Source organism: Croceibacterium selenioxidans (genome assembly GCF_018599195.1).
In the GTDB taxonomy this organism is placed as follows: domain Bacteria; phylum Pseudomonadota; class Alphaproteobacteria; order Sphingomonadales; family Sphingomonadaceae; genus Croceibacterium_A; species Croceibacterium_A selenioxidans.
Genome location: NZ_JAHFVK010000001.1, coordinates 669230 through 783101, shown reverse-complemented (window position 1 = coordinate 783101; position 113872 = coordinate 669230). Strand labels below are relative to the sequence as shown.

The 113872-nt window shown below is 64.2% G+C and carries 104 protein-coding genes, 1 tRNA gene and 1 pseudogene (2 of these 106 cut by a window edge); 62 read left to right on the top strand and 44 right to left on the bottom strand.

Annotated elements, in window-relative coordinates:
* The 5 genes from KK137_RS03860 to gloB all read left to right on the top strand — a co-directional run.
* A protein-coding gene (locus tag KK137_RS03860) for a bifunctional AfsR/SARP family transcriptional regulator/alpha/beta hydrolase (protein WP_214534710.1) crosses the window boundary here: on the top strand, positions 1–233 show its end. It extends 1321 nt beyond the left edge of the window; only the last 233 of its 1554 coding nucleotides appear in the window; its start codon lies off the left edge, out of view; its stop codon occupies positions 231–233.
* 374 nt (positions 234–607) lie between these two features.
* Positions 608–2308 carry a 30S ribosomal protein S1 gene (gene rpsA, locus KK137_RS03855; RefSeq protein WP_214534709.1) on the top strand — a complete coding sequence of 567 codons (1701 nt, stop codon included), beginning with the start codon at positions 608–610 and terminating at the stop codon, positions 2306–2308.
* A 93-nt stretch (positions 2309–2401) separates the two neighbouring features.
* Entirely contained in the window at positions 2402–2818 is a 417-nt protein-coding gene (locus KK137_RS03850; protein WP_214534708.1) for a GFA family protein, read from the top strand.
* Positions 2815–3198: a VOC family protein gene (locus KK137_RS03845; RefSeq protein ID WP_214534707.1), complete on the top strand. Its 384-nt coding sequence runs from the start codon at positions 2815–2817 to the stop codon at positions 3196–3198. The genes KK137_RS03850 and KK137_RS03845 overlap by 4 nt, the downstream gene beginning before the upstream one ends.
* 5 nt (positions 3199–3203) lie before the next feature.
* The gene (gene gloB / locus KK137_RS03840) at positions 3204–3962 is read left to right on the top strand and encodes a hydroxyacylglutathione hydrolase (RefSeq protein ID WP_214534706.1); all 759 of its coding nucleotides are present in this window, start codon (positions 3204–3206) and stop codon (positions 3960–3962) included.
* A gap of 508 nt (positions 3963–4470) precedes the next feature.
* Here gloB and KK137_RS03835 read toward each other — a convergent pair.
* From KK137_RS03835 to KK137_RS03795, 9 genes are all read right to left on the bottom strand, one after another.
* Positions 4471–5034 carry a F0F1 ATP synthase subunit B family protein gene (locus tag KK137_RS03835; protein WP_214534705.1) on the bottom strand — a complete coding sequence of 188 codons (564 nt, stop codon included), beginning with the start codon at positions 5032–5034 and terminating at the stop codon, positions 4471–4473.
* Positions 5027–5521 (bottom strand): F0F1 ATP synthase subunit B family protein, encoded by a 495-nt coding sequence (locus KK137_RS03830; protein ID WP_214534704.1) that lies wholly within the window; start codon positions 5519–5521, stop codon positions 5027–5029. Before KK137_RS03830 ends, KK137_RS03835 begins: the two co-directional genes overlap by 8 nt.
* 35 nt (positions 5522–5556) lie before the next feature.
* A complete protein-coding gene (locus KK137_RS03825) occupies positions 5557–5784 on the bottom strand; it encodes a F0F1 ATP synthase subunit C (RefSeq protein ID WP_055918380.1) in 228 nt (75 codons plus the stop codon).
* Positions 5785–5818: 34 nt separating this feature from the next.
* The gene (locus KK137_RS03820; protein WP_214534703.1) at positions 5819–6604 is read right to left on the bottom strand and encodes a F0F1 ATP synthase subunit A; all 786 of its coding nucleotides are present in this window, start codon (positions 6602–6604) and stop codon (positions 5819–5821) included.
* 60 nt (positions 6605–6664) lie between these two features.
* Positions 6665–6982, bottom strand: a complete 318-nt coding sequence (locus tag KK137_RS03815) for an AtpZ/AtpI family protein (protein WP_214534702.1) — start codon at positions 6980–6982, stop codon at positions 6665–6667.
* 162 nt (positions 6983–7144) lie between these two features.
* On the bottom strand, positions 7145–9034 hold the full coding sequence (locus KK137_RS03810) for a hybrid sensor histidine kinase/response regulator (RefSeq protein WP_214534701.1): 1890 nt from the start codon (positions 9032–9034) through the stop codon (positions 7145–7147).
* Between the two features lie 92 nt (positions 9035–9126).
* The gene (locus tag KK137_RS03805; RefSeq protein WP_214534700.1) at positions 9127–9522 is read right to left on the bottom strand and encodes a YdbL family probable chaperone protein; all 396 of its coding nucleotides are present in this window, start codon (positions 9520–9522) and stop codon (positions 9127–9129) included.
* A 1-nt stretch (position 9523) separates the two neighbouring features.
* Positions 9524–9718, bottom strand: a complete 195-nt coding sequence (locus KK137_RS03800) for a YnbE family lipoprotein (RefSeq protein ID WP_055918364.1) — start codon at positions 9716–9718, stop codon at positions 9524–9526.
* Positions 9719–9765: 47 nt separating this feature from the next.
* Positions 9766–12978 (bottom strand): intermembrane phospholipid transport YdbH family protein, encoded by a 3213-nt coding sequence (locus KK137_RS03795; RefSeq protein ID WP_214534699.1) that lies wholly within the window; start codon positions 12976–12978, stop codon positions 9766–9768.
* Positions 12979–13063: 85 nt separating this feature from the next.
* On the opposite strand from KK137_RS03795, the gene radC reads away from it, so the two are divergent.
* Positions 13064–13750 (top strand): RadC family protein, encoded by a 687-nt coding sequence (gene radC / locus KK137_RS03790; protein WP_250893570.1) that lies wholly within the window; start codon positions 13064–13066, stop codon positions 13748–13750.
* Here the strand turns inward: radC and KK137_RS03785 are convergent.
* Positions 13747–16455 (bottom strand): DUF3857 domain-containing protein, encoded by a 2709-nt coding sequence (locus KK137_RS03785; protein ID WP_214534697.1) that lies wholly within the window; start codon positions 16453–16455, stop codon positions 13747–13749. The genes radC and KK137_RS03785 overlap by 4 nt on opposite strands.
* 231 nt (positions 16456–16686) lie before the next feature.
* Between KK137_RS03785 and purB the strand changes: the two genes are divergently transcribed.
* The 4 genes from purB to KK137_RS03765 all read left to right on the top strand — a co-directional run bounded on the left by purB (position 16687) and on the right by KK137_RS03765 (position 19734).
* Entirely contained in the window at positions 16687–17997 is a 1311-nt protein-coding gene (gene purB / locus KK137_RS03780) for an adenylosuccinate lyase (RefSeq protein WP_214534696.1), read from the top strand.
* A gap of 65 nt (positions 17998–18062) precedes the next feature.
* The gene (locus tag KK137_RS03775) at positions 18063–18380 is read left to right on the top strand and encodes a DUF1049 domain-containing protein (RefSeq protein WP_214534695.1); all 318 of its coding nucleotides are present in this window, start codon (positions 18063–18065) and stop codon (positions 18378–18380) included.
* Entirely contained in the window at positions 18377–19051 is a 675-nt protein-coding gene (pyrF, locus tag KK137_RS03770; RefSeq protein ID WP_214534694.1) for an orotidine-5'-phosphate decarboxylase, read from the top strand. The genes KK137_RS03775 and pyrF overlap by 4 nt, the downstream gene beginning before the upstream one ends.
* A gap of 44 nt (positions 19052–19095) precedes the next feature.
* Positions 19096–19734 carry a phosphoribosylanthranilate isomerase gene (locus tag KK137_RS03765; RefSeq protein ID WP_214534693.1) on the top strand — a complete coding sequence of 213 codons (639 nt, stop codon included), beginning with the start codon at positions 19096–19098 and terminating at the stop codon, positions 19732–19734.
* A 54-nt stretch (positions 19735–19788) separates the two neighbouring features.
* On the opposite strand, the gene KK137_RS03760 is transcribed toward KK137_RS03765, so the two are convergent.
* Positions 19789–20250 carry an outer membrane protein gene (locus tag KK137_RS03760; RefSeq protein WP_214534692.1) on the bottom strand — a complete coding sequence of 154 codons (462 nt, stop codon included), beginning with the start codon at positions 20248–20250 and terminating at the stop codon, positions 19789–19791.
* Between the two features lie 245 nt (positions 20251–20495).
* Here KK137_RS03760 and trpB point away from each other — a divergent pair, with 245 nt between their 5' ends.
* The 4 genes from trpB to KK137_RS03740 are packed head-to-tail and all read left to right on the top strand — an operon-like array spanning position 20496 to position 24660.
* Complete coding sequence (trpB, locus tag KK137_RS03755) at positions 20496–21710, top strand: tryptophan synthase subunit beta (RefSeq protein ID WP_214534691.1); 1215 nt, start codon at positions 20496–20498, stop codon at positions 21708–21710.
* Complete coding sequence (trpA, locus tag KK137_RS03750; RefSeq protein ID WP_214534690.1) at positions 21707–22501, top strand: tryptophan synthase subunit alpha; 795 nt, start codon at positions 21707–21709, stop codon at positions 22499–22501. Before trpB ends, trpA begins: the two co-directional genes overlap by 4 nt.
* Complete coding sequence (accD, locus tag KK137_RS03745) at positions 22498–23349, top strand: acetyl-CoA carboxylase, carboxyltransferase subunit beta (RefSeq protein WP_214534689.1); 852 nt, start codon at positions 22498–22500, stop codon at positions 23347–23349. Before trpA ends, accD begins: the two co-directional genes overlap by 4 nt.
* A 15-nt stretch (positions 23350–23364) precedes the next feature.
* The gene (locus tag KK137_RS03740) at positions 23365–24660 is read left to right on the top strand and encodes a bifunctional folylpolyglutamate synthase/dihydrofolate synthase (RefSeq protein ID WP_214534688.1); all 1296 of its coding nucleotides are present in this window, start codon (positions 23365–23367) and stop codon (positions 24658–24660) included.
* Between the two features lie 7 nt (positions 24661–24667).
* On the opposite strand, the gene KK137_RS03735 is transcribed toward KK137_RS03740, so the two are convergent.
* The gene (locus tag KK137_RS03735) at positions 24668–25006 is read right to left on the bottom strand and encodes a PilZ domain-containing protein (RefSeq protein WP_214534687.1); all 339 of its coding nucleotides are present in this window, start codon (positions 25004–25006) and stop codon (positions 24668–24670) included.
* Positions 25007–25048: 42 nt separating this feature from the next.
* Entirely contained in the window at positions 25049–26377 is a 1329-nt protein-coding gene (locus KK137_RS03730) for an AmpG family muropeptide MFS transporter (protein WP_420829321.1), read from the bottom strand.
* 178 nt (positions 26378–26555) lie between these two features.
* On the opposite strand from KK137_RS03730, the pseudogene KK137_RS03725 reads away from it, so the two are divergent.
* Together KK137_RS03725 and rsmD are read left to right on the top strand one after the other, a co-directional pair.
* A pseudogene (locus tag KK137_RS03725) lies at positions 26556–27305 on the top strand (pseudouridine synthase); the annotation flags it as partial.
* A 146-nt stretch (positions 27306–27451) separates the two neighbouring features.
* Positions 27452–28006, top strand: a complete 555-nt coding sequence (gene rsmD / locus KK137_RS03720) for a 16S rRNA (guanine(966)-N(2))-methyltransferase RsmD (RefSeq protein WP_214534685.1) — start codon at positions 27452–27454, stop codon at positions 28004–28006.
* On the opposite strand, the gene KK137_RS03715 is transcribed toward rsmD, so the two are convergent.
* Together KK137_RS03715 and KK137_RS03710 are read right to left on the bottom strand one after the other, a co-directional pair.
* Positions 27972–29210 carry an MFS transporter gene (locus tag KK137_RS03715; RefSeq protein ID WP_338027965.1) on the bottom strand — a complete coding sequence of 413 codons (1239 nt, stop codon included), beginning with the start codon at positions 29208–29210 and terminating at the stop codon, positions 27972–27974. The two genes, rsmD and KK137_RS03715, sit on opposite strands and share 35 nt — an antisense overlap.
* 89 nt (positions 29211–29299) lie before the next feature.
* A complete protein-coding gene (locus KK137_RS03710) occupies positions 29300–29575 on the bottom strand; it encodes a hypothetical protein (protein ID WP_214534683.1) in 276 nt (91 codons plus the stop codon).
* 118 nt (positions 29576–29693) lie between these two features.
* On the opposite strand from KK137_RS03710, the gene KK137_RS03705 reads away from it, so the two are divergent.
* On the top strand, positions 29694–31994 hold the full coding sequence (locus KK137_RS03705) for an ATP-dependent helicase (protein WP_214534682.1): 2301 nt from the start codon (positions 29694–29696) through the stop codon (positions 31992–31994).
* 119 nt (positions 31995–32113) lie between these two features.
* Here the strand turns inward: KK137_RS03705 and KK137_RS03700 are convergent, their stop codons facing one another.
* Both KK137_RS03700 and KK137_RS03695 read right to left on the bottom strand, forming a co-directional pair.
* A complete protein-coding gene (locus KK137_RS03700; protein WP_214534681.1) occupies positions 32114–33538 on the bottom strand; it encodes a DEAD/DEAH box helicase in 1425 nt (474 codons plus the stop codon).
* Positions 33539–33672: 134 nt separating this feature from the next.
* Positions 33673–33978, bottom strand: coding sequence for a hypothetical protein (locus KK137_RS03695; RefSeq protein WP_214534680.1), 306 nt, complete (start codon positions 33976–33978; stop codon positions 33673–33675).
* Positions 33979–34387: 409 nt separating this feature from the next.
* On the opposite strand from KK137_RS03695, the gene KK137_RS03690 reads away from it, so the two are divergent.
* Together KK137_RS03690 and KK137_RS03685 are read left to right on the top strand one after the other, a co-directional pair.
* Positions 34388–35821, top strand: a complete 1434-nt coding sequence (locus tag KK137_RS03690; RefSeq protein ID WP_214534679.1) for an FAD-binding oxidoreductase — start codon at positions 34388–34390, stop codon at positions 35819–35821.
* An 82-nt stretch (positions 35822–35903) separates the two neighbouring features.
* A complete protein-coding gene (locus KK137_RS03685; RefSeq protein WP_214534678.1) occupies positions 35904–36671 on the top strand; it encodes a SapC family protein in 768 nt (255 codons plus the stop codon).
* 236 nt (positions 36672–36907) lie between these two features.
* Here KK137_RS03685 and KK137_RS03680 read toward each other — a convergent pair whose 3' ends face one another.
* The gene (locus tag KK137_RS03680; protein ID WP_214534677.1) at positions 36908–37840 is read right to left on the bottom strand and encodes an N-formylglutamate amidohydrolase; all 933 of its coding nucleotides are present in this window, start codon (positions 37838–37840) and stop codon (positions 36908–36910) included.
* A 129-nt stretch (positions 37841–37969) separates the two neighbouring features.
* Here KK137_RS03680 and cpdR point away from each other — a divergent pair, with 129 nt between their 5' ends.
* From cpdR to KK137_RS03665, 3 genes are all read left to right on the top strand, one after another.
* Positions 37970–38353, top strand: a complete 384-nt coding sequence (gene cpdR / locus KK137_RS03675) for a cell cycle two-component system response regulator CpdR (RefSeq protein WP_214534676.1) — start codon at positions 37970–37972, stop codon at positions 38351–38353.
* 158 nt (positions 38354–38511) lie between these two features.
* Positions 38512–38586, top strand: a tRNA-Val gene (locus KK137_RS03670).
* A gap of 1040 nt (positions 38587–39626) precedes the next feature.
* Entirely contained in the window at positions 39627–40610 is a 984-nt protein-coding gene (locus tag KK137_RS03665; RefSeq protein WP_214534675.1) for a class I SAM-dependent methyltransferase, read from the top strand.
* 783 nt (positions 40611–41393) lie between these two features.
* On the opposite strand, the gene KK137_RS03660 is transcribed toward KK137_RS03665, so the two are convergent.
* Entirely contained in the window at positions 41394–41999 is a 606-nt protein-coding gene (locus tag KK137_RS03660) for an XRE family transcriptional regulator (RefSeq protein ID WP_214534674.1), read from the bottom strand.
* Positions 42000–42118: 119 nt separating this feature from the next.
* Here KK137_RS03660 and KK137_RS03655 point away from each other — a divergent pair, with 119 nt between their 5' ends.
* From KK137_RS03655 to KK137_RS03625, 7 genes are all read left to right on the top strand, one after another.
* Entirely contained in the window at positions 42119–42667 is a 549-nt protein-coding gene (locus KK137_RS03655) for a glycoside hydrolase family 108 protein (RefSeq protein WP_214534673.1), read from the top strand.
* Entirely contained in the window at positions 42664–43038 is a 375-nt protein-coding gene (locus KK137_RS03650) for a hypothetical protein (protein WP_214534672.1), read from the top strand. The genes KK137_RS03655 and KK137_RS03650 overlap by 4 nt, the downstream gene beginning before the upstream one ends.
* Positions 43031–43354, top strand: coding sequence for a hypothetical protein (locus KK137_RS03645; protein WP_214534671.1), 324 nt, complete (start codon positions 43031–43033; stop codon positions 43352–43354). Before KK137_RS03650 ends, KK137_RS03645 begins: the two co-directional genes overlap by 8 nt.
* Positions 43355–43697: 343 nt before the next feature.
* Entirely contained in the window at positions 43698–44771 is a 1074-nt protein-coding gene (locus KK137_RS03640; protein ID WP_214534670.1) for a type III polyketide synthase, read from the top strand.
* Positions 44761–45447 carry a methyltransferase domain-containing protein gene (locus KK137_RS03635; RefSeq protein ID WP_214534669.1) on the top strand — a complete coding sequence of 229 codons (687 nt, stop codon included), beginning with the start codon at positions 44761–44763 and terminating at the stop codon, positions 45445–45447. The genes KK137_RS03640 and KK137_RS03635 overlap by 11 nt, the downstream gene beginning before the upstream one ends.
* Positions 45426–46544, top strand: coding sequence for an NAD(P)/FAD-dependent oxidoreductase (locus KK137_RS03630; protein ID WP_214534668.1), 1119 nt, complete (start codon positions 45426–45428; stop codon positions 46542–46544). The genes KK137_RS03635 and KK137_RS03630 overlap by 22 nt, the downstream gene beginning before the upstream one ends.
* 47 nt (positions 46545–46591) lie before the next feature.
* A complete protein-coding gene (locus KK137_RS03625; RefSeq protein ID WP_214534667.1) occupies positions 46592–47815 on the top strand; it encodes an NADP-dependent isocitrate dehydrogenase in 1224 nt (407 codons plus the stop codon).
* Positions 47816–47858: 43 nt separating this feature from the next.
* Here KK137_RS03625 and KK137_RS03620 read toward each other — a convergent pair whose 3' ends face one another.
* Positions 47859–49073 (bottom strand): FAD-dependent oxidoreductase, encoded by a 1215-nt coding sequence (locus KK137_RS03620; protein ID WP_338027962.1) that lies wholly within the window; start codon positions 49071–49073, stop codon positions 47859–47861.
* A gap of 50 nt (positions 49074–49123) precedes the next feature.
* On the opposite strand from KK137_RS03620, the gene KK137_RS03615 reads away from it, so the two are divergent.
* A complete protein-coding gene (locus KK137_RS03615; RefSeq protein WP_250893569.1) occupies positions 49124–50860 on the top strand; it encodes a cation:proton antiporter domain-containing protein in 1737 nt (578 codons plus the stop codon).
* 97 nt (positions 50861–50957) lie between these two features.
* On the top strand, positions 50958–51131 hold the full coding sequence (locus KK137_RS03610; RefSeq protein WP_214534665.1) for a hypothetical protein: 174 nt from the start codon (positions 50958–50960) through the stop codon (positions 51129–51131).
* Positions 51132–51140: 9 nt separating this feature from the next.
* Here the strand turns inward: KK137_RS03610 and alaS are convergent, their stop codons facing one another.
* From alaS to smpB, 9 genes are all read right to left on the bottom strand, one after another.
* Positions 51141–53810, bottom strand: a complete 2670-nt coding sequence (gene alaS, locus KK137_RS03605; protein WP_214534664.1) for an alanine--tRNA ligase — start codon at positions 53808–53810, stop codon at positions 51141–51143.
* A 92-nt stretch (positions 53811–53902) separates the two neighbouring features.
* Complete coding sequence (locus tag KK137_RS03600; protein WP_214534663.1) at positions 53903–54745, bottom strand: class I SAM-dependent methyltransferase; 843 nt, start codon at positions 54743–54745, stop codon at positions 53903–53905.
* Between the two features lie 150 nt (positions 54746–54895).
* Positions 54896–55960 (bottom strand): recombinase RecA, encoded by a 1065-nt coding sequence (recA, locus tag KK137_RS03595; RefSeq protein ID WP_214534662.1) that lies wholly within the window; start codon positions 55958–55960, stop codon positions 54896–54898.
* Between the two features lie 123 nt (positions 55961–56083).
* The gene (locus KK137_RS03590; RefSeq protein WP_214534661.1) at positions 56084–58561 is read right to left on the bottom strand and encodes a bifunctional diguanylate cyclase/phosphodiesterase; all 2478 of its coding nucleotides are present in this window, start codon (positions 58559–58561) and stop codon (positions 56084–56086) included.
* A 146-nt stretch (positions 58562–58707) separates the two neighbouring features.
* Positions 58708–60306, bottom strand: a complete 1599-nt coding sequence (locus tag KK137_RS03585) for a DUF4139 domain-containing protein (protein WP_214534660.1) — start codon at positions 60304–60306, stop codon at positions 58708–58710.
* A gap of 12 nt (positions 60307–60318) precedes the next feature.
* Entirely contained in the window at positions 60319–61833 is a 1515-nt protein-coding gene (locus KK137_RS03580; RefSeq protein WP_250893568.1) for a DUF4139 domain-containing protein, read from the bottom strand.
* Positions 61834–61917: 84 nt separating this feature from the next.
* A complete protein-coding gene (locus KK137_RS03575) occupies positions 61918–64416 on the bottom strand; it encodes a response regulator (RefSeq protein ID WP_250893567.1) in 2499 nt (832 codons plus the stop codon).
* Positions 64413–64994, bottom strand: a complete 582-nt coding sequence (locus KK137_RS03570) for a DUF2062 domain-containing protein (RefSeq protein WP_214534659.1) — start codon at positions 64992–64994, stop codon at positions 64413–64415. Before KK137_RS03570 ends, KK137_RS03575 begins: the two co-directional genes overlap by 4 nt.
* A 107-nt stretch (positions 64995–65101) precedes the next feature.
* Entirely contained in the window at positions 65102–65584 is a 483-nt protein-coding gene (smpB, locus tag KK137_RS03565; RefSeq protein WP_214534658.1) for an SsrA-binding protein SmpB, read from the bottom strand.
* A gap of 151 nt (positions 65585–65735) precedes the next feature.
* Here smpB and KK137_RS03560 point away from each other — a divergent pair, with 151 nt between their 5' ends.
* Positions 65736–66029, top strand: a complete 294-nt coding sequence (locus KK137_RS03560) for a plasmid stabilization protein (protein ID WP_214534657.1) — start codon at positions 65736–65738, stop codon at positions 66027–66029.
* Between the two features lie 5 nt (positions 66030–66034).
* Here the strand turns inward: KK137_RS03560 and KK137_RS03555 are convergent, their stop codons facing one another.
* Positions 66035–66454 (bottom strand): plastocyanin/azurin family copper-binding protein, encoded by a 420-nt coding sequence (locus tag KK137_RS03555; RefSeq protein WP_214534656.1) that lies wholly within the window; start codon positions 66452–66454, stop codon positions 66035–66037.
* A gap of 91 nt (positions 66455–66545) precedes the next feature.
* Here KK137_RS03555 and KK137_RS03550 point away from each other — a divergent pair, with 91 nt between their 5' ends.
* Complete coding sequence (locus KK137_RS03550) at positions 66546–67733, top strand: acyl-CoA dehydrogenase family protein (RefSeq protein ID WP_214534655.1); 1188 nt, start codon at positions 66546–66548, stop codon at positions 67731–67733.
* 44 nt (positions 67734–67777) lie between these two features.
* Here the strand turns inward: KK137_RS03550 and dapA are convergent, their stop codons facing one another.
* Positions 67778–68659 carry a 4-hydroxy-tetrahydrodipicolinate synthase gene (gene dapA / locus KK137_RS03545; RefSeq protein WP_214534654.1) on the bottom strand — a complete coding sequence of 294 codons (882 nt, stop codon included), beginning with the start codon at positions 68657–68659 and terminating at the stop codon, positions 67778–67780.
* Positions 68660–68770: 111 nt separating this feature from the next.
* Between dapA and KK137_RS03540 the strand changes: the two genes are divergently transcribed.
* The 5 genes from KK137_RS03540 (at position 68771) to KK137_RS03520 (ending at position 72464) form a co-directional block, all read left to right on the top strand.
* Entirely contained in the window at positions 68771–70693 is a 1923-nt protein-coding gene (locus tag KK137_RS03540; protein WP_250893566.1) for a lytic transglycosylase domain-containing protein, read from the top strand.
* A gap of 138 nt (positions 70694–70831) precedes the next feature.
* The gene (greB, locus tag KK137_RS03535) at positions 70832–71320 is read left to right on the top strand and encodes a transcription elongation factor GreB (protein ID WP_214534653.1); all 489 of its coding nucleotides are present in this window, start codon (positions 70832–70834) and stop codon (positions 71318–71320) included.
* Positions 71320–71499: a DUF4169 family protein gene (locus KK137_RS03530; protein ID WP_214534652.1), complete on the top strand. Its 180-nt coding sequence runs from the start codon at positions 71320–71322 to the stop codon at positions 71497–71499. Before greB ends, KK137_RS03530 begins: the two co-directional genes overlap by 1 nt.
* The gene (locus KK137_RS03525) at positions 71499–71702 is read left to right on the top strand and encodes a hypothetical protein (RefSeq protein ID WP_214534651.1); all 204 of its coding nucleotides are present in this window, start codon (positions 71499–71501) and stop codon (positions 71700–71702) included. Before KK137_RS03530 ends, KK137_RS03525 begins: the two co-directional genes overlap by 1 nt.
* Positions 71703–71957: 255 nt before the next feature.
* Positions 71958–72464, top strand: a complete 507-nt coding sequence (locus tag KK137_RS03520; RefSeq protein ID WP_214534650.1) for a hypothetical protein — start codon at positions 71958–71960, stop codon at positions 72462–72464.
* Positions 72465–72519: 55 nt separating this feature from the next.
* Here KK137_RS03520 and KK137_RS03515 read toward each other — a convergent pair whose 3' ends face one another.
* On the bottom strand, positions 72520–73182 hold the full coding sequence (locus KK137_RS03515; protein ID WP_214534649.1) for an outer membrane protein: 663 nt from the start codon (positions 73180–73182) through the stop codon (positions 72520–72522).
* Positions 73183–73414: 232 nt separating this feature from the next.
* On the opposite strand from KK137_RS03515, the gene rlmN reads away from it, so the two are divergent.
* The 8 genes from rlmN to KK137_RS03475 all read left to right on the top strand — a co-directional run bounded on the left by rlmN (position 73415) and on the right by KK137_RS03475 (position 84626).
* Positions 73415–74659: a dual-specificity RNA methyltransferase RlmN gene (gene rlmN, locus KK137_RS03510; protein ID WP_214534648.1), complete on the top strand. Its 1245-nt coding sequence runs from the start codon at positions 73415–73417 to the stop codon at positions 74657–74659.
* 53 nt (positions 74660–74712) lie between these two features.
* The gene (locus KK137_RS03505) at positions 74713–75996 is read left to right on the top strand and encodes an SAM-dependent methyltransferase (protein ID WP_214534647.1); all 1284 of its coding nucleotides are present in this window, start codon (positions 74713–74715) and stop codon (positions 75994–75996) included.
* Between the two features lie 193 nt (positions 75997–76189).
* On the top strand, positions 76190–76564 hold the full coding sequence (locus KK137_RS03500) for a glycine zipper 2TM domain-containing protein (protein ID WP_214534646.1): 375 nt from the start codon (positions 76190–76192) through the stop codon (positions 76562–76564).
* A gap of 205 nt (positions 76565–76769) precedes the next feature.
* Positions 76770–79220 (top strand): PhoX family protein, encoded by a 2451-nt coding sequence (locus KK137_RS03495; protein ID WP_214534645.1) that lies wholly within the window; start codon positions 76770–76772, stop codon positions 79218–79220.
* 224 nt (positions 79221–79444) lie between these two features.
* Positions 79445–80656, top strand: a complete 1212-nt coding sequence (locus KK137_RS03490; protein ID WP_250893565.1) for an amidohydrolase family protein — start codon at positions 79445–79447, stop codon at positions 80654–80656.
* Between the two features lie 516 nt (positions 80657–81172).
* A complete protein-coding gene (locus KK137_RS03485) occupies positions 81173–83200 on the top strand; it encodes an NAD(+) synthase (protein ID WP_250893694.1) in 2028 nt (675 codons plus the stop codon).
* Positions 83201–83337: 137 nt separating this feature from the next.
* The gene (locus KK137_RS03480) at positions 83338–83928 is read left to right on the top strand and encodes a hypothetical protein (RefSeq protein WP_214534643.1); all 591 of its coding nucleotides are present in this window, start codon (positions 83338–83340) and stop codon (positions 83926–83928) included.
* Positions 83928–84626, top strand: coding sequence for a COG3904 family protein (locus KK137_RS03475; RefSeq protein ID WP_214534642.1), 699 nt, complete (start codon positions 83928–83930; stop codon positions 84624–84626). The genes KK137_RS03480 and KK137_RS03475 overlap by 1 nt, the downstream gene beginning before the upstream one ends.
* A gap of 30 nt (positions 84627–84656) precedes the next feature.
* Here KK137_RS03475 and chrA read toward each other — a convergent pair whose 3' ends face one another.
* The 3 genes from chrA to KK137_RS03460 all read right to left on the bottom strand — a co-directional run bounded on the left by chrA (position 84657) and on the right by KK137_RS03460 (position 88442).
* Positions 84657–85973: a chromate efflux transporter gene (gene chrA / locus KK137_RS03470; RefSeq protein ID WP_214534641.1), complete on the bottom strand. Its 1317-nt coding sequence runs from the start codon at positions 85971–85973 to the stop codon at positions 84657–84659.
* Positions 85974–86254: 281 nt separating this feature from the next.
* On the bottom strand, positions 86255–87652 hold the full coding sequence (locus KK137_RS03465) for a hypothetical protein (RefSeq protein ID WP_338027959.1): 1398 nt from the start codon (positions 87650–87652) through the stop codon (positions 86255–86257).
* 10 nt (positions 87653–87662) lie between these two features.
* Positions 87663–88442, bottom strand: a complete 780-nt coding sequence (locus KK137_RS03460; protein WP_250893564.1) for a glutaredoxin — start codon at positions 88440–88442, stop codon at positions 87663–87665.
* 47 nt (positions 88443–88489) lie between these two features.
* Here KK137_RS03460 and KK137_RS03455 point away from each other — a divergent pair, with 47 nt between their 5' ends.
* From KK137_RS03455 to KK137_RS03440, 4 genes are all read left to right on the top strand, one after another.
* Positions 88490–88891: a MerR family transcriptional regulator gene (locus KK137_RS03455; protein WP_214534640.1), complete on the top strand. Its 402-nt coding sequence runs from the start codon at positions 88490–88492 to the stop codon at positions 88889–88891.
* Between the two features lie 247 nt (positions 88892–89138).
* Entirely contained in the window at positions 89139–89903 is a 765-nt protein-coding gene (locus KK137_RS03450; protein ID WP_214534639.1) for an SDR family oxidoreductase, read from the top strand.
* Positions 89900–90586, top strand: a complete 687-nt coding sequence (locus KK137_RS03445; RefSeq protein ID WP_214534638.1) for a cytochrome b/b6 domain-containing protein — start codon at positions 89900–89902, stop codon at positions 90584–90586. Before KK137_RS03450 ends, KK137_RS03445 begins: the two co-directional genes overlap by 4 nt.
* Positions 90573–91310, top strand: coding sequence for a molybdopterin-binding protein (locus KK137_RS03440; protein ID WP_214534637.1), 738 nt, complete (start codon positions 90573–90575; stop codon positions 91308–91310). Before KK137_RS03445 ends, KK137_RS03440 begins: the two co-directional genes overlap by 14 nt.
* Positions 91311–91408: 98 nt before the next feature.
* On the opposite strand, the gene KK137_RS03435 is transcribed toward KK137_RS03440, so the two are convergent.
* Entirely contained in the window at positions 91409–91849 is a 441-nt protein-coding gene (locus tag KK137_RS03435; RefSeq protein ID WP_214534636.1) for a DUF1801 domain-containing protein, read from the bottom strand.
* Between the two features lie 80 nt (positions 91850–91929).
* Here KK137_RS03435 and KK137_RS03430 point away from each other — a divergent pair, with 80 nt between their 5' ends.
* From KK137_RS03430 to KK137_RS03410, 5 genes are all read left to right on the top strand, one after another.
* Positions 91930–93210: an SAM-dependent methyltransferase gene (locus KK137_RS03430; protein WP_214534635.1), complete on the top strand. Its 1281-nt coding sequence runs from the start codon at positions 91930–91932 to the stop codon at positions 93208–93210.
* Positions 93211–93239: 29 nt separating this feature from the next.
* The gene (locus tag KK137_RS03425; RefSeq protein ID WP_214534634.1) at positions 93240–94451 is read left to right on the top strand and encodes a PQQ-dependent sugar dehydrogenase; all 1212 of its coding nucleotides are present in this window, start codon (positions 93240–93242) and stop codon (positions 94449–94451) included.
* 90 nt (positions 94452–94541) lie between these two features.
* Positions 94542–95093, top strand: coding sequence for a hypothetical protein (locus KK137_RS03420; RefSeq protein WP_214534633.1), 552 nt, complete (start codon positions 94542–94544; stop codon positions 95091–95093).
* A gap of 74 nt (positions 95094–95167) precedes the next feature.
* Positions 95168–96385 (top strand): argininosuccinate synthase, encoded by a 1218-nt coding sequence (locus KK137_RS03415; protein WP_214534632.1) that lies wholly within the window; start codon positions 95168–95170, stop codon positions 96383–96385.
* Between the two features lie 833 nt (positions 96386–97218).
* Positions 97219–97764: a septal ring lytic transglycosylase RlpA family protein gene (locus tag KK137_RS03410; RefSeq protein ID WP_250893562.1), complete on the top strand. Its 546-nt coding sequence runs from the start codon at positions 97219–97221 to the stop codon at positions 97762–97764.
* A gap of 62 nt (positions 97765–97826) precedes the next feature.
* On the opposite strand, the gene KK137_RS03405 is transcribed toward KK137_RS03410, so the two are convergent.
* The 3 genes from KK137_RS03405 to KK137_RS03395 all read right to left on the bottom strand — a co-directional run bounded on the left by KK137_RS03405 (position 97827) and on the right by KK137_RS03395 (position 99905).
* On the bottom strand, positions 97827–98240 hold the full coding sequence (locus KK137_RS03405; protein ID WP_214534631.1) for a CHRD domain-containing protein: 414 nt from the start codon (positions 98238–98240) through the stop codon (positions 97827–97829).
* Between the two features lie 76 nt (positions 98241–98316).
* On the bottom strand, positions 98317–99486 hold the full coding sequence (locus KK137_RS03400) for a hypothetical protein (RefSeq protein WP_214534630.1): 1170 nt from the start codon (positions 99484–99486) through the stop codon (positions 98317–98319).
* A gap of 254 nt (positions 99487–99740) precedes the next feature.
* Positions 99741–99905 carry a hypothetical protein gene (locus KK137_RS03395; RefSeq protein ID WP_214534629.1) on the bottom strand — a complete coding sequence of 55 codons (165 nt, stop codon included), beginning with the start codon at positions 99903–99905 and terminating at the stop codon, positions 99741–99743.
* Positions 99906–100199: 294 nt separating this feature from the next.
* On the opposite strand from KK137_RS03395, the gene KK137_RS03390 reads away from it, so the two are divergent.
* Entirely contained in the window at positions 100200–100931 is a 732-nt protein-coding gene (locus tag KK137_RS03390; RefSeq protein WP_214534628.1) for a DarT ssDNA thymidine ADP-ribosyltransferase family protein, read from the top strand.
* Positions 100931–101977, top strand: a complete 1047-nt coding sequence (gene darG / locus KK137_RS03385) for a type II toxin-antitoxin system antitoxin DNA ADP-ribosyl glycohydrolase DarG (protein ID WP_214534627.1) — start codon at positions 100931–100933, stop codon at positions 101975–101977. The genes KK137_RS03390 and darG overlap by 1 nt, the downstream gene beginning before the upstream one ends.
* A gap of 469 nt (positions 101978–102446) precedes the next feature.
* On the opposite strand, the gene uvrA is transcribed toward darG, so the two are convergent.
* The 4 genes from uvrA to KK137_RS03365 all read right to left on the bottom strand — a co-directional run bounded on the left by uvrA (position 102447) and on the right by KK137_RS03365 (position 106874).
* Positions 102447–105359: an excinuclease ABC subunit UvrA gene (uvrA, locus tag KK137_RS03380; protein ID WP_214534626.1), complete on the bottom strand. Its 2913-nt coding sequence runs from the start codon at positions 105357–105359 to the stop codon at positions 102447–102449.
* A gap of 136 nt (positions 105360–105495) precedes the next feature.
* Positions 105496–105945: a hypothetical protein gene (locus KK137_RS03375; protein ID WP_214534625.1), complete on the bottom strand. Its 450-nt coding sequence runs from the start codon at positions 105943–105945 to the stop codon at positions 105496–105498.
* 37 nt (positions 105946–105982) lie between these two features.
* Positions 105983–106297 carry a hypothetical protein gene (locus KK137_RS03370; protein WP_214534624.1) on the bottom strand — a complete coding sequence of 105 codons (315 nt, stop codon included), beginning with the start codon at positions 106295–106297 and terminating at the stop codon, positions 105983–105985.
* 61 nt (positions 106298–106358) lie between these two features.
* On the bottom strand, positions 106359–106874 hold the full coding sequence (locus KK137_RS03365) for a response regulator transcription factor (protein WP_214534623.1): 516 nt from the start codon (positions 106872–106874) through the stop codon (positions 106359–106361).
* Between the two features lie 212 nt (positions 106875–107086).
* Between KK137_RS03365 and thpR the strand changes: the two genes are divergently transcribed.
* Positions 107087–107632, top strand: a complete 546-nt coding sequence (gene thpR / locus KK137_RS03360) for an RNA 2',3'-cyclic phosphodiesterase (RefSeq protein ID WP_214534622.1) — start codon at positions 107087–107089, stop codon at positions 107630–107632.
* A gap of 68 nt (positions 107633–107700) precedes the next feature.
* Here the strand turns inward: thpR and KK137_RS03355 are convergent, their stop codons facing one another.
* Complete coding sequence (locus KK137_RS03355) at positions 107701–107838, bottom strand: hypothetical protein (RefSeq protein ID WP_214534621.1); 138 nt, start codon at positions 107836–107838, stop codon at positions 107701–107703.
* 348 nt (positions 107839–108186) lie between these two features.
* Between KK137_RS03355 and KK137_RS03350 the strand changes: the two genes are divergently transcribed.
* From KK137_RS03350 to KK137_RS03335, 4 genes are all read left to right on the top strand, one after another.
* Positions 108187–110283 carry a M3 family metallopeptidase gene (locus KK137_RS03350; protein WP_214534620.1) on the top strand — a complete coding sequence of 699 codons (2097 nt, stop codon included), beginning with the start codon at positions 108187–108189 and terminating at the stop codon, positions 110281–110283.
* Between the two features lie 222 nt (positions 110284–110505).
* Positions 110506–111546, top strand: a complete 1041-nt coding sequence (locus tag KK137_RS03345; RefSeq protein WP_338027958.1) for a cell wall hydrolase — start codon at positions 110506–110508, stop codon at positions 111544–111546.
* Positions 111547–111702: 156 nt separating this feature from the next.
* The gene (locus tag KK137_RS03340; protein ID WP_214534619.1) at positions 111703–112041 is read left to right on the top strand and encodes a hypothetical protein; all 339 of its coding nucleotides are present in this window, start codon (positions 111703–111705) and stop codon (positions 112039–112041) included.
* A 279-nt stretch (positions 112042–112320) separates the two neighbouring features.
* Positions 112321–113872, top strand: partial view of a putative bifunctional diguanylate cyclase/phosphodiesterase gene (locus tag KK137_RS03335; protein WP_338027957.1) — the 5' portion only. Its footprint extends 344 nt past the window's final position; 1552 of the gene's 1896 nt are visible here — the first part of the coding sequence; its start codon is at positions 112321–112323; its stop codon lies beyond the right edge, outside the window.

The window sequence follows — 113872 nt, the reverse complement described above, 5'->3', positions numbered from 1 at the left end:
GGGTGATCGACGTCCGTCACCTGCTACGCAAGGTCAAGGTGCCGACCTTGATCCTGCATAGCCGCAACGACTCCGTGGTGCCCTTCGAGGCGGGCCGCATCCTCGCGCGCCACATCGAAGGCGCCCGCTTCGTGCCTCTCGACAGCCCTAACCACCTGGTCCTCGCGCAGGAACCTGCCTGGCCGGAGCTGATCGCCCATATCAGGGAATTCCTCGCCAACCCGCGCGACTAGGCGGACGTCGCCCAAGCCGAACCCAAGTTGACACTTTTCCAAGTCGACACTTTACCGTGTCACCCCGTCACCCCTACGTTCAGGCAAGCGACGCTTTTGCTTGCCATTTGCGCCTCTCTCGCCTATCCGCGCGCCCGTCCGACGGGGCTTTTTGTCCGGTCGCGGGTGCAGGGCCGCAATAGACGGCTCCTCAAGACAGGCGGATGAATCGGCGGCGGGCAAGCCTCGCCACTCTCCCGCTTTTCACTCGCGCACCGGCGGGAAATCCCGGTGGATGCCTGCGCCGGCATTCGGCCCCGCAGGCGGTTCGGCCATCAAGACCGGCGGATTCAACCGCCTGGCCGGAAAAAACGTGAATTAGGACACTGACAGACATGGCATCTACCGCCAATCCGACTCGCGACGATTTCGCGAAACTCCTCGATGAACAACTCGGCGGCGCCGACGGCGGCTTTGAAGGCCGCGTAGTCAAGGGCACCATCACCGCCATCGAAAACGGCATGGCCGTGATCGACGTGGGCCTGAAGAGCGAAGGCCGCGTGGCCCTGCGCGAATTCGCCCGCGGTGAAGACGATCAGACCCTCAAGGTCGGTGACGAAGTCGAAGTCTTCGTCGACCGCGTAGAAAATTCCGAAGGCGAAGCGATGCTGAGCCGCGACCGCGCTCGCCGCGAAGCCGCGTGGGACAAGCTTGAAAGCGAGTTCGGCGAAGGCAAGCGCGTCGAAGGCCGCATCTTCGGCCGCGTCAAGGGCGGCTTCACTGTCGACCTCGACGGCGCCGTGGCCTTCCTTCCGGGCAGCCAGGTCGACATCCGCCCGGTCCGCGACGTTACCCCGCTGATGGACATGCCGCAGCCGTTCCAGATCCTGAAGATGGACCGCCGCCGCGGCAACATCGTCGTGTCGCGCCGCGCGGTCCTCGAAGAGACCCGCGCCGAACAGCGCAGCGAACTGATCGATCGCCTGACCGAAGGCCAGGTCATCGACGGCGTGGTCAAGAACATCACCGACTACGGTGCGTTCGTCGACCTCGGCGGCATCGACGGCCTGCTCCATGTCACCGACATGAGCTACAAGCGCGTCAACCACCCGAGCGAAGTGATCGCCATCGGCGACACCGTGAAGGTCCAGATCATCCGCATCAACGCCGACACCCAGCGCATCAGCCTGGGCATGAAGCAGCTTGAGAGCGATCCGTGGGAAGGCGTTGCTGCCAAGTACCCGGTCGGCGCCAAGGTATCGGGCGTGGTCACGAACATCACCGAATACGGTGCGTTCGTCGAGCTCGAGGCCGGCATCGAAGGCCTGGTCCACGTTTCGGAAATGAGCTGGACCAAGAAGAACGTCCACCCGGGCAAGATCGTCTCGACCAGCCAGGAAGTCGAAGTTGTCGTGCTCGAGGTCGATTCCGACAAGCGCCGCATCTCGCTCGGCCTCAAGCAGGCTCAGGGCAATCCGTGGGAAGAGTTCGCCGACAAGCATCCGGTCGGTTCGACCGTCGAAGGCGAAGTCAAGAACGCCACCGAGTTCGGCCTGTTCATCGGCCTTCCGGGCGACGTCGACGGCATGGTCCACATGTCGGATATCGCTTGGGGCATCTCGGGCGAAGACGCGCTGGCGCTGCACCGCAAGGGTGAGCAGGTCAACGCGATCGTTCTCGACGTCGATGTCGAGAAGGAGCGCATCAGCCTCGGCATGAAGCAGCTCGAAAAGGGCGCTCCGGCGGCCGGCGGCGTCAGCAGTGGCGGTGGCCTGAAGAAGAATGACGTGGTCACCGTGACCGTCCTCGAAGTTCGCGATGGCGGCCTCGAAGTGCAGGCAGGCGACGATGGCGCGACGGGCTTCATCAAGCGTTCGGACCTCGGCCGCGACCGCGACGAGCAGCGTCCGGATCGCTTCCAGACCGGCCAGAAGCTCGATGCCATGGTCATTGGCTTCGACCGTTCGAAGAAGCCGAACTTCTCGGTCAAGGCGCGCCAGATCGCCGAAGAGAAGCAGGCTGTCGAACAGTACGGTTCGTCCGACTCGGGTGCCTCGCTCGGCGACATCCTCGGCGAAGCTCTGAAGAAGCAGTAAGCTTCTCTGGCATCGGCCAAAGCGAAAGGGCCCGTCCGCTCAACCGAGCGGGCGGGCCTTTCCTATTGGGGCCAGGCTTTCTAGACTCGGGCAATGGAAGCCAGCTGCCAGTGCGGAAACCTGCGCGCCGCGATCGATGATGGTGCCGAGCCGATGACCGTGCTGTGCCATTGTCGCGAGTGCCAGAAACGCACGGGCTCACCGTTCGGCGTGATGGCCTATTTCAGCGACGGAAGCGTGGCCCTGACAGGCGAGGCGCGCGAATACTCGCGGGCGACCGACGAGGGGAACAGCTTCACCACCGGCTTCTGTCCGCAGTGCGGCAGCACTCTCTACGGCCGCGCCAGCAAGTACCCCGGGATTACCGGCATAACGGTCGGCACCCTCGCCGACCCCGCCTTCCCGCCCCCTGCCCGCTCGGTCTACGAACACAGCCGCCATCACTGGTTGGCCTTGCCCGAAACGATACCGGGATTTGTCCGCGGGCGCGATGGAGACCGAAACCGATGAGAGCAACCCCTTTCCTGATGTTCCAGGGTGACGCGAACGGCGCCCTGGCGCTCTATCGCTCGGCTTTCCCCGACTTCGAGGAACTGCTGCTGCAGGAACACCCCGAAGGTCCGCAGGCCGGCCAGGTCGCAATGGCACGCATCCGTGTGGGCGGGCTGGAGATCATGCTTTATGACAGCGCGCCGGTCCACGCCTTCACATTCACCCCCTCGACCTCCATCTTCATCGAATGCGACGACGAGGCCCAATTGCGGGCCCTCGCCGAAGCGCTGGGCGACGGCGGCGGAGTCATGATGCCGATCGGCAATTATGGCTTCAGTAGGCTGTTCACCTGGCTCGCCGACCGCTTCGGGGTGAGTTGGCAATTGAACCTGAAATGAGGCCCATGCTCGAAATCCACCAATTCCCCTGCCTGAACGACAATTACGGCTTCCTCCTGCACGATCCGGAAAGCGGCGAAACCATCTGCATCGATACCCCGGACGCGGAAGTCTACCTGCGCGAGGCGGCGGCGAAAGGTTGGCGGATCACGCAGATCTGGAACACCCATTGGCATCCCGACCACGCAGGCGGCAATGCGGCGATCAAGGCGGCCACCGGTTGCACCATTGTCGCGCCTCGTCGTGACGCAGCCAAGATCGAGGGCTTCGATCGCACGGTGGCTAATGGCGACACGGTCCAACTCGGCAGTTGGATGGCCGATGTGATCGACGTCGGGGGCCACACGCTGGGCCACGTGGCCTATCATCTACCGCAGGCAGGCGTCGCGTTCGTGGGCGATTCGCTGTTCGCCCTTGGCTGCGGGCGGATGTTCGAAGGAACGCCACAGCAATTCTGGGCGAGCCTCTCGCGCCTCAAAGCCTTGCCGCCAGAGACGGCGCTCTACTGTGCCCACGAATATACCCAGTCCAACGCCCGGTTCGCGCTCCATGCCGATCCCGACAATATTGAATTGCAGCTCTACGCGCGCGAGATCGACGAACGCCGCGCTCGCGGGGAGCCGACGGTGCCTACGCAATTGACGCGGGAGCTGGCGACCAACCCCTTCTTGCGAGCCGATCAAGAGGGGATGCGTAATCGCTGGGGCGGCCTTGATCCAGTTGAGACTTTTGCTCGTCTGCGGGCCGCAAAGGACAACTTCTAAAGCAGCGTCCTAAGGGGCCGATGTCGCCCACCGCCTCAGCCCGATCTCTTGCCAGGGCCTCGTGTCCGGCAAGGCCGAGTAGCGAGTTTTGGCGCAGCCCTCGCCGCCGGTCGCCTTCCATTCTCGCCGCGGTCTTGTTCTTCCCGGCGTTAGGCCCGCATTCGCCAGCGGGGAAATAGCTGCGTCAGCTCCCCTCCCCCTTGCGGGAGGGGCTGGGGGTGGGCCAGTCAGGGCAAGCGCTACGCGTGCTTCGCGCGCACACACACACACACACACACACACACACACACCTAACCCCTCCCGCAAGCGGGAAGGGGATACCATCCAGATCCTCCCTGAGCTCGCTCGGGTAGGGGTACCTCTGACGAAGTCGGGGGTGGAGGGGCTCTCGCGCTGTTCCGCTTACCCCTCCGTCACGCGCTTGCAGCGCGCGCCACCTCCCTGAGCAAGCTCGGGGAGGATTGGCGACAAACTCAGGAAATTCCCACAGTCGAGCCGTGGGTTGGGATCAAAGCGAGGAAATCGCCTCGTCGACCAGCTTGCGGTCGGCCTCGGCATCGTGCTTCGCGGCGATCAGCCCGCGAGCGGCCTCGGTCGCCGCACGGGCAGCCTTGGCACGAAGTTCATCGACCGCGGCCCGCTCGGCACCGGCGATCTTGTCTTCAGCCATGCGTTCGCGGCGTCCGATCATGGCCTTAGCGTCGGCTTCGGCCTTGGCGACGATCGCCTCGGATTCAGTCTTCGCGTGATCGATCATCGCCGCCGCATCTTTCTCGGCATTGGCGATCTTGGCAGCATATTCCGCGCGCAACGCCTCAGCCTCGGCACGGAGTTTCTTGGCTTCGTCGAGCTGTTCGCGAATGGCGACGATCTTGGCGTCGAGCCCGCCGGTGATCAGCTTCGGCACGCCCTTCCAGACGAGGATGCCGATAAATACCAGCATCGCCAGGCTGACCCAGGCTCCGGGTCCGACAAAGCCGAACGCTACGGGTTCGGCATGCGCCCCTCCGTGACCGCCGGCATCATGCTCGACGGTCGCGTGGAGTTCGTGGTCGGCTGCGGGATTAGCCATTGGCAAGCGCCTTCTTCACAGCAGCAGAAATGGAGGTCTTGGTGACCTTCACTCCGGCAAGACGGGTAATGATGTCCTGCGCCGCTTCGCTGGCGACAGCTTCGATCTCCGCGGTTGCCGCACTGCGAGCGGCGGAAATCCGCTCCTCAGCCTCGGTCAGCCGGGCGTCGACCTTCTTCTGCGCAGTTGCCAGCTTCTTCTCGGTCTTGGCCGCGGCTTCCGCCTTGGCCTGAGCGACCAGGGCTTGGGCTTCAGCGCGATTTTCACTCTCGCGCTTGCGCCAGGCCGCTTCCTGTTCATCGGCCGCATCGCGCGCGGCTTGCGCCGCGGCGAGGTCGTCCGAAATCTGCCGGTCGCGCTGTGCGACGGTGTCCATCACCTTGGGCACCATGCCCCGACCCACGATGAAGAACACCAGGCCGAAGATGATCAGCAACCAGAAGATCTGGCTGGAGTAGGTTTCGGCAAGTTGCGCTATCTGTGGCATCGGAGCTTCCGGCAGTCAGTCAAGTCGTCAGATCGTCAGGCGACGAAGATCAGGATCATCGAGACGACGAACGCGAGCAGGCCCAGCAGTTCCGCCGCGGCGAAACCGATGAACAGACGGCCCTGCTGGCCATCGGCCGCGCCCGGGTTGCGCAGCGCGCCTTCGAGGAACGATCCGAAGACGTTACCCACACCGATGGCGGCCATGCCCGCACCGATTGCCGCGAGGCCGGCGCCGACCAGCTTGGCTGCTTCCATGTCCATGTCAAAACTCCTTTTCGAAACTCGTTGAAATCACTCAGTGAAGGTTTTCGGCGTCGTTGATGTACAGCGAGGTCAACAACGCGAAGACGTAAGCCTGGATGCCGGCGACCAGCACTTCGAGAGCGCAAATCGCCACCATCAGGATGAAACTCGGGATACCGATAAAGACACCCCAACCGGCGCCTGCATTGCTGCTGTCGATGACGAAGCTAGACAGCACTTCAAGCAACACGTGCCCGGCCATCATCGCCACGAACAGTCGCAGTCCGAGGCTGAACGGCCGCACCAGGAACGAGATCAGCTCGATCACCGGGATCAGCCACAGCAGCCAGATCGGCGTGCCATGCGGCACGAACAGCGAGAAGAAGTGCAGGCCATGGCGCCAGAACCCGACGATCAGCACGATCGAGAAGCTCAGGATCGCAAGGATACCGGTGACGGTGAAGTGGCTGGTGAAGGTAAAGGCATGCAGCCCCACGACCCCCAGCGGCAGAAGGCCGAGCATGTTCGCAAACAGGATGAACATGAACAGCGAGAAGATGTACGGCACGTACTTCTTGCCGGCCTTGCCGACGTTGGCAGCCAGCAGGTCGTCGATGAAGCCGGTGAAAGTCTCGACCGCCATCTGCCAGCGGCCAGGCACCAGCTGACGCTTCATGCCGCCCGCGACGAAGATCCACAACGCGACGGCGGAGATCGCCATCCACAAAGCGCTGTTGGTGAACGCAATGTTGTAGCCCGCAATCTCCCAATTCCCCGAACCGAACAGCGGCTCGATGGTGAACTGGTGCATCGGATCGACTTTGGCTTCGGCTGCCACTTGTCTACGTGTCCCTTAACATTGCGAACGCGGCGCCCACTGGCCGACCCAATTGCAGGATCAGTCGGGACGCCGGCTGGAAATCCGGATTATGTTCCTGAAGGCAACGACCGTCCCGAGGAACAGCATTACCAACAGACCCCAGGGCGATGTTCCGGCAAACTGGTCGATTACCCAACCAATCGCCGCACCGCCGAGCATCCCCCCCAGCAATTCCGCCAGGACGCGATTGCCAAGCTTGTAGCCTGGGTCCGCGCCCTGCACTTGCGGCCGGTTACGCTGATCTTCCCGCTCGCGTGCGGCCTTCAGCCGCTCCCCGAGCGCGTCAATCCGCGCATCCTCACCGATGGGGTCCCGTTCGGGCGTTTCGTCGCTCATGCTGGGCTCCGCTAGATTGGAGTTTCCGACACAGGCAAAGACCTGCCCGCCGAGGGCGCCGCCCCTTTAGAAAGGGGGTCCGCCCGAGTCAACCGATGCTAGCGATCTAGCGCCCGGCATGGTGTGCGCCGTTCGTGTAAGTCTCGGAAATCCTCGCCAGTTTCACACCGTCTGGGCAATCGTCCTGGCGAGCTCGAACTCCGTAAACGGTTTGGAGAGGCGCGGACGATCCAGCTCTTCGCCTTCAGGCAGGTCCGCAAAACCGGACACGACGATCACCTTGAGATCGGGCCGAATTTCGATCGCCTTCTCCACCAGCTCCCCTCCGGTCATGTTGGGCATCGCGTAATCCGTCACCATCAGATCAAAATCTTCGCGGGCCAGAAGCAGCATGGCGCTCGAACCGGAATCGGCTTGCTGGACCTGGTGACCCATGTCGGACAACATCGTAGCCGTATTGAGCAGAACGATCTCGTCGTCGTCGACCGCGAGGATTCGCAGCGCCCGTGCCGGCGAGGGTTCTTCCCTCACGACCTGAGGCACGGCCGGGGCTTCAAAGCTCGCTTCGGCGACGGGCAAGAGAATCTCGACCTTTGTTCCCTTGCCGGGTGAGCTTTCGATGTGCAGCCGGCCACCGCACTGTTCCACCATACCGTGCACCATCGACAGCCCAAGACCCGTGCCCTTTCCGACCCCCTTGGTGGTAAAGAAGGGTTCGGTAGCCCGGGCCAAGGTGCGGGCAGTCATTCCCTCACCCGGATCGACAACCGATAGACGGACATAGCCGCCGACCGCATCGGGCAGAATCGCCTCCTCGGCCGATATTCTTACCTCGCCCCCATCAGGCAGGGCGTCGCGCGCATTGACCACGAGATTCATCACCGCAAGTTCCAGCTGGGTCCTGTCGGCCAGCGCTGGGGGGAGCTTGAGAGGGAAGTCGGTCCTGATAGTGATTCCCGGCCCGATCGTCCGCTGCAGCATCTCGGCCATGCTTCGGACGGCATCGGGCAGATCGACGGCCTCGAGCGTCAGTTCCTGCTTGCGCGCGAAAGCCAGCATCCGCTGGCTCAACAAGGCGCCCCGTTCAGCGGCAAGCATCGCGTTTTCGACGAAACGCGTGATGTCGGCGCCATCGGCAAGGCGGCGTTGCGCCAGGCTGAGGCTTCCCAGGATCGCCGCGAGAATATTGTTGAAGTCATGCGCTACGCCACCGGTCAGCTTGCCGATGGCTTCCATCTTCTGTGCCTGGAAGAACTGTTCCTGAGATTTTTGCAACGCCTCCTGCGACCGTTTCCGCTCGGTCAGGTCGCGGGTGATCTTGGTGAAGCCGATCAGGGTGCCGCCGCCGTCGTGGATCGGGTCGATGATGACGTGAGCCCAGAAGCGCGACCCGTCCTGGCGTACTCGCCAGCCTTCAGCCTCGAATCGTCCTTCGTCCTTGGCGGTCCGGAGCGCGCGTTCGGGTACGCCGGCCTCCCGGTCCTCTGGGAGATAGAAGCGAGAGAAATGCTCGCCGATGATCTCGCATTCCTGGTAGCCTTTGAAACGCTGGGCACCGGCATTCCAGCTCGACACGCGGCCCGCAGGATCGAGCATGTAGATCGCATAGTCGGTGACCGACTGCACCAAGAGCCGAAAGCGCTCTTCGCTTTGACGGAGCGCTTCGTCGGCGTCCTTGCGTTCCGACAAGTCGCGAGTGACCTTGGCGAAGCCAACATGCTGGCCTTCTTCATCTCGGATCGGGTCGATAACCACGTTGGCCCAGAACCGAGAGCCATCCTGGCGAAGTCGCCATCCTTCGGCCTCGAACCGACCCTCCTCGAGCGCGGTCTTCAAAGCCGTTGCAGGAATGCCCTTGGCAAGGTCTTCTTCGGTATAGAAGCGGGAGAAATGCTGCCCGATGATCTCGGACGCACTATAACCCTTGAGCCGTTCCGCCCCGGCATTCCAGCTGCTCACGATGCCCGCGGGGTCGAGCATGTAGATCGCGTAGTCCGTGATGCTCTGTACGAGGAGATCGGCGCGACCCGAATTTAACGTTTTAACTGACATTCTTAAGCCACCGCCCCCTTATGGGAGCAGAAAGCCCGACTTACCGGATCGTTCCACCGAAAGATTTCACGGAGAGACCCGACGTTGGGCGATCAGGGACAGCGTGCGTCTCGCTGAGGAGCGCCCGCGCCCCGCGTTTGCCACGTGCCGTTGGGCGCCTGGTACTTTTCGCCGGGCTGGGTTCGGCCAATGAGCACGCATCCCTGCGTCAGGGCATAGGCCTCCAACGTGGCGTTTTGAGCTTGCGCCCGCTCCGCGTAATTCGCGCGGCGCTTGATGTTGATGTCGGCGACCATTTTCTGGATCGAGGCTGGCTGATCGCCAACGACACCGAGATATCCGTCGGTCTTCTCGCCCACCTGGCCTGCCTGGCGCGCGGCCTCGTAAGCCGGATCCCGCTGTGCGAAAGCGGGCGCGGGCAAGGCAAGACCGGCCGCGAGCAGGCCTGCCAACAGCGTCTTGGCGAGGTTTTGCGAATAGGAGGCCATGTCAGAAAATCTCCGGGTTATCGTCAATGTTCTGCTGGACGTCAGTCGCCAGCCGGTAAATCACTTCCTGCGTGATGTTGATGTTGAGTTCGATCACGATCGGCTTGTCGGGCGCATCGACAGTGATGCACCCCCCAGCCAGCGCCGAACCCAGCACCGCCACCACACCCGCTATTGCCCTGCGCTTCCCCGTCATCGGGGGTTTATGCGCCGCGCCAGCGGGCTTGGTCAATTTCGCAATTCTCATGGCATTTCCTCGCTTTCGCGGCGCTGAATGACAGCTTCATCTGCGATTGGGTCTTTTGGCGGCTCCGGAACGGACGGCGTGCCGTTGCTCCGGGGCTCGATCGGTTTGCCCTGGGCATCGATCAGGCCGATTTCCCGCGGATCGCGAATGGCCGCTGGGTCGTAGAGAGAGCGCGAGACTCCGATCAGTTGATAGAAGGGCGCGCGAATGTTGACGTCCACCCTGATCGGCAGCCCGGCGATGGCATTGGTGATGAGATTCTTCTTGGCTCCCACTCCCTGGCTCACGCCGTCGAGCCGCACGCGAGTGACGATTTCGCCGGTCAGCGAGCCATCCATCTGCACTCGCATCTGGCGGTAATCCAGGGAACGGAGCGCATCGAAGGCAAGATTCGCAACCGCGCCAAGATCCTCGTAAGTGAGCTCGCCAACGTAGGAGACGTTGCCGCCCGGTGGCCGGGAGGTCAGCAGTCCGCCCTCCACACGGCCGTTGCCCAGGGTATCGAACACCAGAGGCACCGTACCGTCAAAGGTCCCGGTGGCCGCCATGTTGTTGAGCTCCATACGCTCCACGAAGCGGCTGGCATCAAGGCCTTCGATCTCGAGCACGTAGCGCCGCTCCTCGGGAACGCCGAAACGGATTTCGACTGGTTGGAGCCTCAGCGTCCCGCCCAGGAAGGGCCATGATCCGCCCTCGACGCCGAGGATCTCCCCATTGTGAAGGGCGAACCGGATTTCCCCGTCGTTGATCTCGATCCCCGGGTTGATCGAGGCGACCCTGATGCTCTGGCTGGGCGCCGTGGTCAGGCCCAGGAGATCGGTGAACTCCACCGTGCCCGACGCCCCTTTCACCGGACCGAATGCCGCCGCGAAATCGAGAGATTCGCTCGTGAACCGACCGCTGCTGGTGATGCCTTGCTCGTCCCAGTCGATCCGGCCGGTCCCGGTGACAGTGCCTTTCGCGAGGGCAATGACGCCTTCGGCCCGGCGAGTAAGATCGAGCGGCTGCAACGCGCTGTCGAAGACCAGTCCCACCACCGCCAATTCAGCGTTGCCGCGGCCCGAGTTCAGGTTATGGACGAGGTCCACCCGGGCCACTTCGCGGCCGCTCTTCGGTTCGCGCAGCACAGTCTCGGCGGTGATGCGGTTGTCGATTAGCGCCAGACCCGCTTCTTCAGCCGACAACGGTTCGAACCGCGCGGGATTGATCCGATCGACCAATTGGAACCGGGCATCGCCGATGGTCATGCGCCCATCGGCATAGCGCCAGTTTCCTTCCGCTCCGAGAAGGTCGAGTTGGACCGCACTAAGCCGAATATCGGCACCGGTGAACTTGCCCGCGATATCCTTGTCGACCTGAGCCGAGAGATCGCTGATCGCGAAAGTTGAGGCCGTGGCGGCCGGTCCGAGCGACACCAACACCTGCTTCGCCGATATCGCGCCGGGGTAGGCAAAGCCGATGGCTCCGGAGCGTATCGAGATCGGGGTCTCTCCCAGCCGCCCCGCAAGTTGCAGCGAGGGGGCGCCCGCAGCAACACGCAACCCGCCGCTCCCGAAGCGAACGATCGGCGTGCCCCGCGCCGGGCAGAGGGTGAGACGATGGCGGCCGAACGTGAGGTTGGCGACCTGCAGGGCTTCGAACCGAAGCTCCGTACAATCATGCCACAAGGCGAGCCCTGCCGAGGGGCTCCAGTTGCCCGAAACCGGCATGAGCAACCTCTCCGCCCGCCCTCCGGGAAGCGCGCCGCTCGCGATGATCTGTCCGGCGAAACCGACAGTGCCGTTTTGCCTGCGCGTCAGGGCTAGTTGCGGGATCGCCAGCCGCGACGAACCCACCGCGTATTCGGCCATGCTGAGGCGCAGTTCGAAGCCCCCCTTGGGGTCCTGCTCCATCCGCCCGGCGATGCGGGGAAATCCCGCGCCACCCGTAGAGAAGTTCCCAGCTAGCCGCACGGCCTCGGTGCCGCCGGTCGCGTACTGGAAGCGGGAGAGCGACAGCAACGTAGCCCCGTCCCTGCCTCGCAAGTAAGCGTCGGGAACGACGACGCTGGTGCGATCGCCGGTGCGGCGGACCGTCACATCGGCGACCAGCCGGTTGCCGCCTTGGTGGCTTGCGAGTTGGCGCCTTACCTGTTCGACCAGCGGACCCAGGAGAGTGTCTCCGGCCGATTTCGCGGCATCGGCCAAGGTGCCGTCGAGCCCGCTCCCGAGACCCACGCCACTGCCGTCGACCTGGGTCTCGATCTCGATCCGCTCGAAGTTTCTCCGGGCTCTCAGCGAGCCGTCGAGTTCGAGCCGCGCGGCGACGGCCTGACTCGAGGCGAGACCGCTTCCGGCCAATTCGTAACGGGCGGTCAGGCCGTTGTCGCGCCAGGTGAAGCGACTCGTCCCCGTGAGCCCTGAGAGCTGGGTCGCCGCAAAACGCGTCGCGCCGACATCGAGGCCCAGTTGCCCCTCGAACACCTGAAACGCCTCGTCAGCCCGAACATCGACCTGGAATCCGGCACGAGCCAATTGCAGCTGCTGATCCGGACAAGAGACCGCTCCCAATCGAAGCGGGCCCTTGAACGCCGGACGCCGACCTTCGATCGCAACGGTGCCATACAATGTGGCGCGCACCGGGCTGCATCCCGGAACGGCGAGCCTCGGAGCCATAGCGCCGAGTTCTCCCTTAAAGCCGCCCTGAAGGTGGCCCTTGCCGTCGAGCTTGAGCCCGACAGGACCATAATCCCCTTCGATCAAGGCCCGCCCATCGATCAAGGTCAGACGCATGTCGGGAAACTCAAAGGCGCGTTTTTCGCCTTCGAACAGCAGCGGATCAAGCGCGCCGAAGCTGAGCTTGCCGTCGATGTAGGTGCCGAACAGACGGGGCCGAACCACCCGGACGCTCTCGATACGCGGTAGCCACAGGCCGTAGCCGATCGTTACTTCCGCACGCTCGATGGTGAGGTCTGGACGCTTCGGATCGCCCACGACGACGTTGCGAAGCACTTCGCGGTGCCCGCTGATGCTTTCTATCTCGTAGGTCGCCTGGATGCCGCGCTTCGCCAGTTCGCTGGATATCAGGCTGTCAGCCAGGTCCTCGCGGCTGATCCACGCGATCAAAACGCCGAGAGAAAGTAGCGCCGCCAAGGCGAGCAGCACCCAGCAGCCGACGCGGCGACGCGGGCGCTCGGATATCGGGTCTTCAATCTCGGCTTGCGTCGCCATTGCCGGCACACTTGCGCGCAAGCCTTCGCAAAGGCAATGCAGGAAGCTCGCATGAGGGTTGCATTTGTCCGGCGAAGAGACTGATTTGAAGGCGAAAGCACCGCACGACAGTGCCGGGCATCGCGCTCGATTGCGGCAGCGGCTGCTCGATGGCGGAGCCGAAGCGCTCGCCGATTACGAGGTGCTTGAGTACCTGCTGTTCACCGCCCTCCCTCGCGTCGACACCAAGCCGATTGCCAAGGATCTGCTCGCCCGGTTCGGCTCGCTGGCGGCGGTGCTTGATGCTGAACCCAGCGCGCTCAAGCAGGTCAAGGGTATCAGCGACGTCGGCGCCGGGGCGCTCAAGATCGTCGCCCTGATCGCGCGGCGCATGGCCCGAAGCGAAGTGCGCGAGAAGCCGGTGCTGGGAAGCTGGCAGGCGCTGCTCGACTACCTGACCATCGACATGGCGCACCTGACGGTCGAGCGCGTCCGGGTGCTCTATCTCAACACGCAGAATCGGCTGATTCTCGACCACCATGTGGGCGACGGTTCGCTCGACGAAGCTTCGGTCCATCCGCGCGAGGTGATCCGCCGTGGCCTCGACATCGGAGCGGCCGCGCTGATCCTCGTGCATAACCACCCCAGCGGAAACCCGGAGCCGAGCCGCGCGGACATCCTGTTGACCCAAAAGATCGCCGAGGCGGGGCGCCACCTCGGCATAGTCGTCCACGATCACCTGATCATAGGCCGCGATGGCCACGCTTCCTTGCGGGCCAAGGGCCTGATCTAGCCAGCCTTGATCCCGTAACGCGCATAGAGACGCTCGAGCGAAGGCTGCCGGGCGAGCGCCTCGCGAATGTCATTTTCCCCCTCACGGTTACCCATCTCGCGCTTGACCACGCCGCGCATGAACAGCGCAGGCGCGAGTTCCGGACTGACTGCCAAAGCGGCCTCGAGGTCCTTTAGCGCGTCGGCGTAGCGACCCAGGCGATAGTAACCCATGGCCCGGCTATCGAGCACGGGTGGCGAGAACACCGCCTTCTCGACCGCCTGGGTGCACAAGTCCGCCAGTTCCTCGGCACGGAAATTCCACGTGGCCTGATACCAGCACTTGGCGTTGAGCATGTCGGGGTCGTTGGGCCGCTGGGCCAGAAGGTCGTCGATACGGTCGAGACCTTCTTCCTTGCGGCCCAACTGGGCTTCGAGCTCGCTGACCGCCATCGCGATGGCGCGCTGCTGTTCGGCGTTGCCCGCCTGCTCCTCAAGCATTGAGATCGCCTCGTCCGCTCGGTCAAAATAGGGCAGGATGTCGGCCAACGCGAAAGCCGCCGTCAGCGACGGTTCGAGTTCCCACGCCTTTTCCGCATCGGCCAGCGCGTCTTCGAGTGTCCCCGCTTCCGTGCGCAAGGCGGCGCGCATGAGATAATCGTCGGCGTTTCCTTCGCGGTCGATCACCGTGTCGAGATCGGCCATGGCGCCTTGCCAATCCCATGTCGCGGCGCGGAACTGCGCCCTGCCGCGGTAGATGTCGAGATCGTCGGGCTCACGTTCGATCAGCCTGGCATAAGCGGCCTCGATCGGGGTGAACCGCTTGCGGTCCTGGCGTGACGCGGCCTCATAACGGCGCTGGGCATCGGCAGGCGCCCGCAGCACAAGCTGCGAATTGCCAAAGCGCGCGGCCTTCTGTCGCTCGGCGGCGACCTCCGCAGGCGCGATCTCCCCGCCCGGCCACGACGCGCGATCGGAAATGGTCAGGCGGCCACCGGCCAGCGCTGCCGCGCGGTGGAGGCGGATCTTCGCGATCTCGGCATCGAATGATGGCTTGCCTTCGATAGCATAAGGCTTGGCGCTCTCCGGCAGGAGCACGGTTATCTCGTTGTCCTCGGAATAAGGACCGGGCACCGCCACCGGAATATCCCGCCAGGCAGCGCGGGCGCGATCGGGGCGGAATTGAACCGACTGGGTCGCCAGCCCGAACTTACGGGTGCCGACGCCGCGGTCCCATTCCCAGGGAGACGTCATCAGGCCCTTCACCCTGATCGTCGCCGTGTTGCTGGCTTCGTCATAGGTCAACTGGCCGTCATAGACCTGACCGTCACCCAACTCTCCGCGAGCGAAGTCCTGGATGTAATGCTGCGTCTGGTCATCCGCCGTCTGCCCGATCACCGCGCGATACCGCGCGGCGTTGCCTCCGGTGAGTGTCCATTCGGCCTCGAACAAAGCCGGCACGTCGAGGCCCGCGCGATGATCGAAGGTGATCTTGCCGACCTGGTCATAGGCCTGCTGCGGCCGCTGCAGCATCGGCATCAGGTCGGCTCCCGCCAAACGCAGCGGCAAGGCGTAGTGGAAGTCGGGAACCTCCCGCACGACATCCATGCTCGCCCCGTAGTTGGTGCCGTCCAGCCAGAAATCCTCGCCATCGATCACGGCGTGCACGATGACATGATCGAACGCGCCGGGCATGGGCAGCATGCCCGGGATCGCGTCGCCTATCGACGAGGAAACGGTGACTGCCTCCGCGTCGATCCCCATCTCGCGCAGCATGGCGAGCAACAGCAGCGTCTTGGCCTTGCAGTCGCCGTAGCGCATGTCCCAGGTCTGTTGCGGCGACTGCGGGATGTAGTTTCCGCCCTCCATGCCGTTGAGCATGTAGGCAATCTCGTCCTGAACCACCCTCAAGGCGGCCACGGCCCGCTCCAGCGGCCGCGCATGGGCGGCCTCGATCCGTTCGACTTCTCGGGCGATCGGGCTGCCAGGAGCGATCGTTCCCTCGGTCGCGAACAGGGGCGCCATCACGCGGCTGACCTCCGGCCAATCGGCAAACGTGCCGACCTGCAGCAACGGCGGCATGCGATAGCGGAGCGGAGCGTCGTCCGGCATCGGCGGCGCTTCGGCCAGCGGCACCTTCAGTTCCAGGGTGGCGAACCCGTCTCGCACGACGGGTTCAGGCACGGAGACGCTCTGCGTCGCCGTCCATTTGATATCGGCATCAGCTGGCCAGGACATCCTGACCCGGCCAAACTTCGCTTCGGTCGGCGCGGAGGGAAGCACGGCCGTTGCCTGGACTTCCTTGTCGAGCGCCTGGTCGGACAGGCTGATGGTATAGCTGACACGCAGCACGTCACCCACCCGCAAGCCGGGAACGGCCAGGGTGGCGGTCCGCGAACCGTCAATCATCCGCTGCTCCAGCTGGCGTTCGCGCCGTAAGATCTCGAACTTGGCGCCCTGGCCCAGCACGTCGATAACCGACCCGTTACGGACGATCGACACGCGGTGGACGATCAGATCACCCTTGTCCGGCAACCATCCGGCTTGGATCGTGCCGATTGCGGTTAGCATCTGGGGATTGTCGATCCGCACCGCACGGTCGGCGTAAGTCCACAGCCGTCCCTCGTCGATCCGCCTCTGGTCATCGAAAATCAGGAGCGGCGGGCCGGGCCGGACTTCGGGCAGACTCGCTTCGACGACCCAGGCGGGCGCGGGCTCATAGAGCACCTCTTGTCCAGCGAGCGCGGGATTTCCCCACGCCAAAGCCGTCAAAACCAGCAAGCCAGCTACACTTCGCCCAGTCACGTATCGCATGTTCCCCCTACGCCCTCTCCGAGGACGGATTCGCGGCGATATCACCATGGCGCCGGTCCGAATGCAATTGGGGTGGGCCCTTACCCTTGCCATTCCGACAGTCGCGGCTTAGCCGCGCGGTAAAGCTAGTATTCGGAGTTGAAGATGGTCCCCCGCTACGCCCGCCCCGCCATGACCGCGATCTGGGAGCCCGAAGCACGCTACCGCATCTGGTTCGAGATCGAGGCCCATGCGACCGAGAAGCTCGGCGAACTCGGCGTGGTGCCCGAAAGTGCGGCCACCGCGCTGTGGGACTGGTGGAAGACCAACCCGAAGATCGATGTCGAGGCGATCGACGCCAAGGAAGCGATTCTCAAGCACGACGTGATTGCCTTCCTCGACTGGGTGGCAGAGCAAGTCGGGCCCGAAGCGCGCTTCATGCACCAAGGCATGACGAGCTCCGACGTGCTCGACACCACGCTGGCGGTGCAACTGGCGCGAGCGTCCGACATCCTGCTCGAAGATATCGACCTGCTCTTGGCCGCGCTCAAGCGCCGCGCCGAAGAGCACAAGTACACCCCCACCATCGGGCGCAGCCACGGCATTCATGCGGAACCGGTGACGTTCGGCCTCAAGCTGGCCCAGGCCTACGCCGAATTCAGCCGCTGCCGCACGCGCCTGGAAGCGGCCCGCGCCGAGATCGCGACTTGCGCAGTCAGCGGCGCCGTCGGCACCTTCGCCAATATCGCGCCGGCTGTTGAAGAGCACGTGGCGGAACGGCTCGGCCTCGCTCCGGAGCCGATTTCGACGCAGGTCATCCCGCGCGACAGGCACGCGATGTTCTTCGCCACGCTGGGCGTCATCGCCAGCTCGATCGAACGCGTAGCGATCGAAGTTCGCCACCTGCAGCGCACCGAAGTGCTCGAGGCGGAGGAGTATTTCTCGCCCGGGCAAAAGGGCTCGAGTGCGATGCCGCACAAGCGCAATCCGGTCCTGACCGAGAACCTCACCGGCCTCGCCCGCGTGGTCCGCGGCGCCGTTACGCCGGCGATGGAAAACGTCGCGCTGTGGCACGAGCGGGATATTTCACATTCGTCGGTCGAGCGTTTCATCGGGCCCGACGCGACGATTACGCTCGACTTCGCCCTCGCCCGTCTCACCAGCGTGGTCGACAAGCTTCTGGTCTACCCGGAACGGATGCAGAAGAACCTAGATCGCATGGGCGGCTTGGTCCATTCGCAGCGTGTGCTCCTGGCCCTGACCCAGGCCGGACTGAGCCGGGACGACGCCTATCGCCTGGTTCAGCGTAACGCCATGAAGGTGTGGGAATCGGATGGCGAGCTTTCGCTGCTCGAACTGCTGAAGGCCGATCCTGAAGTTTCGTCCGCCCTTTCCGCCAGCGAACTCGAAGAGAAATTCGACCTCGATTATCACTTCAAGCAAGTCGACCGAATCTTCGAGCGGGTGTTCGGTTGATTGGTAGTGGACTTCCCTTCCCGGCTCATTCGCATTAGGCCAACGAGCAGCGAAGGAGCGTGGGCATGAAAATCGTTCGCACGATAGTGTGGGTCTTGCTGGTAGTCGCCCTGTTGATCTTCTCGATCAACAACTGGGACCCGATAGTCGTCAAGATCTGGGAAAACCTGGTCGTCGAAACGAAGATACCCGCTCTAGTGGTGGTTTCCTTCCTGATTGGCTTTGTCCCCATGTGGCTGCTTCATCGCGCCAGTACCTGGAACTATCAGCGGCGGATCACTTCGCTGGAAAACGCCGCCAAGACTGCCGCGATGACTTCCACCCCACCACCGCCTGTCGCCGAACCGGTCGTCGAAGACGAGAATAAGTCGTTAGCCCCGTGAGCAACCCCATTTATCTCGCGCTCGACCTGCCGCAGCTCGATGCGGCGCGCGCGCTGGCCGAAAAGGTCAAGGATCACGTCGGCGGACTCAAGCTGGGGCTGGAGTTCTTCTGCGCCCACGGCCATCACGGCGTGCACGAGATTGCCCATGTCGGCCTACCGATCTTTCTCGACCTCAAGCTGCACGACATTCCCAACACCGTCGCGGGTGCGATGCAGGCGATCCATGTCCTCGAACCTGCCATCGTGACCATTCATGCCAGTGGCGGACGGGCCATGATGGAGGATGCGAAGGCCGCGGCGTCCGCCAACACCAAAGTCGTGGCGGTGACGATGCTGACCAGTCTGGACGAGCGTGACCTCAAGCGAATGGGCGTCGACGGCAGCCCGCACGATCAGGTGCTGCGCCTGGCCGAGCTGGCCGAAGTCGCCGGTCTCGACGGGATCGTGTGCTCGGGACAAGAGGTCGACGCGGTGCATCGGCAATGGCGGGACGGCTTCTTCGTCGTCCCCGGCCTGCGCCCCGCCGGTAGCGGCACGGGCGACCAGAAGCGCGTGGTCACCCCTCGGCAGGCGCGGGACGACGGCGCGAGCGTGCTGGTGATCGGACGCCCGATCAGCCGGGCCGAAGATCCCGTGGCAGCGGCAAGGTCCATCGCGGCCACGCTCTGACCTCACCTCTTTCGGACTCGGCTCCGTTGTCCTAGGGCGCTCGCATGCCTGAACCCCAGATCAAGATTTGCGGGCTTTCGACGCCCGAGACGATCGATGCGGCCGTTGCCGCGCGAGCGACGCACATCGGTCTCGTCCACTACGAACCGAGCCCGCGCCATGTCACGTTGGAACAGGCGGCCGCGTTGCGCGCTCGCGTCCCGGTGGAAGTGAAAGTGGTGTTGCTGCTGGTCGATACCCAGCCGCAGGCGCTGGTCGAGGCCGTCCAGGCCGTGCGCCCGGACGTCGTCCAGTTCCACGGCCGCGAGGCGCCGGAATGGCTCTCGCTGGTGCGTCAGTACAGCCGCGGCCTGGCTTTGTGGAAAGCGATCGGTGTCAGCGATGCCGGCAGCCTGGAGCGGGCACAACGCTACCGTGATGTGGCCGACATGGTGCTTTACGATGCCCCCGCAAAAAAGCTTCCCGGTGGCCAGGGTCTGGCCTTCGACTGGTCCTTGCTGGGTGGCTTCAAGCACGAAATGGCATGGGGCCTCGCGGGCGGTCTGGGCCCGGACAACGTCGCCGATGCCATCCGCCTGACGGGCGCTCCCCTGGTTGACGCCTCGTCCGGGCTCGAAAGCGCGCCGGGGGTCAAGGATCTGGCCAAGATCGCGGCCTTTTGCCGTGCAGCCCAAGGCGCATGAAGAAGGGGCGGCCCGCAAGCGGACCGCCCCCCGAAGTTTCTTTGATCTAAGAGATCAGAAACGCATGCCGACGCCTGCGGCGACCACGTTCGAGTCGGTGCCTTCAAAGAAGAAGTGACGGTAGCCGACCTTGCCGTAGACGTTGCCCGACAGCGGCTGCTCAACACCCAGACCGACGTGGACTGCATCGGTGCAGAAGTCGCAGGTCAGGTAGCTGTAGCCGCCGTCGACGAAGAACTTGGCGTTGCCTTCCTTCATGCCGAGGCGGGCGGTGCCGCCGAGGACGACGCCCGAACCGTCGACGAGAACCTTGTCGACCGATCCTTCGAGACCGATGAACGCGCCCTCGCTGATGTCGTAGTCGTAGCCGGCGGCAGCGCCGACCATGGCTTCATTGCTCTGGTTTTCGCCGAACGTCAGGCCACCACGCGCTTCAACGCGGAACTCGTTGGCGGCAGCCGGAGTGGCGGCGACCAGAGCGGCAGCAGCGGCGAACAGGGCAACTTGAATCTTCACTTATTTTTCTCCTTCGAGCGGGACGTTGCACTGTTGTGCCGCCCCACCGGTATGCCGCACCCCATGGCGGCGGAGCGGCCCTCTAGCGACCCGCCAGCCGAAAGCCATTTGGAAAACCGAGGCGATTCCAGTTTGTTAGAATATGTTGCCCTTAAGCATCAGCAGTGTGGCAATGTTGCCGTATCCACCCTCTGCACGCTGTTTCTGGACAAGGCGGATTGGCTCTGCCAAGCGACGGGTCAATCATGACCAATCAACCCAACTCCTTCCGCAACCAGCCTGACGAGCGCGGGCATTTCGGGCAGTTCGGCGGACGCTATGTCGCCGAGACGCTGATGCCGCTGATCCTCGACCTGGAGAGTGAATACCGGGCGGCCAAGGCCGACCCGGCGTTCAAGGCGCAGTTCGAAGACCTGCTCGAACATTACGTCGGCCGCCCAAGTCCGCTCTATTTCGCAGAGCGGCTGACGGAGCACTTCGGCGGCGCGGAAATCTGGTTCAAGCGCGAGGAGCTGAACCACACCGGTGCGCACAAGATCAACAACTGCATCGGCCAGATCCTGCTCGCCATCCGTATGGGCAAGACACGGATCATCGCTGAAACCGGCGCCGGCCAGCATGGCGTTGCTACCGCCACGGTCTGCGCGCGGTTCGGCCTGCCCTGCGTCATCTACATGGGCTCGACCGACGTCGCCCGGCAGCAGCCCAACGTGTTCCGCATGAAGCTGCTCGGCGCCGAGGTTGTCCCGGTCGAAAGCGGCGCCAAGACGCTCAAAGACGCGATGAACGAGGCGTTGCGCGACTGGGTCGCGAACGTCCACGACACGTTCTACATCATCGGCACCGCCGCCGGTCCGCACCCCTATCCGGAGCTGGTCCGCGACTTCCAGAGCGTGATCGGCCGCGAGGCGCGCGAGCAGATGCTCAAGCGTACCGGGGTCCTGCCCGACTTGCTGATCGCTGCGGTGGGTGGCGGCTCGAACGCGATCGGCCTGTTCCACCCGTTCCTCGACGACCCCGAGGTCGCCATGATCGGCGTCGAAGCCGCCGGTCATGGGATCGAGAGCGGCGAGCACGCCGCCAGCCTGACAGGCGGCTTCCCCGGTATCCTGCACGGCAACAAGACCTACCTGCTACAGGACGAGGACGGTCAGATCACCGAAGCGCACTCGATCAGCGCCGGGCTCGACTATCCGGGCATCGGGCCAGAACACTCCTGGCTGCATGAAAGCGGCCGGGTGAAGTACCTGCCGATCACCGACAACGAGGCGCTGGAGGCGTTCCAGCTATGCTGCAAGCTGGAGGGGATCATTCCCGCTCTTGAGAGCTCTCACGCCCTTGCCGCGCTGCCCAAGCTGGCGAAGGAATACCGCAAGGATCAACGGATCCTGGTCAACGTCTCGGGACGAGGCGACAAGGACATCTTCACCGTGGCCGAGCATCTGGGGGTCAAGCTGTGACCGCGCGCCTCACCTCCGCCTTCGCCAAGGGCCGTCCCGCGCTCGTTTGCTTCATCACAGCGGGTGACGGCGACACCGCCGCCAACCTCGATGCATTGGTCGAAGGTGGCGCCGACGTGATCGAGCTCGGCATGCCCTTCACCGATCCGATGGCCGACGGCCCCGCGATCCAGGCGGCCAACTTGCGCAGCCTCGGCAAGGGGACGAATACGCGTGAAGTGCTGATGATCGCCGACGAGTTCCGCGAACGTCACCCTGACGTGCCGCTGGTGCTGATGGGCTACGCCAACCCCATGGTCCGCCGCGGGCCGGAATGGTTCGCGGGCGAGTGTCATGGCTGCGGCGTCGATGGCGTGATCTGCGTCGACATTCCGCCAGAGGAAGACGATGCTCTCGGCCCGGCCCTGCGCGAGAAAGGCGTGTCGATGATCCGCCTCGCCACCCCCACAACCGATGCCAAGCGTCTTCCAGCCGTGCTCGAGGGTTCGTCGGGCTTCATCTACTACGTGTCGGTCGCCGGAATTACCGGCAAGCAGCAGGCCGCGCTGGGCTCGATCGAAGAGAACGTTGCCCGCCTCAAGCACGCGACCGACCTGCCAGTCGTCGTCGGCTTCGGAGTTCGCACACCTGAGCAAGCCGCGGCCATCGCGCGCGTTGCCGATGGCGTCGTGGTCGGCTCCGCACTCGTCGAGCTGATCGGCGAGCATGGGGAAAACGCCCCCGAACACGTCCGTCGATTGACATCAGAGCTTGCAGCCGCGGTCCATTCGGCGGCAAGGGAGGCCGCATGAGCTGGTTAACCCGCGTCCGCAATGCGCTGCCCTTCAGCAACAAGCGCGAAACGCCCGACAACCTGTGGGTCAAGTGCCCGCGTTGTCACGACATGCTCTTCAGCAAAGAGTATGAGGCGAACCTCTATGTCTGCCCGCGCTGCGAATATCACGGTCGCATCGGCGCGGACGCCCGGCTCGGCCAGCTGCTGGATGAAGGCTTCGAGCTGCTACCTGCGCCGCAAGTGCGCGAGGATCCGCTCAAGTTCCGCGACACCAAACGCTATTCCGATCGCTTGAAGGCAGCGCGCGCGGCCAACCCGCACAATGATGCCTTCACGGCCGCCTTTGGCCGGATCGAAGGATTGCCCGCTGTCGTCGGGGTGCAGGACTTTGGCTTCATGGCGGGCTCGATGGGCATGGCCGTGGGCGATGCCTTTTGCGCGGCTGCGGCCAAGGCTCTGCAAGAGCGTTGTGCCTACGTCGTTGTCACGGCTGCGGGCGGCGCCCGGATGCAGGAAGGCATTCTCAGCCTGATGCAGATGCCCAAGGCGACGGTGATGACACGGCGGCTCAAGGAAGCGGGCCTGCCGTACATCGTCGTGCTGTCCGATCCCACGACCGGCGGCGTCACCGCCAGCTATGCCATGTTGGGCGACGTCCACATTGCGGAGCCCGGCGCGCTGATCGGCTTTGCCGGCCAACGCGTGATCCAGGACACGATCCGCGCGCAACTCCCCGAAGGATTCCAGCGCGCCGAGTACCTGCACAAGCACGGCATGGTCGACATGGTCGTCAACCGCCACCAGCTGCGCGCGACCCTGGCCAACCTTATCGATTACCTGGCCCCGGCCGAAGCCGCCGCCTGACCCCAAACCGTCGCCATGAAAGACTTTGCAGCCTCCGAAAATCCGGCGGTCCAGGCTCAGCTTGACCGCCTGGCCGCGCTGTCGTTGCCCCAGGGCCGCCTTGGCCTTGAGGTCATTCGCGAGCTGCTGGCTTTTCTTGGCGATCCGCAGAAGCGCTTGCCGCCGGTGTTCCACGTTGCCGGGACCAACGGCAAAGGCTCGACCTGCGCCTACCTGCGCTCGATCATGGAGGCCCAGGGCCTCACGGTCCATTCGGCGATCAAGCCGCATCTGGTGCGCTACAACGAGCGCATCCGCATCGCCGGGAAGCTGGTCTCGGACGAGGAACTCGCCTCGCTGCTCAAGGAAGTGCTCGATATCGGCGAGGGCCTCGGCCCCAGCTTCTTCGAGGTGACCACCGCCGCCACCTTCCTGGCTTTCGCCCGCCATCCCGCTGACGCCTGCGTGATCGAGGTCGGCCTGGGCGGCCGGTTCGACGCGACCAACGTCATGGAACAGCCCGCGGCCTGCGGCATCGCCACGCTGGGCATCGACCACGAAGCCTTCCTGCTGGTGCCCGAAGAGGGCGTGCCCACCGAACCGATGGTGCGCATCGCGTTCGAGAAGTCCGGCATCGCCCGCGCCGGATCGCCCTTGGTCACGCAAAGCTATGCCGGGCCACTTGAAGCCGAAATCGGGCGCATTGCAGGCCTGGCAGGTGCCCCGCTGTTTCGGCGCGACCACGAGTGGTCGGCGCAGGTCGGCGACACCATCGAGTACAGCGATAGCCGCGGCACGCTCTCACTCCCTCTCCCGCAGCTGCCCGGGAAGCACCAGGGCGACAACGCCGCCCTGGCGGTCGCCATGATCCGCCATCAGGATAAGGTCGAAGTCTCTGCCGAGGCGATGGCCGAAGGCATCCGCTCGGCTCGCTGGCCGGCACGCCTGCAGTTGCTTGCGCAAGGCCCCCTCACCGCGCTCACCCCGAACCGTGAGGTCTGGCTTGATGGCGGTCACAACGCCGACGCTGGCCTCGCCATTGGCCGCCACTTCGCCGGGCAAAGGCTCCATCTGATCATCGGCATGCTGGCCAATCGCTATCCGCAGACGATCATCGATCCGCTGGAAGGCAAGCTGGCCAGCGTCACCGCGGTCCCGATCGACGGCAGCGATTCCCACGGCGAGGCGGCTTACGGGGGCCGCGCGAACTGGGCGCCAGACGTGGCGACGGCGTTGCAAAGCCTGCCGAATGACGGCCTGCCCGTCCTGATCGCAGGATCGCTCTACCTCGCGGGCAAAGTCCTGGCGGCGAACGACGAGATTCCCGACTAACCCCCGACTAACCCTCGGCCATCGATTCCTCGCGCACCACGGACGGCGCCAGCTTGCGAGTTTCCACGAGGTAGGGAAGCGGCAGGGGCCGATCGAACTCCAGGCCGACGCGATCGCCCTTCTGCCACACGGCTCCGCCGAACGCCTCGTACTGCAGCCAGGTGAGAATGCCGTCGCGCACCTTTTCGGGCCGGCTCAGGACGAAGTGCGCCCCGCCCCGTGAAAGGTCGAGAAGGCGCACTTCCTGCAACCCGCTGACGGTCTTAAGACGAGCGACGAAATCCACCCCGAGACGCGAGTGCGTACGGCGCGGGTCCGCGCCGCCAAAGACATTGAGCCTGGCCATGCCGGACACAGTGACATGCGCGGGTTATCGTCGTGTTAAGCCTCAACCCGCGTCGGCGCGCGCATCCCCTTCGCCGACCGAACCCGCTGTGCCGATGGCCGAATCGACCAATCCGGCCCGCATCATCCACCAGAACAGCAGGATGCCGGGCAAGGCCGCGACCGTGGTAAGCAAGTAGAAGTTCACATAGCCCATCGATTCCACCAAGGCGCCGGCGGTGGTGCCAGTCAGCACCCGGCCCACTATGCTGGTCGCGGCGGAGATCAGCGCGTACTGCGCAGCGGTGAAGCGCAAGTCGCACAGCGCCGAGAAATAGGCGACGATAACGACACCGCCAATGCCGCTGGCGAAGTTCTCGAATCCCTGGGTAAGAGCCAAGCCCACGCCCGAATGCCCGGCGGCGGCAAGCGCGGCGTAGCTGGCGTTCGAAACACCCATCAGGATTAGCGCAAGCAAGACGGACCGCTTCATGCCCATCTTGGCGTAAAGGACACCGCCGACGAAGATGCCGACCAGATAGGCCCAGAATCCCACGCCGACGTCATAGAGTGCAATCTCGTCGTTGCTGTAGCCCAGGTCGTCGAGCAGCAACCTCAGGACCAGTTGACCCAGGGTGTCGCCGATCTTGTGCAACAGGATGAACAGGATCACGAGCAGCGCCCCGCGGCGTTGGAAAAACTCCACGAACGGGCCGACGATAGAGGCCCAGATTTCGGCAAAGCCCTTCCTGGCAACAGCTACTCGGCGGCGCTTCGGCTCACCGAGGACCAAGGCGGTGATCATCGCCGGAAGCGCCAGCCCGGCGCAGGCAATATAGGCTGCGCTCCAGCCGTAACGCGCCGCGACCACCAGCGCGAGCGAGGCGGCACCGGCGGAACCGATGCGCCAGCCATACTGGCTCATGCCCGAACCCACGCCGAGCTGATAGGGTTGCAGCGTCTCGATCCGGTAGGCGTCGATCACGATGTCGAAAGTCGCCCCCGCAAGCCCGACCAGGACCGCCGCAGTGGCAGTGGCAGCTATACTCTGCGCAGGATCGACGAGCGCGAGGTTGATCACGGCGGCAATCACCGCGGTGCCGGCCAGCACCATCCACGAGACACGCTGTCCCAGGCGGCCAAGGATCGGAATGTGAACGCCGTCGACGACCCAGGCCCATAGCGGCTTCAGGTTGTAGACCAGGAAGGCGAGCGTGAAGGCGGTGATGGTGGACTTGTCGATGCCACTCTGTGCCAGACGCGTCGTCAGGGTGGCGGCGATCATCGCGAAGGGAAAGCCCGAAGAGATGCCAAGGAAGAAGGCGGCGAGCGACTCCTTCTCCAGGTAAGGCAGGATCGACCTCCCGAGCGAACGCCCTTCGGGTGGCGCGATTTGGTCTACGGCTTCCGCCACTGGGTCCTCCCTCTCAACAAGGCCCAGACCGTAGCGCGGTTTGGGCTTAGGGGAAGCCCTCGCTAACCGGTGATAAACAGGCTTTTGGTCGGCTTCCCCTTAATCCTCCCTGCCCGGAGGATTTGGAGCCTGGAGCCTTCGCCGCTATGGCGCCCCCATGGCCGACCCCTGGAACCCCGATGGCGAGAGAATCGCCAAGCTGCTCGCCCGTGCGGGCGTAGCCAGCCGCCGCGAGATCGAACGCATGATCGCCGACCGCCGTATCGCCAAGGACGGGGTGGTCATCGAAACGCCCGCCACGGTTCTGGAGAGCCTGCGCGGGATTACGGTTGACGGCAATCCGGTTGCCCGGGCCGAGCCGACGCGGCTGTTCCGCTTTCACAAGCCCGAAGGCCTGATCACCGCCGAGCGCGATCCGGCCGGACGGCCGACGATCTACGCCGCCTTGCGTAACGCGCTTCCTAAAGGGACGCCTCGGATGATGCCAATCGGCCGGCTGGACCTAAATACAGAGGGGCTGCTGCTGCTCACGAACGATGGTGGGTTCAAGCGCCAGTTGGAGCTTCCGGCGACGGGCGTACCGCGCACCTATCGGGCGCGCACGTTCGGGGACATCTCGCAAAGCCAGCTCGAAGACCTGATGGACGGCATCGAGATCGAGGGCGTCCGCTACGGCCCCATCGACGCCAACCTGGAGCGCCGCACCGGCCGCAACCAGTGGGTCGAGCTCACGCTGACCGAAGGCAAGAACCGCGAAGTCCGCCGGGTGCTCGAACATCTCGGCCTCAAGGTCTCTCGCCTGATCCGCACGGCTTATGGCCCCTTTTCGCTGGGCGACCTCGCCAAGGGTGCCACGGTCGAAGTTCGGAAGGAAGAATTGGAGCGTTTCCGGAGCTCGCTCAAGCAGGGCTCGCCTGCCCGCACTGAAGCCAGCCGCTCCTCGGCCAATGATAGCGATGGGCCCAAGCCACCTCGCAGGCCCGGTGGCTCACCTGACACCGGTCCATCGCGACAGCGCTCGCGGACCCGCCCCCCCTCGCGCGGAGGGCCGAAGTGAGGATCATCGCCGGTGAATGGCGGCGCCGCCTGCTCAAAGCGCCGCCGGGCGATGACACGCGCCCGACGGCCGACCGAACACGCGAAACGCTCTTCGCGATGCTGCTCAGCAGGCTTGGCAGCTTCGAAGGCCTCTCGGTAGCCGACATGTTCGCGGGCTCGGGCGCACTCGGCCTCGAGGCCTTGTCACGAGGCGCCGCGACCTGCCTGTTCGTCGAGCACGAGCCGGCCGCGATCCGCGCCTTGCGCGCCAATATCGCAGCGTTGCGGGCTCAGCCGCAGTGCGACGTGCGCGCCACCTCGGTGCTTCAGGTCGGTCCGGCCAAGGCTCCGGTGGACCTGCTCCTGCTCGACCCGCCTTACCACAGCGGCGCGGGCGCCGTGGCGCTCGACAAGTTGTTCCGGCTCGGCTGGATCGGCGAAGTCACCTGGATCGCACTCGAAACCGCGCAGGACGAGAAGGTTCAGGTCAAGTCGCTCGAGATCGAAAGCGAACGCAAGGTCGGGAAGGCGAAGCTTACGCTTCTGCGCCTACCGGCCGCGCAAGGATAACGCCCGCCAGGGTCATAAGGCCGGCAACGCTCAGCAGCAGCCCGATCAAGGGGGTGGCTCCGTCCGCGCTCAGGTTCTGAGCCGCGATGGGCGCCACAGCCCCGCCGACGATGCCGCCTGCGTTAAAGGCGATCGACATCCCCGTGTAGCGCACCGTTACGGGAAACAACGCCGGCATCCAGCCGCCGAGCGGACCGTAGACGAAACCCATCACCAGCAAGGCCGCGGCAATCGTCACGAACAGCAATGGCAACGACCCCTCGGTGAGGACTTGGCCGAAAACAGCCCCCAGCACGATCGTCGCCGCAGCGCCCCAACCGAGCATCTTGCCCGATCCGTACCGGTCAGATCCGACTGCCGCGAGGACGATGCCGAGCGCGAGGAAAAGGTTGGCCCCGAGTTGCAGGCCCAGAATAACCTCCCGCTCCGCGCCACGCTCCAGCGTCATGTGGCTAAGCGTAAAGGCAGTCGCGAGGTAGAAGATCGCGAAGGCCGAGACGACGCCCGCGCTCGCCGCCAGGACGGAGCCCCAATGGTGACGGAGAACCATGCCGAGCGGTACCTTGGGCGGCGGGGCTTTCTCCAGCGCTTCCTTGAAGGCGGGTGTTTCGCCGATGCTTAACCGCACCCACAGGCCGATCACCACCAGAACCGCGCTGAGCAGGAACGGCACGCGCCACCCCCAGGCGGTGAAGGCCTGATCGGACAGACCGAGCCCGAGCAGCAGGAACAGCCCGTTCGCCGCCAGGAACCCCACCGGCGCCCCAAGCTGCGGCGCCGAACCAAAGCGCGCTTCCCAGCCCTTGGGTGCGTTCTCGACCGCCAGCAGCGTCGCCCCGCCCCACTCTCCGCCCAGGCCAAAGCCCTGCCCGAAACGCAAGATGCACAGCAGCAGCGGCGCGACCCAGCCGACCATGGCATAAGTCGGCAGGAAAGCGATCAGCAGCGTCGAGGCGCCCATGAGCAGGAGCGAGCCGACCAAAGTCGACTTTCGGCCCAACCGGTCGCCGAAATGGCCGAACGCAATCGCCCCGACCGGTCGCGCCACGAAGGCGAGGCCGAAGCTCATGAAGCTGAACATCTGTTGGGCCGCGGTGCTTTCGGCAGGGAAGAACAGCTGACCGAACACGAGCGCCGCGGCCGTGGCATAAACATAGAAATCATAGAACTCGACCGCCGTACCGACGAGCGAGGCAGCAAGCACTCTACGATGTGTTTTAAGCGGTGATGACACGTTCCTTCCCCCTGCCGGCGGGCTGGGGCGGAAGCGGCATCAAGTCAAGATCGGACCGCTCAGTTCTGCGGGTTCGACCGGCTTTTTGGCCAGGTATCGAGCGGGACATTGCCGAAGGCGAGCCCGGCTTCGCGCGGGTTGATACAGCTGTCATACTTACCCTCGCGGCATACGTCGTAGACCGTGTCGCCGATCTTGACCTTGATCGCCTTTCCACGGGCGTCGCGCTCAACGACCTCCGCTTTTGGCTTGGTCGACTGGCCCTGGGCAAGCGCGGGCTGGGCGACGGCGATCAGGGACAAAACGACAGTGCTGGCTACAAGTATGACGCGCATAATTCATCTCCGTTGCAGCAGGACGCCGGGACAACGGACAAACATAGATCAAGTTCCGCCTTGAAAGACCGCGTTTCGCCGGGTTGCGCCCGTCGCCTCCGTTCCCTAGTTGTTCGCGGTGACCGATACCCCCCTCCCCGCCACTGACCCTGTCGAAGCTCCAGCTTGGCTCGACGGGTTGAACGCGCCGCAGAAGCAGGCGGTCCTCACCACAGAAGGGCCAGTGCTGATGTTGGCGGGCGCGGGGACTGGCAAGACCGCTGCGCTCACCACGCGCCTCGCCTACCTCATCCGCACCCGCCGCGCCTGGCCGAGCGAAATTCTGTGCGTGACATTCACCAACAAGGCCGCCCGCGAGATGCGCCATCGCGTCGGCCAGCTCATCGGTGATGCGGTGGAGGGCATGCCGTGGCTCGGCACCTTCCACTCGATCGGTGCGAAAATGCTCCGCCGCCACGCCGAGCTGGTCGGGCTGCAAAGCAACTACACAATTATCGACACCGATGATCAGTTGCGCCTGCTGAAACAGCTCATCGGGGAAAACGACCTCGACGAAAAGCGCTGGCCCGCACGCCAACTCGCCGGGTTGATCGACCGCTGGAAGAATCGGGGCCTCAATCCCGAGGACCTCGATGCGGTGGAGAACGAGGCCTACGCCAACGGCAAAGGCCAGAAGATGTACGCGCTGTACCAGGCACGGCTAAAGGCGCTCAACGCCTGCGACTTCGGCGACTTGCTCCTCCATATGCTCAACGTATTTCGGCGCGAGCGGGACATTCTCGAGAGCTACCAGCAACGCTTCAAGTACGTGATGGTGGACGAATACCAGGACACCAACGCGGTCCAGTACCTTTGGCTGCGCTTGCTCGCCCAGACCCGCAAGAACATCTGCGTGGTGGGGGACGACGACCAGTCTATCTATTCATGGCGCGGCGCAGAAGTCGCCAATATCCTGCGGTTTGAAAAGGATTTTCCAGGTGCCGCGGTTATTCGGCTGGAGCAGAACTACCGTTCGACGCCGCAGATCCTCGCGGCGGCCAGCGGCCTGATCGAAGCCAACAGCTCGCGGCTGGGCAAGACATTGTGGACCGAGCGCGGTGGCGGGGAAAAGGTCCGCGTGATCGGCGTTTGGGATGCCCCGGAAGAAGCCCGCCGCCTGGGCGAGGAAATCGAGCGGCTGGAACGGGAAGGCGCCCCGTTGGAAGGCATGGCGATACTCGTGCGCGCGCAATATCAGACGCGTGAGTTCGAAGATCGCTTCATCCAGATCGGCCTGAACTATCGGATTGTCGGCGGCTTCCGGTTCTACGAGCGGGCTGAAATCCGCGATGCCCTCGCCTACCTTCGGGTCATCGCCCAACCCGCTGACGATCTGGCATTCGAACGCATTCACAACCAGCCGAAGCGCGGTCTGGGCGCCAAGGCACTGGAAAAGATGCACCAGCATGCTCGCCGGCAGAACATTCCGCTCGCCGCCGCCGCCCTGGAGATAGCCGACAGCGACGAACTTCCCGCGCGCGCGCGGGGGACGATTGCCGGGCTGATGTCCTTGTTCCTGAGCTGGCGGGAACTGGCCCAGCAGGTGACCCCCGCCGAACTGCTCCGCCGCGTGCTGGAGGAAAGCGGCTATGACGCCATGCTCAAGGCAGAGCGTACCTCGGAAAGCGCGGGGCGGCAGGACAACCTCGTGGAACTCGCCCGAGCGATGGAGGAATACGAGACCCTCGGCGATTTCCTCGAACACGTCAGCCTGGTGATGGACAATGACGCGGCGGACGAGACCGAAAAGGTCACCATCATGACCATTCACGCAGCCAAGGGTCTGGAATTCGACCAGGTCTTCCTGCCCGGGTGGGAGGAAGGCGTGTTCCCAAGCCAGCGCGCGCTCGACGAAGGGGGGCTGGCCTCGCTCGAAGAGGAACGTCGCCTGGCTTACGTGGCCATCACCCGCGCCCGCCGTCGCTGCACCATCTTGCACGCCGCGAACCGGCGCATTTACGGGCAGTGGACCAGTTCAATACCTTCACGGTTCATTGCCGAGCTTCCCGCCGACCACATCGTGCAGGAAACCACACTCACCGGCGGCGCCTCGCTATGGCGAGCGAACTGGAGCGAGCAGGACGATCCCTTTGCCCATGTCAGCGAGGCGCGGCCGGACCGGAGCCAGGCACGCGGCCCTGGCTGGCAGCGCGCGCTTTCGACGGGATATGACCGCTTGCCCAAGCGTCTGCCGGAACCGGGGCGCAGCGCGGCCAGTTTCGCTGCCAAGCCCCGGACCGACATCGCGATCGGCGCGCGCGTGTTCCACGACAAGTTCGGCTACGGCGAAGTGGTCGACCAGGAAGGCAACAAGCTGGAGATCGAATTCGAAGCCAGCGGCCGCAAGCGGGTGATCGACAGCTTCGTCAAACCCGCCTGAAGCCCTCTCCCCTTGGGAAAGAGTTGGGTGAGGGTGATTGGCGAGACCTTGAAAGACCCTGCCCCGCCGCGTCTGACGGGGCTCTTCCCTCTCCCAAGCGGAAAGGAGAAAGACGGCTCCTAAAGCGCCGAGAGGCTGAGGAAGCCCGGAACTGGCCCGTTCCATTCGCCGGGTTCGGTCGGCCGCTCGTCTTCCGGATCAGGTCGACGACGCTCGGAGCGACGCGGCTCTGCATGGGCTGGTTTCCGAGGGGCCTCGGTCTCACGCAGCTCTGGCTGAGCAGGCTTCCGGCGGGCTACGGTCTCGCGCGCCTCGGTTTCGCGGGGCTCGCGCTTCGGCTTACTCCGCTCGGGCTTCTCGCGGGGGGCTTTCTTCGCCTTGGGCTCCTTGCCCTCGGTGGCTTCCCGGGGCTCCCTGACGTCCTTCGTGCCCGCCACTTCGAAAACTGGAAGCGCCGAACCGGTCAGCTTCTCGACGTTCTGGATCGCCTCGGCATCCTCGGGCGCGACGAGCGTGAACGCCCGGCCCTTGGCTCCGGCGCGGCCGGTCCGGCCTACCCGGTGCACGTAGTCGTCGGGGTGCCATGGCGTGTCGAAGTTGAACACATGGCTCACGCCTTTGATGTCGAGACCACGTGCGGCAACGTCGGAGGCGACGAGGATATTGATGTCGCCCTTCTTGAACCGGTCGAGTTCCGCGATCCGGCTCGACTGGTCCATGTCGCCGTGGATCTCGCCCGACGCGAAGCCATAGCGCTGCAGGCTCTTGTTGAGCTCGCGCACGGTGGTCTTGCGATTGGCGAAGATCAACGCGCTGTGGACCTCGTCGGTGCGCAGAAGCTCGCGCAGCGTCTCGCGTTTGCCGCGGGCGCTGGTGAAGACCTTGTGCTGGGCGATATTGGTGTTGGTCGACGCGGGCCGGGCCACCTCGATATACTTCGGGTTGCTGAGGAAGCGGTCGGCCAGCTTCTTGATCGGCGGCGGCATCGTCGCCGAGAACAGGAGAGTCTGCCGGGTGGTCGGCAGCTTCTCGCAGATGAATTCGATGTCGGGAATGAAACCCATATCGAGCATGCGATCGGCTTCGTCGATCACCAGCAACTCACAGCCGGTAAGCAGGATCTTGCCGCGTTCGAACAAATCCATCAGTCGGCCGGGCGTCGCGATTAGAACGTCAACGCCTTCATCCAGCGCCTTGACCTGATCGCCCATCTGAACGCCGCCGATCAGCAACGCCATCTTCAGGTCGTGGTTGACGCCGTATTTCTCGAAGTTCTCGGCCACCTGCACTGCCAGCTCGCGCGTCGGCTCCAGGATAAGCGAGCGCGGCATCCGCGCCCGGCGGCGGCCGTGGTGAAGGATGTCGATCATCGGCAGCACGAAGCTGGCGGTCTTGCCGGTGCCCGTCTGGGCAATGGCAATGATGTCGCGCATCATCTGGACCTGCGGGATCGCCTGCGCCTGAATGGGCGTAGGCTCGCTGTATCCGGCGGCTTCTACCGCCTTCAGCAATTCGTCGGTAAGGCCGAGATCGGCGAACTTCATAGGTGTTCAATGTCCGGAACAGGGCGGATATCCCGCCGCAAAATCGGCCGCGCACGCAAGCGCACTGCCGGGCAGCGGCCTATGCAGGGCCCAAGGAGAAAGTCAAGGATTCCCCCGTGCTGGTCACCGGAAGGTCAGTCGCGTTCGGCGACCAATCGGCTAAGCTTGGTGAAGCGGCAGCTGGCACCCGCCCGGGACTGGAGCTTGTCGCGCCGCGAGCAGAGTTGCCCATCACCGCTTCGCTCGACGTAGAAGCCAAGGTAATAATCCTCGGAATTGCAGGAACGCTCCAGCGCGGCGCTCAGCACTCGCCTGTCGCGCATGAACAGCAGCAGGCGGTTGTTATTCGCCGGCTGCACCGCGGCGATTCCGCCGATCGGCACGCAATCACCGACCCGCTCTTCCTCGAACCTGTCGGTATCGTCGGCGATTCTGTTCATCGATCTGGCAACAGTCCGAGGCGAGCTGGGAGCGATGCGGATGATGACCCGCTGTTCGATCCGGACCTGGTTTTCCGTCGGTGGCCTGCGCGCGTTGTCGAGCACCCGGAACGGTTCCGCGGCCGGATTCTCCAGGCCGACTGGCAAACTCTCTGTCCGAGGGGCGGTTCGCGCTACCTCGTTCTGCGGCCCAGAAGTTTCATGCACCCCAACAGCCACCGCTGGCAGCAGCAAGGCAAGCGGGGAAAGAAGGGCAACAAGACTATTCATGCAGGGTTGCGGTGCTCGGTATTGGGTTACCGCGAGAGGAACGGCGGTTCGTGAAGGCTTCTATAGGGACTGATTGAATACCGGCTTAACCTGGGAATTGCCCTTTGCAACGCTCTCTCGGCACTGGCAAATGCCCATCATGACAGATCAGGAACAATTTCTTGCGGCCGCAAGCCTGCTTCTCGGCGAGCGCGGTCTGACTTGCGATCCCGAGTTGCTGCAGCCCTGGCTGACAGACTGGCGCGGCCGCTTCAGCGGTCAGGCAATGGCGCTCGCCTCGCCCGCTACGACGGCCGAGGTCTCCGCGCTCATGAAGCTATGTGCGAAATTTGCGGTACCGGTGGTGCCGCAAGGCGGGAACAGCGGAATGTCGGGGGGCGCGACTCCGGACGAATCGGGTCATGCGATCCTGCTCTCGTTGCGGCGAATGAACGCGATCAGGCGGCTCGATCCCGCGGCGCGCGAAATTACCTGCGAAGCCGGCGTCATTCTCCAGACCCTGCACGAGGCGGCTGCGGTGGAGAACTTACGCTTTCCGCTGACGCTGGGTGGCAAGGGCTCCGCCACGATCGGCGGACTGATCTCCACGAACGCCGGAGGCACGCAGGTCCTGCGCCATGGTTCGATGCGCGCGCAAGTGCTCGGGATCGAGGCCGTGCTGGCCGACGGTAGCGTGTTCGACGCGCTCGTTCCGCTAAAGAAGGACAATCGCGGTTTCGATCTCAAGCAATTGCTGATCGGATCAGAGGGAACCCTCGGCATCGTCACGGCCGCCACGCTTAGGCTGCTTCCGGCGCTCGCCGATCGGGCCGTTTTGTGGGCTGGACTGGAATCGGTGACCGCGGCCCGCTCGCTGCTTCTGCATAGCGAGAAAATCGCGGGAGACGCGCTGGAGGGGTTCGAGATCATGCCCCGCCACAGCCTGGCTGCGGTGCTCGCCCACGTCCCCGGTTCGCGCTCTCCGCTCCAGGGTGCCCATGAATGGAACGTGCTCATAGAACTGGCTGCCGACGCGGCCGGCGCGGATGCCCTGCCCAACCTCGCCCAGACGCTGCTCGAGACAGCGTTCGAGGCAGGATTGGTCGAAGATGCGACCATTGCTGCGAACGACGCGCAGGCCGAACAGTTCTGGTTGCTTCGCGACGAAATAGCTCCTGCCGAACGCGCGTTGGGCCCGGCGGTGCAACACGACATTTCGGTTCCCGTCGCCCGCATGGCCGAATTTGTCGCCGCGGCGGTGCCTGACGTCGAGTCCCGGTTCCCTTCGACCCGGGCCGTTGCCTTTGGACACCTGGGAGACGGCAACGTCCATTTTCACGTTCTCGCACCCGCCGGCGCGGTACGCGGCGAATGGGAAGCGACCGACGGCAAGGCGATCAGCGCTTTCGTACATGACCTCGTGACGCAATGGGGCGGCTCAATCAGCGCCGAGCACGGCATTGGCCAACTCAAGCGCGATGAACTGGGCCGGCTCGGCGACCCCGTGCAGCTCGCCATGATGCGCGCAGTCAAGCATGCGCTCGATCCGGGGGATCTGCTCAATCCCGGCAAACTCGTCCCGCCTTGCACCTGATGCACGGCGGCATTAAAGCCCGCCCTTCGAGTGCGGGACCCCGTACCGGGCCTTGATAACCAGCCTTTACCGGAGAGACATGATGGCCAGCGCGCCGCAACCTCAACTGCCCCTGTTCTACAACGACTTGATGCCACTCAACAGCCGTGACCATGGCACCTGGAAGGCCCGCTCGGTCGAAAAGGCTGCGTGGGTCGGGACCCAGCACGCGATCCCCCTCACCGTTGACGAGTTCGCGCAGGCGCAGCGCTTTTTCCCGATCGTATTCTCGGCCGGTGACAGCCCCGTTCCGCTGGCCCTGCTGGGCCTTAACGAGGGCGTGAACGTCTATTTCGACAGCGAAGGCACTCTGACCGAAGACGTATACGTTCCCGCTTACATTCGCCGCTATCCGATGCTGCTGGCCAAGCTCCGTCCCGATGCCGAGGAAATGTCTCTGTGCTTCGATCCGTCCGCTGATCTGATGGGCGATTTCGAGGAAGGCCAGGCCTTGTTCGAGAATGGCGAGCCGAGCGAGCACACCAAGGGCCTGCTCGACTTCTGCCAGAAGTTCGAGGAAGCCGGCGCCCGTACCCAGGCCTTCATGGAAGAACTGGCCAAGGCCGATCTGTTGATGGACGGCGAAGTGGCGATCCAGCAGAACACGCAGGAAGGCCAGCCTTACATTTATCGCGGCTTCAAGATGGTGAACCAGGAAAAGCTTCGGGCGATCGATGGCGAGAAGCTCAAGCAGTGGAACGAGATCGGACTTCTGCCGCTGGTCTTCGCCCACCTGTTCTCGCTCGATTTGATGCGGATCATTTTCGCCAAGCAGGTCCAGCAGGGCAAAGGCCCGGGCGCGGCCAACTAATCCGCGATTCGGGGCCGTTCCGACCTCAGTCGTGGCAGCTTCAAGGCGGATCGAACCTTTCGATCCGCCTCCCCCTTGAAGCGTAGCCAATAAAGCCTAAATACGCGAAGTCCGGCCGACGCTTCCCTCATGGCTCGGCTGGATAGGTACGCCTCGGCGTACCTCCTCCCTGAACCTTGGCCACCTCGTGCCATGTGCACGAGGTGGTTTTTTCATGAGCGGGGCCTTCTGACAGGCTATTCCGCGGCTTGCGGTAAACCCCAGCCGCCAATCAGTTCTCCCGACAGACGCCGAATTAGCCCCGAGACGGCGCTCGTGATCGCCTTGAGGCCCGGCCCAGGCTCGCGCAGTTCGTTGTCGAGATAGGTGGCGCGGCAAATTTCGAGCTGCAACGCATGCAATCCCCGCGAGGGCGAGGCGTGCCTGTCCAGCACATATCCGCCAGCGTATGGCCGGTTGTGGGCAGCGCGCCGGCCGATCGAAGTGAGGTGATCGAACGCCGCTGCCGAAAGGCTGCTGCTGGCCGAAGCTCCGAACCGGTCGCCGATCACGAAGTCGACGGCGGCGTCAGAGCCCCGTTTGGGGCCCAACGGCGGCATCGAGTGGAGATCGATCAGCAGCGCCGCTCCCCACCGGTCGCGCAGGCTTTCGAGTCCGCGCGACAAAGCCGCATGATAGGGCTGGTGCACTTGCTCGATCCGCGAGACCAGATCCTCGCGGGTCATACGTTGCTTCCAGAGTTCGCCCAGCCCTGGAAGACGGCGCGGCACCAGGCCCAGCCCGCTGCGGGCCCGCCGCCCGGCAGCGTGGCGCGCCCGAGTCGCCGGCGCTTCGCCTTCGACCATGTCCCAGTCGATATCGTCGGGCGCGCGGTTGAGGTCGATCATCGCCCGGGGCGCGTGAGCGACCAGCAACGAGGCGCCAGTCTCTCGCGCGACGGCTTCCGCCACCAGGTCGGCAAAGCGGTCCTCCAGCCTCAAGCTGGCCTGGGAGGAATGGCGAAAGTTCTCGGCGAATTCGGCCGGATAGACTCGGCCCGCGTGCGGCACGGCGATGAGGACCGGAACGGGCGGCGCAGTCCGCTGGGTCAAGGTAAACGCCGGATGGGCGGCCGTTCCCGGAATACTTCCGCCGCGCAAATTGCGCGATTCTCGTGCCACTGGGCCCATCTCCGCAAAATTCTAAGCTGACCGCGTTTCCGATATGTGTCAAAGCTGGGCAGCCGCGACAATCTAGAAGATTCTTAATTGGCTCGCGGATAAGGGATCGCAACGCACAGACCTGACAAGGGGGCCTTGATGATCCGCATCCTGCTGGCAGAAGACGACGAGGCGATGCGCACGTATCTGGCGCGAGCGCTTGAGCAGGCCGGCTACTCGGTCGATTCGGTCGATCGCGGCACGGAAGCGATCCCCCTGCTCGAATCCCAGCAATACGATCTGCTCTTGTCCGATATCGTGATGCGGGAAATGGACGGGATCGAACTCGCGCAGCGTTGCGCGGAAATCTGCCCGGGCACTCGTGTGATGTTCATCACCGGATTCGCTGCCGTCACCTTACGCGCGAGCCGCGAGGCGCCGAAGGCGAAGATGTTGTCCAAGCCATTCCACCTCAAGGATCTGGTGCTCGAGGTCGAACGCATCTTCGAGGACGAAAAGACCGAAGCGTCCTTTCGGCCCTGACTACGCGAGCTCGCGTCGGAATAGCCCTGCGAACCAGGCCCCGAACGAGCCCGCAAACGAACCGCCAAACGAACCGCCAAACGAACCCCCAAACGAACCCTTGTCATAACGATGTGCGGGCGCTAGAGGGCCCGCCTGCCGATCGACCGGATGGGTTCGGGCGTATAGCTCAGTGGTAGAGCACTGTGTTGACATCGCAGGGGTCGGAAGTTCAATCCTTCCTACGCCCACCATCCGGTCGGCAGAAATCTGCCAACCACGCAGAAAAGCTGGGGTTTTTTACGACTGCTTGTTACACTCGCGAGCAGGACCGAACCCATGACCTCACCAAGCTCTAACCATCCTCAGGGCTGCCATGGCTAATCCCGATGATGACAGGCGGTGGCTCCCGTGGCTCATGGCCTACACGGGAACGCGGGTTGGTGAACCAGCCCAGCTACGTAAGGCGGATGTGATGACCGTTGATGGCGTCCATGTGCTGCGGCTTACCCCTGACGCAGGCCCCATCAAGAACCGCAAGGCTCGACAGGTGCCTATCCATATCGCATCTAATCGAACTCGGCTTCCTAGACTTCGTTAAGGGCAAGCCTGATGGGCCGCTGTTCGGGAGAACGCCCGAGCAGATAAGCAGGCGTGTCGGTGATTGGGTCCTGGCTCTGGGCATAACCGCCCCCCAGCCTAACCATTGCTGGCGCCACACCTTCAAGACCGCCGCTCGTGGCGCTGGTATCCCCAAGGACGTTGCTGACCGCATACAGGGCCACGCCCCTGGAAATGAGGGAGGACAGTACGGGGGATTTCCGGTGGCCCCGATTCGGGACGCGATTGAACGCATCCCGCGGTACGAGCTTTAGGGTCTCGCGGTTGACAGCGACGACCGCCGGGGCGAGCCCGCCCCAATGTGCAACCTCTACCGCATGACCAAGACGACCGCCGAGGTTGCAAACCTGTTCAACGCGGTCGAACTCGCTGCCAGCAATGCGCCGGCCGAGATCTTCTCCCACCAGGACACCCGGCTGCTTGTTGATACGACTGCGCTCAGGTATGCGCCGGAATGTGGAAGTTCGCCTCCTCGTAGCATACGGGCTTATCGCCGTCCTGGCGATTGCCGGGCTGTCAATCGTCTACCTGATGGTCCGAAGGTGGCGCGAGCGTCGTCGACAGCGTCGGGGTCGGTGGAGAAACCACCCCTAGCTCGGAATGACTCGGCGCCCTGAGCAAAGCGAATTTCGGATAAGTTGTTTTAGCGACGAACCCAGCTTAAGCTAGGTCGGTGGAAGTTATCTACGACAAGCACAACGTTCGCGTTTCTGTCGTACCGATTGGTCCGCAAAAACGCATATCGATCGAAGCGCCGGGCTATGTTCCGTTTCCGCAGATCGATACTTATTACCCGCTGCCGCTGATACGGAAACTCATCGAAGTCAAAGGCCCGGTCTGGTTTGCCGACGAAATCGCACGCGACGAAGACCCGGCATACGTCCAGCGCACCATCAAATGGGGGACACTTCCGTTCGTCGATCCTGGAGAGATGAGGAATGCCCGAGTTCTCGATTTCGGCTGCGGCTCTGGCGCGTCGACCTCCATCCTGGCCCGCACTTATCGGGACGCAGAAATTGTCGGTGTCGAACTCGACCCGATGCTTGTCGATCTCGCGAAGGCGCGCGCCGATTTTTACGGCCTTCCCAATATGAAGATGCTCGTCTCCCCGTCTCCTGATAGTCTGCCCGAAGGTATCGGTACGTTCGATGTAGTGAACCTATCGGCGGTTCTTGAGCACCTGCTGCCGAATGAGCGGAAAGCCCTGCTGCCGATGCTATGGGAACGTCTTAGGCCGAATGGAACGTTGTTCATCTACGAAACGCCGCACCGCTTCTTTCCGATTGAAACACACACCACTGGGCTGCCGTTAATTAACTATCTACCAAGCAAGCTCGCGCACGCGGTTATCAATGTTGCGGGCGGCCCCAATTGGCGCGGCAGAACCTGGACAGACATGCTCCGTGCCGGCATTCGCGGCGGCAGCATACGCGAGGTTTCTAAGATTTTGGGCCCAGGTGCCCAATTTCTTCCGCCTACACGGATGGGCATGCAGGATCGGCTACAACTCTGGCACGCCAAAGCATCGGAAGGTCGCCGGCCCCAGCGATCCAAAGACTTGGTCTATAGCGGCCTGCGAGCACTTAGGACAGTGACCCGGATTGAGATGCTGCCAGAACTGAGTATCGCTGTGCGGAAGGTCGACCTACCTACCTGAGAAGGGGGATTGGTATCGGTAAGGGTGGGCGCGCCGCATATCATTGCTGGTTCGAGGCATTTCAAAGGGGCCAAGCCTAGCCAGGGTGGAATGTTCACTGACGAAATCCTCTGCGGGCCGCATGAAGCGGCGACATCCGCAGTGGACAAGTATGCAATCGAGTTCGTGCGCGATGTGTCGGAGACTTGGCGGGCGCGTTGGCGACGACTTATCTAGAAGTGCCGAACCCGCGCCCGGAGACTTTGAGGCGCTTCGCACTGCTCACAATCTGGCGCGAAGCAAACTCCGGCCACGTGCCGGGATTGTCGCTGGGGCCCTACAATGCCGAAGTAGTCGCCTGGCTATTCGAGGACGGAGCCCCACCCGACTGGCCTGTTTTAGTGAATCGGACCAACTTTGGGCTGGGACCTGAGGGAGCGGTCGATTTCAATCTCCACCCGTATCGGGTCAAATTCGCGGACAGAAACGGTTGGATGTACACTGCCGCAGGTGTCGCGTTCTTTACGATCACTGACCGCCAAGGGTTGCCCGCCTCTTACCAAAGCTGGCGTGTTGACCTTTGCGACCCTGCGCCCGTCACAGTGCATAAAGCGCGGCCGATTACCGAGATCCCCGCCTCAGCTCCTATTACGGAGCCGCAGTAGCCAGAAAAATACTCTGGGCTTTTCAACGCGATAGGCGGGCGAGGAGAAGTTCAATCCTTCCTACGCCCACCATCCGGTCGAAGCAGAAAACCCGCTGTAATGGCGGGTTTTTCTTTGCCCGAGGCCATTTGGGCCCCCTCTACTGGGGGATGATCGCCCGCACCGGCGCGGCCCATTCGATCTCGACGTCTTCCATGATCGGCGCATTGGTCGAGACCAGGTGGTAGCGCTGAGGTTTCGATCCGCGCATCAGGCGCTTCACCAGAAGTCTGCCGTCGCTGAGCTGCACGACGCAAAGCTTGTTGAGAACCTGGTCTTCGACAATCGTCTGTTCACCGGTGTAGACCAGCCGCCAGCCATCCTCGGCCACAGGTAGGAGGCTGTCGCCCTTCACCTCGACCGCCACCGCCCGTCCCGACACGAACGGCGGCCGCTCGACAAAGGCCATGCCATCGCCGGGAGCGTAGTCGTCGAACGGTGTCACGGCCGCGCCCGCGCCGACGTAGCCCACCACAGGGATCTGGTCCGCCCCACCGGAGGCCAGGTCGTCCGTCCCCATCAACCTTTCGACCGTCGTGTTCGCGACCGTGGCGATGGCGTGCAGCATAGGCCCGCTAGGCTCCGCACCCTTTTCCCAACGTGCCACGGTCGACTGGGTTGTTCCCAGCCGCTCGGCAAAGTCCGTCTGGTTCAGACCGGCGGTCTGGCGGATAGCTTTGATACGGGTCGCTAGGTCTCCACTCATGGCGTGAGCATAAACCCGGCGCCCGCCTTACGCTACCCCCTAACGCATAATTCGCTTGACAAATTATGCGTATGCGCATATATGCAGGACACCCCCAGCATTCGAAGAGAAACCGACCCATGACGATAGATCAGTTGATCGAAGGAATACTCGTGCGCGAAGGAGACTACGTCGACCATTCATCCGATCCCGGCGGCGCGACGAAGTTCGGGATCACGCAGAAGGTTGCTCGCACTCACGGCTATTCCGGCCCCATGCGCGACTTTCCCATCGCTCTGGCGCGGGAAATCTATCGACGGGAATACATCGAAAAGCCCGGCCTTCTCGGCATCGTGGAGATCGACCCGGAAGTGGCCGAAGAGGTCATCGACAGCGGCGTGAACGTCGGTCCGAAGCGGGCGAGCCTGTGGTTCCAGCAGGCACTCAACATCCTCAATCGACGCGGGCAGGATTATGCCGACATCGGTGAGGACGGCGTGGTCGGTCCGGCAACGCTCAGCGCCTTCCGTGCCCTTCGCCGCCGCCGTGGCGAAACTTGGGCGCGCCAGCTCATGCTCAAGGCGCTCAACGGCTTGCAGTTCGGCCACTACTTCGCACTGGCGCGGACCGACGCCCGGTTCGAAGACTTCATGGCCGGATGGCTCGACAGCCGGGTAGGTGCAGCATGAGCGCGCAGCGTAACTCCATCCGCACCTGGGCTCTCATCGCCGTTGCCGTGACCAGTGCCGTGTTGATCTATTTCGCGTGGTGGCTGATCGGCATCATCGCCGCGCCGGATTGGTGCAACCGGGCCCGCGGGTTCCGGGACCGTCCGGAGTTCGCGATGGGCGAATGTTTCGCGCTGCTTAGGCAACAAGTCGAGGCGCTCGCCATCAACAGCCATTTCGCCATCGGTACGCTGGCCCTGTGCCTGGCCGTGCTGGTGATCATCGTGCTGGCGGGCGGCCGGGTGAGCTTCAAGGCCAATCGCGACGGCATCGAAGCCGATGTCGCTCACGATCGCGACGTTTCGGAAATGGGAGGTCTGTTCGATGGCTGACCTTATCCGCAAACCCCTTGCCTGGCTGACGGGCCTGCTGCTGATCGCGGCCGCGACCCTCTGGTTCAACGGCCTGCTGAGCGGAGCCCGTCGGGCCGAAGTCACCGCCCGCATCGAGACCCACCGTGGCGACGCCGCGGTCCGCAGCGGAGCGGACGCCGCCAACACCATCGGCGAGCGAGGCTCGGCCGAACAAGCTCTCGACAAGGAGATTACCCATGCCCAGGATCAAGTTCGCGCTGCCCCCGATACTGGCGCTGCCGACAGCGCTGCTCGCAACGGCCTGTGCGGGATCTCCCCCAATTATTGCGAATAGGGCGTCCTGCACCGAACTGGTTCCCGCGGCCTGGCGCGAGCCTGTCGAAGGAGCCGCACCGCCCGCGGATACGGCCCGCGCGAACTACCCCGCAGGACCCTCCGGCGATGTTCTCTATGCCGACCGGGTTGCCCGTGCATGGATGCGCTTCGGTCTCGAACAAACGGGACAATTGGAGAAGGCCAATGGCCGCGCGAGCGATGCCATCGGGATAGTCGAAATGTGTGAGCGAAGGGATCGGGCAGCCGTAGAGAACGCCAAGCCGAAAGTGCTTGGAATCTTTTAGTTCGGGATTTCTATCAAAGGTTCTTTCGTTTCCCCGGCGGACGCCTATCTCTCGTTCATGGTCTCCGGCCAAACCGTGCCGCGAATCAACGCGATTGCCTGCGCTCTGCCGGCTAGCGAATGCGATGCGACTTACAACGCCTGGGCCTTGCGCCAGCTCGAAGGTCACCGCGAGGCCGCCTTGCTGGAACGGATGTTGCAGCGGTCGGGCATCGGGCGGCGTTTCACCGTTCTCTCCAATGCCGAGACCTATCAGGCCGAAGGAAGCTTCTACGATACGCCGGAAGCGCCAGGAACGCTTTCACGGATGGAGGTCTATGCCCGGGAAGCGCCGAAGCTCGCGCTGGAAGCGATTGCCGGATTGGGGCCGGTTGGCGATGTAACGCACCTGGTGGTGGCAAGCTGCACCGGCTTCATGGCTCCCGGTCTGGATCAGGTCATCGCCCGGCGCCTAGGCCTTGCTCCCACAGTCGAGCGTGTCGTGGTAGGCTTCATGGGCTGTTACGCAGGTGTCACGGCTCTGCGTACCGCCGGGCACCTGGTCCGCTCCGATCCCAAGGCGCGAGTGCTCGTGATCTCGGTTGAGCTCTGCACCTTGCATCTCCAGCCGACCGACAAGCTTGAGCGCTTGCTCGCCATGGCCCAGTTTGCCGACGGCGCGGCCGCAGCGATCGTCAGCGGCGAAGGTGACGGCCTTGCGCTTGGCGAGGGGCTTTCGCTGACGCTCGAGGACAGCCACGACCTAATCACATGGACCATTGGCGACACGGGTTTTGCCATGCATCTCTCCGGGGAGGTGCCATTTCGCCTCGCCGAGGCGCTGAGCGATGAGACTGTCGCCAACTCGGTAACCGAGGGCAGATCCGTTGCCGAGATCGATGCCTGGGCGGTTCACCCCGGCGGGCGATCGATCGTGGATGCCGTTGAACGCGGGCTCCAACTGCCGCCGGAGAAGCTCACCGCCTCGCGCGAGGTGCTGCAGAACTGCGGCAACATGTCCTCGGCGACGGTCATGTTCGTGCTCAAGAAACTGATGGAAGAAAAGCCCCGCACCGGCATCGCGATCGCTTTTGGGCCCGGCCTCGCGATGGAAGGCCTGCGGTTCGGCTGGACTGAAGGCGATGCTGGCTGAAAGGCGCCAGGCCGACGAGTTGATGGACGATCCGGCTCTGGACGCGGCCACCTATCACGCGGTTCTGGCCGATCTCGCCAAAGTCAACCGCACCACTTTCGCCTACCGTCCGACACTCAACTTCCTCCGCCGCGCGGTGGGGCAGAAAAGCCCCTTTTCGCTGCTCGACGTAGGGTTCGGCGACGGAGATATGCTGCGCCAGGTCGCACGTTGGGCAAAGAAGCACGGGGTGGTAGCGGAGCTGACGGGCATCGACCTCAATTCGCGCAGCAAGGCAGCGGCCGAGGCGGTTCCCTCTCTCGGCGCGCCGATCCGCTATCTGACTGGCGACTACGCCGATCTGGCGGGATCCGGGTTCGATTGCGTGATTTCCAGTCTCGTCACGCATCACATGACGGAAGACGAGCTGACCGCCTTCCTGCACTTCATGGAAGCGGAGGCCGGTGCCGGCTGGTTCATCAATGACCTGCACCGCCACGGCTTCGCCTATACCACCTGGCCGCTCCTCTCCGGGGCGATGCGCTGGCATCCCATCGTCCGCGCCGATGGTCACACTTCGATAGCGCGCAGCTTCCGACCCGCCGAGTGGCACGAGCGACTGGCCCGTGAAGGCCTGCGCGAGGCGCGGGTGCGCCGCTGGTTCCCGTTCAGGCTGTGCGTCGAACGGCTCCGCTAATTCTCGGAGCCGGCCCAGCCGGATGCGCCGCCGCCATCGCCCTCGCCCGCGAAGGGGCCGCGCCGATACTGCTCGACCGGGATGCCGACGTGCGGGACTGCCTGTGCGGCGGCTTCCTCAGTTGGCGAACGGTGGACCAGCTCCGGGCATTAGGTGTGAATCCCGAAGTCCTGGGCGCCAGGCGGGTCGACCGGCTCGCCTTGCTGGCGCACGGCGCCGAGGCGGTGGTGCCGCTCCCCTCCCCGGCCTGGAGCCTCTCCCGGCGGGCACTCGATAGCGCTCTGAGGCAGAGAGCGCAGGCTCTGGGCGCAACGCTGGCGGTCGACACCGCCCGCGGCTTGGATGGCACGACCGTTCTCGGGCAGCGTCAGCGCTGGAGCGGTGACGGCCTGTTTCTCGCAACCGGAAAGCATGACCTGCGCGGCCACCCGCGCCCGCGCCAGACGAACGACCCCGCCTTGGGGTTGCGCCTGCGCCTTCCCTCCACGCCTGCCCGGGAGGCGCTCTTGAGCGGAAGGATCGAGCTCCACCTGTTCCGCGGCGGCTATGCGGGTATGGTCTTGCAGGAGGATGGCAGCGCCAACTTGTGCCTGGCCTTGCGCAAGTCGGTGCTGGCGGCCTGCGGAGGCCATCCGGTGCAACTCTTCAAACAGCTCACCGCACGAAGCCCTGCCCTGTCCGAACGGCTCGGCGTCGAGTGGCGGGATCATCCGATCGAATCAATCGGCGCCGTCCCCTACGGCTTGATAGCCGAGCAAACCGAGCCCGGCCTGTTCCATCTTGGCGACCAGGCGGCGGTTATACCCTCCCTCGCCGGTGAAGGGATTTCGATTGCGCTCGCCAGCGGTGAAATGGCCGCGCGCCATTGGCTCGCTGGTGGATCGGCAACCGCACCCGCCTATCAGCGCGCTCTTGCCCGGAAAGCCAGAGGTCCCATGCGCGCCGCCGGGCTCGCGCGCGCTTTCGCCGAAAGCCCGCTCGGGGCCAGGGCAGGTGTTGCAATGGCGCAGCGGGTTCCGCCCGTCTTGCACTGGTTGATGGACGCCAGCCGTATCCATCCCGATGCGCCGCTTGCGCAGGCGCCTGCCGCTCCCTAAGGGTCGCGCCGTTCCCACTGGGCAAATAAAGGCAGGATTCCCCGCGTATGGCGAAGATCAAGGTCGTGAACCCCATCGTCGAAATCGACGGCGACGAGATGACTCGGATCATCTGGCAATGGATCCGTGAACGCTTGATCCTCCCCTATCTCGACGTCGATCTCAAATATTACGACCTCGGGATCGAGAAGCGCGACGAAACCCGCGACCAGATCACGATCGACGCTGCCAACGCGATCAAGGAACATGGCGTCGGCGTGAAGTGCGCCACGATCACCCCCGACGAAGCACGCGTCGAAGAATTCGACCTGCACGACATGTACAAGTCGCCCAACGGGACCATCCGCAACATCCTCGGCGGCACGATCTTCCGCGAGCCGATCGTGATCCAGAACGTCCCCCGGCTGATCCCGGGCTGGACCGACCCGATCGTTGTCGGCCGCCACGCGTTCGGCGACCAGTACCGCGCGACCGACTTCCTCGTCCCCAGCGCGGGCACCCTGCGGCTCGTCTGGGAAGGCGAGAACGGCGAGACGATCGATCGCGAAGTCTATCAGTTCAAGGCGCCGGGCGTGGCGATGTCGATGTACAACCTCGACGACTCGATCCGCGATTTCGCGCGCGCCAGCTTCAACTACGGCCTCGACCGTGGCTGGCCGGTGTACCTTTCCACCAAGAACACCATCATCAAGCGCTACGACGGCCGCTTCAAGGACTTGTTCCAGGAAGTGTTCGAGACCGAAGGCTTCAAGGAAAAGTTCGCCGCAGCGGGCATCGTCTACGAACACCGCCTGATCGACGACATGGTCGCCTCCGCCCTCAAGTGGAGCGGCAAGTTCGTCTGGGCCTGCAAGAACTACGACGGTGACGTGCAATCCGACCAGGTGGCGCAGGGCTTTGGCTCGCTCGGCCTGATGACCTCCGTGCTGATGACGCCCGACGGCAAGACAGTCGAAGCCGAAGCGGCGCATGGCACAGTCACTCGCCACTTCCGCCAGCACCAGCAGGGCAAGGCCACCAGCACCAACCCGATCGCCAGCATCTTCGCCTGGACCCGCGGCCTGATCTATCGCGGTCGTTTCGACGGTACGCCGGAAGTCGTCCGTTTCGCCGAAACGCTGGAAAAGGTCTGCGTCGCCACCGTCGAAAGCGGCAAGATGACCAAGGACCTCGCGCTGCTCATCGGCCCCGATCAGGCGTGGATGACCACCGAGCAGTTCTTCGAAGGGATTGTCGAGAACCTCGAAACCGAAATGGCCACCTGGGCCTGATTTTCGTCCCAAATCCCTCCCTGTCGCGAAGCGATGGGGAGGATTATCCCCTCGGTGACCTCACCCGCTCCCGTCGCACGCCCAGGCCGATGATCCGGCCTGGTATGCGGCGCAAAAGCGGGAAGCGGTCGAGCACCCTGAGCAGCCAGGGCGCTTCGGTGATCGGCTCGCCCGAAAGTACCGCTCCGATCACGTTGTCCTGCGCCAGCTTCTGCCCGGCCTGGATGACCCGAGTCGGAAACTCACGCCGCGCCTGAACCTTGGCAAGCAGCGGGTCCGGATCCTCGCCCCGAGCCAGAGGGCCGGCGAGAATATTGGCAGCGGCAACCGCATCCTGAATCGCGAGGTTGATGCCAATGCCGCCGATCGGGCTCATGGCATGCGCCGCGTCGCCGATCGCCAGCAGTCCGGGCCGGGACCACCGATCAAGCCGGTCAAGCGCGACCGATAGCAGGAACAAGTCGTCGGTGCTGTTAAGCCCGCCAGACAGGTCTAGTTCGGGGAACAGGGCCTGCATCTGCGCCCTCAGCCACTCTATGCCCCGAGCCTTCACATCTTCGGCGCCGCCTTTGGGGATAATGAAGGCAGCCTGCCAATAGGTACGCCGGTCTATCAGCACCGCCATGCGCCCCGTGTCGACAGCACCACGCAGTTTGTCGCCGGGGTTGTCGGCCTTCCCCAGATGGAACCAAAATATGTCCATCGGCGCGCCGAGCTGCGTCACGGGAAGGAGCGACTGCTGGCGCACCAGCGACCCGCGGCCATCGGTCATCAGCACCAACTTGCCAGCACGCAGCTCTCGGCCATCGGCGAGCCGAACGCCCACGACCCGGTCATTCTCCTCAACAAGCCCCGTGACCTCTGCCTCCATCTCGAGCGCAAAGGCAGGAAAGGCCGCCGCTTCGTCACGCAGAAAATCAAGGAATTCCCATTGCGGCATCATCGCGATGAAGGGCGCCGGGGTGTCGAGATGCGAGAGGTCGCCGACAGTGTAGTCGCGCCCGGCCACGCGCACCTGCGCACCCTGGACCTTGTCGTATGGACGAACGAGGAAGCGGCCCAACATTCCGAGCTGGTCGAGAATTTCCATCGTTGAGGGGTGAACGGTGTCGCCGCGGAAATCGCGAAAGAAATCTGCATGCTTTTCAAAGATTTGCACGGTGACGCCTGCCCGTGCAAAGAGGAGCCCGGCCATCATCCCGGCCGGCCCGCCGCCGACGATTAAGACGTCGGCGCGATTGTGCGTTGCAGCGGTCACCGGGCGTCTGACATAGAGTAGCAATGCATGCTGAAGCTATCTCCCCGGTAATGTCTGACGCGCTCGTGATACTGGGCGCTGCAGGGATAGTCATACCGGTGTTTGCGCGTTTCCGCATCACTCCGGTCATCGGCTTCATTCTCGTCGGTCTTCTAGTCGGCCCCTTCGGTCTTGGGCGGCTGGTCTACCAGCACGAATGGCTGTTCTACGTGACCATATCCGATCCGGAACGGCTCGATCCTTTCGCCGAGTTCGGGATCATCCTGTTGCTGTTTACCATCGGGCTGGAACTGTCGTTCAACCGGCTCTGGGCGATGCGAAAGCTCGTCTTCGGGCTCGGTGCGCTGGAACTGCTCGCGACCGGAGCGTTGCTGGCGGCCTTCCTCTCGATGATGGGCCAATACTGGACCGGCGCCCTCGCCCTTGGGCTGGCGCTCGCGTTGTCTTCCACGGCGCTGGTCCTGCCGATTGCAGGGACGAACACGCCCGTCGGACGCGCGGCGTTGGCCATGCTGCTGTTCGAGGATATCGCGATCGTCCCGATCATCTTCCTGCTTGGCGCGCTGGCCCCCTTCGCCGGCAGCGAGGGCATGGACGGCTTGTTCCACACCTTGTGGGTCGGCGTCCTGGTGGTCGCGGGAATGATGGTGATCGGCCGCCTCGCCCTTCCGCGCCTGTTCGCCCAGGCCGCACGGACCAAGAGCCCGGAGCTGTTCCTCGCAGCCTCGCTGCTGGTCGTTATGGGTGCCAGCCTTGCGACCGCGCTGATCGGCTTGTCACCCATCGTCGGTGCGCTTGTCGCGGGCCTGCTGATCGCAGAAACCGAGTACCATACCGAGATCGAAGGGATCATGGAGCCGTTCAAGGGCCTCGCGCTCGGGATCTTCCTGATCACCGTCGGCATGGGGATCGACCTGTTCACGATCTGGGAGAACCTTGGCATGATCACGCTCGCCGTGGTCGGCGTGCTGTTCCTCAAGGCCATCGTGACGGGCGTGCTCCTGCGCCTTACGGGAGCGCGCCGTTCGACCGCGATCGAGACCGGCATCCTGATGTCGAGCCCGTCCGAAACGACGCTCATCGTACTCGCCGCTGCAACCTCTGCCATGCTGATTCAGCCCGGGACGGCGCAGTTCTGGCAGATCGTGACCGCCATCGGCCTCACGGTCACTCCGATGCTCGCCTCGCTGGGCCGGTTGATCGCGCGCAGGATGGAACCGACCTCTGCCGGAGCAGCGGACGACTACGACAGCGACGAGCCGCGCGCGATCATCCTCGGTTGCGGGCGCGTCGGACGGCTGGTCGCGCAGATGCTGACGCGACATGGCAAGCTCTACGTCGCGATCGACGCAGACTCCGAACTGGTCAACCGCTGCCGGCGCGAGGGGTATCACGCGATATTCGGCAACGCTGCCCGCATGGAAACCCTGGTGAGGCTTGGGCTCCCCACGGCACCCGCGGTTATCCTGACCATGGACGAGCCGGTACTCGCCCAGCGCATCACCCGCAAGCTACGCGCCGCCTATCCCGAGCTGCCGATCATCGCCCGGGCCCGCGATCCGAACCACGCGGCCGAACTTTATCGTGCGGGCGCGAGCACGGCCGTTCCGGAAACGCTGGAAGCCTCGTTGCAATTGTCGGAGGCCGTGCTGGTCGACCTGGGTGTCGCCATGGGCCCGGTCATCGCCTCGATCCACGAAAAGCGTGACGAGTTTCGCGAACAGATCATGGAAAGCGGCGAGCTTTCGCAAAAACCGATGCTGCGAACCCGCGTGGCCGAAAGCTGAGGGGCGCTCTCAACCGGCCCAGGCGCCCGACCGGTTCACCGCCCTTGCTGGACCCAACTGAGGCCGAAAGCCGTTGCCATCGTGAAGGAGACTTCCGATGAAAGACGGCAACGAACCGCAGAACCAGACGAAAATGAAGCCGCAAAACCAGACCGGCGAGCAATACGGCACGATCAAGGGCCGTCAGCGTGGTGAGGATGACTTCAAGGGGCACGGCGACATGCCGCGCGGTAGCGAACCGGAATCCGGAGCTGCCGCGCGTCGTCGCTAGCGGGCTGCCTTAGCTGACAGGAGCGCCCGCCAGGGCCTGACGAACGGTGTCGAGGGCCTCGCTGGCCTTCGAGCCGTCGGGCCCGCCGCCTTGGGCCATGTCGGGGCGGCCGCCACCGCCCTTGCCACCCAGCGCCGCTACACCCGCCTGAACCAATTCGACGGCGCTGACGCGGCCGACGAGGTCGTCCGTCACCGCCACGGCGATCGCCGCACGGCCTTCGTTAATCGCGACAATTGCCGCTACACCCGACTGGAGCCGCTTCTTGGCTTCGTCGAGCAGGCCGCGAAGCTCCTTCGGATCCAGCCCCTCGAGCACCTGGCCCGAGAACTTCACGCCGCCAATCTCTTCGTCGGCCGCCGCTGGCGCACTGCCGCCGCCACCCATGGCGAGCTGCTTCTTGGCTTCGGCCAGTTCACGCTCAAGCCGCTTGCGTTCGTCGAGGAGCGCCGCGACGCGGCTCTCTACGTCCTCGGGAGCCGTCTTGAGAGCCGCTGCCACCGTCTTGAGCGCCTCTTCACGGCCCACCACCCATTGCCGGGCTGCCTCACCCGTCAGAGCCTCGATGCGACGCACGCCCGAGCTTACCGCGCTTTCCGAGATGATCCGGAACAAGCCGATGTCGCCCGTCGCTTTCACGTGGGTTCCGCCGCACAGTTCGACCGAATAGCTGCGGCCCGAACCCTGCCAGTCGCCTTGGCCCATCGAGAGGACCCGCACTTCGTCGCCGTATTTCTCGCCGAACAGCGCCATTGCGCCCGCCGCGACGGCGTCGTCCGGGCTCATGAGGCGAGTTCCGACTTCCGCGTTGTGGCGGATATTGGCGTTCACCTCAGCTTCGATCGCGGCGATTTCCGCAGGCGTCAGCGGCTTGGGATGCGAGAAGTCAAAACGCAGCCGGTCTTCCGCCACCAGCGAGCCCTTCTGCGTGACATGCTCGCCCAGCTGATTGCGCAGGGCGGCGTGGAGCAAGTGCGTGGCAGAGTGATTGGCGCGGACGCGGTCGCGGCGCGCGACGTCGACCTCTTGATGCACGGTGTCGCCCAAGGCGAGCTTGCCCGCCGTGATCTTGCCACGATGGGCATGCAGACGACCGAGCGGCTTGGTCGTGTCCGACACTTCGACACGCAGGCCATTCTCCGAGGAAATCGTGCCCGAATCGCCGACCTGGCCACCGCTTTCGGCATAGAACGGCGTCTGGTTGGTGAGGACGACGACTTCGGCGCCCTCGCCCGCCTCGCTCACTTCCTTTCCGTCGACGATCAGCGCGACCACCTGGCCTTCACCGCTGGTCGAAGCATAGCCGGTGAACTCCGTAGCCCCTTCCCGCTCTGCAATGTCGAACCACAGTTCGCCGTCGGCCGTGGCGCCCGACCCCTTCCAGGCGGCGCGAGCGGCAGCCTTCTGCTGCGCCATCGCCGCGTCGAACCCGGCCCGGTCCACGCCGATGCCGCGGGCGCGCAAGGCATCCTCGGTCAGGTCGTAGGGGAAGCCGTAAGTGTCATAGAGCTTGAAAGCGGTCTCACCCGGCAGGCTCGCGCCCTCGGACATGCTGGACGTCGCTTCGTCGAGCAGGCGCAACCCATTGTCGAGCGTCTGGCGGAAGCGCGTTTCTTCGCGCTCCAGCACCTCGGTGATCAGTGCTTCGGCGCGCGGCAATTCGGGATAGGCCTGGCCCATCTCTCCGATCAGCGCCGGGACAAGCCTGTGCATCAGGGGCTGCTTGGCGCCTAGCAGGTGCGCATGGCGCATGGCGCGACGCATGATGCGGCGGAGCACGTAGCCGCGCCCTTCGTTCGCCGGCATGACCCCGTCAGCGATGAGGAAGCTGGTCGAGCGCAAATGATCGGCGATAACGCGATGGCTCGCCTGTTGCGCGCCTACGGCCTTTGTACCGGTCAGGCTCTCGCTCGCTTCGATGAGGTGGCGGAAGGTGTCGGTCTCGAACACCGAGTGCACGCCCTGCAAGACGCCGGCGATCCGCTCCAGCCCCATGCCTGTATCGATGCTCGGCCGCGGCAGGTCGGCGACGATCTGGTCGTTTTCCTGCAGGTACTGCATGAACACCAGGTTCCAGATCTCGACAAAGCGATCGCCGTCCTCGTCGGGAGAACCCGGGGGGCCACCGGCGATCTCCGGTCCGTGATCCCAGAAGATTTCTGAACACGGGCCGCAGGGACCATCGGAGCCCATGGCCCAGAAGTTGTCCTTGGTGGCGATGCGGATGATCCGTTCGTCGGGCAGGCCGGCGATCTTCTTCCACAGGTTCCAGGCTTCGTCATCGGTGTGGTAGACCGTGACCGTCAGGCGGTCGGCCGCGAGGCCATATTCGCGAGTGACCAGGTTCCAGGCGAGTTCGATCGCCCGTTCCTTGAAATAATCGCCGAAGCTGAAGTTGCCGAGCATCTCGAACAGCGTCAGGTGCCTTGCGGTATAGCCGACGTTATCAAGGTCGTTGTGCTTGCCGCCGGCACGGACGCACTTCTGCGAACTCGCGGCGCGGGGTGCGGGCGGGGCTTCGAGCCCCGTGAAGACGTTCTTGAACGGCACCATGCCGGCATTGACGAACATCAGGGTGGGATCGTTGTACGGCACGAGCGGCGCCGACGGCACGACAGCGTGCTCGTTGGCGGCGAAATAGTCGAGGAACGTACGGCGTATGTCGTTGGTCGAGTGCATGGGAGTTGCGAATTAGGGCGCACCGCGAGGCGAAACAAGCGGAATAGGCTGGAAACTGAGAACGTGTCCGCCGATGGTGCGAAAAGAGCGCGCTATTGGCCTCGCGCCGTGACAATCCAGACCCCGGCTCGCAACGACACTATGCCCTCGCGCAGGTTGGCACGCGCGAGCTCCCTTACCCGCTCGATAAAGGATTCGCGGGCTGGCGGCGCAAGTTCCCGCGAAGCTCGCGCCGCGCCACCGATGGAGGTGAAGTAGGACGCGGCATCTTCGACAGGATCGGCGCCGGCCCCCACTATCATCGCAAAATCATAGGGTTCGAACGCGACGTTTCGCCATCCGGCCGCCGTGAGAACGCCTTCGACGTAAGTGCGATCGCTAAAGGCGAAGGGCCCGGGCGCGCCGGGGGCGGGTGGAGGGACCTCGATCGGGAGCAGCCGAGTGACGCTGCGGAAGACAGGGTTCTCTTCCCAGGTGCGGAAACAGGAAAACAGGAGGTCGGCATCCGGCGCCGCAATGCCGCGAAGATGAGTAAAGGCGGCAACCGGGTCGTCAAAAAACATGACCCCGTGACGCGAGACGAGCAAATCGGGGGCCAGTGATTCTCCGGGCTGCCAGACGCCTGCATCGGCAAGTTCGAACGTGACATTGCCAAGGTTGCGAGCACGATCTCTCGCGATCTCGAGAAGCTGCGGCGAAATATCGACACCGGTAACCCTGGTATCGGCACGCATGCGAGCTAGTGCCAGCGAGAGTTCTCCTGCTCCGCAGCCGATATCCAGCACCACATCGCAGGCAAGATTGCGAGCCCGTTGAAGCAAGCGTTCGGTCAAGACCCCGAAACTACGATCAGTGCGCTTCCATTCCGCGGCCCAGCTATCGCCGGTCCGGCCCTTCCACTCGTCTCCTCCGACCGTCGCGCCGTTCGTTTGCATTCGCTGTCCTATCATCAGGCTACCGTCGCAACGCGGTGATAGGCTAACTTAAATCGAATGCGAAGAAGCCGGCGCGGGCCCCGTAGGGTCGACCGTGCCGGCTCCGGTTCCGGAAGCGCCAATCCGCGAACGAGTGGCGCCTCTAGAGGATCAGATATCGTCGTCCGCGTCCGGACCCGACATCATCTCCTCGGCGACCTGGTCGGTGCGGCTGCGGATCGCAGCTTCCAGCCTGTCGCAAACTTCGGGATTGTCCTTGAGATACTGCTTGGCGTTCTCCCGGCCCTGGCCGATGCGAATGCTGTCGTAGGAGAACCAGCTGCCCGATTTCTCGACGATGCCCGCCTTGACGCCAAGGTCGAGGATCTCACCGATCTTCGAGATGCCTTCGCCGTACATTATGTCGAATTCGACCTGCTTGAACGGCGGAGCGACCTTGTTCTTCACCACCTTCACGCGCGTGGCGTTGCCGATGATTTCGTCGCGCTCCTTGATCTGCCCGGTGCGGCGGATGTCGAGGCGAACGCTGGCATAGAACTTCAGCGCGTTTCCGCCGGTCGTGGTTTCCGGATTGCCGTACATCACGCCGATCTTCATGCGCAGCTGGTTGATGAAGATCACCATGCAGCGCGAGCGGCTGATCGAACCGGTCAGCTTACGCAGTGACTGGCTCATCAGGCGGGCCTGGAGGCCGACGTGCGAATCGCCCATCTCGCCTTCGATTTCCGCCCGCGGCACCAGCGCGGCCACCGAGTCGACCACCAGCACGTCGATCGCGTTCGAACGCACGAGCGTATCCACGATCTCCAGCGCCTGCTCCCCAGTGTCGGGCTGCGAAACGATCAATTCATCAATGTCGACACCCAGCTTCTTGGCATAGACCGGATCGAGCGCATGCTCTGCATCGACGAAGGCCGCCGTGCCACCGCCTTTCTGTGCTTCCGCAATGACGTGCAGCGCGAGCGTGGTCTTGCCGGAGCTTTCCGGACCGTAGACTTCGATCACCCGGCCCCGCGGCAGCCCGCCTACACCGAGCGCGATGTCGAGCCCGAGCGAACCGGTCGAAATCGCTTCGACCTGCATGGTTTCCTTCTGGCCCAGCTTCATCGCCGAGCCCTTGCCGAATGCGCGATCGATCTGCGCGAGCGCAGCTTCGAGCGCTTTCTGACGGTCCACGTTGGACTCCTTTCCTACCAGCTTCAGTTCCGCCGCCATGACATGGCCTCCGTCAGTTGCCTAGAGTTGCAGGACATTTCCTCACTGACGCTTTCGTATCCGATTTGTTCCATAAGAACAAGAGCGGAACAAAACTTTTTGAGATCCAGCGATTTCAGAGCGTTAGCGAGCGGCTCGCTTACGGGGCGCTTGTGGGGTCACCAATTGCCGCGCCTCTTCCGCGCGTACCGGGTGGCCGATGAGGAAACCCTGGACGTGAGTACACCCCTCGCCCGCCAGGATCGCGAGCTGTTCCTGGGTTTCGACTCCCTCGGCCGTCGTCTCCATGCCGAGCTTCTGCGAGAGCTGAATGGTGGCCTGGACGATCGCCAGCGAATCACCGGCCTTGACCAGATCGGCGACGAAGCTGCGGTCGATCTTGATCCGGTCGAACGGGAAGGTCCGCAGATAACTGAGGCTCGAATAGCCGGTGCCGAAATCGTCCATCGCGATACCCACCCCGAGCGCACTCAGACGTTCGAGGATCGACCGGACCCAGGCCTCGTCATGCAACAGGACAGACTCGGTGATCTCCAGCTCCAGACGGCTGGGGGCCAGTTCCGCGTTGCTGAGGGCGGAGAGCGTCACGGTTATCAGGTCGCCGCGCTTGAACTGGGCCGGCGAGAGGTTGACGCCCACCTTCACGTCCTCCGGCCAGTCGCGCGCGTCGCGGCAGGCCTGGCGCAAGACCCATTCGCCGATCGGGATGATCAGGTTGCTCTCTTCGGCGATCGGGATGAACTCGACCGGCTGGACGAGTCCGCGCAGGGGATGGTTCCAGCGGACCAGCGCTTCGAAGCTGGCAATGCGGCCGGTACCAGTGTCGAGCAGCGGCTGGTAGTGGACTTCGAACTGCCCTTGTTCGATCGCGATGCGCAGTTCCGCCTCCAGCTGGCGGCGTTCCTGCATCCGAGCATCCATTCCGGCCTCAAAGAACCGGAAGCTGCCGCGGTTCTCTTCCTTGGCCCGGTAGAGCGCGAGGTCGCTCTTCTTGAGCAGTTCGTCGGCGCTCCGGCCGTCGCGCGGACCGAGGCTGATGCCGATGCTGCCGCCGATCACCACGGTATGACCGTCAAACCTGAAGGGCTCCTCGATCGCGGCGACGATCCGGGCAGCCAAAGCCGAAGCCGCCTCGGCATCGGGCGTGCCGCTCTGGATCACGGCGAATTCGTCTCCGCCCAGCCTGGTGAGAATGTCGTCCGGCCCGACAACCTGGCGCAGCCGGGCCGCAGCCTGCTCGAGAATGCGGTCACCGAACGGGTGGCCGAGCGTGTCGTTGACCTCCTTGAACCGGTCCAGGTCGATCGTGAGCACCGCGAGGCCGCAACCGTCCCGGGCTTCTCCGACGGCGGCCGACAGGTTTTCGGCGAAAGCCGACCGGTTTGGCAGTCCGGTCAAGGTGTCGTGCTGCGCGAGGTAGGTGATTCGATCGGCGGAACGGCGCGCTTCTGTCACGTCTTCATGCGTCGCAACCCAGGCGCCCATCGGGGCAGGCTGCACAAAGATCTCGATGATCCGACCGTCTGACAGTTCAATTTCGTGGCTGCCGCCCTCTTCGACCAGCACCCCAAGCAGTTCCGCGTAGAACTCGACCGACTGAGGAAAGAGACCGGCTCCGACCAGATGGTGAAGAATGTCCGGAGCGGCCGTTCCGGGCGCAAGCAGGTGTTCGGGGATTCCGTAGAGTTCCGCGTACTTCTGATTGAAGCGGACCAGCCGGTTATGCTCGTCGTACATCGAGAGGCCCTGGGCCATGTTCTCGAGCGCCGCGCTGCTGATCGTCACCTCGCGCTCGAGCTTGGCCGTCAGCGCCTCTCGCTCGAGGGCACCGACAAGTATCTCGTCCGCCAGGGCCGCGCGGTGCTCAGCCTCGGCGAACTGGGCCCGAGCCAGCCGACGCTCGAAAAGGATGACGCCGAAGCCCGCGCCAAAGATCAGCATGACGCCCGCCGTGATGACGATCGCGAGCGTACTGCTGTCGACCGAACTGCTTGGCACGGTCATGGCGTTGCTGGGGTAGATCGAGGCCGCAGCCATGGCGGTGAAGTGCAGGCCGCAAATGGCCAGCGTGAGCAGGAGAGGCGCCGCCTTTCTGACGGCGGATGCGCTTTGACCCGCCCACATAGAGCAGGCGCCAAGGACCATGCCCAACGCCACCGAGGCCACCGCGAGTTCGCGGTCCCAGACGATGAACCCGGCGACTTCGACCGCGGCCATGCCGATGTAATGCATGGCGCCCACGCCCGCACCGACGATCGCCCCTCCGACGACTGCGCCAACGCGACGCCTTCCCTGTGCGACGGACCAGCCGATGCCGGAGACGAAGATAGCCGCGGCCACGGAAAGCAGAGTGGTCGAGAGTTCGTAGCCCATCGGAAGGTCGGGCTTGAAGGCGAGCACGGCGACGAAATGCGTCGCCCAGGTGCCGAGGCCGGCGACTACGGCGGCGAGCAAGGTCCACAACAGCTTGCGCGAGCTGTCCCGTTCCGCCTGCTCAAAAGCGGCGAAGGCAATACAGGAGGATGCAAGGCAAATGATCCCCGCCACCAGAAGGAGGCGCAGATCGTGATCCTGAACGATGCAGGAATAGACGCGAAGCATTGCAAGACCCTGTTACCCGGTGTCCGGTTTAAGGGATGACGCGCTTCGCTTCGGTTAAGTCGCATGGTTTCGATAATGGTAACGAGTCTGGAATTTACGCCTTGGCCCGACGGTTCGGGGGGCTTTACGCTTTCGCCCGATTAAGATCAGACCTCGCCCGCCGGACGCACGTTCCAGTTCAGTTCGCGGGTGCCGTTTCCGGGCACCGTGACCTCGACAATCACCTGCCCGTCCTTGACTCGCGTCCCCTTGATGCCACGCTGGCGCCAGGTTCCCGACGGCCCGAGAGCGACGCGGACTTTGACCGGGTTGGTGTTAGCATTGGTGAGGGTCGTCCGCATGGGCGACCAGCGCGCGCGGTCCTCATCCAGGTCGAAGTCCGCCAGGCGCTCGCACTGGGCGAAGACCTGGCTGCTTTCACCGAGATTGATTTCGATATCCTGTCCGATCGCGTAGTCGCGAATGTTCTCCTCCGCGACCAGTTGCTCGCCAAAGGCCGAGGGTTCGAACACCGCCACGCCGCCCATGGGCAGGGCCATCCCGAGCCCGTGCTTTCGATCGTTCACGGTAACCAGCAGCATCGAGGCCCGAACCGGTTCGTCCCGGAGGGACCAAGGGGAACAATCGGTCCGATAGAGGAACTTTCCTTCAACGCTGTCCTGGTCGAGGAACGCCACTTGTTTCAGCCCCTTCGCCGACACCGTCACCGGCACCGGCACGCGGTAGAGCTTGAGGTCGCCTAGCGCTTCCTCTTCGGCTTTCATGACCCGCGAACCGGTAACCACAATGGCATCGGCGGATTCATACATCGCCGCGCTTGGCGCTCTCATCATGGGCGCCGGCGGCGGAGCTGGCGGTGGGAAGAGGTCGGACACCGGCGAACCGGCCGCGGTGCTGCCGAACGGATAACAGGTAAGCCGCAAGGGCCGCGCTCTCGGCGGATCGGACAAAGCCTCGAAATCGCTCACGACGTTCAGTTTGCCGGCCACCACAAGCAGCTCGGCGTCTGGGAAGCTCTGGCCGTTGTCGTTGAGCAGCGTCAGCCAGCTCATCAGCCGCAGCTTCATCGCGTCGCCCTGCCAGCCTTCCTGCAAGGTCGCGACGTAGTTAGCCTGCCAATCGAAGCCCCAGGCGAGGTAGGTCAGCTCGACCGTGTAGGTGCCGCCCGACGGGCTGAGGGTGTCGACACTGTAGACGGGCTGAGCCGAGAGTCCGGTAGGTATCCGATCGAAGGCCAGGCTTTCGGGCAGCCCCGAACAGCGCACCGCTTCGAAGCCCTGCGCGGTCTGCAGGACCAGCCCACCATCGGCCCGAGTGCGGACAATCGCGGATTCCGGCACCACCTGCCCAGTCGCCGGGTTGGTCCGGGTGATGGTCACGCGGTTCCCAAGCGTCCCGTCGATCAACGACGCTGGGCTTAGCAAGTCGGCGTTGCGGTTCTTCTCGATCGTGCCGCCGGGCAAGCCGGTCACGATTGCGCTCACCGCTACCATGCCCTCTGCGACCCCGGTGAAGCGGATCGTGGACTCGCCAGGAGGGAGCGTGACCTGCCGGGTCTCGGTGATCATCGCAAAGCCGCGCGGCCAATCGCGATCCATGGCATCGCTCGGCGAGCGGTCCGGGTCGCGATAGAGGGTGACCGCGAGGTCGTAAGGGGCCGAAGCTTCCACCGTCTCGCGGGCGACAGCCGGCGAGGCCACGAGCGCCAGGGCGGCCCAGCTCGATCTCCAGAAGGAACAGCGCATGGCCGCGCCTCCTCAGTACCGGGTCTCGTAAGTGACGCGCACTTCGCGCTTTCCGTTGGCGGGCACGGTCACCACGTACTTGCGGCGGTCGGCGTTGAGCTGGACGCCCGGCACATCCTCGCTGACCACGCGGAAATCGCGGGCCCACCACCCGTAGTCGAGCCCGCCCTGCACCAGTTCGACTTCGACCGGCGTCGATTTGGCGTTGGTGAAGGTATAGCGCATGGTCGTGCGCCAATAGTCGACGGTCCGGTCGATCTGAACGGTGCGCACGTCCTCGCCATTGATGGTCACGCGATAGCGAGCGCTGCGCTCGTAGTCGGCGGAGGTGATCTTGTCGCGGCTCTCGACTTCGGCCTGGACGGACACGTCGAACGCGTCGCCGGTCGCCAGGGTCAGCTCGCTGCCCATCGGCGTGTGCCCGATGGCGTTCTCGCCGATGAATTGCGGATTGCCCGTCCGGTCGCGCTGGTAGAAGCGCACGGTACCGGCGGGCAAAGCATCGCCCAAGCCACCGTTGCGCGAGGAGGAGAAGGCAATCTGGCTCTGGACGTTGACCGGTGCATCGTCGGAGCTCAACCACCCCACTGTGCGCCCGTAGACCTTGCGCGCCGCCACTCCCTGGACGTCGAGGAAGCTGACCTGCTTGGTCTGGTTGTTGGCAATCGTGGTCCGCTCGGCGATGGGATAGAGATAGAAGTCGCCAAGCCGCTCGCGGTCGGCCGTCTCGGTTCCGGGAACCATCGAGCGGCCGGGCTGTGGCGGCGCCACGCGGCCGCCGTAGCCGCGAGACTGGCTCGCCATGTTCGGATTACCCGCGACGAGCAGCGTGTTGGCCGAATGGAAGGTCGTGCCCGTGCTGTTCGACAGCGTGACCCAGCCCTGCATGTCGATAGTTCCCTTGCCCTCGTCGTAGAGCGCGACATAGTCGGACGACCAGCCGAGACCCTGGGTCAGGTAGCGGATGGAGGCGGGGCGCGAGCCGCCCCGGTCGCTCTCAAGCGTTACCGACAACGTGGGGCGGGCGCGGAGGTTGGGCGGAACGCGATCGAAAATGACCCGGACAGGCAGGCCATCGTCGCGCAGAACCTCGATCCGGTCGCCGATCTGAATGACCACCCCGCCGGCTGTCGAGAGGACCGTCGCCCGTTCGCGCGTTTCCTGACCGGTCGCGGGATTGGTCCGCAGAAGAGTGACCGTCTGACCGATGGCCTTCTCCATCAGCTTTTGGGGAGTGAGCAGATCGAAATCGAAGTTCTGTTCGACGATCGTGGTGCCTGCGGCGGAAAAGCTCAGCGTCTCGGGTCTGATCTGCGCCGAAACGTCCGGAAACGCGATCGTGTTGCGGCCCGACGCGATCGCCAGCTGGCGCACGTCCTGCACCAGGGAGTTGCCCGACTGGTAGATCGTCACCGCCACGTCGCCCTGCGCGGTCGCGTCTGGATCGGTGGGAGTCTGCGCCTCGACTGAAGCGATCGGGGAAATCAAGGCTGCGGTGGTGATCGCCAGGACAGTGCGCAGGGACATGCAGGTTCTCCCATGAAGCTCGTTCATGTTATAGTGTAACACGCGCGTTAACACGTGGTGAATGAACGACGAAGCGATCGACCGTCAACGATTGGGCGAAATCTGGCTCCCGCCCGACGCCGGCCTCCGCTGCGTGGATGCCGAACTCAGGCGCAGCACCTGGCCCACCTTCGCCGCGATCTGGGCGACGCTGAAGGGCTTGGCGATGAAGTGCATGCCGTCCATGTCGATCTCTCGACGCAACTGCTCTTCGGCATATCCCGACATGAAGAGTATCGGCATCCCCGGGACGAGCTGGCGAATTTCGCGCGCCATGGCCGGGCCGTCGAGGCTCGGCATGACCACGTCGCTCACCACGAGGTCGAAGTCGGGATTCTTGCGCACGGCCTCGACGCCAATGTCACCGTCAGACGCCGTAACCACGGTATAGCCCTGCCGCGTCAGCGCGCGTTCGGCCACCGCGCGGACCATGTCCTCGTCCTCGACCAGCAGGATTCGCCCACCGCCCGACCATTCACTGGCTTCTTCGAGCGTCTCGGCCCGTTTCAGCTCTTCCTCGGTCGCGTGATAGACCGGCAGGTAGATGGTGAACCGGGCGCCCCGGACGCTACGATCGGGATTGACGGCGTTGTCGGCGAAGATGAACCCGCCCGACTGCTTGATGATGCCGTAAACGGTCGAGAGGCCGAGGCCCGTACCCTTGCCCAGTTCCTTCGTCGTGAAGAACGGCTCGAAGATCTTGCTCAAGGCCGGTTGCGGAATACCGCCGCCGGTATCCTCGGCAATCAGCACGGTATAATCGCCCGAGGGGATGATCTCCGACCCCATGCGCCGCACGTCGTGCGCCGCCACACGGCGGGTGCTGAACGAGAGCGTGCCTGTCGCCTGTTCGCCGCCACGCGCCTGGATCGCGTCACGCGCGTTGACGGCGAGGTTGACGATGACCTGCTCCAGCTGACGCGGATCGGCCCGGATCGCTCCCAGGTCACGGGCGTGCTGCGTCTTGAGCGTGATACGCGCGCCGAGCAGCCGCTTGAGCAGCTGGCTGACTTCCGAGATCACATCGGGCAGCTGGATGACTTCGGGCTGCAACGTCTGTTGGCGGCTGAAAGCCAGCAGGTGACGCGTCAGCGAGGCGGCGCGGTTGGAGTTGGCCTTGATCTGCTGGATGTCGTCGTAGTCGCTGTCGCCAGGCGTGTGGCGCAGCAGCATGAGGTCGCAGTAGCCGATGATCGCCGTGAGCACGTTGTTGAAGTCATGCGCCACGCCTCCGGCCAACTGACCGATCGCCTGCATCTTGGTTTGCTGCGCGACCTGCCGCTTGAGGCGGGTTTCCTCGGTGGTATCGGCAAGGCTCAGCAAGACCGCCGCCTCCCCCATGCCGCGCACCCCGGCGAGGCCGAGCGAGACCGGTTCGTCCGGTTCCGAGCGCAAGCGTACCGCGATATCGCCGCTCGAAGCCGGGCCCTGCCCGAAGCGTCGCACCGCGTCCGACATCGCGGTCTTGTCCTGCCTTACCACCAGGTCGGAAGGATAAGGCGGCAGCTTGCCGTCTTCGACACCGGCCGCGCGGCGGAAAGCGGGATTGGCGAACAGGAAATGACCGTCGCGGTCGGTCATCGCCAGGCCCAGCGGAAGCTGTTCGAGGAGGGACTGAAGCTGCACGCCCTGTCCACGCGTCTCTCCGCCCCAACCGCCGAGGCCGATGCCCGCGTCGAACATCATCATCAGCGATGGGGCATCGCCCGCCTTGGCGCCCACCTCGGGGTCGGCGAGCGGCACGCTGACGAGTGTTTGCGGGGAGCCCTTGCGGCCCTCCCGCGCGAAGTAGATGCGGTCGCGCTCGTCCGAGCGCAGCAACGTGACGAAGTCCTGCCCCGCCATGCTCGCGTTCTCGTCGCCCGCGGCGCGACGCGCAAAGCCCTGGTTGCAGGCGCGGATGGCGCCGTCTGGTCCGACCAGAGCGACTTCGATGCCGGCCGCGCTCAAGATCTTGCCGAAGGTGCCCGTGATGTACTTGCCGATTCCGGCGAGCGGCTCGGTCCGGGTTATCGGCGTGAAGCGCCAGATGAGGTACTCGTCGCCACGGCCCACGCGCTGGATAACCGCGGTCCACGCGTGGCTTTCGTCGGCGATCGTGACCTCACCGCTTTCGCCCTCGCGCCAGGCCACATGGGCGGCGCGGGCCAGCTGGTCGGCCGAGGCGCCGTCGACCGGAAGGCGAGGCGGTGCGTAGGAGGATCCGAACCACAGCTCGAACGCGGCGTTGGCGCAGACCAGCCGGTTGGCCCGGTCGGTGATGGCGACGGCGACGCCCGCCTGCTCGATGGCGGCGACCGTCACCGACCAATCTGGCACTCCCGCCTCTGCCGCCAACGCGGCAGCCGGTCGCCGGCGAGCGGCCGAAAAGGCGATCAAGCCCAGCACTCCGAGTCCGCCGGCATAAGCCACGGTTACGAGCGCGCTGCCGGTCACCAGCTGGATCAGGGCGATGCTTGCGAGCACCGCCGCCGCGACCGCGAGTGAATCAACCAAGGGGCTGGTTGCGGGGCCCTTGCCCATCTTTCCTGCCACGCCCTTCATCCCCTGACGGCCGCTTCCTCGACACGGCGAGCCTTGCGGCGGGTCCACTTGCGCGCGATCCACCAGCGCCAGAGAAAGACGGCCATGAGATAAGAAATGGCGGCCGAGACGATCGCGATGATCACCAGCCCGAAGGCCGTGACCATGGTCGCACCTGTCAGCCATTCGAGGAACTGCTGCAGCTCTGTCTCCTCGATGGCGGTGTTGACCGGGGCGACGATCGTCGCCGCGTCGACCCGCAACATCCAGCTGCCGATCCAGTAGGCGGCGACCCAGATGGCAGGGGTCGTGAACGGATTGGTCACAAAGGTCGTGAGCGCGGCAACCGGGACGTTCGCCTTCACCGTCGTGCTAAGCAAGGCCGCGAACAGGATCTGGGCGAAGGGAACAATGACCCCGACGAGCATCCCCAGCGCGACGCCCCGCGGCACCGAACGGCGGGTAAACCGCCACAACTCCGAACGCAGCACCCGATGAGCGAACGGACGGATGAAGCGGTTACTCTCCATCTGCTGGCGCGTGGGCATGTTTTCGCGCAGCCAGTCGGACAGGAAAGTCTTTGATCGGAAGTTAGCCATGATCCCACCCCGCCTTGCGCGGCCTGCCCGCCGCTTGCAAGCGGGCTATCGGATAGATCAGGGCGATTTGCGCCGAGCCGGTAGTGCAGGCCGACCGCACGGCGGCCTTAACCGCGATCACGCATGAGGCGCGCCTTGTCGCGCTTCCAGTCGCGGTCCTTGATCGTCTGCCGTTTGTCGTGGGTCTGCTTGCCCTTGGCCAGCGCCAGCTCGACTTTCGCTCGCCCGCGCGAATTGAAATAGACCGACAGCGGGATCAGCGTCATGCCCTTGCGCTCGACCGCGCCGATCATCTTCTCGATCTCGCGCTCGTGGAGCAGCAGCTTGCGCGGCCTTTTCGGCTCGTGGTTGAAGCGGTTACCGTGGCTGAACTCGGGGATGTTGGCGTTGATTAGCCATGCCTCTCCGTCCCGTAGGTCGGCGTAGGATTCGGCAATCGTGCCTTCCCCGAAGCGCAGCGATTTCACCTCGGTACCCGAAAGGGCGATTCCGGCTTCGAAGACATCCTCGATAAAATACTCGAACCGCGCGCGCCGGTTCTCGGCGACGGTCTTCGCTTTGTCGAACGTGGAGGGTTTGGGTCGGGCCATGAGCCCGCGCATGTAGGCACTACGCCGAAGGAGCGGAACCCCCTTCCTGGCAAAACTCCATTCGTCGAATGCTTGCCTTACCTTAAACTTGGAACCCTGCTCCTGTCCGCAATTTGGTCGGGAGCGGGACGGGCATACTAGGAGTCGCACAATGCCCCAAGGAGACAAGGACAAGTACACCGACAAGCAGAAGCGCAAGGCCGAGCATATCGCCGAGGGTTACGAAGACCGGGGCGTGTCGGAAAAAGAGGCCAAGGGCCGCGCCTGGGCGACCGTCAACAAGGAGAGCGGTGGTGGCAACAAGTCCGGTTCCGGCCGGGGCAAGAAGGACACGCACGTGTCGTCCTCGCGCGGGGGCCGGGCCCATAAGTCCGGATCTGCCGAGCAGCGTTCCGCCGCGGCGCGCAAGGGTTGGGATACCCGGCGCCGCAAGGGCACTGCCTGAAGCGGTTATTCGACGACGATCTTGCCTTTCATGCCCAGGAAGGCATGGCCGGCGTGGGTACACACGAGCTTGTAGGAACCGGCTGCAGGCACGAGATGCACCGTGCGCGTCGACATGGCCGGAACCTCGATTTCGCCGTCAGTGACCAGCGCGGTGTCAGCGGGCTCGATCCGGGCCGCCGCGAAAAATTCCTTCGCGGTGAAGTTGTGTCCTCCCGATGCCAGGTTCGCCACCACGAGGGCGTAGGGGTGCCCAGCCTGCAGACGGATTTCCTTCGGGTTGAAGTCGAAGTTTGACAGCTCAACTCGCTGTTCGGCCCCCGCTCCGGAATCCACCGGGGGCGCGGCGGCTTGCGGCTGACTGGCATAGCCGGACGTACATAGCGCCATCGCGCCGGCAGCCAGGATCGTCGAAAATTTGCGCATGGGTCAGTCCTCCGTTCCCGGGGCTGGACGAGACTATCCGACCGCTCCTACACATCGGCGCGGGAGAGAACCGGTTACCGAAGGGAAAGCGATGGCGACAGCCTTAAGTTCCGCCGATGCCGGTTCGCTGACCGCCGAACGCATCCTGCAGAACGCCCGCGACATGGCGCCGTCGATTGCGGCACGGTCCGAAGAGATCGAGGCGCTGCGCCGGCTGCCGGACGATCTCGTGGCCGACCTGCGCAAGGCCGGCTTCTTCCGCATGGCTCGATCGCGCGCCAAGGGCGGGCCGCAAATGAGCTTGCCGCAGCAGTTGCAGGTGATGGAAGTGCTCGCCCACGCCGATCCCTCGGTCGGCTGGTGCGTCAAGATCGGCGCCGACAGCGGTTTGCTCGCCGAGTTCCTGCCTGCGACCGCCTCGGCCCGACTTCTACCCGATCCGGACATGATCACCGCCGGTCAGTTCACCACTGCGCATGGCCGGCTCGAGCGGGTCGAGGGCGGCTACCTCCTTACCGGCCGCTTTCCGTTCGGCAGCGGAGTGACGCACGCGGATGTCGTGATGAGCGGGGGCGCCCTGTTCGAGAACGGCGAACCCGTGACCGGCCCCAACGGTATCCCCGAAGGCCGCCTGGCCTTCTGCCGCGCGGATCAGTTGGTGATCGAGGACACCTGGCACACCCACGGGCTACGCGGCAGCGGCAGCAATCACTACCGCGCGGCACCCGTATTTATTCCCGAGGACCAGGCCTTGCGGATAGAGGAGGCGATGTTCGCCGGGCGCGAGCCGCTCTATTCGAGCGGCTTCAACTGGGTGACGACCATGGCCGCCGTCCCGCTCGGCACCGCCCGGCGTGCTATCGACGAGGTCAAAGCCCTGATCGCAACCCGCAAGGCCGGCATCCCACCCCGCCCCATGGGCGAGATCGCCCAGGTCCGCGAGGCTGTCGCCCGGGCCGAGACCGCCTGGGGTGCGGCCCATGCCTTCCTCCACCGTGCGGCAGAAGAGTTCTGGGCCGAGCTCGTGACTGGCTCTCCCAAGGTCGAAACCAAAGGTCGCCTCGCCCTCGCCAACGTCAATTCGTTCCGCATGGCGGCGGACGTCACCCGCCAGTCGTTCGACCTGATCGGAGCCAACGTGATCTTTCAAGGCTCGGTGCTGGAACGGCTCGCCCGCGACGCCCTGACGCTTAACCAGCACATGATCATCGCCCAGCCGGCGGTGGAGACCTATGGCGCGATGATGCTCGGGCGGGAGCATCCTTCACCGCTGTATTAGCAAAACATCCGATTGGGTCCGCGCGGAGAATGCTTGGCGAGGATCTACCCCAGCCCGGCAATCTCCAACGCCTCGTCTACCGCCTTGCGTGCGGCTTCGCTGCAGGGTGCGATCGGCAGTCGGGTGTCGGCGGTGAGCCAGTTGTGCAGCTTGGCGAGCGCATACTTTGTCGGCGACGGGCTGGCGTCGGCAAACAGCGCCTTGTGCAGCGGGAACAGCTTTTCGTGCACCTTGCGCGCGCGCTCGTAGTCGCCCGTCGCAGCAGCCGCGTGGAGCTCCGCTGAGAGCTTGGGGGCGACGTTGGCGGTGACCGAGATGCAACCGACCTGGCCGAGTACATAGCCCGCCAGCGCCAGCGGGTCGTCACCCGAGAGCTGGCAGAAGTCCGGCCCGGCTCCGAGCCGGTGCTGGGTGGCGCGCTGGAGGTCGCCGCTGGCGTCCTTGATGCCGACGATCTTGCCGGGGTGCCTGCGGGCCAGCTCGACCACAGTGGCCGGCAACAGGTCCGTCACCGTGCGACCGGGCACGTTGTAGAGCACGATCGGCAAGTCGCAGCTTTCGGCGAGGAAGGAGAAATGCGCCAGCAGGCCTTCCTGGCTCGGGCGATTGTAATAGGGGGCGACCATCAGCGCGGCGTCGGCGCCCAGGTCCTTGGCCACTTCCATATGCCACAGCGCCGTGCGGGTATCGTTGCTGCCGCAGCCGGCGATCACCGGAACTCGGCCGGACGCCTGCTCGACGCAAATGCCGATGAGCTTGTGATGCTCCTCGTTATCGAGCGTTGCGCTTTCGCCGGTGGTCCCGCAGGGAACCAGCGCCGAAGAGCCATTTTCGATCTGCCAGTCGACGAACCGGCGGAAGGCTTCCTCGTCCACTTGCCCCTCACGAAATGGGGTGACAAGTGCCGGAATTGAGCCAGAAAACATTTACACCGCTCCCGCCGTGGATTCTAATCGGAAATGGCCGCGCGCGTCGCGCTGCCGCAGGGATAAAACCGTTCAGCGCTTGATAAGGAGCCGCTTGCCACGATGTCCAGCATGGTTAGCAAAGCTCTCTTCACCGCCCTCACGATTTCCGCCGCCCTAGTCCCAGGCCATGCCTTCGCGCAAGCCGGATGGGATCAGGGTCGCAGCAGCCTCGTCGCGCAGACGGGAGGAATGTCTTACGCCATCAGCCGCTGGGAACAGTTGGCGGCCAGTCCGCAGTATACCTTTGAAGACTATGCCGGCTTCCTGCTGAGCTATCCGGGCTTCCCCGACGAAGACAAGCTGCGTGCCAATGCGGAGGCGCGGCTGGGCTACGATTATGTCAGCCCCGAACGCCTGGTCGCCTACTTCGACCGCTATCCTCCGGTGACCAACAACGGCCGCGCGCAATATGCCGTGGCCATGCTTACGCTTCGGCCCGATCAGGCCGAAGCCGCCGCCCGTGCCGCGTGGCGGGGTGGCGAGATGAGCGATGGCGCGCTGGCGATCCTCTACGGCAATTACGGCAGCCGCTTCACGCCCGAAGACCACGACGCGCGCATGGATGCGCTGCTGTGGCAACGTAACGCCTACGCCGCCGCGCAACAGCTTCCCTACGTTTCGCCCGGAAAGGCCAACATCTACGCCGCGCGCCTGGCGATCCTGCAGGGAGGCGACGGGTACACCACCGACGGGTCCGCGACGACCGATCCCGGATACTTGTACAATCGCAGCCGCGAGCTGCGCCAGGAAGGACGCGACCAGGAGGCCGTGTCCATGCTGGCCTCGCATCCGCCCCTTTCCGTGAAACCCTTCGACCCGACGGCCTGGATCACCGAGCATCTGACCGTCGCCCGGCTCACGAGCGGCAACACGGCAGTCCAGGTCGCCCAACGCGCGACCGAACCGTTCGCCGACATCAACGAGATCGTTACCGGGCCCTACAAGCTGCGCGACGACTACACCTCGCTGATGTGGCTCGGCGGGACCAACGCGCTCTGGTACCTGGGTGACGGAAACGCGGCCGCCGCGCTGTTCTATCGTTACGGCGCCGCCGCCAAGACACCGCAAACCCGGTCGAAAGGCTTTTTCTGGGCCGGCCGCGCAGCCGGGCAGGCGGGGGACCAGGCCGCGGCGAACCGCTATTACGAAATGGCGGCGCAGTATCCGGAGTATTTCTACGGCCTGCTGGCACTCGAACAGCTTGGCCGCTCGCCTCCCGCCTATGCGGCCAGCGTCCCCGCTCAGCCGACGCAGCTTCAGCGTGACGCCTATTATGCCAGCCCGATCAACCAGGCGCTGGTCGCGCTCGCCAGCAGCGGGCACACCTGGCAGACCAAGCGCAAGTTCTACACCGCCGCCGCAAACCAGGCCCAGACCGAAGTCGATCTCCAGCTCGTCGGCGATGCGGCGCGCGATCTGCATCTTCCGGAACTCGCGGTCGTTGTCGGGCGCACCGCCCCGGAAAAGGGCTTCACCGGCTTCACCACCGTGGGCTTCCCCGTGGTGCAGACGCCGTCAGGCGCGGACTGGACCATGGTTCACGCCATCTCCCGGCAGGAGAGCGAGTTTGACGACTACCGCGTCAGCCACGCCGGTGCGCAGGGCCTGATGCAGCTGATGCCCGGCACCGCACGCGAACAGGCCGGCAAACTCGGGGTGGTCTACATGTCGGCCTCGCTGATGACCGACCAGCAGTACAACATCATGCTCGGGAACGGCTATTTCCGCCGGATGCTCAACACCTACGGCAGCTACCCCCTCGCCGTCGCCGCCTACAACGCGGGACCGGGGAACGTGAACAAGTGGCTGCGCCAAAACGGCGACCCACGTACCGGCTCGATCGGCTGGGTCGACTGGATCGAGCGGATTCCCATCTTCGAGACGCGCAACTACGTCCAGCGCGTGGTCGAAAACGCGGTGGTCTACGAGGCGCTGCATCCGGAACTGGCCACCTACGGCCGTCCGCGCACGATTAACGAGTTCCTGCGCTAAGTCCCCCTCCCGCTGGCCGGAGGGGTCAGGGGTGGGTGTGTGCCGGTGTAGCGCTTGGCCCGACCGGCCCGCCCCGACTCCTCCCGCCAGCGGGAGGGGAGATTGATGAAGCGGGTCCTCCGGGGTACGTGACTAACAATGAAGCCCGCCGAAAACCTCATCACCCCGACGGGCCTCGCGGCACTCAAGGCGCGCTACGATCACTTGCTCGGCACCGAGCGGCCGGAGATCGTCGCCATCGTCAGCTGGGCGGCCGGCAACGGGGACCGCAGCGAGAACGGCGACTACCTCTACGGCCGCAAGCGCATGCGAGAGATCGACCGTGAACTGGCCCACCTCGCCCGCCGGATGAAGGCCGCCCGGGTGATTGACCCAGCCCAGGCCCCCGACCGCGCGCGCGTCTGGTTCGGCGCCACGATCACCATCGCCGACGAGGACGACAACGAACGTACCCTCACCCTGGTCGGTGATGACGAGCAGGATGCTTCGACCGGGAAGATCGGCTGGAGCGCCCCCATCGCGCGCGCCCTGCGCGGCTCGGCGGTGGGCGACTTGCGCACCGTCCGCCTTCCCGCCGGTGAGAAGGAATGGGAAGTGGTGGCGATCGACTATCCGGTGGCGAACTGATGGCCGAGATTGTCAATCTGCGGAGCGTACGCAAGGCGAAGCAGCGTTCGGACAAGGCGAACGAGGCGTCGGCCAACCGAGCCAAGTTCGGCATGAGCAAAGCGGACAAGATGCAAACCATGGCCGACAAGGTTCGCGCAGCGCGTCAACTCGACGGCGCGAAGCTGGAGCGCGACTGATGCGCACGACATACGAAGAAGCCACCGTGCGCCTCTATTTCCTCGACGGCGAAAGCGAAGGCGGCGCGGCCGAAACCCTGTTCTACGGCCCGCTGCGCGAAGCGATGCAGATCGCCGAGAACCAGCCCGAGGAGGTCCAGGCCGGCCTGTTCCTTGCCACCGACAACGACGTCGTGGCGTGGCTGGATTTTATCGAAGGCTAGGTAGCGGGCGGCTCATCTCTCCGATCCTCCCCGAGCAAGCTCGAGGAGGATTTGCGCAATCCGTTACTCCGCCACGTCAGATCGTTTTCCTACTCGCCGCCTGCCTGCTATCGCTCGCCGCATGGCTGCCCCGCTTGACGCTGACCCCTGTTCCGACCGCGCACTTTCGTCGGCTGAATTTGAAGAGCCCCGTGTGCTGCCCGCGGCGCGGAACGCCGTCACCCTTGTCACCCCTCGGATTCATGCGGGCCGGGTATGCGTGGCCTGAAGTGGGGTCTCCTTGCCGTTGTCGCCCTCGCCGCGCCTGCCCTCGCAAAGGACAGTCTCGGAGTGTTCGGCGACTGGGGCGCTTTCCGCGACCAGCAAGTTCCACGCTGCTACGCGATTTCGGCGGCGTTGGCCGAAGCCCGCTCCAATAGCGCGAACCGTCCGACGCAAGCCGCTTTCGCCAGCATCGGCACTTGGCCGAAGAGCGGGGTGCGCAGCCAGTTGCACGTCAGGCTGTCACGACGGATTCCGGCCAATAAGGCGATTGCGCTCACCCTTGCGGGCCAGCGGTTCGACCTTACCGGCGCTGGCGGCGATGCCTGGGCGCAGGATCGCAAGATGGATGCGGCGATCGTCGCGGCCATGCGCTCGGCGCCCAGCATGAGTGTGAGCGCCCGCGACTTGTCGGGACGACGCTTCACCGATCGCTACAACCTCGCCGGCGCCGCCACGGCGATGGACGCCGCGACGGTGGGTTGTGCCAAACTGACCTAGAAAAACGGGCCGGAAGGTTTCCCCTCCGGCCCGCGTGACGTACCCCGGTAAGGGGTTAGAAGCGCCAGCCCACGCCCGCCATGACCTGGTGACGGTCAGTATCGATGTCGAAGCGGTCGCTGTCGGCGACATTGTCCGCCTCGAAGTCGATCTCGCCACGGCTGTAGTTGGAGTAGCGATACTCGATCTTGGCGAAGGCATTGCTGCCGAGCTTCTGTTCGACACCGGCACCCACACGCCAGCCGTCGGTATCGAGGTTCTGGTCGTAGTTGGTGGTGCCGTCGGTGCCGATGAAGTTGAAGCGCGCATTGGTGTAGCCGCCCTTCGCATAGACCAGCGTGCTCGGCGTCGCCTTGAAGCCGACGCGCGCGCCGACGTAGATGTCGCGCCCGGTGTTGACCGCGCCGAGCCCGAAGTTGGTGTACGGGTCGGAATAGTCGGAGTCGGCCGTTGAGTCGGTGAGCTCGGCTTCAGCGCCGACCACGACGCTGCCCAGGTCCATGTCGTAACCTGCGCCCACACCATAGACCAGGCCTTCGGCATTCTGGTCGAGATCGACGTTAACCCCGTCGTCCTGCGAGCTGCCGGCGTTGTTCATGTCGTAGCCTGCGACACCGGCCACCCACGGACCGGAGAATGCCGAATCCTCCTGCGCCGCGGCGGGGATGGCGAAAGCTGCCGTCGAGGCGGCGAGCAGGACTGCGAAACCCTTTTTCATTTTATGCTCCATTCACTTCAAACCACGGCAACACTGGCCGTGGACCGGTAGAATGGCGCTCCCCCCGACCTGGTTTCATGAACCTAACACAACGAAAAGCCTGAGGATTCTGGGCAACAGTTGCCTCGACGAACGGTTATCCGCGCCCGTCCAACGGCAGGAACGAGTGGCGCGATTTGCCGTTCGCGCGAGGCTTTGCCCTTCGGCCCCTCACGCACTATATGCGCGGCAAATGTCCAACACCGCACTGATGCCCATCCCGGGACAGATCGATCCCGTTCCCGTCGCGCGCGACATCACTCCGCGCGCCGACGGGCGCGTGGATCTGCTCGGGCTGCCGAAGAACAGGATTTCCGAATTGTTCGCCGAAGCCGGGCTCGATGCGCGGCAGGCAAAGCTACGGGCCAAGCAAGTGTTCCACTGGCTCTACCACCGCGGCGTGACCGAGTTCGAGGCAATGACCGACATTGCCAAGACCATGCGCCCGTGGCTCGCCGAACGGTTCGTGATTGGGCGGCCGGAGATCATCGAGGCCCAGCACAGCACCGACGGCACCCGAAAGTGGCTGTTGCGTACCGCCGATGGCCACGACTTCGAGATGGTCTTCATCCCCGACGCGGATCGCGGGACGCTGTGTGTTTCCAGCCAGGTAGGCTGCACGCTCAACTGCCGCTTCTGCCACACCGGCACCATGCGGCTGGTGCGCAATCTCACGCCAGGAGAGATCGTCGGCCAGGTCATGCTTGCCCGCGATGCTCTGGGCGAATGGCCCAAGGGCCGGATGGACGTGCCCGAAGAAGAGACGGTGGCCGAATATACCGCCGATGGCCGCTTGCTGACGAACATTGTCATGATGGGGATGGGCGAGCCACTCTATAACTTCGACAACGTCCGCGACGCCCTGCAGCTGGTGATGGACGGCGACGGCCTGGGCCTATCGCGGCGCCGCATCACGCTTTCGACCAGCGGCGTGGTGCCCATGATGGCCCGCGCCGGTGAGGAGATCGGCGTCAATCTCGCGGTGAGCCTCCACGCCGTAAGCAAGGAAGTGCGTGACGAGATCGTCCCGATCAACCGCAAGTACGGGATCGAGGAACTGCTCGAAGCTTGCGCCGCCTATCCCGGCGCTTCGAACGCCCGGCGCATCACGTTCGAATACGTGATGCTCAAGGACAAGAACGACAGCGACGAGGACGCGCGCGAACTGGTCCGGCTGATCAAGCATTTCAAACTGCCGGCCAAGGTCAACCTGATCCCCTTCAACCCCTGGCCCGGCGCCCCCTACGAATGTTCGACTCCCGAGCGGATCCGCCGCTTCTCCGAGATTGTGTTCGAGGCCGGCATCTCCGCCCCCGTGCGGACCCCGCGCGGGCGCGATATCGACGCGGCCTGTGGCCAGTTGAAGACCGCCGCCGAGAAGAAGAGCCGCGCGGAACTCGACCGCCTCGCCGAGGAAAAGCAAGCCGCGCTGGGGTGAGGAGCCGCACTTCTCTAGGTTGAATGACGTAATTTTACGTATATTCTGCCGCAATGCGGCTGCTCGACAAGATGCTGGGCAAGCTCCTGAAACGCGGGGAGCTGACAGTTATCGGGCCTGACGGGAAGACGTACCGCTACGGCTCTCCCGACCCAGAGCTCAAGGCTGTTACCGTGCGCCTCAAGGACAGAAGGGCGGCTTTCGAAATCGCCCGGGATCCTGCTCTCGGTACTGCCGAAACCTGGATGGACGACCGCCTGCAACTGGTCGAAGGCGAGATTATCGACCTGTGCCTGATCATTCGCCGCAACCGCCGCTGGGAGGAGCTCGATAAGTCGGCCGGGTTCCTCAAGAAGACCGGCCGCCTGCGGCACCTGCTCAACACCTACAACCGCAAGGTCAACTCGCGGAAGAACGTCGCCCATCATTACGACGTGGGCAACGACCTCTATCGCCAGTTCCTCGACCCGGACATGCAATACAGTTGCGGGTACTTCACCGATCCTTCGAACAGGATCGAACGGGCCCAACTCGACAAGAAGGCGCACATCGCCGCCAAGCTCTATCTGCAGCCCGGCCAGCGCGTGGTCGACATCGGCTGCGGCTGGGGCGGGCTCGCGCTGTATCTCAACCGGGTGGCCGACGTGGACGTACTGGGCGTGACGCTGTCGGAGGAACAGTTGTCCCTCGCGCGCGAGCGGGCCGAGGCGGCGGGTGTATCCGACCGGGTGAAATTCGAGCTGATGGACTATCGCGACCTCGAAGGTCCCTTCGACCGCGTCGTTTCGATCGGCATGTTCGAGCATCTGGGGACGCGCTTCTTTCCGACCTTCTTCGCGAAAGTGAGAGACCTCCTGACGCCCGAGGGCGTGGCGCTGATCCATACTATGGGCCGCATGGGCGGGCCGGGCACGACCGACCGCTTCATGCAAAAGCACATCTTCCCCGGCGGCTACCTCCCGGCTTTGTCGGAAATCATCCTGGCGAGCGAGCGCGCGCGGCTGATCATGGCCGACTGCGAGGCGCTGCGGATGCACTACGCCTACACGCTTCACGCCTGGTACGAGCGGTTCAAAGCCAATCACGACACGATCGTGGAACTGTATGACGAGCGCTTCTGGCGCCTCTACGCCTTCTACCTCGCCGCCTCGATGACGATGTTCACCGACGGAGGCATGATCGTCTACCAGCTACAATACCTTCGCAACCGGCGGGCGACGCCAATTACCCGCAACTACATGCTCGAGGACGAGGCCCGGTTCGGCGAAGGCGAGTTCAGAACCCCCGATCCTGCCCCTCATCCAGCGCATCAAGGCGAATTCGCGCCGCAGAAATAGCCTCGCGATCGGCCACGGCCCAGGCTTCCAACATACCCTCGCAGCTCCGAGCGCTCTTCACGCCTTGCCGCGTGAAACCCGCAACTCGTCGCTAACTTTCGCCGGACCAATTCCGTTCATCTGGCGTTGGGGATCGATGAACAAAACTGACCGTTGTTGAGGCAAGAATAATGACGACGGAAAGGTTCGCACGATGCGTAAGTCACTGCTCGCCCTTGCAGCCGCCGCTATGGCGGTAACCGCTGCTCCTGCCATGGCCGACCCTCCGCCTTGGGCGCCGGCTCACGGCAAGCGGGCTCATGATGCCGCTCGCTATGACCGTCACGGCCGCTATGTGGAGCCGCGACGCCTCACTGCCAACGACCGCGTCTGGCGGGGCAATGACGGCCAGTACCACTGCAAGCGCGACAACGGAACGACGGGCCTGATCATCGGCGGCGCAGCGGGCGCCCTGCTGGGCCGGGCTCTCGATGGCGGCCAGAGCCGCACGCTCGGCACCATTCTTGGCGCTGCCGGCGGTGCCCTGATCGGCAAGGAAATCGACAGCAGCGGGCTTCGCTGCCGCTGACGCGAACTATGACATTCGCAGCGCGAAGGGCGTCCCCTCGGGGGCGCCCTTTTCGCTTTTAAATTCAAGCCTTACAGGTTGATGACCGCCTTTTGACGGCGCCGTCACGACCGCGTCCCGACAAAGCCACCCGAATCGCCTCTGCAGGTCACATTGGCCCGATAGTCCCCCGCTCACTGGCAATTTCTCGCATGGGGATTCTCGCATGAGCACTGAAGTAACGCGCGGCTATACAGACGGCGACGTCGATACCAACTTCACCGACAACCGGCACCTCAACTCGATCGTGTCCGAGCGCTATTCGCGTCGAGGCACCTTGATCGGCGGCTTCAAGACCACGGTCGCCGCGTTGCTCGGTACGAGCCTGCTTGCGGCCTGCGATGAGGACGTCTTCGGCGGCGGCGGCACCACCGTGAGCGCAGGCGACGACGCGGCGACGACCACGGGACGGCTCGTCACCCTGACCGGCACGGCCACCTCTACCACGGCCAAGGCGCCGTCATGGAGCCAGGTTTCCGGAACTCCAGTCGATCTGATCGGCTCCGGCAGCACGGTGAGCTTCATCGCTCCAGCCGTAAGCACGGCCACGGACCTGGTGTTCCGCTTCCAGGTTTCGGACATCTTGGGCACTAAGGCCGACGAAACCACCGTCACTGTGAGCCCGGCCGTGCTCGGCTTTAACGCGGTTGCGAAGAACCTCGACGACATCGTGACAGTGCCCGCGGGTTATTCAGTCACCGTAATGACCCGGCTCGGCGATCCTATTGCCGCCGGCGTCGCGACCTATGCCAACGACGGAACCGACACCAACTTCGCCCAGCGCATCGGCGACCACGGCGACGCGCTCTACTGGTACGGTCTGAGCCCCACCGGGACGCGCGACGACAACAGCTCGGTCCGAGGCCTGATGGTCCAGAATCACGAGAACCTGAACGTCCAGTATCTCCATCCCAACGGTCCGACCAACGTCTCCAGTGGTCCCCGCCCTGCGGCGGAAGCCATCAAGGAAATCGAAGCCCACGGCGTCAGCGTGACCGAGTACCGCGACACCGGCAACCGCACCTGGACCTGGGTGCAGGACGGCGCCTTCAACCGTCGCATCACGCCGAACACGCCGAACGAATTCCACGGACCGGTGCGCGGCAGCGACTTTCTCAAGACGGTCGCCTCGACCGACGGTACCGCCGGTCGCGGCACGATCAACAACTGCTCTAACGGCCACACTTTGTGGGGCACCAACCTCACTTGCGAGGAGAACTGGGCCGGCTATTTCCTTCGCAGCGGCGACGACGGGGCACGCACGCCCCGCGAATTGACCGCGCTGCGTCGTTATGGCGTCACCAGCAGCACCGGCAACTACGCCTGGGCCAGCGCAGGCTCCGATCCGATGTTCCGGCGCTGGGACGCGCGGGCCAGCGGCGCCTCGGCCCTGGCCGACTACCGCAACGAGCCCAACCAGTTCGGCTGGGTGGTAGAAATCGACCCTTACGATCCGACCAAGGCTCCGCGCAAACGCACGGCGCTCGGCCGCATGGGCCACGAAGGCGCCTGGCCGGGCAAGCTTACGGCGGGCAAGAAGTTCGCCGTCTATCTCGGCGACGACTCCCGCCGCGAGTATTTCTACAAGTTCGTCTCGGCGACCGACTGGGATCCGAACGACGCGCAGGCGACTGATCGTCTCGCGGTGGGTGACAAGTATCTCGACAACGGCACGCTTTATGCGGCCAAGTTCAATGCCGATGGCACCGGCGCCTGGCTTCCCCTGGTGTTCGGCAGCGTACCGAACCGTCCGGTGACGGGCGCCGAGCCGGAGTACGTGTTCGCCAGCCAGGTCGACATTCTGGTCAACGCCCGCCTCGCCGCGGACGCCGTCGGCGCCACGCCGATGGACCGACCGGAATGGACCGCGACCAACAATGCCACCGGCGAGATCTACCTCACGCTGACGAACAACAACGCCGCCGGCCGCCCGCTCACCGGGACCGACGCCGCCAACCCACGCCACTTCAACGATCCGAAGGGCGCTTCGAACCAGTTCGGCAATCCCAACGGCCACATCATTCGCCTGCGCGAGAACGGCGACGATCCGGCGGCGACCGGTTTTGCATGGGACATCTATCTGTTCGGCGCGGACTCGGCCGAAGCGGACCCGAACAACGTCAACCTCTCGGGCCTGACCGCCGACAATGACTTCTCGAGCCCCGACGGCCTGTGGTTTTCTCGTCCGCAGAACCCCGCTGGTCTCGTCAAGCCGCTGCTGTGGATCCAGACCGACGACGGTGCCTTTACCGACCGGACCAACAACCAGATGCTCGCCGCGCTTCCCGGAACGGTCGGCGACGGTGGCGCGAAGACGATCACCAATGTCGGCACCGGCGGCGCTACCGCCACCCAAGCGACGCGGGTCGGCGCTGCGGCCACCCCTGCGACGCTCAAGCGCTTCCTCGTCGGGCCGAAGGAGTGCGAGCTCACCGGCGTCGACACCACCCCGGATGGCCGCACACTGTTCGTCGGCATCCAGCACCCGGGCGAAAACGGCGATCCCACGGCTCCGAGCAGCCATTGGCCGCAAAGCCAGGGCGGCACCGCCTCGGGGCGCCCGCGCTCGGCGATCGTCGCGATCACCCGCGACGACGGCGGAGTGGTAGGCCTTTAGTTTCCCCCTCCCGCTTGCGGGAGGGGCCGGGGGCGGGCCTGTCGAAAACCAGCTCGCTCCCTTCACACACCCCACCCTAATCGCTCCCGGAAGCGGGAGGGGAACCGGGCGCCTCCTTCGGGGGCGCCCTTTTTCGTTCTCGTCGGTAATTGCACTGCATGCTAGCGGATTGCCCAACGGGCTGGGCTATTCTATTAGCAAGCTAACGATATCCGGAGAGTACCATGATCGAAGCCGCCCTCGTCTCCTGCGACGACCATCTCGACCTCAATATGCTGCCTGCCGACGTGCTCCAGAAGCGCATGTCGGCCAAATGGGGGGAGCGCGCACCGCACGTCGTGGCGCCCGAAGGTCAAGCGGCTGCCTGGATTGCCGACGGGGAACGCTGGGGGTTCTGGTCGGGCAAGAAAGGTCCCAGCCCGTTCGGCGATGGGCCCAAGCCGATCCTGACGGCTTACGATCGCGGCGGGATCGAGGACCTCACCGAACTGCGCGCCGGCAATCCAGTCCTGCGGTTGCAGGACATGGACCGCGACAACGTGTGGGCGCACGTGGTGTTCGGGCCGGTTACCTCGATCAAGACCAAGGACGAGGCGTTCATGCGCGCCTGCTACGCCGCCTACAACGACTGGCTTTACGAGGACTTCTGCAGCGTCGCCCCGGATCGCTTGATCGGCGTAGCGATGCTCCCACCGCACCCCGAGGCGGCTTTCGAGGAGCTTCAGCGCCTCGCCAAGAAAGGTGGCGTGCGGCAGGCCAATCTGCAGATCGCCGTCGCCGAGCCGCGCCTTGAAGACAAGCGGTGGGAGCCGCTGTTCGACTTGCTCGAACAGTCAGGCATCGTCCTCAGTTTCCACGTCACCGTATTCCCCAAGGCGGGCGACGCATTCGACAAGTACAAGGGCAGCCCCGGCGCGACGTTCCTTCACGCCAAGATGTTCATCGAACAGTTCCTCGACCCCTTCGTCGACCTGTTCGCCTGGGGCATCCTGGAGCGTCACCCCAAGCTCAAGATCGTCATCGCCGAAAGCGGCATAGGCTGGGTTCCGTGGGTCGTCGAAGAGCTCGACTATCGCCACTATCGCCTGTGGGAATGCGCCGACTACTGGACCGACAAGGGCGGCATCCCGCACAAGATGAAGCCGAGCGAAGTGTTCCAGCGCCAGGTCTACGGCACTTTCCAGCAAAGCCCGACTGCGATGCGGTTGCTCGAATTCTGGGGGCCGGAAAACATGCTCTGGGCCAGCGACTACCCGCACCCGGACTCGATCTGGCCGAACAGCGTGCGCACGATCGGCGAGACCATGGGCCACATGAACCCCGACGTGGTTCGCGGCCTCGTCGGCGGTAATGCGGCCAAACTCTACGGCCTCGACCTGAGCAAAGCGACAGTTCACGCCAAGCTGCCGATCGGGCAGACCAAGGAAGCGGCATAAGGTCTTCCCCAGGTCGCTGAGGGAGGCAACCGGGCGAGGCATGATGGAGAGGCGGATGCGGCGGCAGCTCGCCTGGCCGCGTTGGGTAAAGGAGCTCTGTCTGGCCACGGCCGGAGCATTATGGTCCGATTGGGAGACTGAAGCTCCGATTAGGCGTGCTACGGGTCGCACTTGAAATGATGAAAACGGCGCTTGTCGCGCGAATAACTTGAAATTTGTATCCCTTATGGATACCAATGAGCCATGCATAAAGCCGGTCAAAAGATACGCGCGTGGCGCGAAGCCCATGTCCCGCCGCTCTCCGCAGGCGAGTTCGGCGAACGATATGGCGCGCCAGGTCCATGGCCCAGCCGGACCGTGTACGGCTGGGAAGCCAAGGGCAAGATCCCCCGGGCCGCCGCGCAGCGGCGCCTGGCTGAACTCGGCATCTGCCGTCCCGAAGACTGGCTGCTCCCCGCTTCCGACAGCGAACCTGCCACCGGCACACGCGGGGACCGCGGGCATCCGTTCTACGCCATGCACAGCCACGGCTTCGTCCGCGCCGCCACGAGCACGCCGCAAGTCCGCACCGCCGACGTGTCGTTCAACCGCGACGCTATTATCGAGGAAGCCCGTCGCGCCCATGCCGCGCATGTCGACTTGCTGGTCTATCCCGAACTGTGCGTCTCATCCTACGCGATCGACGACTTGCACATGCAGTCCGCTCTGCTCGACGCGGCGGAGCTGGCGGTGGTGGAGATTACGAAGGCCAGTTCAGGCCTGTCCCCAGTCCTGCTGATCGGCGCGCCACTGCGGCACAACGGGCGCATCTATAACTGCGCGCTGGCGGTCGCGAACGGCAAGCTGCTCGGCGCGGTGCCCAAGAGCTATCTGCCCAATTATCGCGAGTTCTACGAAAAGCGCTGGTTCGCCTCGGGCATCGGCATTCGCGGCCAGTCGATCCAGGTGGGCGAGGAAGAGGTCCCCTTTGGCGTCGACCTGTTGTTCGCCTCCAAGCAGATTTCCGGCTTCAAGCTCTGCGTCGAGATCTGTGAGGATTTCTGGGCCGCCAACCCACCCTCTACTGCCGGGGCCCTGGCCGGGGCGACGATCCTTGCCAACCTCTCCGCCTCCAACATCGTCATCGGCAAGGCCGACGAGCGCCACCTGCTCTGCCGCGCCCAGAGCGCCCGCACCGCCAGCGCCTATCTCTATTCCGCTGCCGGACATGGCGAGAGCACGACTGACATGGCGTGGGACGGACAGGGCGTCATTTACGAACTCGGCGACCTGCTGGCCGAAAGTGAACGCTTCGCGCTGCGGCCCGAACTCGCGATCGCCGACATCGACACCGACCGCATTCTCGGCGACCGCCTTCGCCTGCCGACTTTCAACGATTCCGCCGAAGCCGCCGGACGCCCGGAAGAGCACTTCCGCGTAGTGCGCTTCGACCACCGGCCCGCTGCTGGAGACATCGGGTTGATCCGCCCGATCCGCCGTTTTCCGTTCGTCCCCAACCGGCCCGCGAAGCTCGACGACGACTGCTACGAAGCGTTCAACATCCAGGTCGACGGCCTGATGCGCCGGTTTGAACAGACCGCCGGGGGATCGATGGTAATCGGCGTCTCTGGCGGACTCGATTCCACTCACGCCCTGATCGTCGCCGCCAAGGTTTGTGATCGGCTCGGCCTGCCCCGCTCGACGATCCGCGGCTACACCATGCCCGGCTTCGGCACGTCGGAAGGAAGCAAGTCCAACGCCTGGAAGCTGATGAAGGCACTCGGCATTACCGCCGAGGAGATCGATATCCGCCCGGCCGCGACCCGGATGCTCGAGGATATCGGCCACCCCTACGGCAGGGGCGAGCCGGTCTACGACGTGACGTTCGAGAACGTGCAGGCAGGCCTGCGAACCGATTACCTGTTCCGCCTGGCCGGCCAGCACAATGGCTTCGTCATCGGCACCGGGGACCTTAGCGAAGTGGCACTCGGTTGGAGCACTTACGGCGTCGGCGACCAGATGAGTCACTACAACGTCAACTCGGGCGTGCCCAAGACGCTGATCCAGTACCTGATCCGCTGGGTGACGCGCACGGACCAGTTCGACAAGGCGACCGAGGCGATCCTCGAGGCGATCCTGGGCCAGGAAATCAGTCCCGAGCTGGTCCCGCCGGGCGAGAATGGGGAAATCCAGTCGACGGAGCAAAAGATAGGACCTTATGAGCTAAGCGACTTCTACCTGCATCATGTGGTCCGCTATGGCCAGCGCCCTTCCAAGGTCGCCTTCCTCGCCTGGCACGCCTGGCGCGACAAGGCTCGCGGCGGCTGGCCCGCCGGTTTTCCCGAGGCGGCGAAGAACGAATACGACCTCGCCACGATCAAGCGCTGGCTGGAGAGTTTCGTCCGGCGCTTCTTCGCCTTCAGCCAGTTCAAGCGTAGCGCGATCCCCAACGGACCGAAGGTCAGCACCGGCGGCGCGTTGAGCCCGCGCGGGGACTGGCGCGCGCCGAGCGATGCGGTGGCCGACGTGTGGCTGGAAGAACTCCTCACAAAAGTCCCCGGTTAAACAAGCCCCTGGCTGGGACAGCTTCCCGGCGGCAATTGACCTCACCTCCGGCGGCGCGTAATTTTCGGGCTGCGCGGACTGAATGCGCATGGTGGCGCCCTTCCCCCGGAAGGTCCCACGGTCTGGGGATAGGGTTGATGGACGCTCCACTTCGTTTCGCAGGGTTCGCCGCAAACGCGCTGGCGCTGGCAGCGCTTTCGGCCCCGGTGCAGGCGCAGTTCGGCGGCATCCTGAACAGCGCGGCACGGGCCGCGAGCTCGAGCGACGACAGCAGCAGCAGCAACGGGTGCCCCAAAGGCAAGTCGCGCAGCAGCGGCTCGCGGGTCGCCGGCGGGATCTTGGGCTCGATCGCGGGCAGTGCGGCGGGCAGCGCAGGCGGATTGATCGCCTACGTCCCGGTCGCCGCCTTCACCGACGTCATCACTGCCTCGATCGCCTGCAAGCTCGACCCGAAGGAGCAGGAGCAGGCGGCCAACGCGACGGTCGAGGCGACCCGCAGTGCCGACGAGACCACCGCGGCGGAGGTCGGCTCGAAATCGGAATGGACTTCCAACACCCGGGAAGACGTGTCCGGTAGCTCGACCGTGGTCGCGCGGGATGACGCAGCCGCGGACGGGCGCCAGTGCATTACCGTTTCCGACGTCGTGATCGTCAAGGGCGAGGAGACCCGCGCGGACAAGCGCATGTGCCGCACCCCGCCTGCCGTAAGATACGCGATCGTCGCCTGATGCGGTTCCTCCGGCCCGTGGCCGCAATCGCGGCACTCACCTTACTGGCCGGAGCGACCGACCCGAATAATCCCACTTGTCCCGCCGAACCCGACTGGGGCCCGGCCAAGGCCATGGCCCTGACGCCACGCGTAGTTGACGGGGCCCACGTTCTCGTTGCCGAGGGGATCATCGATTCCACGCTGCCCCAGCGGCTCAAGGAAGCGATCGACAAGGACGATCAGCTGGCCGAAATCTGGATGCGCTCGCGCGGGGGTGACGCCCGCGCGGGGAACGAGGCCGGCAAGATCATCCGCTCGTTCCCCGGCATGGTGACCCGCATCCCCGCCGGCTGGACCTGCTTTTCCGCCTGCAACTTCCTGTTCATGGGCGGCGACCGGCGCTTCGTCGATGACGGCGGGTTCTTCATGGTCCACATGTTCACGCACACCGGCGACCGGGAGGCGATCTATCTCGCGGCCGAGGAAGGCACGGCCGAAACCGTGCGCCTGATTGCCGATATCGAGCAGCAGAGTGCCTTGCTGGCGAGCGAGGACAACGACTTCCTCATCCGCATGGGCGTCAGCCGCAAGCTGCTGACCGACATCATGTACCGCCAGCAGGCGGTAAAGACCGCCGACAATCCGAGCACGCGCTACTGCCTGAGCCAGGAGGAAGTGCGGCGGTACAATGTCGTGCCGGAAGAACGGGCGGGTTAGCTCCCCTCCCGCTTGCGGGAGGGGGATTGGTTAGGCCAGGCTCCCCAGCGCCAGGCCCATCGCCGCGGCCACGCCAAGCGTGCGGATGATACCCCACTTGAACCGGAAGATCAGCGCCGCCGCGACCGCTGCGATGAGCGCTGCGCGCCAGTCAAAGCTGGCCCATTCGGGCACCTGCAACACGACAGGTCCTATCGCCACGGCATCGACCACCGCGAACAGCACATGGAGGGCGAACCACAAGGCCAGGTTGGCGATCACGCCCACGACCGCAGCCGTCACCCCGGCAAGCCCGCCTTTGAGCGCGGGCAAGCGCTGGAGCCGGTCCATCCAGGGAGCGAAGGCGAAGATCCACAGAAAGCACGGCGCGAAGGTGACCCACGTGGTCAACACCGCTCCCAGCACTCCGGCCAGCAAAGGGTTGAAAGGATCGGGCGCCCGGAAGGCGGCGAGGTAGCCGACGAACTGGGTGACCATGATTAACGGCCCCGGTGTCGTTTCGGCGAGGCCCAGGCCATCGGCCATCTCGCCCGCGCTGAGCCAGCCGAAACCGGTCACCGCCTCCTGCGCCATGTAGGCGAGGACGGCGTAGGCACCGCCGAAGGTCACGACCGCCAACTGCGAGAAGAACACGCCGATGTCCCACAGCACGTGATCGCGTCCGAGGAACACCAACACCGCCACCATCGGGGCGGCCCAGATCGCCCCCCAGGCGAGGACCGCAATCAGGCTTGCCCGCCATGGGCGCGGATGCCCTTCGCCGACCGGTCCGCCAGCCTTGAGCGCGAGAAGGTCAGGCCGCTTCGCCCCGACCCAGGCGCCCAACGCCAGCGCCGCCAGCACGACCAGCGGAAACGGCGCGTTGAACAGGAACAGCGCGGCGAAGGCGGCCACCGCCATGCCTTTCTGGATCGGCGTCTTGAGCGCCCTGCCCGCTATTCGCAGCAAGGCCTGGACGATGATCGCCAGCACCGCCGCCTTGATCCCGAGGAACAGCGCCGCGAACCAGTCGAGATTGGCGGCAAAGGCGTAGAGGATCGACAGCGCCAGCATGACCAGCGCTCCTGGGATCACGAACAGCGCCCCCGCGATCACCCCGCCCTTCCAGCCGTGCAGCTTCCACCCGATCCAGGTCGCCAGTTGCTGCGCCTCCGGACCCGGCAGCAAGTGGCACAAGTTGAGCGCCTGGAGGTAATCGTCCTCCTCCACCCAGCGGCGCTCGTCCACCAATTCGCGATGCATCAGCGCGATCTGACCGGCGGGACCGCCGAAGCTGAGAAATCCGATCCGCGCCGAAACGCGCGTCAGTTCGGAAAATGGGGGGTGATGCAAGTCAGTGCCGGCCATGCAGTCCAATACCTCCTGGCCCGCCGTAGCGGGGTCGAGAAGGCAACGCTTGGGCGCAAGGCCTGACCGGGAGGTTGCTTTGCCCCGGTGGGTCAAGGGTTACCGGGCGGGAACAACTACTGCAAGTACGACCAGCATAGCCCCGGCCAAGCTTACGCTAAGCGCCCTTCGACAAGCTCAGGACGAACGGAAGACCGAAGTTTTCTGCAGTTCCAAACTCCGTTCGTGGTGAGCGTGTCGAACCCCTGTTTCACCACGAACATCCCAGGCCAGCCGATCCCTTACCGCCCCAGGTTCAACTTCGCGAACACGGTGTAACCCATCGGATTGTCGCCATAGACCGCATCGAGCGCGTCGGGCTTGATGAAGGTCGCCACTGTGCCGCCGAGCGAGAGGCCGAACGGCCCCACCGGCAAGGTATAGGCATAGCCCGCTTGCAGCTTGGTCACTCGAAACATCTGGTCGTGCAGCGGGTCGTCGTGATCGGGGAAGAGCTCGTCGTTCTCGACGTTCTCCACCCTTCCGAAAACGGTGTGCCGCTTGGTGATGTCCCAGTTCGCCTCGGCCAGCCAGGCGTTGAGCGTGTCGCCCGGATTGCGGTTCTTGGCGGAGAACGCTGCTGTGGCAGCAAGGCCGTTGCCGGAGTTGTAGTGCACGCTGGCGGTGGTGCGCGCCTCGTCCTGGCCAGGGTGCGTCGGTTCAGGCTGGTCGAGCTGGGCGTGGCTCACCTGCATCGCCCAGTGGGGCGACGGATTGAGCGTGGCGCGGACGCTCCAGCTGTCGAGGCGCGGGGCTTCGATGTCCCACCGGTCCTCGTCCGGCTCCTCTCCCCGGAAGGCCGAGGCTTCGAGCTGCCAGACCTTGCCGGCGACGCCCGCCGTGACCACGCCATAAGTGATGTGTGTGGAATCGAACCAGTGGTGCGTGATCGGCGCTTCGGGATTCAGCTTGGCCGAGGCGCGATGCATGAAGGCAGGCGGACCCAGCGCCGGCTCGCCGACCGGGCCGCCGTAGACGAACGCGGTGGTCCCATCGGCTATGTCGACGTCGACACGCGCGGCCAGTTCCATGAACAGGTCGTGCGGATGCTGCCGGTCGACCAGCGGCTCGCCATTGGCTGTCTCGCCGGTGGCGAAGAGGTTGGGATAGCCGCGGTTGTTCATCAGCGGCTCTGCGCTCATCATCGAGCGCAGCTGCAGGCGGGCGCCGTCGAACTGCTTTTCCGCCGATAGCATCGCCATCGACTGGACATAGAGCTTGTCGTCGCCGCGCGGGCCGGTCTGGTCGGTGTAGACGCCCCAGAGATAGCCATGCGCCATCCCCATCCAGCCGCCGCCAAGGTCGAAATGGAGGCCAGGCATCATGCCCTCGGCCTGCGGCAGGCGCGAGGTGCCGGAGCCTTCGGCGGGACCTTGCGGCGCTGTGTGGGCCGAATGATCCATCGCTCCGTGGTCCATCTGCGCTTGGTCCATCGCCCCGTGGTCCATCTGCGAGTGGTCCATTTGCGAATGATCCATCGCCCCGTGGTCCATATGCGAAGGGTCGTGCGTGTTCGTCGGCGCGGGCGTGGGAGCCGGGGTTGGCATGTGCTCGCCATGTCCCGAACGATCCTGCGCCAACGCCGGGGCCGCGAGGCCGGTGGAAAGTGCCGTCGCGGCCAATACCAACAGGGACTTCATCATTGATCCTTCAAACATGGGAAACGAGCATCCACAGGGCCATTGCCACCATGAACACATTTTCGGTCAGGGACAGGAACCCCAGGGGCACGCGGCTCGATCCGCCGACGCAGGCGCACTTGAGCTCGCGCTTCTGGACGTAGACGGCGTAGAACACCGACACGCCGCCGACGGTGCCGATGAACAGCGCCATCGGGATCGACAACCAGCTGAGCACACCGGCCGCCATCAACGCGCCCGCCGTGAACTCAGCAAAGGGATAGATGCGGCCATAGGGCACCCAGCGCCTGGCCAGCAGGTCGTAGCCAAGGAACATGGTCGAAAACCGCTCGACGTCCTGCAGCTTGAGCATCGCCAGGATGACCATCGAGAAGGCCACGAACCATTCGGCGGCACGGACCGTCAGCGGGGTCCCGTAGACCGCCTGGCTTACGGCCGCGGCCAATGCAGCCGTTGCCGCGAACACGACCAGTACCGGCGTATAGGAAGTCGCATTCGGGTCCGCGACCTTGAGGCCGAAGAACCGCCGCAAATCGTCGAAGCCGCCCACGCGCTCGCCACCGATAAAGGTCTGCGGGGTGGTCTGCACACCGTGCAGCGCCTTGAACGCATCGGTCTGTTCGCGCGTGGTCAGCCAGCGGTCCTCGACTGTATAGCCCTTCTGCTCGAGCAGGTGCTTGGCCTTGAGCCCGTAAGGACAGACGTGCTTGGGCATCACCATGCGATAGAGAGTGGCGGTCTTGCGGCTGCCAACCGGCTCGGTGGCGGCAATTCGGGTTTGTTCGGTCATGATGACCGCCTATATAGGTCCCGTACCATAGTACGGAGTCAAGCGTGATGGCGATGAGTATTTCCGAGCTGGCCCGCGGTGCCGGGGTCGGGGTGGAAACGGTGCGCTATTATCAGCGGCGCGGGTTGCTGGAGGATCCCCGCCCGCAGAAGACCGGTGCGGGCGGCATCCGACACTATGGGCCGGACGAAGCGCGGCGGCTGCGCTTCATCCGCTCAGCCCAGGACGCCGGATTTACCCTGGAGGAAATTGGCGAGTTGTTGCGGCTGGACTCCAGCGACGACCGCCCCCGGGCGCGAGAGATGGCGCGTACACGGATCGCGGCGCTCGACCAACAAATCTCGCGATTGCGCGCGGCGCGACAATCTTTGGCGAAGCTGGCCAAGGAGTGCGCGGGAGGGGTTGATGGGCCCTGTCCGATCATCGCCTCCTTCGAAGGCGTGGGGTGACGGGGACATCGAAAGACCGAAAATGCTCTCCGAGGGTGGATTTAGGGCGGACATCCGACGGAACCCTTTCCTACTCAGCCGCAATGTGCTTGATTGCTCGAATGCGATTTCGGATCGATTCTTTTTGTCATAAAAACAGATATTTATGGTTTAAACTCGATACCCGGCCCAAGGTGACACTTTTCCGGGCGCAACAATCGGCACAACAGTGTCACCCCGTCACCCCTACTGTCCGCAAGGCGGCTTGGTGACACGCCCCGGTGTCCTTGTAACCGGTGGTGCCCGCCGCATCGGAGCGTCGATCTCGCGCCGCTTCGGTCAAGCCGGTTGGCACGTGGTGATCCACTGCTGCCACTCATGGGGTGACGCCCAGGCCCTGGCGGACGAACTGCCCAGCGCCGAGGTCATCCGCTGTAACCTCGCCGACGGCGACGCCGCCCTCTCCATGATCGCAGACCTTGCCGGCCGGCTGGAGGATTGGCGAGCGCTGGTGAACTCGGCCTCGGTCTTCCGGCCCGACGATGTCATGGCGCTCGACGTCGGGATCGAGTGGGAAGCCATGCAGGTCAACGCCGTCACCCCTGCGATGATGAGCCAGGCCTACTTGCGCCGAGCTCGTTCGGAAGCCGGAAGGCGGGTTATCCAGGTCACCGACCAGAAGCTGGCCAACCCCAATCCCGACTTCTTCAGCTACACCCTGAGCAAGCACGCCCTCGCCGCGACAATTCCGATGCTGGCCATGGCGGCCGATCCGGCAGACCGGATTTACGGCCTCGCCCCGGGCGCCATCCTCGCCAGCCACGAACAGTCGGAGGACCAGGCCGAGGCGACGCACCGCCTCAACCTGCTCGGGCGCCGCACGGGCGCCGAAGAAGTGGCGGACGCCGCCTTCTTCCTCGCCGCCGGCCCTCTCGCCAGCGGGCAAACGCTGTTCGTCGATTCCGGCCAGCACCTGCTCGCCCAGCCGCGCGACGTGATGTATCTGGCCGAAAAGGAGGATTCCGCCCGATGACACGCCCAAGGAAGCGGCATCAGCTCAGCACCCGCATCTGGCACTGGATCAACGCGTTCAGCGTGGCGGTGTTGTTCATGTCCGGCCTCAACATCTCGAACGCCCATCGCCGCCTCTATTGGGGCGAATGGGGCTTTGAGCCGGAGCAGGCCTGGGCGTTCATTCCCAGGTTCCCGGGGTGGGCGACTATCCCCGGCTACTACAGTCTCGCCATCGCCCGGGAATGGCACGTGCTGTTCGCCTGGATATTCTCGGTCACCCTTCTGCTGTTCCTGATTGTCGGCGTGCTCAACGGCCACTTCCGGCGCGACATCGTGACCCACGGCAAGGACTGGCGGCCCGGCGCGATCTGGGCGGATGTGCGGGCGCACCTCCGGCTCCAGTTCGACCACGCCGGCGCGAAGTACAATTTCCTGCAGAAGCTGGCCTACGGATTGGTCATGTTCATCCTCCTGCCGCTAATGATCGTGACAGGTATGGCGATGAGTCCCGGCATGGACGCCGCCTGGTCGTTCCTCAGCGAAATGTTCGGTGGGCGGCAGAGTGCGCGTTCGATCCACTTCATCATCGCCTGGACGCTGTTCGGATTCTTCGTCGTGCATGTGATATTGGTTCTGCTCAACAAGCCCGCCAAGAACGTGGGCGAGATGATCACCGGGGGGACGGCTGATGAAGCGGCGTAACGTCCTCGTAGGCCTAGCCGCGTTCCTCACCGCGGGCTGTGCCAAGATCAGCAAGAGCGAGACCTTCACCGGCCTCGTCGACAGCGCTGAGAAGCTGCACAAGGGCGCGCAGCGGATGCTCGGCGGTGGGCAGGCGTTGGCGCGGGAGTACACGCTTGCCGACATTTCGCCCTCGTTCCGCGGCAACGGCAATACCGAAGTCGACAGCGACGATTATCGCGCCCATCTCGCGGCCGGGTTCGCCGACTGGCGGCTCAACGTCGGCGGGCTGGTCGAACGGCCACTAAGCCTCTCGCTAGAGGACGTGCGTGCTCTGCCCCAGCGTACCCAGATCACCCGCCACGATTGTGTCGAAGGCTGGAGCGCCATCGGGCAATGGACCGGGCCACAACTCTCGGCGATCCTGGAGCAAGCAGGGGTCAAGCCGGAGGCACGCTATATCGTGTTCCGTTGCGCCGACAGTTTCGGCGAAACGCCGTACTACGAAAGTTGCGACCTCAACGACGCGATGCACCCGCAAACCATCGTCGCCCATCAGCTCAACGGCGAGCCACTGCCGGTGGCAAACGGCGCGCCGCTGCGCATGCGGCTCGAACGCCAGCTCGGGTACAAGCACGCCAAATACCTGACCGCGATCGAGGCGGTGGACAGTCTCGAGGGCATCGGCAATGGAGGCGGCGGTTACTGGGAAGACAAGGGCTACCAGTGGTACGCGGGGGTTTGAAGAAACCGCTTTCCTACAACAGCTCAGTCTGAAAGAAGCGGAACGGCTCTTTCAAATCGCTGACAACGTGTTGGATTCGCGTCAATTTAGTGCAAGCTTCAATCCGGATAACGCGCGAACGAATTCTTCCAGGCCAGCGCGATCATTTCCTCGAGCACGCCAAGATCGATGTCTCCGATCTTATTGACGTAAAGACAGCCACCCTGCCCGAGCGAATGTTTGCCCAGCCGGGCGAGCAAGGCTTCAAAGTCCGCCTTCGACCCCTCGTCGTCGCCACACGGCAAGAGATAGAGCGAATGCTTGGCCTTGCGCGGCGAAAATCCCGCTCGGCAGCAGCGCACCTTGCGCCCGCTATCGTAGACGGTGTTGTACTCGCCGTAGCCGATGATCGTGGGCCCCCACATCTCGGGCTCGACCCCCGTCACCTTGCGAAACAGAGCGTCGAGCACCGGCGCGTCCTCGCGTTTGCTTGCCGGTTCGACGGCGGCAATGAACTCCGCGACGCTGACTTGCGTCGGCTTGGTCTTCGCTTCGGCCATGGGGAGGGAGGATATCCCATGATTGACAGGGCGCAAAGCGACGGTTCTACTACCGAAAAGTATGAGGGGAGTGCTGCAGAATGTGGCTGTTGGATAAGTTCCTTACGAAAATCATCAAAACAGGCCGCCTGGTCATCACCGATTACGATGGCAAGGTCTACGAATACGGACCCGGTCCGGAAGGAATGGAACACGGCAGCCCGATGCACATCCGGCTGACCACCAAGAAAGCAGCCAACCATATCGCCCGCTATCCGGCGGTCGGCGCGGGTGAAGCTTACATGTGGGGCTGGCTCGTCGTCGAAGAGCCCTACGACATCCGCGACATGGTGCTGTTCGTGGCAATGAACGCCAAGGTGAAGAGCCACACAACCCTAGGCGCCAAGGGCCCTTTCAGGCAGGCGGTGCAGAAGACTCTCGCCAAGATCGACAGCGTCAACCTGCGCGGCAAGGCGCGCAAGAATGCGGAACACACCTACAACCTGACCCGCCGCCTGTACGAACTGTTCCTCGACGAGGACCGCCAATACACGATGGGCTACCATCGCGACCTCAACAACAGCCTTGAAAAAGCGCAGCTCGACAAAAAGGCCCACATTGCGGCGAAGCTAAACATCAAGCCGGGCATGAAAGTGCTCGATATCGGCTGCGGCTGGGGTGGTCTCGCGCTTTACTTGAACCGTCACTACGACTGCGAGGTGCTCGGCGTCGCCCTGGCACCGGACCAGATCGCCTTCTGCCAGGAACGCGCCAGGGAAGCGGGGGTGGAAGACAAGGTCAAGTTCGCGCTGATGGACTATCGCGACGTCCAGGGCGAATTCGACCGGATCAGTTCCGTCGGCCTCCTCGAACACGTCGGCACCCCGCACTATCCGCAGTTCTTCCAGCACACCAATCGGCTGCTCAAGCCCGACGGCGTGATGTTCTCGCACTGCTGCGGCCGCGCGGGCCCTCCGGGCTTCACCGACGCCTGGACGCGTAAGTACATATTCCCGGGCGGCTACATCCCGTCGCTGTCCGAACTGGTAAAGGAAAGCGAAAAGGCCGGCTGGCAGATCATGGACGTGGAAGGCATGCGCTTCCACTACAGCCACACGCTGGAGGAATGGTACAACCGCACGGTCATGCACAAGGACGAGATCGTCGATATGTATGACGAGACGTTTTACCGCATGTGGCAATTCTACCTCGCCGGGGCCGAACAGAGCTTCCGCCACGGCCGGCTGGTCAACTGGCAGATCCTCTACGTGAAGGACCGCGCGGCGATTCCGATGACGCGCGACTACATGTACGAGGAGAGCGAGCGCCTCCGCGAGAGTGAGGAACCGCCAGCCTGGCACCTGACTCAGGCAGCAGAGTAGACATTCGACAGAATTGGGGGCCGGTGATGATGAAGAAATCGATCGCCGGCTCCACTTTGCTGATTCCGGCGATGGCGTTCGCCCAGCCCGCCGATATCGGCATCGCCCCGGTAGCGCTGCACAGCGAGCCATACGTCTTCGACACCGCCGAGCAGCATGGGATCAAGGTCACCGTGCTCGCCAAGGATTTCGACAGACCTTTTGCCATAGAGTTCATGCCCGACGGCGACCTGCTGATTGTCGAGCGCGGCAAGGGGCTCAGGATCCTGCGCCAGGCCACCAAGCCCGGCGCTCAACTCGACCCGCAGCCAGTCGCGGATTTTCCGGTTCCGACGGACGACTGGACTTTCAGCGTCGGTGTCCAGGATGTCGCCCTCCACCCGGACTTTGCCCGCAATCACCTGATCTACTTCACCTACAACGAGCCCGCGCCGAAGCCCGCAAGCGACACGAGCATCTATCGGTACGCTCGGCTGACCTTGATGCGGGCCAAGCTTGAGGATGGGCGGATCTCAAACGTCGAAAGCTTGCTCACCGGCGGTCCCTCCGCCGCACTGGGATCAAGGCTCGCCTTCGGCAAGGACGGCAAGCTGTTCGTGACCACCGGCGGCGCATTCGGGGAGATCGCGCAGGAATTGGACAACATTTACGGGAAGGTCCTGCGCCTGAACGACGACGGCTCGATCCCGTCAGACAATCCCTTCGTGGGCCGCGAAGGTGCAAATCCTGCGATCTATAGCTACGGCCATCGCGACCAACACGGCCTGATAGTCGACGCGGCAACGGGCGCGGTCCTCAACGCAGAGCATGGCCCGAACGGCGGCGACGAGGTCAACCTCATTCGGCCGGGTGCGAACTATGGCTGGCCCCGGTACTCCTACGGCCGCCAATACGACGGCACTCACCTCGCCGAGATGCCGCTTGCACCGGGCATTGAAAAGCCGCTTCTGGTTTGGCTGCCCTCGATCGCCCCCACCGGCCTCATGATCTACGACGGCGACCGGTTTCCGAAGTGGAAAGGCAATCTCTTTGTGGGAAGCGGAAGGCGCGGCGAGATACCCGGTACAGGCGGTCTCGAACGCGTCGTCTTCAGCCCGGACTTCGGCGAACTTCGCCGGGAAACGCTGCTCACCGATCTGCATCAGCGCGTTCGCGACTTTGCGCAAGGGCCGGACGGCCTGATCTATGTTGTGACCGACGGTCCGGAAAACGCCGTCCTCCGCATCGAACCCTCCCAATGAAAACGGGGTAACGGCCGAGCCCCCGCAGTTGTCGCGCCTGCTCCGGTCGGCTAGCAGTGCGGCGAGCCCATTCCAGCTAAAGCGGATCGTATGTCCTGGTCGTCCATTCGCCGCGTGGTTGCTCGGCTGTCCTTCGTCCTGATTGCCTTATCTCTTTGGCATGGTTCGGCACTCGCCGCGGTGACCGTCTCGTTCCATAGTTTCAACGGCTCGGTGATGTTCGGTCGGTATCCCCACACCTTCGTGGTGTTCGATGGAAAGCTCGATGACACCAGGCAGTCGATCCATGAGAACTTCGGGTTCTCGGCCAAGAGCGTCGGCCCCTCGATCCTGGCCGGTCCTGTCGAGCACATGATCTACATCGAGAAAGAGAAGTACATTCGCAGCACCAACGCGCATTTCTCGATCGTCGTGTCAGACGCAACCTATCGCAGGATGAAGCAGGAGGTAGCGGCCTGGCGCGATGCGCCGGGCAAGTTTTATGATCTCGACACCCGAAACTGCATTCACTTCGTGGGTCGGATTGCCGAACTTGGCGGACTGAAGGTTGCCTATCCGAAGGAAATGCTTCGCAAACCCAAGGCCTGGCTCAACTACATCGGGACGCTCAACCCACAGCTTGGGGCCAAGCCGATCGCGTAAGGTCCTCCAGCCAAGTTGCCGGATGTAACAGACCCTGATAACCGCCGCCGGCGAATCCCCCGGCGGAGCGAGAAATGTCCGATATCAAGCGCGTCGTGCTGGCCTATTCTGGCGGCCTCGACACCAGTGTGATCCTCAAGTGGCTGCAGGTGACCTACAATTGCGAGGTCGTGACGTTCACCGCCGACCTCGGCCAGGGCGAAGAGCTGGAGCCGGCCCGCGCCAAGGCCCGCCTGATGGGCGTGCCGGACAACCACATCTATATCGACGACCTGCGCGAAGAATTCGTGCGTGACTTCGTCTTCCCGATGATGCGCGCCAACGCGCGGTACGAGGGCGACTACCTGCTTGGCACCTCAATCGCGCGGCCCTTGATCTCCAAGCGCCTGGTCGAGATTGCCCACGAAACTGGCGCCGATGCCGTCGCACACGGCGCCACCGGCAAGGGCAACGACCAGGTGCGCTTCGAACTGTCCGCCTACTCGCTCGATCCCAACATCAAGGTCATCGCCCCGTGGCGCGAGTGGGACCTGACCAGCCGCACCGCCCTCATCGCCTGGGCCGAGCAACACCAGATACCGGTCCCGAAGGACAAACGCGGCGAAAGTCCGTTCTCGACCGACGCAAACCTTCTTCACACCTCGTCCGAAGGCAAGGTGCTTGAAGACCCGTGGCAGGAAGTACCGGACTACGTCTTCAGCCGGACCGACAATCCCGAGGATGCGCCGAACCAACCCGAATACATCACGATCGACTTCGAGCGTGGCGACGGCATCGCGCTCAACGGCCAGGCCATGAGCCCGGCCACCCTGCTCGCCGCGCTCAACGACCTCGGCAAGAAGCACGGGATCGGTCGCCTCGATCTGGTCGAGAACCGCTTCGTGGGCATGAAGAGCCGTGGGATGTACGAGACGCCAGGCGGCGAGATCTACGCCCGTGCACACCGCGGTATCGAGAGCATCACCCTCGACCGTGGCGCCGCGCATCTCAAAGACGAGCTCATGCCCAAGTATGCGGAGCTCATCTACAACGGCTTCTGGTTCGCCCCGGAGCGCGAGATGCTGCAAGCTGCGATCGACCTCAGCCAGGAAAAGGTCAGCGGCACCGTGCGGCTCAAGCTCTACAAGGGATTGGCCCAGGTGGTCGGCCGCAAGAGCCCGAACAGCCTCTACTCCGAGCGCCACGTGACGTTCGAGGACGATGCCGGCGCCTACGACCAGCAGGATGCGGCGGGCTTTATCAAGCTCAATGCCCTGCGTTTGAGGCTCCTGGCGCAACGCGATCGCAGATAAATCGCAATCTTCGCGACGGGCCGTTGAGTTATCCACCCTTGTCCACTGGCAAAAACGCCAGAAGTGGATAACTGGCCTGTCGCGCTGTTGCCCGAATCGGTCGTTCAACGCATCCTCCAAACATCGAGACGGGGAAAGTCCCCACCGGATCAAAGGCCGCAAGGCCCGAGTGGAAGGTAGGAACCGCAACTGGATCGACGCGACGGCGAGGGCCGCACGGTGGAGGGACAGGACGCAGGATAGCCTCCGGGCCAATCCAAGTCCCTGACAACTCAGCCGCAAGGTATCGCAGTCGGAAGGTCGGGTGTTCCGGCCTGGTGCCGAGGTTTCAGCAATGCCCACGGGCAGCGCGGTAACCGCTCGAGGCCCAGTCCGAAGATCCGATCTCGGAACCGACGGATGGCATCGACGAAGATCCTCGCGGTCTTCATCAAGCCCCCGATGGAACCGGCACCGGCGCGAGCGCCGGGCGATGGAGACGCTGCCTAATGGGCGGCTTTGAAGGCGCCAGGCGTCAAGTGTCCTTCGGGACCCACACGCCGGTGAGAGTGGGGTCAGCCTCCGGGCTGGCCCCATTTCCTTTTGGCGCTTCCGCGTTGTTATCCCGGCCTCAATGCTCCTTTCCGAATTTCATCACCGCGACTCGGACCTTGAACCAGCCGAGGGTGAACAGGACAGCCGAATCTCACCCCGACGACTCGTTTCGTGCCAGCGGCCAGCCGATGTGGTTCATAGTTAACCGTTCCATTCAAAGGGATGAGTCGAGCCGAAGACGGGGTGAAGCGACCCTGGCCGGGTTACGCACCTGCGAAGTGGCGCCTATTGCACAGCCCATGGACGGGAATACCACCATGAAGCTCCGCATGGCGCTGGCCGGGTTTGCCTTGGTCGCCCTGAGTGGCTCGATCGCTCCGGCCCTGGCCGAAGTCACCACCGAGACCGTAGCAGCTCCGGCCGTCGCGTCCGCGGCTGCCACTTCCAACGCCGAGCTCCCTCGTTTCGTGCCCTCGACCGATACGGCCGCGGCTTCGATCGTCCCCTTCCAGGAGGCCGTGGTCCAGCCGCTGCCCACCGAAGAGGAAGCGCGCGACATCGGCGGCGGCGTCGCCAGCTGGTACGGCCGTGAATTCGAAGGCCGCCGCACCGCGAGTGGAGAGCGCTTCGATCCCGACGAGTACACCGCCGCGCACCGCACCCTGCCCTTCGGCAGCAAGGTCCGCGTCTCGCGCAACGGCCATTCCGTCGTGGTCCGCATCAACGATCGCGGTCCCTTCCACGGCAACCGCGTGATCGACCTCAGCCAGGCCGCTGCCGAGGATCTCGGCATTCGCAGCGCGGGCAGCGGCCGGGTTGAGCTCGCCGTTCTCGGCAACGACTGAGCCCCAAGGCAAGCGGAGGAAGGCCCAGCCCTCCCCCGCGCCCTGATCAGCGTCTTCGCGAGTTACTTCGAGAGCCGCCCCTGGATCGCCCCGACCGCGGTCGGCACGCTCACATAATAAGCGCCGGGATTGGCGAGGATCGCCGCCGCCAGGTCCGCCGCGATCGGCTGGCACCCGCCGCTCGAATTGCCGCTCAGCGCGCCCAGCGACAGCACCGAGGCGCCGTTTTCTCCGTTGAGGCTCGCCGCCGTCGGCGTATTCGTGCCGGTGACGTTCATGATGTAGCAGAACTGCCCCTTCGGCGGATCGATTACGCCGGTGAAGTTGCCGCCCGCCTGGGCCCCCGTCAGCCGGGTATAGACCGGCACCCCAGTATTCGGCGCCGGGGGTGGCCCCCCGAACTGCGCCGCGGCGGGGGCCGCCAGGGCCAGCAGGCCAAGAGTGACGAGACTTCGTTTCACGTTCGCTACGAGCATGACTTCTCCCTCTCTTTTTATTCGCTGCAAGAGGTACCTCAGCGCGTGACATGGTCAAGCGAGGAATGTGACCTTGTTACAGGCGCGGCGCCGCAAGAGGGGTGACGGGGTGACACGGTTCCAGGGGAGTGGCCGGATACGCGGGGCCCACCCCCGCCCCCTCCCGCAAACGGGAGGAGAGAGGTACATCGCCCACAGTATCCCCCTCCGGCTTGGGGGGAACCGAAGGTGTTCCGGAGGATCTGCGGTTAGGAGTGGGCGACGCGGGCTCAACCCCGTCCGAGGGTGCCCCTCCACCATCCTGCGGATGGTCCCCCTCCCCACCCTGAGGAGGATCCACCAACACCGCATCCACCGCCGCCAGCGCGGCTTCCTGCCACCCCGCCCACAGCGCCCGCGCGCCGTCCTCGGCCTCGTCCAGCGCGGCCTCTTTCTCCTCGCTGAGCGGCTCCTCGTCCCAGTCCTCGGGGTCGGCCGCGTATTCGCAAGCCTCGCACTCGCAGTCTGCCTCGTGAGGTTCCACCCCCTCGCCCTCGGCCTCCAATCCGAAGATTGCCCGCGCCCGGGCCAGCTCGACCACTTCCTCCAGCGTCCCGGGCATCCCATCCCGGCCCTCGTCATTGACTCGTGCGTCGACCAGCGCCTCGTCGGGCTCGACCCCCAGATGCAGCGCGAGGAACTCATCGAACCGCTCGGCCGCCTCGTGCGCCTCGGGCGCGGCTTGCTCCGCCGCCCGGTCGAGCCGCGCGAGATGCGCCAGCAGCAGCCGCCCGTCGTAGTGGCGGCGATAGGCGACCACCTCGCCGTGATAGAAGACCGGCACCTCGACCCCATCGAGCGCGCGGGCCGCCAGCACCGCCTCGGCATGCGGCCGCGCCAGCACCAACGCCGCGTCCCACAACCGCGCGAACGCCGCATCGCGCCGCCGCGCCTTATAGGCGGTGTGCGGCGAGACCCCCGCGCAGGCGCAAGCCGCGCGCACATTGCCGCAAGTCGCCAGCCGATCGAGGAACCGCACCTGCAAGGCGCGCGAAAACACCACCCGCGGACTCTCGGCCTCGTCGAGCAGCGCGGCAAAGCCGTCGACGCTCGAGGGCGCGGGCGGCTCCCCCGGTAAGCGCTGCCGGCCAACCGGCTGCCACCCGCGCCCGGCCGGGTGCGAGAGCAAGCGGGAGTCGCCTTCGGGTACGGCCGAGTGGTCCACCCCTAACCGCTGTTCCTCCGGAACACCTTCGGTTCCCCGCAAGCGGGAGGGGGACTGAGTAGCGCCAGAACTCCCCTCCCGCCTGCGGGAGGGGCCGGGGGTGGGCAAGCCCGCGTTAAGACCCGCCGCATCGGGAATATCCCCCGGCAGCGTGAAACGATCGATGGGAGTGTAATGGGACATGGTTCACCTCGCTACGAGTCGATGAACCAAACCAAGTGGAGCAGAGTGGGGGCTGTAGGAAAGTGATTTCTTTCAGCGAGCTACCCGCGCCCGGCCCCTCACCAGTCGCCCGCTCACCAGCCGGACGGCCGCTCGCCAGGATCGGGCGCCGACCTTGCCGCGCGCTGGTCATGCCGCTCGCGCCGCGCGGTGAGCCCCCGCGACAACCGCTCCGACAGCAGCCAGGCGGCGACGAAGAACACGGTGACAGTGAGGATGAGAATGAGCCAGCTGGGCATGGTGTTGCTCCGTACGGAGGCGGGAGCGGAGCCGAAGCTTCTCTCAGCCGCTGACGGGCCTGGGGGGAGTCAGCGGTGGGAGGGGTGTAGGCTTGTTTGGGGGAGAGAGCGAGGGGATTCGGGCCGGGCCAAAGAAGCGCAGTTTACGCGTCCGGCCACTTGAAGGATGCGTCGATCAGCCTTAGAACAAATGGAGAACTTTCCGGGCGGTCGCACAACTCAGAGGAAACGGTTGCCGAGGCGAGCGCTGACCCGTTACCTACATAGCCAAACCGCCGGTCTACGAGGCTCGGCATGAAGGAAAACACGCGATTGCCAGACCGGTTCATCTTCCGACAGGTATATTATCCTGATATTGAACATTTCGCGCGCGATGGAGAAATCAGGTCGAAAAACCACGTGAATCCGCAGCCGTGCCATCAAACATCGTATCAATCGATCGTGAGCCGTCGCGGAACTGATGAATTTGAAATGCCATGCGGCGGTGTCGCAAACGATTATGTTCCTTTCTATTTTTCACCGATCACATCATTCACCTACACAATTTACAAGGGAAATGTCGACTTAAGGTCTCCAGCCGGACAAGTATTAGGAATAGCTACACAAGATTCCAGAGCATTTGTTGTCTCAAGAGCGGATAGAGTTCTGGGTAATGTAGATACCGCTTATTTCACAAACACCTCACTTAACTCTAAGGCATTAGAAGTCAGGTTTGGTCGCGATATTTGCGAATTAGAAGACGTAGTTAATTGGAGTTTATTTGACGACACACCAAAAGTAGGAGCCATTCCTGAAATTGGATATGATGGCGTCTGTTTCTATTTTAAGGACCGCGCAACACCAGCCGCTCATCAAAATAGAAGCAGAGAAAGGATGGCGGAATTACTTGTGAAAAACGCTTTTCCTTTTGATTTGACAGAATGCATTTTAGTTAAAACGCCAGAGGCGAAAGCAAGAGTTGACGCGATTTTAGCTCAGCATGAAGTTTTGATTCCCGTATATGTCAATATAGGGTGCTACTACTGATGCCTATTACCTTTAAGAAGGGCGATCTCTTCGCCGAACCGACTGAGGCATTGGTCAATACCGTGAACTGCGTCGGGGTAATGGGAAAGGGTGTTGCACTTGAATTTAAGAGGCGTTGGCCCGATAATTTTGCTCGATACAAGAAAGCTTGTGACAGAAACGAATTAGTTCCAGGCATCTTGTTGGTGCATGATGTCGGAGGACTAATTCCCCAAGACGGGCCTCGATATATCGTAAACTTCCCCACAAAGGCGCACTGGAGAGCCAAGTCTCATGTCAAGTATATCGAGGATGGCCTGGATGCACTTGTTGAGGCGCTAACCGAGTATAGCATTTCCTCGGTAGCGCTTCCTCCGCTGGGTTGCGGGAACGGTGGCTTGGATTGGGCGGAAGTGAAGGCACTCATCAAAGAGAAACTTGGCGCGATCACTGATATTGAAATCGTCGTTTTGGAACCGTGGTCAGCCGAAGACGAACCGGAGCACCAAGCACCTTACTTCCCGATGACATTTCCTCGCGCCGTTTTACTAAAGGCCTTAGGAGATCTAGAACCTATTTTTGATGGAGCTTTTGATCGCCTTTCACTGCAGAAGTTGGTTTATCTTCTTCAGAATCTCGGTGTGAACTTTAACCTATCATTTCATAGAAATATTTACGGACCATATTCGGATAAGCTAAAGCAAGCGTTTCTTGCTCTAGAGAAGCATGACTTAGTAAGCGGGTTTTCATCTGACGAACGCTTGGCTCACGCCACGCAGGCTGCATACGCTCAGGCTGACGATTACCTAATGACGCACAAATTGAACGATTTGGCTCAAAAGAAGATAGATCAATTAAGCGAACTCATTGAAGGATATGAAGGACCGTATGGCCTAGAACTCCTTTCTTCCGTGCATCATTTGGCCTTTTTTGAGGGAATAACTTCTGTAGAAGAAGTCGTCGAGTCCATGGAGAGTTGGAGCGACGATAAGAGAAACAAGTTTTCTACAAAAGTTATTCGTGGAGCGTATGATCGCTTAATGGACGATGGCTTATTGTCGATTTGACCCAAAAGTTCGGCAGATGACACCAATTCGCCTCGTTGCTCAGCGTCCCGAACAATGGAGCGACAGCCACCTTGTGCGTCTTGGTGCGATCGCTGCACGGAGGCGGTTTGCTAAACGCATTGCGATTATCGCGCCTCAGCCGTTTCGAGCACCTGAAGCTTTTCGTTTGCGCCACAAGCCTATCTCAGGATCAAAGGGATCCCGACAACGGCGAAGACCAGGGCGAACCCTTTGGGAGCTTGCGTGGAGGCCATGCAGGCTGGATGGGCGAGTAGCCGTAACTATCTGCTTAAACCGGGTTGGCGGCGGCCTTGTGCGGGGTTCGCCCCTCCACCATCCCGCTTTGCGGGACGGTCCCCCTCCCCGAGCGAGCTCGTGGAGGATGGGGGTGCTGATCTCGATTGATCCTCCCCGAGCTTGTCTCGGGGAGGTGGCGCGCGCCGTAGGTGCGTGACGGAAGGGTTGCCCCCTACTCCGCCGCCTCCCGCGCCCGCTCCAGCATCGGCTTGAGGTACTGCCCGGTATAACTCCGCACATTGGCCGCGACCGCTTCCGGCGTCCCCTCGGCAATCACCTCCCCGCCGCGCACGCCGCCATCGGGTCCGAGGTCGAGGATCCAGTCGGCGGTCTTGATCACGTCGAGGTTGTGTTCGATCACCACCACCGAGTTGCCCTGCTCGACCAGGCGCTGGAGCACTTCGAGGAGCTTGCGGACATCTTCGAAGTGCAGGCCGGTGGTCGGCTCGTCGAGGATGTAGAGCGTCTGTCCGGTGGAGCGGCGGCTGAGTTCCTTGGCGAGCTTGACGCGCTGCGCCTCGCCGCCCGAGAGCGTGGTCGCCTGCTGGCCGACCTTGACGTAGCCGAGGCCGACTTCGTTGAGCATGTGCATCTTGTCGCGGATCGGCGGGACGGCCTTGAAGAACTCCTCCGCGTCCTCGATCGTCATGTCGAGCACGTCGGCGATCGAGTGGCCCTTGAACTTCACCTCCAGCGTTTCGCGGTTGTAGCGGCGGCCGTGGCATTCCTCGCAGGTGACGTAGACGTCGGGCAGGAAGTGCATCTCGATCTTGATCAGCCCGTCGCCCTGGCACGCCTCGCACCGGCCGCCCTTGACGTTGAAGCTGAAGCGCCCGGCCTTGTAGCCGCGCGCCTCGCTCTCGGGCAGGCCGGCGAACCAGTCGCGGATCTGGGTGAAGGCGCCGGTGTAGGTCGCCGGGTTGGAGCGCGGGGTGCGGCCGATCGGCGACTGATCGATCTCGATCACCTTGTCGCAGTATTCGAGGCCGGTGATCTTGTCGTGCGGCCCGGCGATCACGCGCGCGCCGTTGAGCGCGCGGGCGGCGCCGGCGTGGAGCGTGTCGATGGTGAAGCTCGACTTGCCCGAGCCCGAAACGCCGGTCACGCAGGTGAAGGTGCCGAGCGGGAGGCTGGCGGTCACGTCCTTGAGGTTGTTGGCGCGCGCGCCGTGGACGGTGATCTTGTGGCCGTTGCCCTTGCGCCGCTTGACCGGCACCTCGATCGCGCGGGTGCCGTTGAGGTAGGCGGCGGTGAGGCTGTCCTTGCTGGCGAGCACTTCATCGAGCGTGCCTTGCGCCACGACTTCGCCGCCATGGACCCCGGCGCCGGGGCCGAGGTCGACCACGTGGTCGGCGTGGCGGATGGCGTCTTCGTCATGCTCGACCACGATCACCGTGTTGCCGAGGTCGCGCAGGCGCTTGAGGGTTTCGAGCAGGCGGTCGTTGTCGCGCTGGTGCAGGCCGATGCTCGGCTCGTCGAGGACGTAGAGCACGCCTGACAGCCCGCTGCCGATCTGGCTGGCGAGGCGGATGCGCTGGCTCTCCCCGCCCGAGAGCGTGCCGCTGGTACGGTCGAGGTTGAGGTAGTCGAGCCCGACGTTGTTGAGGAACCCCAGCCGCTCGACGATCTCCTTGAGGATCGCGCGGGCGATCTGGTTCTGGGTGTTGGTGAGCTTTTCGGGGAGCGCGGTGAACCAGTCGAGCGCGCTGGTGACCGAGAAGCGCACCGGGGTGGCAATGTCCTCTCCGGCGACCTTCACCGCCAGCGCCTTCTCGTTGAGGCGCTTGCCGTGGCAGGTCTCGCACGGCTGGGCCGTCTGGAACTTGGAGAGCTCTTCGCGCATCCAGGCGCTGTCGGTCTGCAGCAGGCGGCGGTTGAGGTTGCCGATCACCCCCTCGAACGCCTTGTGCACGGTGTATTCCTTGCGCCCGTCCTTGAAGGTCAGCGCCACGGGGAGGCCCCCGGTGCCGTGGAGGATGATCTCCCGCTGGTCGGGGGCGAGCTGGTTCCAGGGCGTGGTCAGGTCGAAGCCATAGGCCTTGGCGAGGCTGGCGAGGACCTGCATGTAATAGGGGCTCGGCGGGTTGGACTTGGCCCACGGCACCACCGCGCCCTGCTTGAGGCTGAGCGCCTCGTTCGGGACCACGAGCTGCGGGTCGAACAATTGCTTTTCGCCCAGGCCGTCGCATGTCGGGCAAGCGCCCTGCGGGGCGTTGAACGAGAACAGCCGCGGCTCGACCTCTTCGATGGTGAAGCCGGAGACCGGGCAGGCGAACTTCTCGCTGAAGACGATGCGGTTGGCCGGGAGGCCCGCGCCCTTCATCGCCCCGCCCTGCTCCTCGCTCTCGCGCCCGGGCACGACGCCGTCCGCCAGGTCGACATAAGCCAGCCCCTCGGCCAGCTTGAGCGCGGTTTCGAAACTGTCGGCCAGCCGCGTCTCGATCCCCTCGCGCACGGCCAGGCGGTCGACCACGACTTCGATGTCGTGCTTGTACTTCTTGTCGAGCGCCGGGGCCTGCTCGATCTCGTACATCTCGCCATCGATGCGCACGCGGGTGAAGCCGGCCTTCTGCCATTCGGCCAGTTCCTTGCGGTACTCCCCCTTGCGCCCCCGCACCGCTGGGGCGAGCAGGAAGAGCCGCGTCCCTTCCGGCAGCGCCATGACCCGGTCGACCATGTTGGAGACCGTCTGCGCTTCGATCGGCAGGCCGGTGGCCGGCGAATACGGCACCCCGACCCGCGCCCAGAGCAGGCGCATGTAGTCGTAGATCTCGGTCACTGTCGCCACCGTCGAGCGCGGGTTGCGGCTGGTGGTCTTCTGCTCGATCGAGATCGCCGGGGAGAGCCCGTCGATATGTTCGACATCGGGCTTCTGCATCATCTCGAGGAACTGCCGGGCATAGGCGCTCAGCGATTCGACATAGCGGCGCTGCCCTTCTGCATAGATCGTATCGAATGCCAGGCTGCTCTTGCCCGAGCCCGAAAGGCCGGTGATCACGATCAGCGCATCGCGCGGCAGATCGATGTCGATACCCTTGAGGTTATGCTCGCGAGCGCCGCGTACTGAGATGTGCGTGAGGGACATGGAGAGTGAATGTTCCGCAAATGTTCGCGTTGGTCAAGAGGCACGCCAACGCGCCCCCACAGGCTTGCAGGCCATGTGGGGGTCGGAGGGCGACGGCGCAATGGCGCACCGGGCAACACCTCCCGGAGAGCTGGCCTCAGGCGAGCCTCCAGCTCCGATAAGGTCCCAGGCGCCGCGTTCTCCTGGCGTGCGCCAGCGCGCCGAACATCAGCGCCGTGAGCTGGATGTATTGCGGTAGCTGGGTCATGGCCCAGTAGGCCCGGCGCATCCCGCCCGGCTCGATGAAGGCGGCGAGATGGCCCGACACGCAGATCAACTGCGCGGCCGCAGCCCACAACGGCCACATACGGTTGGCGCGCAGCGCAAGCCACGCGATCGCCACCAGCTCCGCCCCGTCGAGCACCACGTGGACCGGGTCGACCGCGTCGAATCCGGAAGGGCCCATGAGCATGTGATAGAGGGCGTCCGCAGCGATCCAGCTGACGATGATCGCCGCGGCGTATTTCTCCGGCGGGCCTCCACGGCGAAAGGCGAAAGCCCCGGCGGCAAGGACGAGAGCGAAAACGATGCTGGCTGACCCGATCACGTTCGCAACTTAGCCTTGCCGCCCCAAATCGAAAGGCTCAGGCGACAAGCACGCTGGTCGGCTTGCGTTCGCCGTCTGGCGGACATTCGTCGACACCGCACACTTCCTTCTGCACCTCGAGCAACGATCCATGCACGCGAGCGAGGTTGCCCCCCGCTTCCAACAGCGCCTGCTGCGATTTTGCCAGGCGCAGAAGGGCTTCGTGGCCAAGGAAAGGATCGCTTCCGGTCTCGCGGCGTGCCGTCACCAGCGAGGTGAACAGGGCCGACTGGCGCACGAGCGCCTCGTCCAATGCCTTCTCGGCTTCGTTGATGTCACGAACTAGACGCTGCTGTGCAACTGGAACAGTCATCGGCATAAAAACCCCCTCGGCCATCGGCCAAATCGCTTGACGATGAGTTGTCCGAGTTCGGCTACGCGGCCATCAGCTCCGAGAGCTGAGAGAAGATGGCCAGTCCGCCCAGCACGAGAAAGACCAGGAACAGCGCGATCGCAACAATCGCTCCCAGCCTCACCAGCGTCCCGTAACGTCCGTCGAACAACTCTGGGACGACCCGGTAATCCGCCTCCGCACTGTCGGGCTGGCCGGATTGAATCCGCCCCCCAAGGCTACAATTGGGGGGCGGACCCTGCGTCCCGGTCCTGTTGTCCAACGCAATGTCGGGGAAGACGATACAGGAATTCTCGTATGTCATTTGGCCGTATGTCTCGACCAGCCGGCGGTAGACGGCCGCGGCCTCGTTACGCGAACGAGCGCCCAGCTTGTCCTTGGCGAACTGAATGCGCTGATCGACGGTGTGCGGAGAGATCGAGAGCAGCCGGGCGATCTCCTTCGAGGTCTTGTGCTCGATAAGCAGGTCGAGCACGTCACGCTGCTTGGCGGTCAGTTCCGCCAGCAGCATCTCGTCCTCGAAATGAACCTGCCCCATCGACCCTCCTGGGCCCGCCAGAGAACACATCCCCCGGCAAGACTCTACGACCCGTTGGAAGTTACTCTAAACATAAGCGGATGGGCGAGAAAAGATTGCGTCGCCCTGTCCTCCCCTGCCGCTTGCCGGGAACGGAACCCTCTTTCTCCCCAGTCCGGGAGGGAAAAACCGCCGGTATTCCAATTTCCACCTCGCCGGCGTAGGCGCCCCCCATGCACCGGCTGTTCATCGGCATCCGCCCGCCCGAGAGTGTGGGCGACCTCCTGGTCGACGCCATGGAGGGCATCGAAGGCGCACGCTGGCAGGACGAAGCAAACCTGCACTTGACCCTTCGCTTCATCGGCGAAGTCGGGCGACCCGTTGCCAACGACCTGGCGACAGCTCTGGAACGGATATCCGCCGCCCCTTTCACCGTTCGGATCGAGGGAGTGGGCCATTTCGAACGCAAGGGTCGTCCGCACGCGCTGTGGGCCCGGATCGTGCCATCGGAACCGCTGGAATCGCTGAGGCAGAAAGTCGAACGTGCGGGCGAAAGCGTCGGGTTCGAGCGTGAGACGCGCAAGTTCACCCCCCACATAACCCTCGCCCGCCTCAATCGCACGAACGGCCCGATCGGCGCCTGGCTCGCATCCTTCGGCGACATGCGCGCCGAGTGGGAGATCGGCGGCTTCACGCTTTACGAAAGCCACCTCGGCCACACCGGCGCCCACTACGAGGCGATTGCGGAGTATCCCTTGGTGGGGAGTGCGGTGGCTTGAACGGACTGCGCACGCATAGCGGGTAAATGGCACCGGAACAGGGCCACGGCTCCTTAAGGGAAGAAGACCTAAGCCATCTCCGCGCCAGCCCCGAGAAGAGCGCCCCCGGCGATCATGGCCTGAAAGATCAGCGAGACCGGAGACAGCGGGGTCACAGCGGCGAGCTTTTGGGTTTCGGCTAGATAAAGGTCATTCTCAAACGTCATCCTGCGGACTTCTTCACGGCGTTGTTCAATTTCCGCCATATGTCGCCGGATCGCTGCCAGCTGCTCCTGCAGACTTAATCCTTTGGCTCGATTTGCGCAGCCATTACAGATCTATAACTCGCTTGAATTCCGGCGAAAAGCGCAAGCCGATCCATTTCGGAGTCGAGTCGAGAACAGCGGTCAGCATAGTTGACGCGGCTTTCGCGCGAACGCTAAGGAAGTTTCCCGAGAAACCGCCTTTGCCCAACTGCCTGGCGGCCTGGAGACTTTTGCATGATGATCCGTTTATTCGCCGGCGTTGCTCTTGGCGCGTTGATGACGGCGAGCCCGTCTTTTGCGGAGATCCCAATGACGATAACTGCCGCCGCTACCGCTGCCCTTCCGCAGGCGACAGGCCCGTTCGCGCAGGAAAGCACCCTGCCCTTCAAGACGACCGACTTCAGCAAGATCCAGGACACCGACTACAAGCCCGGGTTCGAACAGGGCATGGCCATCCAGCAGGCGGAGATCGCCGCGATCGTCGCCAATCCGGAGGCCCCGACTTTCGCCAACACGATCGTCGCCCTCGACCAGTCGGGCCAGATGCTCAACCGGGTCTACGCGGCCTTCAACACCGTGATCGGGGCGAACACCAACGACACGCTCGATGCGACCGAGGCGGAAATGTCGCCTAAGCTGACCGCTCATTTCGACGCGATCCAGCTCGACCCCGCCCTCTTCGCCCGCGTCAAGGCGGTGTACGATAACCGCGCGGCCATGACCCTGACGCCCGAAGACGCCTGGCTGCTTGAAAAGACTTACGAGGACATGGTCCACGCCGGCGCCCAGCTGACCGAGGCGCAGAAGACCCAGGTCAAGGCGATCAACGCCAAGCTCTCGGAACAGACCACGGCCTATTCGCAGCGTTTGACCGAGGCGACCAACGCCAGCGCTCTCGTCGTGCCGGACAAGGCCGCCCTTGCGGGCTTAAGCGAGGCCGAGGTCACCGCCGCGGCCAAGGCGGCGGAAGCGCGCGGCCTCGCGGGCCAGTATCTGATCCCCCTGCAGAACACGACGCAGCAGCCCCAGCTCTCGACCCTTAGCGACCGTGCCACCCGCGAGGCGCTGTTCGAAAAGAGCGTGCACCGCGCCGACCTTGGCGATGCCAACGACACCCGCATGCTCCTGGCCGAGATCATGCAGCTGCGCGCGCAGAAGGCGGCGCTGTTCGGCAACTCGAGCTGGGCGGAGTACACGATGTACGACCGCATGGCGAAGGAGCCGAAGACCGCGCTCGACTTCATGCGCCAGATGGTCCCCGCCCTTGCCGCCAGCCAGCGGGCCGAGGCCGGCGTGCTCAACGCCGCGATCGCCGCCGATGGCAAGGACTTCCAGGTCCAGCCGTGGGACTGGCAGATGTACGCCGACAAGGTGAAGAAGGAGCGCTACGCGTTCGACGAAGAGACGGTGAAGCCCTACTTCGAGATCCGTCACGTGCTGGAAGACGGCGTGTTCTACGCCGCTGGCAAGCTCTACGGCCTCACCTTCGAGCCGCGCACAGACTTGCCCGTGTGGCATCCGGATGTGTGGACCTACACCGTCTATGACCGCGATGGTTCCGAGCTCGGCCTGTTCTATTTCGATCCCTACCAGCGTGACAGCAAGCGTGGCGGGGCGTGGATGTCGACGCTGGTCGACTACAGCAAGCTGCGCGGCACCAAGACGGTCGCCTTCAACGTGCTCAACATCCCGAAGGCCGCTGAAGGCCAGCCGCAGCTGGTCAGCTGGGACAACGTCAACACGATGTTTCACGAATTCGGCCACGCGCTGCACTACCTGCTCTCGGACCTGACTTACGCCTCGGGCGGCAACGTCGCGCGCGACTTCGTCGAGTACCCGAGCCAGGTCAACGAGATGTGGGCCAGCGACCCGCAAGTGCTGGCGAACTACGCCAAGCACTATCAGACCGGCGCGCCGATCCCGCTCGAGCTGATCGACAAGATCAACGCCGCCGCGAAGTGGAACCAGGGCTACGAATTCGGCGAAGTCGTCGAGGCCGCGCTGCTCGACATGGAGTGGCACGCGCTGACCCCGGCGCAGGCCGCGGCGATCGACACCCCGGCCAAGGTCGACGAGTTCGAGGCCGCCGCGCTCGAGCGCCTCGGGCTCGAAGTCGGCCTGGTTCCGCCGCGCTACCGCAGCTCGTACTTCCGCCACATCTTCTCCGACCCGGCGGGCTATTCGGCGGGCTATTACTCGTACTTGTGGACCGAGATGCTCGACCGCGACAGCCGCGCCTGGTTCACGGCCAACGGCGGCCTGACCCGCGCCAATGGCGACCACTATCGCGAGACGGTGCTGAGCAAGGGCGGCACGCAAGACTACTTCAAGGCCTTTCACGACTTCGCCGGGCGTGAGCCGCAAGTCGGCCCTCTGCTCGAGGCGCGTGGTTTGACAGGGAAGTGATGTAGTCCCCCTCCCGCTTGCGGGAGGGGTTAGGGGTGGGTGTGTGCCACGTGGCACCGCACTTGACCTGACTGGCCCACCCCCAGCCCCTCCCGCAAGCGGGAGGGGAGATATTAGTGGGCCTGCAAGGCGCGGTGAGACTTCCGCCCCACCCTGTCCAGCTTTGGCACGGCGCCTGCGCGAGGGATGCGGAGGTCCGGGCTCCGGTCTAGGCGCCGGTTCGTGCCAACGAATTATCGCCTGCCTTCAACCGCATACCCAGCGCGCGCCCGCGGCCATTTTGGCCGGCGCCTGGCCGTGCTGGCGCTGGCGATCGCGGTGCCCGCCATGGCGGCGCCAGAGTGGCAGCCAACTTCCGACTCCGCCCCGCAAGTCGTGAAGCCGATGGGCTTCGAAACCCCGGGCGAAAGCTTTCCCGGCTCGGCCTTCTACTACCTGGCCGACCAACCGAACTTGCCGGCGACGGCGAGCGGCCGGCCGGTGGACGACGCGAAACTTGCCCTTCGCCCGTCCGCTGGCCGGCTTGATACCGGCTCCGTTGCCAGCCCGCTGCACTTTGCCGGTACCGCAACCGACCGGCTGCGGGCGCAGCAGTGCCTGACGATGGCGATCTACTACGAAGCCGCGAACGAGCCTGACGCGGGCCAGCGCGCGGTGGCGCAAGTCGTGCTCAACCGGGTCGCGCACCCGAACTATCCCAACACTGTCTGCGGCGTAGTCTTCCAGGGCTCCGAGCGGGCGACCGGTTGCCAGTTCAGCTTCACCTGCGACGGTTCCCTCGCACGCAAGCCGGCTCGGCAGTGGTGGGACCGCGCCGCCAAGGTCGCCCGCGCCGCGCTGGCAGGAGCGGTCTACGCTCCAGCCGGGCTCGCGACCCACTACCATACCGTGCAGATCCATCCCTATTGGGCCGAAAGCCTGGCCGCCGTCGGCACGATCGGCGCGCACCGCTTCTATCGCTGGCGCGGAGCGGCCGGAACTGCCGCTGCCTTCAGCGACTTCTACCGCGGTGGCGAACCCATCGCCGCCCCGCACCCGCGCTCGAGGATCACCACGCCGGACCCGGCGGATCCGGTGATGCTGGCGCGCGCTTACGAGGCAGCGCTGAAAGAGACCGCGAAGGTCCCGCCCGTCGCCCTCCTGCCGACAGTTCGCGCTCGGGACACAGAGAGTCGCGAAGCCGAGACGCTTCCCGCGTTCGCAGGCTCTGGCGAAGTCCGGGCCGAGTACGCCCGCAGCGGTCAATGGCTGCGCCAACCGTAACTCGGGGCGGGCGAATTCCCGAAATAGGGAATGGTCCTTATTCAAGGATTTAGGCGAGATGGTAAATCGCCAAGGCGGTTCTGGAAACCATTGATCCAAACCTTCGCTTAGCCGCGCCTTGCTAGTTTTCCTCCGACACTCGTGATCGGACGCCGAATGACCATCCGCCTCGCCTTGCCTCCCGGAAGACTGCGCCCGCGCCTCAGCGCGTCGGTGATCCGAGAGGCCTGTGGCATCCCCTGCAACGACAACGGCCGTGACGATCAGAGCGATGCCCTGCTCCACGCCGCGCTTCGCCATTTCGCGGAACACGGTCTTGCCGCCGCCCATCGCGCCCGCAAGCAGGCCGAAGCCGCCTTCTTCGCCGGAGACCGGCAGGGCTACGGCTGGTGGCTCGAAATCTGCCGCGCGCTCGATCGTCGCATGGCGCAGGACCTCGGCATGGCGATGGCCGTAGAAGGCGCGCCTGCGAACTCGGATCTCGGCGCCGTCTGAGGCCAGGATTTGTACGGCGGAGCTATCCGCTAACAAATCGGCGCGCCGGGAGAAGCGCGCCGCCCCCAAAACCGTCAGCCGGGCGACGTCTTGACGTCATCTCATCTCCGCCCCGGCGCCGCCCCTCAGCCCGCCGTGAACCTACGTGACCGCGGTTACACGCCGCTTAACCACTCGGTGACCTCTTCCAATTAAGGCGACAGTGTCGAGGAGTAAGTCATCCTGCGTCTGGGTCGAATCTTTACGGGGTATTTTGGCGGTGACGATCGCGACGAGCGCGTGCGCCTCAAGCTCGTGGATACGCTTTACGCCCAGCCCACCAGTCTGGCCGTAGGAGCTGCCACTGGGATCGTCTGCGCCGCGACCGCCATTCTCGTGAGCGACAACCGGGCCATCACGATCATCGGCAGCCTGATGATGGTCACCGCGGTGTTCCGCGTAGTTCAGGCTGGTTGGCACGCCCGCAAGAACGCCCAGCCCGGCGACGCCCGCCGCCTCGAAAAGTTCTACGAAGTCGGCGCCTACACGTACGCGCTGCTGTCCGGCATTCTCGCCGCCCTTACCGTCTACGACACGAGCGGCGGCCACATCCAGACGCTCACGGTCGCCTATGCCCTGGTCTATGGCGTCGGCATCTCGGCCCGCAACGCCGGGCGCCCCCTGATCGCCGTGGGACAACTGGTGCTCTCCGCCCTGCCGATCATGGTCGTCGGTCCCATCGTCGGCGGGATCGTCTATTACGTGCTCTCGATCACGATGTTCTTCGTGATCTTCGGGGTCATGTCCATCACGTTCAACGTGTTCCGCACGCTCAAGGAACAGATCTTCGCTGCCGAAGCCAGCGCGCAGATGGCCGAGAAGATGCGCGAACTCGCCCGGACCGACGTCGTCACCGGCCTCGTCAACCGAGCCGGCCTCAACCACGACCTGGCGGAGATGGTCACCAACCGGACGGAGGGCAAACAGCTCGCGCTGTTCTGGCTCGACCTCGACCGGTTCAAGGAAATCAACGACACCCTCGGCCACACTATCGGTGACAAGGTTCTGGCCGAAGTCGCCAACCGCCTGCGCTCCTCGACGCCGCAAGGCTGCACCCTCGCCCGTTTCGGCGGGGATGAGTTCATTGTCGTGGCAGAAGTGTTCGACCGGGCCGAAAGCGAGCGGCTGGCCCGCTCGATGAACCACGAGATCTGCCGCTCCGCCCGCATCGAGGGACAGCGGATCGATACTTCCGCCTCGATGGGCGTGGCCCTGCTCCCCGACGACGGGCCCGATATCGATACCCTGATGCAAGGCGCCGACCTGGCGCTCTACCACGCCAAGACCGGCGGCCGCCGGCAGATCTGCTTCTTCGACAATGCCATGACGCGCGACCTCGTGCGGAAAAAGCAGATCGAGACCGAGCTTCGCGCCGCGATCCTGCGGGACGAACTGTCGATATTCTTCCAACCGATCGTCGACCTCGAGACCGGGCGTATTCGAACTTTCGAGGCACTGGTGCGATGGTTCCACCCCGAGAAGGGCGAGCTGCGTCCCGACGAATTCATCCCGGTGGCCGAAGAGACCGGCGTCATCATCACGCTCGGAAACTGGATCACCGCGCAAGCCGCCAAGGCCTGTGCCGGCTGGCCGGATCATGTGACCGTAGCGGTCAACCTCTCGCCCGCCCAGATCCGCGCCCCGGGCGCCGCGCTCGGGATCCTCAACGCCCTGCGCGAAGCCAACCTCGACCCGCACCGCCTCGAGCTCGAAGTGACCGAGAGCCTGTTCCTCGACGACAACGACAACACCGCACGCTTCATGGACGAACTGGCTTCCTGCGGCGTCCGCT

What these genes read in the sequence shown, in the direction of transcription:
- rpsA (WP_214534709.1), top strand. Translation starts at nt 608, where the DNA reads ATGGCATCTACCGCCAATCCGACTCGCGACGATTTCGCGAAACTCCTC.
- KK137_RS03850 (WP_214534708.1), top strand. Translation starts at nt 2,402, where the DNA reads ATGGAAGCCAGCTGCCAGTGCGGAAACCTGCGCGCCGCGATCGATGAT.
- KK137_RS03845 (WP_214534707.1), top strand. Translation starts at nt 2,815, where the DNA reads ATGAGAGCAACCCCTTTCCTGATGTTCCAGGGTGACGCGAACGGCGCC.
- gloB (WP_214534706.1), top strand. Translation starts at nt 3,204, where the DNA reads ATGCTCGAAATCCACCAATTCCCCTGCCTGAACGACAATTACGGCTTC.
- KK137_RS03835 (WP_214534705.1), bottom strand. Translation starts at nt 5,034, where the DNA reads ATGGCTAATCCCGCAGCCGACCACGAACTCCACGCGACCGTCGAGCAT.
- KK137_RS03830 (WP_214534704.1), bottom strand. Translation starts at nt 5,521, where the DNA reads ATGCCACAGATAGCGCAACTTGCCGAAACCTACTCCAGCCAGATCTTC.
- KK137_RS03825 (WP_055918380.1), bottom strand. Translation starts at nt 5,784, where the DNA reads ATGGACATGGAAGCAGCCAAGCTGGTCGGCGCCGGCCTCGCGGCAATC.
- KK137_RS03815 (WP_214534702.1), bottom strand. Translation starts at nt 6,982, where the DNA reads ATGAGCGACGAAACGCCCGAACGGGACCCCATCGGTGAGGATGCGCGG.
- KK137_RS03810 (WP_214534701.1), bottom strand. Translation starts at nt 9,034, where the DNA reads ATGTCAGTTAAAACGTTAAATTCGGGTCGCGCCGATCTCCTCGTACAG.
- KK137_RS03805 (WP_214534700.1), bottom strand. Translation starts at nt 9,522, where the DNA reads ATGGCCTCCTATTCGCAAAACCTCGCCAAGACGCTGTTGGCAGGCCTG.
- KK137_RS03800 (WP_055918364.1), bottom strand. Translation starts at nt 9,718, where the DNA reads ATGACGGGGAAGCGCAGGGCAATAGCGGGTGTGGTGGCGGTGCTGGGT.
- KK137_RS03795 (WP_214534699.1), bottom strand. Translation starts at nt 12,978, where the DNA reads ATGGCGACGCAAGCCGAGATTGAAGACCCGATATCCGAGCGCCCGCGT.
- purB (WP_214534696.1), top strand. Translation starts at nt 16,687, where the DNA reads ATGGTCCCCCGCTACGCCCGCCCCGCCATGACCGCGATCTGGGAGCCC.
- KK137_RS03775 (WP_214534695.1), top strand. Translation starts at nt 18,063, where the DNA reads ATGAAAATCGTTCGCACGATAGTGTGGGTCTTGCTGGTAGTCGCCCTG.
- KK137_RS03765 (WP_214534693.1), top strand. Translation starts at nt 19,096, where the DNA reads ATGCCTGAACCCCAGATCAAGATTTGCGGGCTTTCGACGCCCGAGACG.
- trpB (WP_214534691.1), top strand. Translation starts at nt 20,496, where the DNA reads ATGACCAATCAACCCAACTCCTTCCGCAACCAGCCTGACGAGCGCGGG.
- accD (WP_214534689.1), top strand. Translation starts at nt 22,498, where the DNA reads ATGAGCTGGTTAACCCGCGTCCGCAATGCGCTGCCCTTCAGCAACAAG.
- KK137_RS03740 (WP_214534688.1), top strand. Translation starts at nt 23,365, where the DNA reads ATGAAAGACTTTGCAGCCTCCGAAAATCCGGCGGTCCAGGCTCAGCTT.
- KK137_RS03735 (WP_214534687.1), bottom strand. Translation starts at nt 25,006, where the DNA reads ATGGCCAGGCTCAATGTCTTTGGCGGCGCGGACCCGCGCCGTACGCAC.
- KK137_RS03710 (WP_214534683.1), bottom strand. Translation starts at nt 29,575, where the DNA reads ATGCGCGTCATACTTGTAGCCAGCACTGTCGTTTTGTCCCTGATCGCC.
- KK137_RS03700 (WP_214534681.1), bottom strand. Translation starts at nt 33,538, where the DNA reads ATGAAGTTCGCCGATCTCGGCCTTACCGACGAATTGCTGAAGGCGGTA.
- KK137_RS03695 (WP_214534680.1), bottom strand. Translation starts at nt 33,978, where the DNA reads ATGAACAGAATCGCCGACGATACCGACAGGTTCGAGGAAGAGCGGGTC.
- KK137_RS03690 (WP_214534679.1), top strand. Translation starts at nt 34,388, where the DNA reads ATGACAGATCAGGAACAATTTCTTGCGGCCGCAAGCCTGCTTCTCGGC.
- KK137_RS03685 (WP_214534678.1), top strand. Translation starts at nt 35,904, where the DNA reads ATGGCCAGCGCGCCGCAACCTCAACTGCCCCTGTTCTACAACGACTTG.
- KK137_RS03680 (WP_214534677.1), bottom strand. Translation starts at nt 37,840, where the DNA reads ATGGGCCCAGTGGCACGAGAATCGCGCAATTTGCGCGGCGGAAGTATT.
- cpdR (WP_214534676.1), top strand. Translation starts at nt 37,970, where the DNA reads ATGATCCGCATCCTGCTGGCAGAAGACGACGAGGCGATGCGCACGTAT.
- KK137_RS03660 (WP_214534674.1), bottom strand. Translation starts at nt 41,999, where the DNA reads ATGAGTGGAGACCTAGCGACCCGTATCAAAGCTATCCGCCAGACCGCC.
- KK137_RS03655 (WP_214534673.1), top strand. Translation starts at nt 42,119, where the DNA reads ATGACGATAGATCAGTTGATCGAAGGAATACTCGTGCGCGAAGGAGAC.
- KK137_RS03650 (WP_214534672.1), top strand. Translation starts at nt 42,664, where the DNA reads ATGAGCGCGCAGCGTAACTCCATCCGCACCTGGGCTCTCATCGCCGTT.
- KK137_RS03645 (WP_214534671.1), top strand. Translation starts at nt 43,031, where the DNA reads ATGGCTGACCTTATCCGCAAACCCCTTGCCTGGCTGACGGGCCTGCTG.
- KK137_RS03640 (WP_214534670.1), top strand. Translation starts at nt 43,698, where the DNA reads ATGGTCTCCGGCCAAACCGTGCCGCGAATCAACGCGATTGCCTGCGCT.
- KK137_RS03635 (WP_214534669.1), top strand. Translation starts at nt 44,761, where the DNA reads ATGCTGGCTGAAAGGCGCCAGGCCGACGAGTTGATGGACGATCCGGCT.
- KK137_RS03625 (WP_214534667.1), top strand. Translation starts at nt 46,592, where the DNA reads ATGGCGAAGATCAAGGTCGTGAACCCCATCGTCGAAATCGACGGCGAC.
- KK137_RS03615 (WP_250893569.1), top strand. Translation starts at nt 49,124, where the DNA reads ATGTCTGACGCGCTCGTGATACTGGGCGCTGCAGGGATAGTCATACCG.
- KK137_RS03610 (WP_214534665.1), top strand. Translation starts at nt 50,958, where the DNA reads ATGAAAGACGGCAACGAACCGCAGAACCAGACGAAAATGAAGCCGCAA.
- alaS (WP_214534664.1), bottom strand. Translation starts at nt 53,810, where the DNA reads ATGCACTCGACCAACGACATACGCCGTACGTTCCTCGACTATTTCGCC.
- KK137_RS03600 (WP_214534663.1), bottom strand. Translation starts at nt 54,745, where the DNA reads ATGCAAACGAACGGCGCGACGGTCGGAGGAGACGAGTGGAAGGGCCGG.
- recA (WP_214534662.1), bottom strand. Translation starts at nt 55,960, where the DNA reads ATGGCGGCGGAACTGAAGCTGGTAGGAAAGGAGTCCAACGTGGACCGT.
- KK137_RS03590 (WP_214534661.1), bottom strand. Translation starts at nt 58,561, where the DNA reads ATGCTTCGCGTCTATTCCTGCATCGTTCAGGATCACGATCTGCGCCTC.
- KK137_RS03585 (WP_214534660.1), bottom strand. Translation starts at nt 60,306, where the DNA reads ATGCGCTGTTCCTTCTGGAGATCGAGCTGGGCCGCCCTGGCGCTCGTG.
- KK137_RS03580 (WP_250893568.1), bottom strand. Translation starts at nt 61,833, where the DNA reads ATGTCCCTGCGCACTGTCCTGGCGATCACCACCGCAGCCTTGATTTCC.
- KK137_RS03575 (WP_250893567.1), bottom strand. Translation starts at nt 64,416, where the DNA reads ATGAAGGGCGTGGCAGGAAAGATGGGCAAGGGCCCCGCAACCAGCCCC.
- KK137_RS03570 (WP_214534659.1), bottom strand. Translation starts at nt 64,994, where the DNA reads ATGGCTAACTTCCGATCAAAGACTTTCCTGTCCGACTGGCTGCGCGAA.
- smpB (WP_214534658.1), bottom strand. Translation starts at nt 65,584, where the DNA reads ATGGCCCGACCCAAACCCTCCACGTTCGACAAAGCGAAGACCGTCGCC.
- KK137_RS03560 (WP_214534657.1), top strand. Translation starts at nt 65,736, where the DNA reads ATGCCCCAAGGAGACAAGGACAAGTACACCGACAAGCAGAAGCGCAAG.
- KK137_RS03555 (WP_214534656.1), bottom strand. Translation starts at nt 66,454, where the DNA reads ATGCGCAAATTTTCGACGATCCTGGCTGCCGGCGCGATGGCGCTATGT.
- KK137_RS03550 (WP_214534655.1), top strand. Translation starts at nt 66,546, where the DNA reads ATGGCGACAGCCTTAAGTTCCGCCGATGCCGGTTCGCTGACCGCCGAA.
- dapA (WP_214534654.1), bottom strand. Translation starts at nt 68,659, where the DNA reads ATGTTTTCTGGCTCAATTCCGGCACTTGTCACCCCATTTCGTGAGGGG.
- KK137_RS03540 (WP_250893566.1), top strand. Translation starts at nt 68,771, where the DNA reads ATGGTTAGCAAAGCTCTCTTCACCGCCCTCACGATTTCCGCCGCCCTA.
- greB (WP_214534653.1), top strand. Translation starts at nt 70,832, where the DNA reads ATGAAGCCCGCCGAAAACCTCATCACCCCGACGGGCCTCGCGGCACTC.
- KK137_RS03530 (WP_214534652.1), top strand. Translation starts at nt 71,320, where the DNA reads ATGGCCGAGATTGTCAATCTGCGGAGCGTACGCAAGGCGAAGCAGCGT.
- KK137_RS03525 (WP_214534651.1), top strand. Translation starts at nt 71,499, where the DNA reads ATGCGCACGACATACGAAGAAGCCACCGTGCGCCTCTATTTCCTCGAC.
- KK137_RS03520 (WP_214534650.1), top strand. Translation starts at nt 71,958, where the DNA reads ATGCGTGGCCTGAAGTGGGGTCTCCTTGCCGTTGTCGCCCTCGCCGCG.
- KK137_RS03515 (WP_214534649.1), bottom strand. Translation starts at nt 73,182, where the DNA reads ATGAAAAAGGGTTTCGCAGTCCTGCTCGCCGCCTCGACGGCAGCTTTC.
- rlmN (WP_214534648.1), top strand. Translation starts at nt 73,415, where the DNA reads ATGTCCAACACCGCACTGATGCCCATCCCGGGACAGATCGATCCCGTT.
- KK137_RS03505 (WP_214534647.1), top strand. Translation starts at nt 74,713, where the DNA reads ATGCGGCTGCTCGACAAGATGCTGGGCAAGCTCCTGAAACGCGGGGAG.
- KK137_RS03500 (WP_214534646.1), top strand. Translation starts at nt 76,190, where the DNA reads ATGCGTAAGTCACTGCTCGCCCTTGCAGCCGCCGCTATGGCGGTAACC.
- KK137_RS03495 (WP_214534645.1), top strand. Translation starts at nt 76,770, where the DNA reads ATGAGCACTGAAGTAACGCGCGGCTATACAGACGGCGACGTCGATACC.
- KK137_RS03490 (WP_250893565.1), top strand. Translation starts at nt 79,445, where the DNA reads ATGATCGAAGCCGCCCTCGTCTCCTGCGACGACCATCTCGACCTCAAT.
- KK137_RS03485 (WP_250893694.1), top strand. Translation starts at nt 81,173, where the DNA reads ATGCACAGCCACGGCTTCGTCCGCGCCGCCACGAGCACGCCGCAAGTC.
- KK137_RS03480 (WP_214534643.1), top strand. Translation starts at nt 83,338, where the DNA reads ATGGACGCTCCACTTCGTTTCGCAGGGTTCGCCGCAAACGCGCTGGCG.
- KK137_RS03475 (WP_214534642.1), top strand. Translation starts at nt 83,928, where the DNA reads ATGCGGTTCCTCCGGCCCGTGGCCGCAATCGCGGCACTCACCTTACTG.
- chrA (WP_214534641.1), bottom strand. Translation starts at nt 85,973, where the DNA reads ATGGCCGGCACTGACTTGCATCACCCCCCATTTTCCGAACTGACGCGC.
- KK137_RS03465 (WP_338027959.1), bottom strand. Translation starts at nt 87,652, where the DNA reads ATGAAGTCCCTGTTGGTATTGGCCGCGACGGCACTTTCCACCGGCCTC.
- KK137_RS03460 (WP_250893564.1), bottom strand. Translation starts at nt 88,442, where the DNA reads ATGACCGAACAAACCCGAATTGCCGCCACCGAGCCGGTTGGCAGCCGC.
- KK137_RS03455 (WP_214534640.1), top strand. Translation starts at nt 88,490, where the DNA reads ATGGCGATGAGTATTTCCGAGCTGGCCCGCGGTGCCGGGGTCGGGGTG.
- KK137_RS03445 (WP_214534638.1), top strand. Translation starts at nt 89,900, where the DNA reads ATGACACGCCCAAGGAAGCGGCATCAGCTCAGCACCCGCATCTGGCAC.
- KK137_RS03440 (WP_214534637.1), top strand. Translation starts at nt 90,573, where the DNA reads ATGAAGCGGCGTAACGTCCTCGTAGGCCTAGCCGCGTTCCTCACCGCG.
- KK137_RS03435 (WP_214534636.1), bottom strand. Translation starts at nt 91,849, where the DNA reads ATGGCCGAAGCGAAGACCAAGCCGACGCAAGTCAGCGTCGCGGAGTTC.
- KK137_RS03430 (WP_214534635.1), top strand. Translation starts at nt 91,930, where the DNA reads ATGTGGCTGTTGGATAAGTTCCTTACGAAAATCATCAAAACAGGCCGC.
- KK137_RS03425 (WP_214534634.1), top strand. Translation starts at nt 93,240, where the DNA reads ATGAAGAAATCGATCGCCGGCTCCACTTTGCTGATTCCGGCGATGGCG.
- KK137_RS03420 (WP_214534633.1), top strand. Translation starts at nt 94,542, where the DNA reads ATGTCCTGGTCGTCCATTCGCCGCGTGGTTGCTCGGCTGTCCTTCGTC.
- KK137_RS03415 (WP_214534632.1), top strand. Translation starts at nt 95,168, where the DNA reads ATGTCCGATATCAAGCGCGTCGTGCTGGCCTATTCTGGCGGCCTCGAC.
- KK137_RS03410 (WP_250893562.1), top strand. Translation starts at nt 97,219, where the DNA reads ATGGACGGGAATACCACCATGAAGCTCCGCATGGCGCTGGCCGGGTTT.
- KK137_RS03405 (WP_214534631.1), bottom strand. Translation starts at nt 98,240, where the DNA reads ATGCTCGTAGCGAACGTGAAACGAAGTCTCGTCACTCTTGGCCTGCTG.
- KK137_RS03395 (WP_214534629.1), bottom strand. Translation starts at nt 99,905, where the DNA reads ATGCCCAGCTGGCTCATTCTCATCCTCACTGTCACCGTGTTCTTCGTC.
- KK137_RS03390 (WP_214534628.1), top strand. Translation starts at nt 100,200, where the DNA reads ATGAAGGAAAACACGCGATTGCCAGACCGGTTCATCTTCCGACAGGTA.
- darG (WP_214534627.1), top strand. Translation starts at nt 100,931, where the DNA reads ATGCCTATTACCTTTAAGAAGGGCGATCTCTTCGCCGAACCGACTGAG.
- uvrA (WP_214534626.1), bottom strand. Translation starts at nt 105,359, where the DNA reads ATGTCCCTCACGCACATCTCAGTACGCGGCGCTCGCGAGCATAACCTC.
- KK137_RS03370 (WP_214534624.1), bottom strand. Translation starts at nt 106,297, where the DNA reads ATGACTGTTCCAGTTGCACAGCAGCGTCTAGTTCGTGACATCAACGAA.
- KK137_RS03365 (WP_214534623.1), bottom strand. Translation starts at nt 106,874, where the DNA reads ATGGGGCAGGTTCATTTCGAGGACGAGATGCTGCTGGCGGAACTGACC.
- thpR (WP_214534622.1), top strand. Translation starts at nt 107,087, where the DNA reads ATGCACCGGCTGTTCATCGGCATCCGCCCGCCCGAGAGTGTGGGCGAC.
- KK137_RS03355 (WP_214534621.1), bottom strand. Translation starts at nt 107,838, where the DNA reads ATGACGTTTGAGAATGACCTTTATCTAGCCGAAACCCAAAAGCTCGCC.
- KK137_RS03350 (WP_214534620.1), top strand. Translation starts at nt 108,187, where the DNA reads ATGACGATAACTGCCGCCGCTACCGCTGCCCTTCCGCAGGCGACAGGC.
- KK137_RS03340 (WP_214534619.1), top strand. Translation starts at nt 111,703, where the DNA reads ATGACCATCCGCCTCGCCTTGCCTCCCGGAAGACTGCGCCCGCGCCTC.